At 62.3% G+C, this 112,393-nt stretch carries 111 protein-coding genes, 2 tRNA genes and 1 pseudogene (1 of these 114 cut by a window edge); 76 read left to right on the top strand and 38 right to left on the bottom strand.

Translation table 11 applies throughout. The annotated features are described in order from the left end of the window. Positions 1–172: 172 nt before the first annotated feature. Positions 173–1,543 (bottom strand): MmgE/PrpD family protein, encoded by a 1,371-nt coding sequence (locus AC066Y_RS32325; RefSeq protein WP_478277408.1) that lies wholly within the window; start codon positions 1,541–1,543, stop codon positions 173–175. Positions 1,544–1,675: 132 nt separating this feature from the next. Between AC066Y_RS32325 and AC066Y_RS32330 the strand changes: the two genes are divergently transcribed. Beyond that, a complete protein-coding gene (locus AC066Y_RS32330; protein WP_478277409.1) occupies positions 1,676–2,815 on the top strand; it encodes an FUSC family protein in 1,140 nt (379 codons plus the stop codon). Between the two features lie 7 nt (positions 2,816–2,822). Here AC066Y_RS32330 and AC066Y_RS32335 read toward each other — a convergent pair whose 3' ends face one another. From AC066Y_RS32335 to rpsT, 8 genes are all read right to left on the bottom strand, one after another. After that, entirely contained in the window at positions 2,823–3,479 is a 657-nt protein-coding gene (locus tag AC066Y_RS32335; RefSeq protein ID WP_478277410.1) for a DsbA family protein, read from the bottom strand. A gap of 34 nt (positions 3,480–3,513) precedes the next feature. After that, positions 3,514–4,911 (bottom strand): MATE family efflux transporter, encoded by a 1,398-nt coding sequence (locus AC066Y_RS32340; protein ID WP_478277411.1) that lies wholly within the window; start codon positions 4,909–4,911, stop codon positions 3,514–3,516. A 213-nt stretch (positions 4,912–5,124) separates the two neighbouring features. Continuing rightward, on the bottom strand, positions 5,125–6,417 hold the full coding sequence (gene murA, locus AC066Y_RS32345) for a UDP-N-acetylglucosamine 1-carboxyvinyltransferase (protein ID WP_478277412.1): 1,293 nt from the start codon (positions 6,415–6,417) through the stop codon (positions 5,125–5,127). Positions 6,418–6,641: 224 nt separating this feature from the next. Then, positions 6,642–9,077 carry a DNA topoisomerase (ATP-hydrolyzing) subunit B gene (gene gyrB / locus AC066Y_RS32350; RefSeq protein WP_478277413.1) on the bottom strand — a complete coding sequence of 812 codons (2,436 nt, stop codon included), beginning with the start codon at positions 9,075–9,077 and terminating at the stop codon, positions 6,642–6,644. A 229-nt stretch (positions 9,078–9,306) separates the two neighbouring features. After that, the gene (gene recF, locus AC066Y_RS32355; protein WP_478277414.1) at positions 9,307–10,443 is read right to left on the bottom strand and encodes a DNA replication/repair protein RecF; all 1,137 of its coding nucleotides are present in this window, start codon (positions 10,441–10,443) and stop codon (positions 9,307–9,309) included. A gap of 75 nt (positions 10,444–10,518) precedes the next feature. Next, positions 10,519–11,637, bottom strand: coding sequence for a DNA polymerase III subunit beta (dnaN, locus tag AC066Y_RS32360; protein WP_478277415.1), 1,119 nt, complete (start codon positions 11,635–11,637; stop codon positions 10,519–10,521). A 280-nt stretch (positions 11,638–11,917) separates the two neighbouring features. Beyond that, positions 11,918–13,348: a chromosomal replication initiator protein DnaA gene (gene dnaA / locus AC066Y_RS32365; RefSeq protein ID WP_212312334.1), complete on the bottom strand. Its 1,431-nt coding sequence runs from the start codon at positions 13,346–13,348 to the stop codon at positions 11,918–11,920. Positions 13,349–14,586: 1,238 nt separating this feature from the next. Next, complete coding sequence (rpsT, locus tag AC066Y_RS32370; RefSeq protein WP_029079417.1) at positions 14,587–14,853, bottom strand: 30S ribosomal protein S20; 267 nt, start codon at positions 14,851–14,853, stop codon at positions 14,587–14,589. Between the two features lie 371 nt (positions 14,854–15,224). Here rpsT and AC066Y_RS32375 point away from each other — a divergent pair, with 371 nt between their 5' ends. From AC066Y_RS32375 to AC066Y_RS32385, 3 genes are all read left to right on the top strand, one after another. Next, positions 15,225–15,542 (top strand): hypothetical protein, encoded by a 318-nt coding sequence (locus tag AC066Y_RS32375; RefSeq protein WP_092120555.1) that lies wholly within the window; start codon positions 15,225–15,227, stop codon positions 15,540–15,542. A gap of 142 nt (positions 15,543–15,684) precedes the next feature. Further along, positions 15,685–16,341 (top strand): peptide-methionine (S)-S-oxide reductase MsrA, encoded by a 657-nt coding sequence (gene msrA, locus AC066Y_RS32380; RefSeq protein WP_478277416.1) that lies wholly within the window; start codon positions 15,685–15,687, stop codon positions 16,339–16,341. 200 nt (positions 16,342–16,541) lie between these two features. Then, the gene (locus tag AC066Y_RS32385) at positions 16,542–17,291 is read left to right on the top strand and encodes a polysaccharide biosynthesis/export family protein (RefSeq protein WP_478277417.1); all 750 of its coding nucleotides are present in this window, start codon (positions 16,542–16,544) and stop codon (positions 17,289–17,291) included. Between the two features lie 135 nt (positions 17,292–17,426). On the opposite strand, the gene AC066Y_RS32390 is transcribed toward AC066Y_RS32385, so the two are convergent. The 3 genes from AC066Y_RS32390 to AC066Y_RS32400 are packed head-to-tail and all read right to left on the bottom strand — an operon-like array spanning position 17,427 to position 19,287. Next, positions 17,427–18,101, bottom strand: a complete 675-nt coding sequence (locus AC066Y_RS32390; protein WP_478277418.1) for a dienelactone hydrolase family protein — start codon at positions 18,099–18,101, stop codon at positions 17,427–17,429. A gap of 50 nt (positions 18,102–18,151) precedes the next feature. Then, positions 18,152–18,490, bottom strand: coding sequence for a hypothetical protein (locus AC066Y_RS32395; protein WP_478277419.1), 339 nt, complete (start codon positions 18,488–18,490; stop codon positions 18,152–18,154). A gap of 23 nt (positions 18,491–18,513) precedes the next feature. Then, a complete protein-coding gene (locus AC066Y_RS32400; RefSeq protein WP_478277420.1) occupies positions 18,514–19,287 on the bottom strand; it encodes an alpha/beta fold hydrolase in 774 nt (257 codons plus the stop codon). Positions 19,288–19,574: 287 nt separating this feature from the next. On the opposite strand from AC066Y_RS32400, the gene AC066Y_RS32405 reads away from it, so the two are divergent. The 4 genes from AC066Y_RS32405 to AC066Y_RS32420 all read left to right on the top strand — a co-directional run bounded on the left by AC066Y_RS32405 (position 19,575) and on the right by AC066Y_RS32420 (position 25,173). Then, positions 19,575–20,066: a (2Fe-2S)-binding protein gene (locus AC066Y_RS32405; RefSeq protein ID WP_176534725.1), complete on the top strand. Its 492-nt coding sequence runs from the start codon at positions 19,575–19,577 to the stop codon at positions 20,064–20,066. After that, positions 20,063–22,348: a xanthine dehydrogenase family protein molybdopterin-binding subunit gene (locus AC066Y_RS32410; protein ID WP_478277421.1), complete on the top strand. Its 2,286-nt coding sequence runs from the start codon at positions 20,063–20,065 to the stop codon at positions 22,346–22,348. The genes AC066Y_RS32405 and AC066Y_RS32410 overlap by 4 nt, the downstream gene beginning before the upstream one ends. A gap of 295 nt (positions 22,349–22,643) precedes the next feature. After that, entirely contained in the window at positions 22,644–23,741 is a 1,098-nt protein-coding gene (locus tag AC066Y_RS32415) for an HD domain-containing protein (RefSeq protein ID WP_478277422.1), read from the top strand. A gap of 142 nt (positions 23,742–23,883) precedes the next feature. Beyond that, positions 23,884–25,173, top strand: a complete 1,290-nt coding sequence (locus AC066Y_RS32420; protein WP_478277423.1) for a cytochrome P450 — start codon at positions 23,884–23,886, stop codon at positions 25,171–25,173. A gap of 115 nt (positions 25,174–25,288) precedes the next feature. Here the strand turns inward: AC066Y_RS32420 and AC066Y_RS32425 are convergent, their stop codons facing one another. Beyond that, positions 25,289–26,869: an AMP-binding protein gene (locus AC066Y_RS32425; protein ID WP_478277424.1), complete on the bottom strand. Its 1,581-nt coding sequence runs from the start codon at positions 26,867–26,869 to the stop codon at positions 25,289–25,291. A 218-nt stretch (positions 26,870–27,087) separates the two neighbouring features. After that, positions 27,088–27,507, bottom strand: a complete 420-nt coding sequence (locus AC066Y_RS32430; RefSeq protein ID WP_478277425.1) for a VOC family protein — start codon at positions 27,505–27,507, stop codon at positions 27,088–27,090. 199 nt (positions 27,508–27,706) lie between these two features. Between AC066Y_RS32430 and AC066Y_RS32435 the strand changes: the two genes are divergently transcribed. The 14 genes from AC066Y_RS32435 to AC066Y_RS32500 all read left to right on the top strand — a co-directional run bounded on the left by AC066Y_RS32435 (position 27,707) and on the right by AC066Y_RS32500 (position 37,111). After that, on the top strand, positions 27,707–28,678 hold the full coding sequence (locus AC066Y_RS32435) for a Bug family tripartite tricarboxylate transporter substrate binding protein (RefSeq protein WP_478277426.1): 972 nt from the start codon (positions 27,707–27,709) through the stop codon (positions 28,676–28,678). 169 nt (positions 28,679–28,847) lie between these two features. Further along, positions 28,848–29,135 carry a DUF3551 domain-containing protein gene (locus AC066Y_RS32440; protein WP_478277427.1) on the top strand — a complete coding sequence of 96 codons (288 nt, stop codon included), beginning with the start codon at positions 28,848–28,850 and terminating at the stop codon, positions 29,133–29,135. A 132-nt stretch (positions 29,136–29,267) separates the two neighbouring features. Further along, a complete protein-coding gene (locus AC066Y_RS32445) occupies positions 29,268–29,723 on the top strand; it encodes an ArsR/SmtB family transcription factor (RefSeq protein WP_478277428.1) in 456 nt (151 codons plus the stop codon). Continuing rightward, positions 29,723–30,070: an SRPBCC family protein gene (locus AC066Y_RS32450; RefSeq protein ID WP_478277429.1), complete on the top strand. Its 348-nt coding sequence runs from the start codon at positions 29,723–29,725 to the stop codon at positions 30,068–30,070. The genes AC066Y_RS32445 and AC066Y_RS32450 overlap by 1 nt, the downstream gene beginning before the upstream one ends. A gap of 18 nt (positions 30,071–30,088) precedes the next feature. Continuing rightward, positions 30,089–30,826 carry a DUF899 domain-containing protein gene (locus AC066Y_RS32455; protein ID WP_478277430.1) on the top strand — a complete coding sequence of 246 codons (738 nt, stop codon included), beginning with the start codon at positions 30,089–30,091 and terminating at the stop codon, positions 30,824–30,826. Positions 30,827–30,937: 111 nt separating this feature from the next. Continuing rightward, on the top strand, positions 30,938–31,297 hold the full coding sequence (locus AC066Y_RS32460; RefSeq protein ID WP_478277431.1) for a DUF1428 domain-containing protein: 360 nt from the start codon (positions 30,938–30,940) through the stop codon (positions 31,295–31,297). Positions 31,298–31,425: 128 nt separating this feature from the next. Further along, positions 31,426–32,043 carry a hypothetical protein gene (locus AC066Y_RS32465; protein ID WP_478277432.1) on the top strand — a complete coding sequence of 206 codons (618 nt, stop codon included), beginning with the start codon at positions 31,426–31,428 and terminating at the stop codon, positions 32,041–32,043. Next, positions 32,030–32,410, top strand: a complete 381-nt coding sequence (locus tag AC066Y_RS32470) for a transcriptional regulator (protein WP_456719882.1) — start codon at positions 32,030–32,032, stop codon at positions 32,408–32,410. Before AC066Y_RS32465 ends, AC066Y_RS32470 begins: the two co-directional genes overlap by 14 nt. Before the next feature lie 30 nt (positions 32,411–32,440). Then, positions 32,441–33,181: a di-trans,poly-cis-decaprenylcistransferase gene (locus AC066Y_RS32475; RefSeq protein WP_478277433.1), complete on the top strand. Its 741-nt coding sequence runs from the start codon at positions 32,441–32,443 to the stop codon at positions 33,179–33,181. Between the two features lie 114 nt (positions 33,182–33,295). Continuing rightward, positions 33,296–34,822: a magnesium-protoporphyrin IX monomethyl ester anaerobic oxidative cyclase gene (gene bchE, locus AC066Y_RS32480; protein WP_478277434.1), complete on the top strand. Its 1,527-nt coding sequence runs from the start codon at positions 33,296–33,298 to the stop codon at positions 34,820–34,822. Positions 34,823–35,062: 240 nt separating this feature from the next. Then, positions 35,063–35,356 (top strand): aminoacyl-tRNA deacylase, encoded by a 294-nt coding sequence (locus tag AC066Y_RS32485; protein ID WP_478277435.1) that lies wholly within the window; start codon positions 35,063–35,065, stop codon positions 35,354–35,356. Between the two features lie 54 nt (positions 35,357–35,410). Next, on the top strand, positions 35,411–35,566 hold the full coding sequence (locus AC066Y_RS32490) for a response regulator (RefSeq protein ID WP_224924154.1): 156 nt from the start codon (positions 35,411–35,413) through the stop codon (positions 35,564–35,566). 90 nt (positions 35,567–35,656) lie between these two features. After that, entirely contained in the window at positions 35,657–35,806 is a 150-nt protein-coding gene (locus AC066Y_RS32495) for a hypothetical protein (RefSeq protein WP_207834385.1), read from the top strand. A 66-nt stretch (positions 35,807–35,872) separates the two neighbouring features. After that, positions 35,873–37,111, top strand: a complete 1,239-nt coding sequence (locus AC066Y_RS32500) for a threonine ammonia-lyase (RefSeq protein ID WP_478277436.1) — start codon at positions 35,873–35,875, stop codon at positions 37,109–37,111. 167 nt (positions 37,112–37,278) lie between these two features. Here AC066Y_RS32500 and AC066Y_RS32505 read toward each other — a convergent pair whose 3' ends face one another. The 3 genes from AC066Y_RS32505 to AC066Y_RS32515 form a co-directional block, all read right to left on the bottom strand. Beyond that, positions 37,279–37,794 (bottom strand): DUF1697 domain-containing protein, encoded by a 516-nt coding sequence (locus AC066Y_RS32505; RefSeq protein ID WP_478277437.1) that lies wholly within the window; start codon positions 37,792–37,794, stop codon positions 37,279–37,281. A 7-nt stretch (positions 37,795–37,801) separates the two neighbouring features. Further along, complete coding sequence (locus AC066Y_RS32510; protein WP_478277438.1) at positions 37,802–38,443, bottom strand: glutathione S-transferase family protein; 642 nt, start codon at positions 38,441–38,443, stop codon at positions 37,802–37,804. A gap of 109 nt (positions 38,444–38,552) precedes the next feature. Continuing rightward, a complete protein-coding gene (locus tag AC066Y_RS32515) occupies positions 38,553–38,858 on the bottom strand; it encodes a hypothetical protein (protein ID WP_478277439.1) in 306 nt (101 codons plus the stop codon). Here AC066Y_RS32515 and AC066Y_RS32520 point away from each other — a divergent pair. Continuing rightward, positions 38,823–39,611, top strand: a complete 789-nt coding sequence (locus AC066Y_RS32520; protein WP_478277440.1) for a dienelactone hydrolase family protein — start codon at positions 38,823–38,825, stop codon at positions 39,609–39,611. The two genes, AC066Y_RS32515 and AC066Y_RS32520, sit on opposite strands and share 36 nt — an antisense overlap. Before the next feature lie 3 nt (positions 39,612–39,614). Here the strand turns inward: AC066Y_RS32520 and AC066Y_RS32525 are convergent, their stop codons facing one another. Both AC066Y_RS32525 and AC066Y_RS32530 read right to left on the bottom strand, forming a co-directional pair. Beyond that, positions 39,615–40,769 (bottom strand): helix-turn-helix transcriptional regulator, encoded by a 1,155-nt coding sequence (locus AC066Y_RS32525; RefSeq protein WP_478277441.1) that lies wholly within the window; start codon positions 40,767–40,769, stop codon positions 39,615–39,617. Positions 40,770–40,835: 66 nt separating this feature from the next. After that, complete coding sequence (locus tag AC066Y_RS32530) at positions 40,836–41,183, bottom strand: TfoX/Sxy family protein (protein ID WP_478277504.1); 348 nt, start codon at positions 41,181–41,183, stop codon at positions 40,836–40,838. A 299-nt stretch (positions 41,184–41,482) separates the two neighbouring features. Between AC066Y_RS32530 and AC066Y_RS32535 the strand changes: the two genes are divergently transcribed. The 4 genes from AC066Y_RS32535 (at position 41,483) to greA (ending at position 47,969) form a co-directional block, all read left to right on the top strand. Beyond that, positions 41,483–42,616, top strand: coding sequence for a hypothetical protein (locus AC066Y_RS32535; RefSeq protein WP_478277442.1), 1,134 nt, complete (start codon positions 41,483–41,485; stop codon positions 42,614–42,616). Positions 42,617–43,095: 479 nt separating this feature from the next. Continuing rightward, positions 43,096–44,214 carry an efflux RND transporter periplasmic adaptor subunit gene (locus AC066Y_RS32540; RefSeq protein WP_478277505.1) on the top strand — a complete coding sequence of 373 codons (1,119 nt, stop codon included), beginning with the start codon at positions 43,096–43,098 and terminating at the stop codon, positions 44,212–44,214. Further along, entirely contained in the window at positions 44,211–47,357 is a 3,147-nt protein-coding gene (locus AC066Y_RS32545) for an efflux RND transporter permease subunit (RefSeq protein WP_478277443.1), read from the top strand. Before AC066Y_RS32540 ends, AC066Y_RS32545 begins: the two co-directional genes overlap by 4 nt. 129 nt (positions 47,358–47,486) lie before the next feature. Further along, a complete protein-coding gene (gene greA, locus AC066Y_RS32550; RefSeq protein ID WP_478277444.1) occupies positions 47,487–47,969 on the top strand; it encodes a transcription elongation factor GreA in 483 nt (160 codons plus the stop codon). Positions 47,970–47,986: 17 nt separating this feature from the next. On the opposite strand, the gene AC066Y_RS32555 is transcribed toward greA, so the two are convergent. Beyond that, positions 47,987–48,625 (bottom strand): GntR family transcriptional regulator, encoded by a 639-nt coding sequence (locus AC066Y_RS32555; RefSeq protein WP_478277445.1) that lies wholly within the window; start codon positions 48,623–48,625, stop codon positions 47,987–47,989. A 120-nt stretch (positions 48,626–48,745) separates the two neighbouring features. On the opposite strand from AC066Y_RS32555, the gene bioB reads away from it, so the two are divergent. The 4 genes from bioB (at position 48,746) to AC066Y_RS32575 (ending at position 52,850) form a co-directional block, all read left to right on the top strand. Then, entirely contained in the window at positions 48,746–49,741 is a 996-nt protein-coding gene (gene bioB, locus AC066Y_RS32560; RefSeq protein ID WP_478277446.1) for a biotin synthase BioB, read from the top strand. 66 nt (positions 49,742–49,807) lie between these two features. After that, positions 49,808–50,962, top strand: coding sequence for an 8-amino-7-oxononanoate synthase (locus AC066Y_RS32565; RefSeq protein ID WP_478277447.1), 1,155 nt, complete (start codon positions 49,808–49,810; stop codon positions 50,960–50,962). Then, complete coding sequence (bioD, locus tag AC066Y_RS32570) at positions 50,959–51,591, top strand: dethiobiotin synthase (protein WP_478277448.1); 633 nt, start codon at positions 50,959–50,961, stop codon at positions 51,589–51,591. The genes AC066Y_RS32565 and bioD overlap by 4 nt, the downstream gene beginning before the upstream one ends. Continuing rightward, complete coding sequence (locus tag AC066Y_RS32575) at positions 51,588–52,850, top strand: adenosylmethionine--8-amino-7-oxononanoate transaminase (RefSeq protein ID WP_478277449.1); 1,263 nt, start codon at positions 51,588–51,590, stop codon at positions 52,848–52,850. The genes bioD and AC066Y_RS32575 overlap by 4 nt, the downstream gene beginning before the upstream one ends. Before the next feature lie 118 nt (positions 52,851–52,968). Here the strand turns inward: AC066Y_RS32575 and AC066Y_RS32580 are convergent, their stop codons facing one another. Further along, positions 52,969–54,213: a YXWGXW repeat-containing protein gene (locus AC066Y_RS32580; protein WP_478277450.1), complete on the bottom strand. Its 1,245-nt coding sequence runs from the start codon at positions 54,211–54,213 to the stop codon at positions 52,969–52,971. Positions 54,214–54,513: 300 nt separating this feature from the next. Here AC066Y_RS32580 and AC066Y_RS32585 point away from each other — a divergent pair, with 300 nt between their 5' ends. Beyond that, positions 54,514–55,923, top strand: coding sequence for an MFS transporter (locus tag AC066Y_RS32585; RefSeq protein WP_478277451.1), 1,410 nt, complete (start codon positions 54,514–54,516; stop codon positions 55,921–55,923). On the opposite strand, the gene AC066Y_RS32590 is transcribed toward AC066Y_RS32585, so the two are convergent. After that, positions 55,920–56,822, bottom strand: a complete 903-nt coding sequence (locus AC066Y_RS32590; RefSeq protein ID WP_478277452.1) for a LysR family transcriptional regulator — start codon at positions 56,820–56,822, stop codon at positions 55,920–55,922. The two genes, AC066Y_RS32585 and AC066Y_RS32590, sit on opposite strands and share 4 nt — an antisense overlap. A 96-nt stretch (positions 56,823–56,918) precedes the next feature. Here AC066Y_RS32590 and AC066Y_RS32595 point away from each other — a divergent pair, with 96 nt between their 5' ends. The 6 genes from AC066Y_RS32595 to AC066Y_RS32620 all read left to right on the top strand — a co-directional run bounded on the left by AC066Y_RS32595 (position 56,919) and on the right by AC066Y_RS32620 (position 61,499). Beyond that, on the top strand, positions 56,919–57,620 hold the full coding sequence (locus AC066Y_RS32595; protein ID WP_478277453.1) for a haloacid dehalogenase type II: 702 nt from the start codon (positions 56,919–56,921) through the stop codon (positions 57,618–57,620). After that, positions 57,607–58,845, top strand: a complete 1,239-nt coding sequence (locus AC066Y_RS32600) for a CaiB/BaiF CoA transferase family protein (protein ID WP_478277454.1) — start codon at positions 57,607–57,609, stop codon at positions 58,843–58,845. Before AC066Y_RS32595 ends, AC066Y_RS32600 begins: the two co-directional genes overlap by 14 nt. A 20-nt stretch (positions 58,846–58,865) precedes the next feature. Continuing rightward, positions 58,866–59,288 (top strand): PaaI family thioesterase, encoded by a 423-nt coding sequence (locus tag AC066Y_RS32605; RefSeq protein WP_478277455.1) that lies wholly within the window; start codon positions 58,866–58,868, stop codon positions 59,286–59,288. A 260-nt stretch (positions 59,289–59,548) separates the two neighbouring features. Next, positions 59,549–60,361: a pentapeptide repeat-containing protein gene (locus AC066Y_RS32610; protein WP_478277456.1), complete on the top strand. Its 813-nt coding sequence runs from the start codon at positions 59,549–59,551 to the stop codon at positions 60,359–60,361. A gap of 121 nt (positions 60,362–60,482) precedes the next feature. Then, the gene (locus tag AC066Y_RS32615) at positions 60,483–60,953 is read left to right on the top strand and encodes an aminoacyl-tRNA deacylase (RefSeq protein ID WP_342725267.1); all 471 of its coding nucleotides are present in this window, start codon (positions 60,483–60,485) and stop codon (positions 60,951–60,953) included. A 126-nt stretch (positions 60,954–61,079) separates the two neighbouring features. Beyond that, positions 61,080–61,499, top strand: a complete 420-nt coding sequence (locus AC066Y_RS32620; RefSeq protein ID WP_092120432.1) for a CBS domain-containing protein — start codon at positions 61,080–61,082, stop codon at positions 61,497–61,499. A 76-nt stretch (positions 61,500–61,575) separates the two neighbouring features. Here AC066Y_RS32620 and AC066Y_RS32625 read toward each other — a convergent pair. Next, positions 61,576–61,646 (bottom strand) — tRNA-Arg (locus tag AC066Y_RS32625). Positions 61,647–61,778: 132 nt separating this feature from the next. Between AC066Y_RS32625 and AC066Y_RS32630 the strand changes: the two genes are divergently transcribed. The 13 genes and pseudogenes from AC066Y_RS32630 to AC066Y_RS32690 all read left to right on the top strand — a co-directional run. After that, positions 61,779–63,050 carry a tyrosine-type recombinase/integrase gene (locus AC066Y_RS32630; protein ID WP_478277457.1) on the top strand — a complete coding sequence of 424 codons (1,272 nt, stop codon included), beginning with the start codon at positions 61,779–61,781 and terminating at the stop codon, positions 63,048–63,050. Between the two features lie 94 nt (positions 63,051–63,144). Next, positions 63,145–64,086, top strand: coding sequence for a hypothetical protein (locus AC066Y_RS32635; protein WP_478277458.1), 942 nt, complete (start codon positions 63,145–63,147; stop codon positions 64,084–64,086). A gap of 473 nt (positions 64,087–64,559) precedes the next feature. Then, positions 64,560–64,751 carry a hypothetical protein gene (locus tag AC066Y_RS32640; protein ID WP_478277459.1) on the top strand — a complete coding sequence of 64 codons (192 nt, stop codon included), beginning with the start codon at positions 64,560–64,562 and terminating at the stop codon, positions 64,749–64,751. After that, positions 64,748–65,026, top strand: a complete 279-nt coding sequence (locus tag AC066Y_RS32645; protein ID WP_478277460.1) for a winged helix domain-containing protein — start codon at positions 64,748–64,750, stop codon at positions 65,024–65,026. The genes AC066Y_RS32640 and AC066Y_RS32645 overlap by 4 nt, the downstream gene beginning before the upstream one ends. Further along, positions 65,026–67,830, top strand: a complete 2,805-nt coding sequence (locus AC066Y_RS32650; protein ID WP_478277461.1) for a DUF927 domain-containing protein — start codon at positions 65,026–65,028, stop codon at positions 67,828–67,830. Before AC066Y_RS32645 ends, AC066Y_RS32650 begins: the two co-directional genes overlap by 1 nt. Before the next feature lie 681 nt (positions 67,831–68,511). Further along, positions 68,512–68,850, top strand: coding sequence for a hypothetical protein (locus AC066Y_RS32655; protein WP_478277462.1), 339 nt, complete (start codon positions 68,512–68,514; stop codon positions 68,848–68,850). A 256-nt stretch (positions 68,851–69,106) separates the two neighbouring features. Then, positions 69,107–69,328 (top strand): hypothetical protein, encoded by a 222-nt coding sequence (locus tag AC066Y_RS32660; protein ID WP_478277463.1) that lies wholly within the window; start codon positions 69,107–69,109, stop codon positions 69,326–69,328. A 1-nt stretch (position 69,329) separates the two neighbouring features. Next, a complete protein-coding gene (locus AC066Y_RS32665; protein ID WP_478277464.1) occupies positions 69,330–70,241 on the top strand; it encodes a hypothetical protein in 912 nt (303 codons plus the stop codon). 321 nt (positions 70,242–70,562) lie between these two features. Then, entirely contained in the window at positions 70,563–72,071 is a 1,509-nt protein-coding gene (locus AC066Y_RS32670) for a hypothetical protein (RefSeq protein WP_478277465.1), read from the top strand. Further along, positions 72,068–74,215: a hypothetical protein gene (locus AC066Y_RS32675; RefSeq protein WP_478277466.1), complete on the top strand. Its 2,148-nt coding sequence runs from the start codon at positions 72,068–72,070 to the stop codon at positions 74,213–74,215. Before AC066Y_RS32670 ends, AC066Y_RS32675 begins: the two co-directional genes overlap by 4 nt. 160 nt (positions 74,216–74,375) lie before the next feature. Next, positions 74,376–74,939: a hypothetical protein gene (locus AC066Y_RS32680; protein WP_478277467.1), complete on the top strand. Its 564-nt coding sequence runs from the start codon at positions 74,376–74,378 to the stop codon at positions 74,937–74,939. Next, positions 74,936–75,649, top strand: coding sequence for a hypothetical protein (locus AC066Y_RS32685; protein WP_478277468.1), 714 nt, complete (start codon positions 74,936–74,938; stop codon positions 75,647–75,649). Before AC066Y_RS32680 ends, AC066Y_RS32685 begins: the two co-directional genes overlap by 4 nt. After that, positions 75,594–75,758, top strand: a pseudogene (locus tag AC066Y_RS32690) (hypothetical protein); the annotation flags it as partial. The gene AC066Y_RS32685 and the pseudogene AC066Y_RS32690, both read left to right, overlap by 56 nt. 47 nt (positions 75,759–75,805) lie before the next feature. Here the strand turns inward: AC066Y_RS32690 and AC066Y_RS32695 are convergent. Continuing rightward, entirely contained in the window at positions 75,806–77,614 is a 1,809-nt protein-coding gene (locus tag AC066Y_RS32695) for an acyltransferase family protein (RefSeq protein ID WP_478277469.1), read from the bottom strand. 206 nt (positions 77,615–77,820) lie between these two features. Between AC066Y_RS32695 and AC066Y_RS32700 the strand changes: the two genes are divergently transcribed. Continuing rightward, on the top strand, positions 77,821–79,071 hold the full coding sequence (locus tag AC066Y_RS32700) for an O-antigen ligase family protein (protein WP_478277470.1): 1,251 nt from the start codon (positions 77,821–77,823) through the stop codon (positions 79,069–79,071). Here AC066Y_RS32700 and AC066Y_RS32705 read toward each other — a convergent pair. The 5 genes from AC066Y_RS32705 to AC066Y_RS32725 all read right to left on the bottom strand — a co-directional run bounded on the left by AC066Y_RS32705 (position 79,061) and on the right by AC066Y_RS32725 (position 83,648). Then, on the bottom strand, positions 79,061–79,579 hold the full coding sequence (locus tag AC066Y_RS32705) for an acyltransferase (protein ID WP_478277471.1): 519 nt from the start codon (positions 79,577–79,579) through the stop codon (positions 79,061–79,063). The two genes, AC066Y_RS32700 and AC066Y_RS32705, sit on opposite strands and share 11 nt — an antisense overlap. Positions 79,580–79,845: 266 nt before the next feature. Further along, complete coding sequence (locus AC066Y_RS32710) at positions 79,846–80,061, bottom strand: hypothetical protein (RefSeq protein ID WP_478277472.1); 216 nt, start codon at positions 80,059–80,061, stop codon at positions 79,846–79,848. 127 nt (positions 80,062–80,188) lie between these two features. Next, positions 80,189–81,826, bottom strand: a complete 1,638-nt coding sequence (locus tag AC066Y_RS32715; protein WP_478277473.1) for a recombinase family protein — start codon at positions 81,824–81,826, stop codon at positions 80,189–80,191. Between the two features lie 194 nt (positions 81,827–82,020). Beyond that, on the bottom strand, positions 82,021–82,842 hold the full coding sequence (locus AC066Y_RS32720; RefSeq protein WP_478277474.1) for a hypothetical protein: 822 nt from the start codon (positions 82,840–82,842) through the stop codon (positions 82,021–82,023). Positions 82,843–82,862: 20 nt separating this feature from the next. Continuing rightward, the gene (locus AC066Y_RS32725) at positions 82,863–83,648 is read right to left on the bottom strand and encodes a hypothetical protein (protein WP_478277475.1); all 786 of its coding nucleotides are present in this window, start codon (positions 83,646–83,648) and stop codon (positions 82,863–82,865) included. A 551-nt stretch (positions 83,649–84,199) separates the two neighbouring features. Here AC066Y_RS32725 and AC066Y_RS32730 point away from each other — a divergent pair. From AC066Y_RS32730 to AC066Y_RS32780, 11 genes are all read left to right on the top strand, one after another. Continuing rightward, positions 84,200–84,442 carry a hypothetical protein gene (locus tag AC066Y_RS32730; protein ID WP_478277476.1) on the top strand — a complete coding sequence of 81 codons (243 nt, stop codon included), beginning with the start codon at positions 84,200–84,202 and terminating at the stop codon, positions 84,440–84,442. Positions 84,443–84,449: 7 nt separating this feature from the next. Beyond that, positions 84,450–85,256 (top strand): hypothetical protein, encoded by an 807-nt coding sequence (locus AC066Y_RS32735; protein WP_478277477.1) that lies wholly within the window; start codon positions 84,450–84,452, stop codon positions 85,254–85,256. Between the two features lie 164 nt (positions 85,257–85,420). After that, a complete protein-coding gene (locus tag AC066Y_RS32740) occupies positions 85,421–85,834 on the top strand; it encodes a hypothetical protein (protein ID WP_478277478.1) in 414 nt (137 codons plus the stop codon). A gap of 219 nt (positions 85,835–86,053) precedes the next feature. Continuing rightward, positions 86,054–86,296 (top strand): hypothetical protein, encoded by a 243-nt coding sequence (locus AC066Y_RS32745; RefSeq protein WP_478277479.1) that lies wholly within the window; start codon positions 86,054–86,056, stop codon positions 86,294–86,296. Between the two features lie 954 nt (positions 86,297–87,250). Next, positions 87,251–87,574 carry a hypothetical protein gene (locus AC066Y_RS32750; protein ID WP_478277480.1) on the top strand — a complete coding sequence of 108 codons (324 nt, stop codon included), beginning with the start codon at positions 87,251–87,253 and terminating at the stop codon, positions 87,572–87,574. 22 nt (positions 87,575–87,596) lie between these two features. Beyond that, positions 87,597–87,860 carry a hypothetical protein gene (locus tag AC066Y_RS32755; RefSeq protein ID WP_478277481.1) on the top strand — a complete coding sequence of 88 codons (264 nt, stop codon included), beginning with the start codon at positions 87,597–87,599 and terminating at the stop codon, positions 87,858–87,860. Positions 87,861–88,627: 767 nt separating this feature from the next. Further along, positions 88,628–88,777 carry a hypothetical protein gene (locus tag AC066Y_RS32760; protein WP_478277482.1) on the top strand — a complete coding sequence of 50 codons (150 nt, stop codon included), beginning with the start codon at positions 88,628–88,630 and terminating at the stop codon, positions 88,775–88,777. Between the two features lie 2 nt (positions 88,778–88,779). After that, positions 88,780–88,959, top strand: a complete 180-nt coding sequence (locus AC066Y_RS32765; protein ID WP_478277483.1) for an LPXTG cell wall anchor domain-containing protein — start codon at positions 88,780–88,782, stop codon at positions 88,957–88,959. A 643-nt stretch (positions 88,960–89,602) separates the two neighbouring features. After that, a complete protein-coding gene (locus tag AC066Y_RS32770) occupies positions 89,603–90,265 on the top strand; it encodes an SOS response-associated peptidase (protein WP_478277484.1) in 663 nt (220 codons plus the stop codon). A gap of 529 nt (positions 90,266–90,794) precedes the next feature. Then, on the top strand, positions 90,795–91,439 hold the full coding sequence (locus tag AC066Y_RS32775) for a hypothetical protein (protein WP_478277485.1): 645 nt from the start codon (positions 90,795–90,797) through the stop codon (positions 91,437–91,439). A 75-nt stretch (positions 91,440–91,514) separates the two neighbouring features. Continuing rightward, positions 91,515–92,408, top strand: a complete 894-nt coding sequence (locus AC066Y_RS32780) for a hypothetical protein (RefSeq protein WP_478277486.1) — start codon at positions 91,515–91,517, stop codon at positions 92,406–92,408. A 296-nt stretch (positions 92,409–92,704) separates the two neighbouring features. Here AC066Y_RS32780 and AC066Y_RS32785 read toward each other — a convergent pair whose 3' ends face one another. Further along, positions 92,705–92,950, bottom strand: coding sequence for a helix-turn-helix domain-containing protein (locus AC066Y_RS32785; protein ID WP_092190622.1), 246 nt, complete (start codon positions 92,948–92,950; stop codon positions 92,705–92,707). 78 nt (positions 92,951–93,028) lie between these two features. Between AC066Y_RS32785 and AC066Y_RS32790 the strand changes: the two genes are divergently transcribed. From AC066Y_RS32790 to dgt, 9 genes are all read left to right on the top strand, one after another. Continuing rightward, positions 93,029–93,337, top strand: a complete 309-nt coding sequence (locus AC066Y_RS32790) for a hypothetical protein (protein ID WP_478277487.1) — start codon at positions 93,029–93,031, stop codon at positions 93,335–93,337. A gap of 76 nt (positions 93,338–93,413) precedes the next feature. Then, a complete protein-coding gene (locus AC066Y_RS32795) occupies positions 93,414–93,908 on the top strand; it encodes a hypothetical protein (RefSeq protein WP_478277488.1) in 495 nt (164 codons plus the stop codon). 394 nt (positions 93,909–94,302) lie between these two features. Beyond that, positions 94,303–95,217, top strand: coding sequence for a hypothetical protein (locus AC066Y_RS32800; protein WP_478277489.1), 915 nt, complete (start codon positions 94,303–94,305; stop codon positions 95,215–95,217). Positions 95,218–95,401: 184 nt separating this feature from the next. Then, positions 95,402–95,782, top strand: a complete 381-nt coding sequence (locus tag AC066Y_RS32805; RefSeq protein ID WP_478277490.1) for a hypothetical protein — start codon at positions 95,402–95,404, stop codon at positions 95,780–95,782. A gap of 280 nt (positions 95,783–96,062) precedes the next feature. Then, entirely contained in the window at positions 96,063–96,962 is a 900-nt protein-coding gene (locus AC066Y_RS32810; protein ID WP_478277491.1) for a hypothetical protein, read from the top strand. A gap of 87 nt (positions 96,963–97,049) precedes the next feature. Beyond that, positions 97,050–97,313 (top strand): hypothetical protein, encoded by a 264-nt coding sequence (locus tag AC066Y_RS32815; RefSeq protein WP_478277492.1) that lies wholly within the window; start codon positions 97,050–97,052, stop codon positions 97,311–97,313. A gap of 36 nt (positions 97,314–97,349) precedes the next feature. Then, the gene (locus tag AC066Y_RS32820) at positions 97,350–97,556 is read left to right on the top strand and encodes a hypothetical protein (RefSeq protein WP_478277493.1); all 207 of its coding nucleotides are present in this window, start codon (positions 97,350–97,352) and stop codon (positions 97,554–97,556) included. A gap of 307 nt (positions 97,557–97,863) precedes the next feature. Further along, positions 97,864–99,465: a caspase family protein gene (locus AC066Y_RS32825; RefSeq protein ID WP_478277506.1), complete on the top strand. Its 1,602-nt coding sequence runs from the start codon at positions 97,864–97,866 to the stop codon at positions 99,463–99,465. An 888-nt stretch (positions 99,466–100,353) separates the two neighbouring features. After that, a complete protein-coding gene (gene dgt / locus AC066Y_RS32830) occupies positions 100,354–101,910 on the top strand; it encodes a dGTP triphosphohydrolase (RefSeq protein ID WP_478277494.1) in 1,557 nt (518 codons plus the stop codon). A 92-nt stretch (positions 101,911–102,002) separates the two neighbouring features. Here the strand turns inward: dgt and AC066Y_RS32835 are convergent. Beyond that, positions 102,003–102,079 (bottom strand) — tRNA-Arg (locus AC066Y_RS32835). 128 nt (positions 102,080–102,207) lie between these two features. On the opposite strand from AC066Y_RS32835, the gene AC066Y_RS32840 reads away from it, so the two are divergent. Together AC066Y_RS32840 and AC066Y_RS32845 are read left to right on the top strand one after the other, a co-directional pair. After that, the gene (locus AC066Y_RS32840) at positions 102,208–103,287 is read left to right on the top strand and encodes an LLM class flavin-dependent oxidoreductase (RefSeq protein ID WP_478277495.1); all 1,080 of its coding nucleotides are present in this window, start codon (positions 102,208–102,210) and stop codon (positions 103,285–103,287) included. A gap of 105 nt (positions 103,288–103,392) precedes the next feature. Further along, positions 103,393–104,430 carry an alpha/beta fold hydrolase gene (locus tag AC066Y_RS32845; RefSeq protein WP_478277496.1) on the top strand — a complete coding sequence of 346 codons (1,038 nt, stop codon included), beginning with the start codon at positions 103,393–103,395 and terminating at the stop codon, positions 104,428–104,430. 37 nt (positions 104,431–104,467) lie between these two features. Here the strand turns inward: AC066Y_RS32845 and AC066Y_RS32850 are convergent, their stop codons facing one another. From AC066Y_RS32850 to AC066Y_RS32865, 4 genes are all read right to left on the bottom strand, one after another. Further along, complete coding sequence (locus tag AC066Y_RS32850; protein WP_163160147.1) at positions 104,468–104,872, bottom strand: YccF domain-containing protein; 405 nt, start codon at positions 104,870–104,872, stop codon at positions 104,468–104,470. 50 nt (positions 104,873–104,922) lie between these two features. Beyond that, positions 104,923–105,531, bottom strand: a complete 609-nt coding sequence (locus AC066Y_RS32855) for a sll1863 family stress response protein (protein ID WP_456759626.1) — start codon at positions 105,529–105,531, stop codon at positions 104,923–104,925. 204 nt (positions 105,532–105,735) lie between these two features. Then, positions 105,736–107,508: a putative bifunctional diguanylate cyclase/phosphodiesterase gene (locus AC066Y_RS32860; protein ID WP_478277497.1), complete on the bottom strand. Its 1,773-nt coding sequence runs from the start codon at positions 107,506–107,508 to the stop codon at positions 105,736–105,738. Between the two features lie 213 nt (positions 107,509–107,721). Continuing rightward, on the bottom strand, positions 107,722–108,684 hold the full coding sequence (locus tag AC066Y_RS32865) for a sensor histidine kinase (RefSeq protein ID WP_478277498.1): 963 nt from the start codon (positions 108,682–108,684) through the stop codon (positions 107,722–107,724). Between the two features lie 177 nt (positions 108,685–108,861). Between AC066Y_RS32865 and AC066Y_RS32870 the strand changes: the two genes are divergently transcribed. Beyond that, positions 108,862–109,704: an SDR family NAD(P)-dependent oxidoreductase gene (locus AC066Y_RS32870; protein WP_478277499.1), complete on the top strand. Its 843-nt coding sequence runs from the start codon at positions 108,862–108,864 to the stop codon at positions 109,702–109,704. A 148-nt stretch (positions 109,705–109,852) separates the two neighbouring features. After that, positions 109,853–110,872, top strand: coding sequence for an adenylate/guanylate cyclase domain-containing protein (locus AC066Y_RS32875; RefSeq protein WP_478277500.1), 1,020 nt, complete (start codon positions 109,853–109,855; stop codon positions 110,870–110,872). A gap of 3 nt (positions 110,873–110,875) precedes the next feature. Here the strand turns inward: AC066Y_RS32875 and AC066Y_RS32880 are convergent, their stop codons facing one another. The 3 genes in view from AC066Y_RS32880 to AC066Y_RS32890 are tightly spaced (at most 37 nt apart) and all read right to left on the bottom strand, a layout consistent with a single transcriptional unit that may run on beyond the window. Next, positions 110,876–111,559 (bottom strand): glutathione S-transferase family protein, encoded by a 684-nt coding sequence (locus tag AC066Y_RS32880; RefSeq protein ID WP_478277501.1) that lies wholly within the window; start codon positions 111,557–111,559, stop codon positions 110,876–110,878. A 16-nt stretch (positions 111,560–111,575) separates the two neighbouring features. Continuing rightward, complete coding sequence (locus tag AC066Y_RS32885; protein WP_478277502.1) at positions 111,576–112,322, bottom strand: SDR family oxidoreductase; 747 nt, start codon at positions 112,320–112,322, stop codon at positions 111,576–111,578. 37 nt (positions 112,323–112,359) lie between these two features. Beyond that, positions 112,360–112,393 carry the end of an SDR family NAD(P)-dependent oxidoreductase gene (locus tag AC066Y_RS32890; RefSeq protein ID WP_478277503.1) on the bottom strand. 713 nt of this gene lie beyond the right edge of the window, so only the last 34 of its 747 coding nucleotides appear in the window; the start codon falls outside the window, past its right edge; the stop codon is at positions 112,360–112,362.

Below are 112,393 nucleotides of genomic sequence, written 5' to 3' on the forward strand. Positions count from 1 at the left end.
CTCAGCGCCTCAACGATACCCCACGCAAATGCCTGGACTTCAAGACACCCGCCGAGGCATTCTCCAAGCTCAAATCAATCGTTGCACTTCAAACGTGACTCCATCTCCCTGCTTTCGCAGGGACGACGGTGGTGGATGCGCCGTGCAGCCTGCGCCTCGACGACGGCGGCCCCTACTGCCGCCCCAGCTGCGTCGCCTTCTCCACGCGGTCGAACCGCTCCAGCGTCAGAATCGCGTCAGCGAGCTGGTCGGCGCGGTTGTCGAGCACCGGGCGGGCCAGCGTCAGGAACTTCTGCTGCATCGCTTGCGCGTCGGGGAACGAGGTCGGTTCGCCGGAGGGATCGGCATAGAGGCGCTCATGGGTGCCGTCATCGGTGGTGATCGAGACGCGGGCGCCGAACGGATGGGTGCGGCCGACCTCGAGGCGGTCGTCCTGCACCACGTCGAACTTGTCGGCGAGCGCGTCGATCGCCGCATCGCCGAGCCGGTCGTAATCGTCCCAGCCGAAATGGCCCTGGTCGAGCGCGATCGCGCCGGTGAAGAACATCGAGAACTGGCCGCCGACCACCGAGGTCGGGTGGCGCTTGGTGGCGGCGTCGCCGGTCAGCGTGATACCGTTGCGGTGCAGGCCGATCTCGACCTTCCTGATCTGGTCCGGCGTCAGATTGTGCTCGCGCCGCATCGCGATCAGCGCGTCGATCGCGGCATGGGTGTAGCGGCAGCTCGGATACGGCTTCACGCCGATCTTCAAGGTCTCATAGGTGCTGCCGAGGCCGGCCACCGCCTTGTCCGGATGCGCGTCATCGGTATAGCCGACCAGCAGGCCATGCTTGCCTTCGACCGACTCGCTCGAGCCGATGAAGTCGTTGCGCGCCAAGGTCGCTGCGATCACGCCGTTCATCGCGGCGGCACCGACCTGGTAGCGCTTGTTCCAGGCGCCGTTGACCAGGAATTGCAGCGAGCCCGCGGCCTGGCTACCGGAGACGCCGAACGCGGAGACGATCTGCTCCTTCGACAGCCCGAACAGTTTTGCCGCCGCCGCGGCCGCGCCGTAGGTGCCGGCCGTCGCGGTTGGGTGGAAGCCCTTGGCATAATGCGAGGTCGGGTCGAGCGCGTTGCCGAGCCGGCAGCACACCTCATAGCCGGCGACGATCGCGGTCAGCACGTCGCGGCCGGACGCGCCGACCATCTCGCCGATCGCGAACGCGGCAGGCACCACGGGTGCGCTCGGATGGAGCGAGGAATCGGCGTGGGTGTCGTCGAAGTCGAGCGAATGGCCGAGCGCGCCGTTGAGCAGCGCCGCCACCGCCGGCGTCCAGGTCTTGGTGTCGCCGAACACTGTGGCCTCGCCCTTGCCGTCCAGCGCCAGTGCCGCCAGCATCTTCATCAGCGACGGCGTCGATTCCGCATCGCGGCGGGCGCGGATGGTGCTGCCCAGGAAATCCAGCGTCAAAACCTTCGCGCGCTCCAGCACTTCCGGCGGGATATCGGAGTATTTCAGGTCGGCGACGTAGGCGGCGAGCGTTGCGGTTTCGTGGGCCATCGTGTTTCCTCAATCTTGCGGCGCAGGGTAGGCGGGCGGGTTTGGCCTTTCAAGCCACCTTGCCGCCGCGGGCAGCAGCCATGCTCGACGTCCTTTAACATAGGCCTTTCCATTGATTGCGGATCAGGGTGCATGAGGACCTTCGCAAAACGCATGTTCGACAGGCTTTGGACCCGCAAGACGCAGCTCGCGCTGGCGGTCCGGATCGCGTCCGCGGGCGTCGCGGCCTATACCATCGCGGTCGCGATGCACCTTATGCTGCCGCTGTGGGCGGTGCTGACCTCGCTGATCGTGACCCAGATGAGCGTCGGCCGCTCGCTGAAGGCGACCCGCGACTACATGCTCGGCACCATCGGCGGCGCCATCTATGGCGGCGCGATCGCGGTGCTGATCCCGCATTCCGGCGAGGGCAGCCTGCTGGCGCTGCTGGTGCTGGCGATCGTGCCGCTGGCATTCATCGCCGCGCTCAATCCGAGCCTGAACTCGGCGACGGTGACGGCGGTGATCGTGCTACTGCTGCCGACGATGCATCACTCCAATCCGCTGGACTCCGCGATCGACCGCGTGCTCGAGGTCACGGTCGGTGCGCTGACTGGCCTTGTGATCTCGTTCCTGGTGCTGCCGTCGCGCGCGGTCAGCCAGATCAGGGTCAATGCGTCGAAGCTGCTGGAACTGCTCTCGGCGGCGTTCGCCGAATTGCTCGCCGGCCTGACCCGCGGGCTCGACAACGACGCACTGCACCGGATCCAGGACGGCATCGGCAGCGCGGTGACCAATTTGCACGCGACCGGCCTCGAGGCCGAGCGCGAACGCACGATGCATCTGTCGTCCGGGCCGGACACCGGACCGCTGTTGCGGACGATCCAGCGGCTGCGGCACGACGTCGTGATGATCGGGCGCGCCTGCGTGGTGCCGCTGCCGGCCGATATCCAGGCCAGGCTGGCGCGGCCATTGGCCGACGTCAGCAATGCCATTGTGACTTATATGGTGGCGGTCGCTACCGCCCTGCGCGCCGGCAGCGGCCCGGCCGACATGACGCCGGTCGATGCCGCGCTGCATGCCTACAGCGAGGAGGTGGCCGCGGTGCGCAGCGAGGGCCTGACTCGCGGCCTTCCGGTCGATGCCATGGAGCGGTTCTTCGCGCTTGGATTTTCGCTCGACCAGATGCGGCAGAATCTGAGCGACCTCAAGCGCTGCCACGGCAATTGGTGCACGAACGAGGATGCTTCCGAGAAGATCGTTGCCGAAACTTCGGAGAAGAGCGCGGCATGACCTTTGGCTATGCCATGCGGCGCGTCAGGCCCTTGCCCTCCATGCGCCAGATCAGGAGATCGATGCGGTCCTGACCGAAGAACGGTTCGCCCTCGAATACGAAGGTAGGCACGCCCCAATGGCCGGAGGCCGCGTGCGCCTCCTCGTTGCCCTTGATGACTGCTTCATAGCGATCGGGGTCGGCGGCGATCGCCGCATCCATCGCAGCGAGATCGAATCCGGCGGCATCGGCTGCTCGTGCCAGATGATCGCCCTCGTTCCAGCCCTTCACCGAGCCGTCCCACAGCACGCGGCTGATCGCGAAGGTAAAGGCAAGCGACCGCCCCTCGAGCTGTGCGGCAGCGCCGAGCCGGGTCAGGCGGTGGATGTAGGGCTGATGCGCGGCGACGTCGAGCGTCGTCATGTCCTGCACGATCGGGTCCGGACGCGGAAAGCGGAACGGGATGTTCTCGTGCTTGGCTACACGGCTGGAATCGAGCACGACATAGCGGGCGAATTGCGGATTGGTCTTCTTGAAGAAGCCCGGCACGCGCACCGCGAGCGGATAGACCGGCCGCAAATTCACCGCGACATCGTAGTCGGCGGCCATCTTCAAAGTCTTCGGCAGCGCCAGATAGCTGTACGGACTGCGGAACGAGAAGAACAGATCGACCGACAAGGTCATGCGCTAGCCTCCGTTCGGTGTGACCTCGTCGACCTCATGCCGCCAGTCTGCGTGCCAGCAGGCGGAAACGCAAGATCAGGAGGGTCGCGTAGACCGCAGTCCCGAGCGACAATCCGATCCAGACGCCGGGCGCCTTGAGCCCGACCCAGAAGGCGAGCGCGTAGGCGGACGCGAACCCGATCAGCCAGTAGCTGATGGTCGCGAACAGCAGCGGCACCTGGGTGTCGTGCATGCCACGCAGCGCGCCGGCGGTGGTGGTCTGCACGCCATCGGCGATGAAGAACGTCGCGCCGATCAGGAGCAGCATCGCGGTGAGCTGCGCGGTGGCGTCGGAAGCTTCACCGAGGAACAGGGCCGCGATCTCGAAGCGCGCGAGGATCACCGCGAGCGTCATGATGCTCATGAACACGCCGGAGAGCGCGACCGCGACAAAGCCGGCCCGCTGCACCGCGTCGGTGTCACGGCGGCCGACGGCCTGGCCGACCCGCACGGTGGCGGCCATGCTGATGCCGAACGGCACCATGAACAGGATCGCCGCGATCTGCAGCGCGATCTGGTGCGCCGCCAGCGCCGTGGTGCTGATCAGCCCCATCAGCAGGCCGGCCGCGCCGAACAGGCCGTATTCCAGCAGGAAGGCGATCGAGATAGGCGCGCCGATGGCGACAAGCCTGCCCAACAACGGCCAGTCGATGCGCCAGACGCGGCTGAATACATGGTACTTGCGGAACGGGCGGCGCCGCGCCGCGAACCACACCCCGGCGAGGAAAGTGCCGAGATTGACGATCGTGGTCGCAAGCCCGGCGCCGAACATGCCGAGTTCGGGCATGCCCCATTTGCCGTAGAGCAACAGGTAGACCATCAGCGCATTGGCGGGGATCGCCGCGAGCGTGATCCACAGCACCGGCTCCGGCCGGTTCACCGCGCTCATGAAGCCGCGGATCGCGATGAACCACAGCGCCGGCAGGATGCCCCAGGCAAGCCCGAACAGATATTGCTGCGCCAGGTGCGCGGTGGCCTGGGTCTGGCCGAGCGCGAGCAGGATGCGCTCGCCCTGGAACGGCAGTGCCATCAGCGGCAGCACCATGAAGAAGGCGGCCCACAACCCGACGCGCAGCGAACGCCGCATCACGCGTGGATTGCGGGCGCCGAACGCCTGCGCGGCCAGCGGCGAGACCGCCGCCATCATGCCCATGCCGATGGTGAAGCTGACGAAATACACGGTATGCGCCAGCGCCGCCGCGGCGACGTTCTCGCTGCCGAGCCGGCCGATGAAGGCGAGATCGGTCGTCATCATCGCGATCTGCCCGAGCTGCGTCAGCGCAAGCGGCACCGAGAGCTTCAGCGTTTCCGCGAGCTCGGCCGTGAGCAGCTTGCGAGAGGGGACGACGGCCGCGCGCGACGCGGCCGGGTCGATCTTGTCGATGCAGGTCATGACGGCCCGCTTAGCACGGCAAACCGGCCGGAAGGATGGCCAAACTGCCCAAACGCGACGATCTCACGCAGAGATCATCGTGTCCCAACTTGTCGTTTGAAGGCCAGCGGCTCGCCCTTCGTCGCGGCTTCGGCGAGCGGGCTGTTCGCCGCGTCGATCGCGAGCATGATCCGACCGGGAGGCCGCTTCACACCTTTCCGGATCAAGCCTGGATCACGATCGCGCGGGTATCCGCTTGATCTTGGCGCCGAGAGCGTTGAGCCGTTCGTCGATCCGCTCATAGCCGCGCTCGATCTGGTCGGCATTGTTGATGGTGGAGGTGCCGTTGGCGCACACCGCGGCCAGCAGCATCGCCATACCGGCGCGGATGTCGGGCGAGTTCATCGGCGCGCCGCGCAGCCGGCTCGGACCGGCCACGATCGCGCGGTGCGGGTCGCACAACACGATCCGACCACCCATCGCGATCAGATTGTCGACGAAGAACATCCGCGATTCGAACATCTTCTCGTGCATCAGGATGACGCCGTCGCACTGCGTCGCGGTGACGATCGCGATCGACATCAGGTCGGCCGGGAAGGCCGGCCAGGGCTGGTCCTCGAGCTTCGGCACGTGGCCGCCGAAATCGTCCTGGATCTTCATGGTCTGGTTCGACGGCACGACAAGGTCGTCGCCCTCGATGCCGCAGACGATGCCGAGCCGTTCAAAGCCCATCCGGATCGAGCGCAGATGCTCGACGCCGGCGCGCGCGATGCGCAGCGGGGAGCGGGTGACCGCGGCAAGGCCGATCAGCGATCCGACCTCGATATGGTCCGGCTGGATCGCGTAGGTCGTGCCGCCGAGCGTCGCCTGGCCGTGCACGGTGATGGTGTTGGTACCGATGCCTTCGATCTTCGCGCCAAGCGCGACCAGGAAATTGGCGAGATCCTGCACATGCGGCTCGGAGGCCGCGTTGCGCAGATAGGTGGTGCCGCGGGCGGCGACGGCGGCGACCAGCGCGTTCTCCGTCGCGGTGACGCTGGGCTCGTCGAGGAACACATCGGCGCCCTTCAGGCGCGCGGCGCGGAATTCCAGCCGGTGCGTCGCGGTGACCGTGGCGCCGAGCTGTTCGAAGGCCAAAAAGTGCGTGTCGAGGCGGCGGCGGCCGATCACGTCGCCGCCGGGCGGCGGCAACGCGACCTCGCCGCAGCGGGCGAGCAGCGGACCTGCCAGCAGGATCGAGGCGCGGATCCGCGCGCACAGAGCCGGATCGAGATCGGCGGCGCGGATCTCCTTGGCATGGATCTGCAGCGTGTTGCGCTCGGTCCATTCGGCGTTGGCGCCGACCGAGCGGCATAGCTCGACCAGCGTTTCGGTGTCGCGAATGCGCGGCACGTTGGTCAGCGTGACCGGATGCTCGGTGAGCAGGGCAGCTGCGATGATCGGCAGCGCGGAGTTCTTGTTGCCCGACGGCTCGATGGTGCCCGAAAGGCGGCGGCCGCCTTCGACGATGTATTGGATCGGCGGCACGCGGAATGTCCCCTAACGCATCATCCAGACTTGGATTCGAATTGGGCCACGCGAAATTCCGTAACGGAATCAATGGCTGTCCGGCACCGTAACACAACTCCCGGCGCAGCTTCCACACGAAAGGTAGCCGCGCGACGGTGCGGAGCGCGCGGTCACAGACACGTCATCTTGGCCGAACCGTCGCGTCGGAAGCGCATGTCCGCCTGGCCGCCGGGAGCAGGTCCCTAGATGTCGATGGTAGCGCTGAGCGAGTTTTCCTGGATGAAGTCGCGGCGCGGTTCGACGACGTCGCCCATCAGCTTGGTGAAGATATCGTCGGCCTCGTCGACCTCCTTGATCTTCACCTGGAGCAGCGAGCGCGCCTCGGTGTCCAGCGTGGTCTCCCACAGCTGCTCCGGGTTCATCTCGCCGAGACCTTTGTAGCGCTGCAGCGAGACGCCCTTGCGAGCGGCATCGGTCACGGCCTCGAACAGGTCGATCGGGCCGTGGATGGTCTGCTCGGCATCCTTGCGCCGGAGCTTGCCCGCCCGCACGTAGATCTCCTGCAGCCTGGTCGCATACTCGTCGAGCTTGCGTGCATCGGCCGAGCCGAGAAACGCGTCGTCGATCACGGCCACTTCCTTGACGCCGCGCACGGTGCGCTCGAACTGGAAGCCCTGGCCTTCAGTGAAGGTGCCGATCCAGCCGCGCTCCACTTCGTCGGCGACTGCGTCCAGCCGCTTGGCGATGTAATCAGCCGCGGAGTTGGCGGTCGCGATATCGCTGGTGATTCTCGGGGTCAGCACGCCGGCGATCGCGGCCTGCTCGATCACCGCGCGATTGTAGCGGCTGTGAAGGTTGCGCAGCACGGAGCGGATCGTCCGGGCGTCTTCGACCAGCGACAGCAGGTCACGGCCCGAGCGGTCTTCGCCGGAGGCCGGCTTGAAGACGCATTCGTCGAGCCCGGTCGAGATCAGGTAATCCTCGAGCGCGCGCTCGTCCTTCAGATATTGCTCGGACTTGCCGCGCGAGACCTTATAGAGCGGCGGCTGGGCGATATAGAGAAAGCCGCCATCGATGATCGGGCGCATTTGGCGATAGAAGAAGGTCAACAGCAGCGTGCGGATATGGGCGCCGTCGACGTCGGCGTCGGTCATCACGATGATCTTGTGATAGCGCAGCTTGTCGACCGAGAAATCGTCGCTGATGCCGGTGCCGAGCGCGGTGATCAGCGTGCCGATCTGCTCCGACGACAGCATCTTGTCGGGGCGCACGCGCTCGACATTGAGGATCTTGCCGCGCAGCGGCAGCACCGCCTGGAATTCGCGGTTGCGGCCCTGCTTGGCGCTGCCGCCTGCCGAGTCGCCCTCGACGATGAACAGTTCGGACTTCGCCGGATCCTTCTCCTGGCAGTCGGCGAGCTTGCCGGGCAGCGAAGAGACGCTGAGCGGATTCTTGCGGGTCAGCTCGCGTGCCTTGCGCGCAGCCTCGCGAGCTGCGGCGGCCTGGATCACCTTGCCGACGATTTCCTTGGCTTCCTTCGGATTCTCCTCGAACCAGGCCGCCAGCGCCTCGTTCAGGACGTTCTCGACCACCGGTCGAACCTCCGAGGACACCAGCTTGTCCTTGGTCTGCGACGAGAATTTCGGATCGGGCACCTTCACCGACAGCACCGCGGTGAGGCCTTCGCGGCAATCGTCGCCGGTCAGCGCGATCTTTTCCTTCTTCGCATTGGCCTCGGCATAGCCGTTGACCTGGCGCGTCAGCGCGCCGCGGAACCCGGCCAGATGGGTGCCGCCGTCGCGCTGCGGGATGTTGTTGGTGAAGCACAGCACGTTCTCGTGGTAGCTGTCGTTCCACCACAGCGCGGCTTCGACGCCGATGCCGTTGGCTTCCGCACGCACCATGATCGGCGCCGGCACGATCGCCTTCTTGTTGCGGTCGAGATATTTGACGAATTCCTCGACGCCGCCGGAATAGTGCATCTCCTCGCGCTTCTCGACCGCGTGGCGCATGTCGGACAGCACGATGTGGACGCCGGAATTGAGGAAGGCCAGCTCGCGCAGCCGGTGCTCGAGCGTCGCGAAATCATATTCGATGTTCTTGAAGGTCTCGGGCGAGGCGAGGAAGGTGACCTCGGTGCCGCGTTTGCCCGGAGCATCGCCGACCACCTTGAGCGGCGCGACGGCATCGCCGTGCGCGAATTCGATGTAGTGCTCCTTGTCGTCGCGCCAGATCCGCAAGCCCAGCTTGCTGGACAGCGCGTTGACGACGGAGACGCCGACGCCGTGCAGACCGCCGGAGACCTTGTAGGAGTTCTGGTCGAACTTTCCGCCGGCGTGGAGCTGGGTCATGATGACCTCGGCCGCCGAGACGCCTTCGCCCTTGTGGATGCCGACCGGAATGCCGCGGCCGTCGTCGTACACGGTGACGGAATTGTCGGCGTTGAGGGTGACCAGGACGCGGCTCGCATGGCCCGCCAGCGCCTCGTCGATCGCGTTGTCGACGACCTCGTAGACCATGTGGTGCAGGCCGGAACCATCGTCGGTGTCGCCGATATACATGCCGGGCCGCTTGCGGACGGCGTCGAGGCCCTTCAGCACCCGGATCGATTCCGCACCATATTCAGCCGGAATGGGATGCTCAGAGTCGGCAGGGGTCTGCCGGGCAGGTTCAGTCATGTGAGGCCTTCGAGGATGTCCCGAATCAGCTGCACAAAATGAGGCGCTGATTCCGCTATTTGTGCCATGAAAGAGCAGTTGCGCCTAGCGCAAAGTCTCTGTCTACAAACTATTGAATAAATAGGATTTTTTCGGCCTGTTTCAAGGCTCTCAAAGGCCGATTCCGGAGGCTCTGAAAAGCCCGATTCGAAGACAGATTCGAGCTCCTCTCGGAGGCGATTCCGCGCGCTTAGCCGCGCCGTGTGGCGCGGCCGGATTCGACGTCGAAAATCTCTCCCGTTGGGCCGATATCGACGAAGGCGGCAGGGTCGGCGCCGGTCATCCAGACCTGTGCGCCGAGCTTTGCGAGCTCCCCGAACAGCGCCTTGCGCCTATTGGGATCGAGATGGGCGACGACCTCGTCGAGCAGCAGCAGCGGCACGATGCCGGTCATCTCCGCGACCATCGTGGCATGCGCCAGCACCAGCCCGATCAAGAGCGCCTTCTGCTCGCCGGTCGAGGCGTCGCGCGCCGGCATGCTCTTCGGCGCATAGATCACCTGCAGATCGGTCAGATGCGGGCCGTCGAGCGTGCGCCCGGCGGCGGCGTCGCGCGGACGGCTGGCGCGCAGGATCTCGCGGTAGCGGTCCTCCACCGCGGTCGCAGGCTCCTGCAGCAGCGCGTTCTCCATCCAGCCGTCGAGCATGATCTCGGCGGACGGGAAGGCCGAGGCGGTGCCGCGCTCATGCAGCATCGTGGCGAGCTTGGCGGCGGTCTGGCCGCGCGATGCGGCGACCGCGACCGCAAGCTCCGCGGTCTCGCGCTCGATCGCATCACACCAATGGTCGTCGTAGTTGCGCACCTCGAGCAGCCGGTTGCGCGAGCGCAGCGAGCGCTCCAGCGCCGAGACCCGGCTGGAGTGTTCGGAATCGATCGCCAGCACCAGGCGGTCGAAGAAGCGCCGCCGCTCGGAGCCGGCGCCCATGAACAGGCCGTCCATCGCCGGCGTCAGCCACACCATGCGCAGGTGGTCACCGAACGCGGTCGCGGACCCCACCGGCTCGCGATCGATGCGGCAGCGCCTTGCGTTGCTCGCCTCGCCGGTCGGGGGATCGATGCCGGTGCCGAGCGTGGCGAGGCCGAACGCGCCCTCGACTTCGGCCGAGACCGCCCAGGAGCCGTCGCCCTGATTGTCGGCGATGTCCTCCAAGGTCGCGCGGCGCAGCCCGCGGCCCGGCGACAGGAACGAGACCGCCTCCATGCAATTGGTCTTGCCGGCGCCGTTCGGCCCGACCAGCACCACCATGTCGCCCGCGACCTGCAGCGTCGCCGTCCGGTAATTCCGGAAATGCGTCAGCGACAGGCGATGAATGCGGGACGGGGTCATCTCAGCTCGTCATTGCCGGGCAGTCGTACCCAGCCACGACGCAATCTAGTCCTGATGCGCGCCAAGAGAAGTGCGTCACACCCGCATCGGCATCAGCACGTAGAGCGCGCCCTTGCTGTCGCGGTCCTGCACCAGGGTCGGGGAGCCGGGATCGGCGAGCTTCAGCACCGCGACCTCGCCCTCGATCTGGGCGGCAATGTCGAGCAGATAGCGCGAGTTGAAACCGATATCGAGCGCGTCCGAGGCGTACTCGACCTCGAGCTCTTCGGTGGCGCTGCCGGAATCCGGGTTGGTGACCGAGAGCACCAGCTTGCCGGGGGACAAAGCCAGCTTCACCGCGCGGCCGCGTTCGCTGGAAATGGTCGAGACGCGATCGACGGCGGCCTCGAAATCCTTCTTGTCGACCACCAGTTCCTTGTCGTTGTTCTGCGGAATGACGCGGCCATAGTCCGGGAAGGTGCCGTCGATCAGCTTCGAGGTCAGCACCACATTGCCGAGCGTGAAACGGATCTTGCCATCCGACAGCTCGATCGAGATCTCGGCGTCGTCGCCCTCGATCAGCCGCTGCACCTCGCCGACCGTCTTGCGCGGGACGATCACGCCGGGCATGCCGGTCGCGCCCTTGGGCAGCGGGAGGTCGATCTGGGCCAGGCGGTGGCCGTCGGTCGCAACGCCGCGCAGGGTCGCCACCTTGGCGCTGCCGGCGGCGTGCAGATAGATGCCGTTGAGGTAATAGCGGGTCTCCTCGGTCGAGATCGCAAACTGGGTGCGGTCGATCAGCCGCTTGATGTCGGACGCCGGCAGCGAGAACGAATGCGTCATGTCGCCGGCGGCAAGGCCCGGGAAATCGCTTTCGGGCAGCGTCTGCAGCGTGAAGCGCGAGCGGCCGGCGCGCACCGCGAGCACCGAGCGGTCGCCGTCGGCCTCCAGCACGATCTGCGAACCGTCGGGCAGCTTGCGGACGATGTCGTAGAACATGTGCGCCGGCACCGTGGTCGAGCCGGCGGTTCCGGTCTCGGCGGCCAAGGTCTCCGTCACCTCGAGATCGAGGTCGGTTGCCTTCAGGGACAATTTGGCGCCCTCGGCGCGGATCAACACGTTGCCGAGGATCGGGATGGTGTTGCGGCGCTCGACCACGCGGTGAACGTGACCCAGCGATTTCAGGAGTTGCGCGCGCTCGACGGTGACCTTCATTGCAATACCCGCCAGATCCCTCAGATGGAAAAGCCGGGCGGCCGTTCAGGGCAGCACCGCGGCATTGGAAACCCGATAAGCCGGATCAATACCGGATTTGATCAAACCCACGGGGGGACCGCAAGGTGGCGCGGATGGGCGGCCGGTGCAAGGGATACGGGCGCGAAACGGGCCCCGTTCCCCACGTTTTGGGCCGGAAAAAAGTTTAGCCCTCCCCTCTTGATGAAGGGGAGGGCTATGGAACGAGCCAGCCAAATGAGGCGGCCTTATTCCTCCAGTCTTATTCCTGCAATTGCCGCTTCAGCGATTCGACTTCCTCCGACAGCGCCGTGTCCTTGGCGACCAGTGCCTCAATCTTGCGCACCGCGTGCAACACCGTGGTGTGGTCGCGGCCGCCGAAGCGCCGGCCGATCTCCGGCAGCGAACGCAGGGTCAGCGTCTTGGCTAGATACATCGCAACCTGGCGCGGGCGCACCACGTTGGCGGTGCGACGGGACGACAAGAGGTCGGAACGGCTGACATTGTACTGCCGGGCGACCACGCGCTGGATGTCCTCGATCTTGATCCGCTTCGGCTCCTGCGGGCGAATCAGGTCGCGCACCTCGCGCTCGGCCATCTCCAGCGTCACCGGCTGGTTGTTGAGCTTGGAGTGCGCCAAGAGGCGGTTGATCGCGCCTTCGAGGTCGCGGCCGTTGTGGGTGATGGTGCGCGCCAGATAGTCCAGCACTTCCTCCGGCACATCGAAGGTCGCATGGTGGGCGCGGGCCGCGGCGACGCGCGACTTGAGGATGCCAAGCCGCAGTTCCTCGCCGAGCGAGCCCATCTCGACCACCAGACCACCGGCGAGCCGCGAGCGCACGCGGTCGTCGAGGCTTTCGAGGTCGGACGGCGGACGGTCGGCGGCGATCACGACCTGGCGGCCGGCGTCGATCAGCGCGTTCAGCGTGTGGCAGAACTCGGCCTGCGTCGACTTGCCCTGCAGGAACTGCAGATCGTCGATGACCAGCACGTCGATGCCGCGCAGCGCCTCCTTGAACGCCAGCGCCGTCTGCGTCTTCAGCGCCGCGACGAAGCCGTACATGAACTTCTCGGCGGTGAGATACAGCACCTTGCGCTCGCCGCCGGAATTGCCGGCCCAGGTCACCGCTTGCAGCAGGTGCGTCTTGCCGAGGCCGACGCCGGCATGGATGTAGAGCGGGTTGAACATCACGGGATCGCCGCGGCGACCTTCCGCGACCTGGCGCGCAGCCGCATGGGCCAGCGTGTTCGAACGGCCGACGACGAAGCTTGCAAAGGTCAGGCGCGGATCGAGCGGCGAGCCGCCGAGCGCATCATGGCTGGCGGACACCGGCGCCGTCGCGAACGAGCGCAGTTCAGGCGCAGGACGACCGTCATTGCGCTCGACACGGCGCACTTCGGCCGGCGCAGCCGCTTCCTTCACAGGGGCCATCGCACGGATCGCCGAGCGCACGGTGAGGTCGATGCGATGCACTTCGGGCATCTCGGCCTGCCAGCAGGAGAGCACGCGTTCGGCGTAATGCGCCTGGATCCAGCTCTTGAGGAACCGGGTCGGAACCGATAGATGCACGCTCTCATCGTGCACGCTCTCGAGATCCATCCGTGCGAACCAGCTCGTGTAGACGTCCTCGCCAACGCTCGTCCGCAAACGTCCCTTTACCCGCGACCAGCGATCCTGTTCCGTGTTCGTCATTGCCTTCGTACTTTTCCAAAACTGAGAGATGATGATTGCGAAAGCGCCGTGCAGGGGTCCTGCCACGACGCGACCTCTAGCGGGCGCGATCTGCTCCGGACAAATCTCTCCCGTGTGGCGGCCAAGCGCCACGCGACAGGTCAGCTGTTTGGAGAAGATGCGTCCCGCGAGGTCAGCGCGTACTCGACGGTCTCTGCGGGTTAGAGCCAGCGTCCGAGGGGTTGATTACGGCACCACAGGAAATCTGCACTTGGGCTGTCGTTGGTTCGACTGCAGTGATGATACCGTAAGGCATAAGTCCTCCCCCTCCCGCCGCGACGTATCGCGGCAAGTTGCCAGCTTGCTCGTGTCTTCAAAATCGAACTGCCGCTACCGAACACCGAGATGCCCGGCGCTTCGCCGCCGCGTGTCGTCGTCAACCCGTTCGCTCGCGCCGCGTTCCCGTTGCCAGATTCCGACTGACGCCTGGTCTCTCTTGTTCGATCCCCCAAATCGTCGGGGGCACCGCCGGAGATATTTTGACACAGGTCGACCGTCCTCATATCGCTATGAGCCGTCAATCTAGCTTCGCTTGGAAAGCGTCGCTAACGCGCACACCGCCGCCGATTTGCACGTCCGCCCTTGGGTCTCAAACCGCGCTGATCTGGAGATCCGTGGGCGTCGCGAACAAGAAATAAATACACCAAGCGCATTTCCTGACAATCCGTGGATTCGACGGGGGTCGAGACTCTTGGCGACTGTTGCGGTGTTGCCGACGCTGAGTTGCGAAAGCAAGGTTTTGAATCAGCGCACAGATTCACGCGTGTCACAAACGACGGTGCAATACCAAAAATTTTTCATAGAAAATTTACATTTGGTCTCGCGCCGGTCATTTTTCCAATCGCTGTTCAGCGCTATGTGCATAAGTAATTCGCGAGACGTCATTTTTCGCGATTACTTTTGCAGGGTAACCCCGCTGCGCAATTTTCAACGCGAGATGTTCGCGCGCTATTCCATCTATCTAGCTTAGCGCAGAACAATCTGTGCGCGAGTGCGGCGCGTTAAGCATATTGTGCCGGTAGAACTACGGACGCGACGAAACATGGCACGCAGTTCGTTGCGCGGCAACGCCGACTCTTCTCGCGCTATGAAACTTCCACGACAAAATGCGAGACCAAAACAAAAAGCCCGGCGCGAGCCGGGCTTCGTGACAAATGTGTTCTTCGGTCAGCTCACGGGGCGAGCTGTACTCGCTGAGCTTACTTGGCGAGCTTGGCGATGCTCTGCGTGAGGCGCGACACCTTACGGCTCGCGAGGTTCTTGTGAATGATGTTGCGCTGCGCTGCCTTCATCAGTTCGGGCTCGGCCTTGCTCATCGCCTTCAGTGCCGCCTCGCGGTCGCCGCTCTTGATTGCTTCCTCGACGGTGCGCACTGCGCCACGCATCTGCGTGCGGCGCGACTTGTTGACGATGGTGCGGCGGGCAATCTTGCGGGTCGCCTTCTTGGCGGAGGTGGTGTTGGCCATGGTTCTCTAACTGTCCTTCGGCGGTGATCGCTCGGTGGTCGGGCTTGCGCGCACCGGCCGGTTCAAATCTCAACTCTGATGTATTTGTCCAAGGTGTTTTCTTGGGTGTCCTTGAGGCGGCCATGCCAAGGCGCATATTGCTGCCCCCGCATGCGGCACTGTCCAAAGAACAGCGGCGGCAGGATTGCGCCCGCCGCCATCGGCCGGTCTTATAGATGGCGCAGGCTTAACCGTCAACGCTTTCGGGACCGAAAAAGGGCCTGAAATCGGCCTCGCGAGGGCCGGATAAGCCGCTGAAGAGGTTGAATTTCCGGGGGGCGCCCGGTAAGGCCTGTCGACGCGTGGGGCGCGACAGGGAGTTAGGGTGACGCATGATCCGCGGCTTTTTCCGCCTGATCGGCCTTTTGCTGCTGGCCGGCAGTTTCATCTTCATGGTCTATGACGGGGCCCGCTACGTCGCCGACCAGAGCCTGCGGTTCACCCAATTCGGCCAGTTCTGGAACGATATCCATCAGTCGAGCCAGCAGGCGTTCCATGCCTGGGTGGATCGCTTCGCGCCCTGGCTCTGGAACGGCGTGATCCGCGTGCTTCTGGAGCAGCCGGTGTTCGCGGTGCTTGGCATTGCCGGCATCCTGCTGATGATCCTGTTCCGGCCGCGCAAGCCGCTGATCGGCTACGCACGCGACTGAGCTGGCGCTGCAGCCCGCTTGAGCTTCTCCTTGCCGCAGCCGTCAGTAACGGGGCTGCCATCATCCGCGTAAGGACATATATAGGTGACAGCCGGCCCGCAGGCCGTTGCCGCGTCGGCCGATGTCCCGCCCGGAGGTATCCATGTTGTTCATGCGCAAGACCACCGCGTTGCCAAGCGCCGCCGAGGCGCTGCCTGGCCGCACCACGCCGATCCCGACCGCGACCACGCATTTCGTCAATGGCAGCAAATTGACGCCGCCCTATCCGCAAGGCCTCGAGCAGGCCGTGTTCGGCCTCGGCTGCTTCTGGGGCGCGGAGCGGAAGTTCTGGGAACTCGGCGACGGGATCTACACCACCGCGGTCGGCTATGCCGGCGGCCACACGCCGAACCCGACCTATGAAGAGGTGTGCTCGGGACGCACCGGCCACACCGAAGTCGTGCTGGTCGTGTTCGACCCGAAGAAGATCTCCTACGAGAAGCTGCTGAAGACATTCTGGGAGAACCACAACCCGACGCAGGGCATGCGCCAGGGCAACGACATCGGCACGCAGTATCGTTCCGCGATCTACACGTTCAGCGACGCGCAGCACAAAGCCGCCGATGCGTCGCAGGTGATGTATCAGAAGGCGCTCGCCGCCAAGGGCCTCGGCGCGATCACGACGGAAGTGGCACCGGCCGGCGAGTTCTACTTCGCCGAGGACTACCATCAGCAATACCTCGCCAAGAATCCGGCGGGCTATTGCGGGCTTGGCGGCACCGGCGTGTCCTGCCCGATCGGCGTCGGCGTCACCGCCTGATCGCCGCTTCTGTTGAGCATGATCTCCGCGCAAACGCTTTCGCGTTTGTCGCGAGGGAAAACCGGTTCCCACTTTTTTGGATCATGCTCTAAATCGAGGGGGAGGCGGGCTTTCCGTCTCCCCACTCCGGTGCTCGAAAACCCTTTATTAACCATAAGCGGTGCAAGACTGGGCTTGTCTGCCGTTGAGGGATAGGTCCGGTGCCGGTTGCACGCGCGTTACGATTGCCGATCACTGCCGTTGTGGCTGCGCTCGCGCTGTCTGGCTGCATGAGCACGTCCGGTCCAGTCGCCGTCGGCCCGCAAGGTGTCGATGCCGTCACCTATGGACCGGCTTACGCATCCGCCCCGGTTGCTGACGTAGGCGGCGGAGGTGCGATCAGCGCACTGCGTTCCGCCTTCGCCAGTGCTTCTCCCGGTTATGGCTATGCCGCGCCGGGTGCCGCCCCGGTGGTTTATGCCGCCGCACCGGGTGGGCCCGCCGGTTACGACAACTCCTATCATCTCGGCCCGGGCGACAAGCTCCGCGTCGTGGTCTACGGTCAGGAAGGCCTGACCAACTCCTACGCGATCGACGCCGCCGGCTCGATCACCGTGCCGCTGATCGGCTCGGTGCCGGCGCGCGGCCGCACGCCGGCCGGGCTCGCCGGTGAAATCTCGGCGCGGCTGCGCAACGGCTTCATCCGCGATCCTTCGGTGGCGGTCGAGATCGAGTCCTACCGGCCGTTCTTCATCCTCGGCGAGGTCCAGGCTCCCGGCCAGTATCCCTACGTGCCGAACATGACCGTCGAGAGCGCGGTCGCGATCGCCGGCGGATTCTCGCCGCGTGCCAAGCGCGACCAGGTCACCCTCACCCATACCGATGCATCCGGCTCCGGCCGCTTCGTGGTGCCGCTGGGCACGCCGATGAGCCCGGGCGATACGGTGTTCGTCGGCGAGCGCTGGTTTTAAAGCAACGTCCCTCCATCAGTCATTCCGAGGCGCGCGAAGCGCGAACCCGGAATCCATCACTCCGCGCGTCTTGCGGCGAAATGGATTCCGGGCCTGCGCCTTGCGGCGCATCCCGGAATGACGAGATGGAAAGAGCTATCGCCGCAAATGCTTCGCGAAAAATTCCATGCTGCGCGGCCAGGCGATGTCGGCGCTCGCCTTGTCGTAGCTGGCGCGCTCGTCGCAATGGAAGCCGTGCTGCGCGCCGGGATAGATGAAGACCTCGACCTCGGGCCGCTTCGACTTGATGGTCTCGACATCGCTCAAGGGAATGCCCGCATCCTTCTCGCCGAAATGCAGTTGCGTCGGCACGGTCGGCTTGTCGTCGGCGAAGCGGATGACGGCGCCGCCGTAATAGCCGATCGCGGCCGATAGCCCGGTCAGCTTGGTGGCGGCCGCATAGGCGATGCTGCCACCGAGGCAGAAGCCGATGATGCCGACCGGCCCGGCCGACTTCACCGCGTCGATCGCTGCCTGGCTGTCGCGCAGCATCGCCGCAAAGTCCGGATTGGCGACGAACTTGCGCGCTTCGGCCACCTCATCGGGGGCGTAGCCGCTCTGGAAGTTCGGCGTGATGCGGTCGAAGATCGACGGCGCAACCGCGACATAGCCTTCCTTCGCCAGCCGGTCGCAAACCGAGCGGATGTGGTGGTTGACGCCAAAGATCTCCTGGATCACCACGATCGCGCCCTTCGGCGCGCCGGCGGGATCGGCGCGATAGGCGCCGAGTTCAAATCCATCAGAAGCCTTCAGTTTGATGTCTTGTCCCATGGTCCATCCTTGTCATGTTGGGGGTTGCATGAAGCTTTCGATGATGAGGTTTAGCGCCACATCCAGTTCTCGCCCCAGTCGGCCTTCCAGCCGGCGAGCCGGCCTTTGCGGAACTGCAGAAAGAGACGGTCATGGTGCGGAAACAGCCCGCTGCCGCCGAGGTCGCGGAAGGTCAGGAATATCTCGTTGCCAGGCCGTCCGCTGACATGGGTGAAGGGGGTGCCGAGCGCACGCTGCGCGTCCGCGACGCCCATGCCGAACACCAGCGGTGTGTTGTTCGACAGCGTCGCGGTGAAAGCCGATGCAGGTCCGCCGAACGGCGGAAGCTTCTCCGCGCTGGCGGCCGTGGCGGCCCCACTCAGCAGCAGGGCGACGACGATCGTCTTCATGGCCTGATCCTTCATTTGGCCTTTCACGCTACGCCGGTTTCGAGGTGATCCAGGAACGGCAGCACGGCGGCGATGAAGGCCTGCGGCTGGTCGATGTTGACGGCGTGGCCGGCGTTCGGAATCACCGCCTTCTGCGCGCCCGGGATCTTCGCCGCCATGTAGTCGGACGCCGCCAGGAACGGCGTGTCGTTGGCCCCGACCACGACCAGCGACGGGACCTTGATCCCGGGCAACGACTCGATCACCCGGGCATCGCGTTGCGCCAGCATGCCGCGCGCGGCATGCGCTAGGCCCCTGGCGTTGCGATGCGTGACCGACGCGCGCTCGGCACTCAGCGACTTCAGCACCTCGAGCCCTTCACGATCGAAGCGGTCGCCAGTGTCGCGGGCGCGCGTGTTCCAGACCTCACGGGCGTCGTCCTTCTTGAATCCCGGGCCGGTGTCGATGATCAATAGCGCGCGCACCCGCTCCGGATGGGCGCGATGAAAGGCGAGCGACATGTAGCCGCCGAGCGACAGGCCGCCGACGATCGCCTTGTCGGCGCCGGCAACATCGAGCAGGGCGGCGATGTCGCCGACCGTCGCCGCTTCACTGTAAGCATCCGGATTGTCGGGATAGTTGGACTGGCCGTGCCCGCGCATGTCCCAGAGAATGAGCTTGTGCCGCTTCGACAGCGCCTCGATCTGGCCGTGCCACATCGCAGAGGTCGACGAATAGCCGTGGGTGAGGATCAGGGGCGGGCCGCTGCCGTGAATCTCGTAATAGATATCGACGCCGCTGCGGTTGAGCTTGGCCATTGACGGGCTCCTTCTGTTGTCGACGTCAGGTCCGGCAGCGCTACCGACCTTGGTAGGATTGATCGATACGGCATCAATACTGGCATTTCAAAAGCTTCATGCCGTTGCCGCATCGCACAACAGGGAGTTTCCGAAATTTATTCCTTTCGAGCAATTCCAAATTGGATTGCCTCCAGCCAGGAACCGGATCATTGTTTCGGCAACTGTCGCTTACCCGGTGGGCGCCAGCCATGACCCAACAGTGAGTTGCCGCCGTAAGCGGCTTCCGACACCGGAAGGGGAGAGAGATGCCAAATCTCAATATCAACGGACGGAATATGTCCGTCGAGGCGGCCAATGACACGCCGCTGCTTTGGGTCATCCGCGAGCAATTGCAGATGACGGGCACCAAATTCGGTTGCGGCGCCGGTCTCTGTGGCGCCTGCACGGTTCACGTCAACGGCGAAGCGGTGCGGTCCTGCCAGACCTCGCTCGCCGACGCCGTCGGCAAGAAGATCACCACCATCGAAGGTCTCTCTGCCAAGGGCGAACATCCCTTGCAGAAGGCCTGGGTCGCCGAGCAGGTGCCGCAATGCGGCTACTGCCAGTCCGGCCAGATCATGCAGGCGGCCGCGCTGCTGTCGAAGAACACCAATCCGACGAAGGAAGAAGTGGTCGCGCATATGGACGGCAATCTCTGCCGTTGCATGACCTATTCACGAATCCAGAAGGCGATCATGCGCGCTGCGTCCGACATGCGCACCGCATCGGCCACCGGATCCGAGCGGAGGGCCACATGAACAAGCACGTGAAAAACCTCGCTCCCGAGACGACCGATCTCAGCCGCCGTTCCTTCCTGGTCGGCACCGCTGCAACCGGTCTCGTGCTCGGCTACGCTGCGTCCGGCATCGATGAGGCGCTTGCGGCGCCCGCGCCCGCCAACTTCGAGCCAAGCGTCTGGTATTCGATCGCGCCCGATGGTCTCGTCACCGTGACCTGCGGCAAGGCCGACATGGGCCAGCATGTCGCCTCGACGATGGCGCAGATCGTGGCCGAAGAGCTCGGCGCGAACTGGAAGGACATGCGGGTCCAGCTCGCCTCCAACGATCCGAAGTTCAACGATCCCGTGCTGGGCGCGCAGATCACCGGCGGCAGCTGGTCGACGATGATGAACTTCGACGCCATGAGCCGCGCCGGCGCTGCCGGCCGCATCGCATTGACCGAGGCGGCGGCGGCCTCGATGGGCGTGCCGGCCAGCGAGCTGGTGGTGCGTGCGTCGACGATCAGCCATCCGAAGTCGAAGAAGTCGATGTCGTTTGCCGAAGTGGTGAAGAGCGGCAAGGCGACCAAGACCTTCACGGCGGATGATCTGAAGGCGATCAAGCTGAAGTCGGCCGACCAGTACACCATGATCGGCGTCTCGGTGCCGCAGCTCGACATCCCGTTGAAGGTCAACGGCACGGCCAAGTACGGCATCGACGTGATGCTGCCGGGCATGGTCTACGGCGCGCTGGTCACCCCGCCAATCCGCTACGGCGCCACCGTGAAGTCGGTGGACGATAGCGCGGCCAAGAAGGTGCCGGGCTTCATCAAGGCCGTCACCCTGGACGACAAGACCACGACCACGACCGGCTGGGTCGTCGCGGTCGCCAACACCTATGCGCAGGCGAAGAAGGCCGCCGAGGCGCTGAAGGTGAGCTATGACGGCGGTCCGAACGCCAAACTGTCGAGCGAATCGCTGTTCGCCGAGGCCAAGCGGCTGCAGGGGCTCAGCGATTCCGGTGAGTTCTTCGTCAAGGACGGCGATCCGAACGCAGCCTTCGGCACGGCGGCCAAGGTGTTGGAGGCGGAATACACCACCAACATCAACATCCACGCGCCGATGGAGCCGATGAACGCCACCGCGGAGTTCAAGGGCGACATCCTGCACATCTATTCCGGCAACCAGTTCGCGACGCGCTCCGGCGCGATCGCCGCCGGCGCCGCCGGGATCGATCCGAAGTTCGTGGTGATGCACCAGATGTGGCTGGGCGGCGGCTTCGGCCGGCGTCTCGACGCCGACATGATGGTGCCCGCGGTGCAGGCGGCAAAGGCCGTCGGCAAGCCGGTCAAGGTCATCTACACGCGCGAGAACGACATGACGATGGATTTCTCGCGTCCGCTGACCTACCAAAAAGTAAAGGCTGGCGTGGACGGCGACGGCAAGCTCGTCGCATTGACCCACGATGTGGTCTCGGCCTGGCCGACCCAGCGTTGGGGCATCCCCGACTTCCTGTCGCCCTCGGTCGACAAGAAGGGACCGCTCGATGCATTCACGGTGAACGGCTCGGACTTCTTCTACACCGTCCCCAACCACTATGTGCGGGCGATCAAGAACGAGATGGCGCACAACGCCACCCCGTCGGGTCAGCTCCGTTCGGTGGCGCCGGGCTGGACGTTCTGGGCGGTCGAAAGCATGGTCGATGAGATCGCGCATGCGACCGGCAAGGACCCGGCCCTGCTTCGCGTCGAGCTGCTCGACGGCAAGGGCAAGAATGACGGCGGCGCGCAGCGTCTCCGTAACACCTTGCTCGCGGCGATGGGTCTCGCCGGCTACGGCACCAAGAAGCTGCCCAAGGGCGAAGGCATGGGCGTTGCCTGCGTATCGTCGCAGGAGCGCGCCACGGCGAGTTGGACCGCCTGCGTCGCCCACGTCGCAGTCGCCCCGTCGGGCGAGGTGACGGTGAAGAAGCTGACGGTTGCGACCGACGTTGGCACGCAAGTGAATCCCGACGGCATCCGGGCCCAGGTCGAGGGCGCGGCGCTGTGGGGCATGTCACTGGCGCTGTTCGAGAAGGCGACGTTGAAGGACGGCGGCATCGAGCAGACCAATTTCGACACCTACACGCCGCTTCGGATGAGCCAGCTGCCGGAAGTCGCGGTCAATGTCATCGCCAATGGCGAGAAGGCGACCGGCGTCGGCGAGCCCGCCGTGACGGTGGTGGCGCCGGCGATCGGCAATGCCGTCTTCAACGCGGTCGGCGCCCGCGTCCGCGGCCTGCCGATCACCGCGGAGGCCGTCAAGGCTGCGATGAAGGCGTAACGGCCTGAACCAATGGGGACGCCGGAGAGCTTGACCGCTCTCCGGCGTTTTTCTTTGCTCCAGGCGTCCGCCGGATGGTGGAGCGCCGACGTCTTTGACACCGCGAAAATTCACGATTCGTCGGCGCTGCGGCCGCCCGCCATCATTTTCTGCCGGCCTGATTCTGCTGGCGGATTCCGCGGTTCCTCAAATTGTATCCATTGCGCTTAACCGCCGTTCAGCATCCCCATTAAGCGGGAGGGAACGCATCGTCAGGTAGCGTCGCGGCGTCGGTCGTTACCGCGACGGGGATTCCATGACAGCCTTAGCCAACAACAAGACTTCGAAGCGCCGCCTGCTGCTGGCGTCAGATCGAAGCGATCAGAGCAACGAACTGGCCAGCATCCTGCGCTCGGTGGGCGAGGTCGATACCGTTCCGACCTCGGATATTCCCGAGCAGCCGGCTGGCGATCTCTCCGGCATCGTGGTCGACATCAATCTGCGCTCGCCCGAAGCCGTGCAAATGGTCCGCGCCAAGCTGCAGGCCGACGCCTATCGCGAGATGCCGAGGCTGTTCGTGCTGGCGGATGCGATGCATCACGCCTCGATGCAGGCCTGGGCGCTCGGCGCCACCGACACGATCTCGCGGCCGTTCGATGCGCGGGGCATCCTGCAGCGCATCCGCGCCGCGTTTCCCGACAACAGCGGCTATGACGAAACCGACCGCGGCAAGGCGCTCAATCGCGGCGTCGAGGCCGCGCACGGTGTGATGGTCAAGATGTTCGAGCGGATGCGCGCGGGCGAGCCGCTCAGGTTCGAGGACATCGTTGCCGCCGAAAACAAGATCCTCAAGGCGATCAAGCACAACTCGCTGCGTGAATGGCTGACCACGGTCGGCTGCCATCACCAGGAGACCTATCGCCACTGTCTGTTCGTGACCGGCTTTGCGGTGGCGTTCGCGCAGCATCTCGGCATGCGCGACGACGACCAGCGCCGGCTCGCCCGTGCCGCACTGCTGCATGATGTCGGCAAGGCGTTCGTTCCGGTCGCGCTGCTCGACAAGCCCGGCGCTTTCACGGTCGAGGAAATGGCCGAGATGCGCGAACATCCGCGCCGCGGCTACGAGGCGCTGTCGGCGCAGGGCGGCTTCCCGCCGGAAATGCTCGACGTGATCCTGCATCATCACGAATTCCTCGACGGCTCCGGCTATCCGAACGGCCTCAGCGGCAACCAGATCAGCGACATCGTCCGCGTCACCACGATCGTCGATGTCTATGCCGCTCTGGTCGAGAAGCGCGCCTACCGGCTGCAATTCACCCACGCCAAGGCGTTCTCCATGATGGAGGAGATGGGCGGCAAGCTCGACCAGCAATTGCTGCAGGCGTTCCGCCCGGTCGCGTTCGGGCACTACTGAGCCCGCCGTCATTGCTCCGCCACGCCGCGCAATAGCGTGTGTGGCGCGGCGTTTAGCCAATCAACGCAAGTCGTCCTCCTTACCTCCGCCTAGATTCCGGCGATCATCGGCGCGACCGGTGCTTCGGCAGGTGAGGACGATCATGAACACGGCAACGACCGGGGATCTCGATATCCCCGCCAACATCGCGGAAACCCTCGTCGATCCCGTCGCCTATGCCGACGACCGCATCCACGACAGCTATCGCTGGTTGCGCGCCAACAACCCGCTCGGCATCGCGCGGCCTGACCGCTTCGATCCGTTCTGGGTGGTGACCAAGCACGCCCATATCCAGGCGATCAGTCGGCAGAACGAGCTGTTCCACAATGCCGACCGCCCGACCACGCTGACGACGCAGGCGCTCGAGGAGCGGGTGCGCAAGATCACCGGCGGGCCCAATCTGGTGCGCTCGCTGGTGCAGATGGACGCGCCCGACCATCCGAAGTACCGCGCGCTGACCCAGGGCTGGTTCATGCCGGCCAATCTCGGCAAGTTCGAGGGCCGCGTCCGCGAGATCGCGCGCGCCACGGTGCAGCGCATGCTCGACCGCGGCGGTGCCTGCGATTTCGTCGAGGACGTCGCGCTCGGCTATCCCCTGCACGTCATCATGGAGATCCTCGGCGTGCCCGAAGCGGACGAGCCGCGCATGCTCAAGCTGACGCAGGAACTGTTCGGCCCGCAGGATCCCGACACCGCGCGCGTCCGCGAGGCGCTGAGCGCGGAACAGGTCTCGGCGATGTTGCAGGCAATCGTCGCCGACTTCTCCGCCTACTTCCGCAAGATCACCGAAAATCGCCGCCAGAGCCCGCGCGACGATCTTGCCACCGTGATCGCGAATGCGAAGATCGGCGGTGACTACATGCCCGAGCACGATCAGACCAGCTATTACATGATCGTCGCGACTGCGGGCCACGACACCACCTCATCCTCGACCGCGGGCGCGATCTGGGCGCTGGCCAGGGACCCCGCGGAATTTGCCAAGGTGAAGGCCAACCCGGAATTGATCCCGGGCCTGGTCGACGAGGCGATCCGCTGGATGACGCCGGTCAAGCATTTCATGCGCTCGGCCACCGCGGATACCGAGCTCGGAGGCCGCAGAATCGCGAAAGGCGACTGGCTGATGCTGTGCTACGCCTCCGGCAATCGCGACGAGGAGGTGTTCGAGGACCCCGATCGCTTCCGCAGCGACCGCAAGCCCAATCGCCACGTCGCGTTCGGCTATGGCGCGCATCTCTGCCTCGGCCAGTATCTGGCCAAGCTCGAGATGCGCATCCTGTTCGAGGAACTGCTGCCGCACCTGAAATCGCTCAGCCTCGACGGCGAGGTAAAGATGACGCAGGCCTATTTTGTGAACGGCCCGAAGAAGCTGCCGATCCGGTTCGAGGTGAATTGAGCACTTCGCGTCATTGCGAGGAGCGAAGCGACGAAGCAATCCATACTTCAGCGTATGCTGAGGGGTGGATTGCTTCGCTTCGCTCGCAATGACGGCGAGGCAGGGCGCGCCGCCACTACTCCAGCATCTTCCGCAGCTCCGCCTTCGCAACCTTCTCCAGCGTCGAGCGCGGCATCTCGTCGACGAAGCGGATTTCGCGCGGCACCTTGAAGTCGGCGAGCGCGGCGCTGCAGGCGGTCATGACCTTGTCGTGGAGATCGGCAGGCAAGGCCGCGACGCCGGTTTGCGGGATGATGAAGACGACCGGCACCTCGTCCAGCATCGGATGCTTCTTCGCCACGACGGCGGCCTCGCGCACGCCCGGCACCACCGCGATCACTTGCTCGATCTCGGAGGCCGCGACATTCTCGCCGCCAACCTTGAGCATGTCCTTGGAGCGATCGCCGAATTTGATATAGCCGCGCTCCAGCATCGTGACGCGGTCGCCGGTGATGAAATAGCCGTGCTCGTCGAAGCTCTCGCGCGTGGCCTTCTCGTTGTGCAGATATTCAGCGAACAGCGACAGGCCGGGGATGCCCTTGATCAGGAGATTGCCGGTCTCACCGACGCCGGTCGGCGTACCATCATCGTTGGTGATGCGGATTTCATACTCCGGCGCAGCGCGGCCGATCGACATCGGCGGGTTCGGCTGGTCGACCTCGCCGATGATGCCGTGGGTGACGGTCTCGGTCATGCCCCACCAGCCGATGATCTTGATGCCGAACACGGCGAATGCCGGCGGCTCGTTCACGGCGGTGCCCCAGAGTCTGAACTTGTGGTTCTTCGGAACCTCGTGCTCCAGCAGCGCCTTCATGCAGAACGGGATCGTCGAGGTCCAGGTCGAGCCGTGCTCCAGCGCCACCGGCCAGAAGCGGCTCGCCGAGAAGCGCGGCTGGATCACGCAGGTCGCGCCGACCCACAGGCTCGCCAGCATCGAATAGGCCAGCGCGTTGGTGTGGAACAACGGCAGATAGGTCTGGTGCACATCCGTCGCGTGCAGGTCCTGATGGGCGGCGTTGATCTTGGCGCCCCATAGCGCGTTGGCATGCGTCCATAGCACCGCCTTCGGTCGCGACGTGGTGCCGGAAGTGTATTGCACGCTGCACGGTGCGAGCGGATCGATCGGGCGCTTCGGCCGGTCGGCGCTGTCGGCGAACAGCGCGTCAAAGCTGTCGCCGCTCGTGGGCGCCTGTGCCGGCGCCTGCCCCGCATCGTGCGAGGTCACCGCGATCCAGCGCAGCCCCTTGCAGTTGGCTGATATCAGTTCGGCATAGGCCGGCTGGGTGATCGCGGCGACCGCGCCGCAATGGCCGGCAAAATATTCGATCTCGGCCGCAGCCGAGCGGGTGTTGGTGGTGACGGCAATGGCGCCGAGCTCGACACAGGCGAACCACGACATGATCGCCTCGACGCAGTTATCGAGATGGATCAGGACATAGTCGCCCTGCTTGATGCCGCGCCTGGCGAGGCCCGCCGCGAGCGCGCCGACGCGCTCATGGAATTCGCCGTAGTTCCAGCGCCGCGCCGGCGCATCGAACGGCGCCCAGATCAGGAACGGATGATCGCGGCGCACCTCGGCGCGCATCCTGAGCAGCCACGGCACGTCGAGCCCCGCAAACGGTCCGACGATGCCCGGCACTGGCTGTGAAGTCGTCATATGTCCTCCCGCGCAGCCTTGCCGGCCGCCATTGATCTTGGTTGGGAGCAGTTCTGCCATCGGCGTGCGCCGAGAGCAAATCGGGATTTGTAAAGTCATTTTGTGCTGACGTGACGAAGCCAATCCGTTCCGCCGCACGGAACAGGTGGATCTATTCGCGCAGCCTGCGGTCGGGCGCGCATTCGCCCGAATGGTTCGCTCGCAATGACGAACGACAGCTAGCCTGGATCCCTCTCATACGACGAGATCTCGATCAGGCTGCCGTCGGGGTCGCGGCAATAGACCGAGCGCAGCGTGCCGCGCGCGCCCTGCTTGGCGACGGGGCCTTCCTCGATCTTGACGCCATGGGCCTTCAGATGCGCGACCACCGCCTCGGGTGTGCTCGAGGTGAGGAAGCAGAGATCGTCGCTGCCGGCCGCTTCATGATCGGCGGTGAACCAGTCCACCTTGTCGGCGTCGCGCGGCCGCACATTGATCTTCTGGTTGCCGAACACCAGCGAGGTGCGCGGTGTCTTGCCCTTACCGGGGTCGAACACCTTCACCTCCATGCCGAGGATCCTGCTGTACCAGGCAACCGAGCGCACCACATCGGTGACGTTGATCACGAGATGGTCGAGCCCATTCACCTTGACGGACATGATCGATCCTCTTCGGTCCAGAGTCCTAAACAAGAATTCAACGCTTCGGCCTCATGCAGAGCCGGGGCTTAGCCTTTCGTCGCGATCGGTGTCGCACGTGTCGCACTGGCCGCTTCGGACATTGTTTGTTAAAACCGCGCCGCACGCAACGCAACAGAAACGGGCAGGGGTCAAACCCTGCGGGATTGGGAGAGACTTCATGATTTCACGCCGCGCCGCGCTGGGCCTGATCGGGTCGGGGATTTCGACATTCGCGATCGGCCGCGCTTCGGCTGCCGACTATCCGGCGCGACCGGTGCGCTGGATCGTGGGCTATCCGCCGGGCGGCGCCACCGACATCATCGCGCGCCTGATCGGACAGCGGCTGTCCGAGAAGCTCGGCCAGCAGTTCGTGATCGAGAACAAGCCGGGCGCCGGCAACAATATCGGCACCGAAGCTGCGATCAACGCCGAGCCGGACGGCTACACCGTGCTGCTGGTCAATCCCGCGAACTACATCAACGCCTCGCTCTACGCCAATCTGAAGTTCAACTTCGTGCGCGATGTCGCGCCGGTCGCGTCCTTCAACCGCGTGCCGAACGTGATGACCGTCAACAAGGACGTGCCGGCGAAGACCGTCGCCGAGTTCATCGAGTATGTGAAGGCCAACCCCGGCAAGGTGAACATGGCCTCTTCGGGCAACGGCACCTCGGTGCACCTCTCCGGCGAGATGTTCATGTCGATGACCGGCTGCAAGATGCAGCACGTGCCGTATCGCGGCGCCGCGCCTGCGATCACCGACATGCTCGGCGGGCAGGTGCAGGTGATCTTCGACAACATGCCTTCGATCATCCAGCACATCCGCTCCGGTTCGCTGCGCGCGCTCGGCGTGACCGCGACGGAGCGCTCCTCGCAATTGCCGGACGTGCCGGCGATCGCCGAGACCGTGAAGGGCTATGAAGCAAGCGCGCTGTTCGGCATGGGCGCGCCGAAGAACACGCCGAAGGAACTGATCGCCAAGCTCAACACCGAGATCAACGCCGTGCTCGCCGAACCCGACATGAGGAAGCGCCTGGTCGAGCTCGGCGGCGACTCGCTGATCCAGACGCCGGACGCCTTCGGCAACGACATCAAGGCCGAGACCGACAAGTGGAAGAAGGTGGTCGAGTTCGCCGGCCTCAAGGTTGAGTAGTCTCACACTGAACGGGCGGGACGAGTCCGGCCGCGAGCGTGGACTTGTCCTGCACCCGGCTGCAAAAGTTGACCGGCCTTGATGCGGAATAAAGTGGCCTTCAGGAACCATACCGGTTATGCCGCGCTAGATTGACTGCGGCCTCTTGAGAACCGGAGCGGGTGGGATCATGCGCACATCGCGATTGGCAGTGCTGGTGTTGGGAACGATGATGGTTGCCGGTGCGGCCAGCATCGATCGCGCGTCCGCCGATCCCTATGACTACCCGTGGTGCGCACAGGGCCCGAGCCTCGGCTATCCCGGCGAATGCGCCTATCGGACCTATGATCAGTGCCTTGCAAGCGTGTCCGGACGCTTTCTTGCTTGCGGAGAAAATCCGCGCTTCCTGTTTCGCGAGCAGCTCGAGCCGGAGCAGCCTCGATCCTACCGTCATCGGCATCGGCACCACCGGCAGTAGCCCCCGCTGGGAGGGCGCTTCTGCTCTCCTCCTGCGATCGTCCCAACCATCCGGTGTCGTGGCGCCCCGGCATTGACGTGATCGTGAAGCCGGGCGCTTGACGCCGCGCCGTTTGCGTCTATACTAAACCAAATGGTTAAGTATCAGGACGAGACGCTGGACCGCACTTTTGCGGCGCTTGCCGACCCCACCCGCCGCGCGCTTCTGGCGCGGCTCGGCGAGCAGGAAAGCCTGTCGGTGAGCGAGCTGGCGCAGCCATTCGCGATGTCGTTGCCGGCGATCATGAAGCATCTCGACGTGCTCACGGATGCCGGCCTGGTCGCGCGCGAAAAGACCGGCCGCACGGTGGCGTGCCGGCTCACCGCGAGGCCGATGGAGCAGGCGATGAACTGGCTCAATCGCTATGCGCAATTCTGGTCCGACAATCTCGACCGCCTTGCCGCTTTTGTGGAGGAAGACCCATGGCAATCAAATCCGCAGTCGCAGCCGACGCCGGCCTTGCCGCGCGCCCAAGCCTCACCCTCACGCGGCGCCTCCGCGCCCGGCCGGAAAAAGTCTACGCCGCATGGACCGAGCCGGAAAACCTAGTGCAGTGGTTCGGCCCGGGCCAGGTCAAGCCCGGCACGACGCAGGCCGAGCTCGACGTCCGTGTCGGCGGCCGCTACCGGATCAAGTTCACCGGTGCCAACGGCGAATATCACGAGGTCGGCGGCGTCTATCGCGAGGTGGTGCCGAACGAGAGACTGGTGTTCAGCTGGGCCTGGCATTCGACGCCGGAACGCGAGTCCGAAGTGACCGTGTCGATCAAGCCCGACGCCGGCGGCACATTGCTCACCTTCCATCACGCGCAGTTCGTCGACGAGACCGCGCGCGACAACCACCAGCGCGGCTGGACGGAATTCCTCGGCAATCTGGCACAGTACGTCGACGCCTGAACCGCAAAGGAGCATCTCATGCAACAGCACAAGATCGTCTCGCGCGAAGAATGGATCGCAGCCCGCAAGGCATTGATGGCCGGCGAGAAGGAGCTCACCCAGGCCCGCGAAGCGTTGAGCCGGCAGCGCCGCGAACTGCCGTGGGTGAAAGTCGACCAGGACTATGTGTTCGACGGACCTGACGGCAAGGTGACGCTCGGCGATCTCTTCAAGGGCAGGCCGCAGCTCGTGGTGCAGCACGTGATGTTCGCGCCGGAGTGGGACGCAGCCTGCAAGAGCTGCTCGTTCTGGGTCGACGGCTTCGAGCGCATGGTTCCGCATCTGGCCGCGCGCGACACCACGATGGTCGCGGTCTCGCGGGCGCCGGTGGCAAAGCTCGAGGCCTTCAAGCAGCGGATGGGCTGGACCTTCGACTGGGTGTCCTCGGGGGCCAACGACTTCAACTACGATTACGGTGTGTCGTTCACGCAAGAGCAGATCGATGCGGGCGACGCGAAGTACAATTATGGAACGACCCCGCTCTATGGTCCCGAACTGCCCGGCATCAGCGTGTTCTTCCGCGACGACAAGGGGAGCGTGTTCCACACTTACTCGACCTTCGCGCGCGGCCTCGACATGATGAATGCGGCCTATCACTATCTCGACCTGACGCCGCTCGGCCGTCACGAGGAGGGGTTGCCCTATCCGATGGATTGGGTGCGGCTACGTGACCAGTACCAACCGGCGCCGGTTAAGGCATCCTGCTGTCACTCCTGATCGTCATTGCGAGCGAGGCGAAGCAATCCATCGCGCCGCAAGCGTCGAGATGGATTGCTTCGTCGCTTTGCTCCTCGCAATGAAGGCGGAACCAAACAGCAGGAAACGCCCATGCCCTACGTCGATGGTTTCGTCGTCGCTGTGCCGAAGAAGAAACTCAAGGCCTATGCGCAGCTCTCCAGGAAGGCCGGCAAGGTCTGGCGCGAACACGGTGCGCTGGATTATCGCGAATGGGTTGCTGACGACGTCAAGCCGGGCAAGCTGACCTCGTTTCCGCAGAGTGTGAAACTGAAGGCCGGCGAAACCGTCGTGTTCGCCTGGATCACCTACAAGTCGCGCGCCCAGCGCGACAGGATCAACGCCAAGGTGATGGCCGACCCCCGCCTGGCGTCGTCGATGGATCCGAAGACGGCGCCGTTCGACGTCAAGCGCATGATCTATGGCGGCTTTGCGAGTCTGGTGAAGGTCTGAGGCGGCACGCTTTCGCCGCAATCCGCGCAGTAACCGGCCGTTAAACATCATGGTCGGTACGCCGCGCGATGCCGCTTGCGTTTACTTGGCAATCCCGTATACTTTGTATTACAAAGTGCGGGCAAAACATGCGCGACCTCGACAAGGCTCTGGCCGATATTCTCGCGATCCGCAGCCAGATTGCGGCCGGCACCGCGTTCCGCGGCTACGGTCCGGCGACGGTCGCCGCCACCAGCGGCATCGCGCTGGTCACGGCGCTTGCGCAATATCTCTGGCTCGATGATCCGACTCATCATCCGATCTTGTTCCTCGCGGGCTGGGCCGCAGCCGCGTTGCTCTCTGCGGTCTTGATCTGGCTCGAGATGCAGGCGCGCTCGCGGCGGCATCATTCGGGCCTTGCGGATGCGATGGTCCAGCAGGCGATCGAGCAGTTCGTTCCCGCTGTTATCGCCGGCGTGCTGCTCGCGATCCTGCAATGGAAATTCGCGCCCGAGACGCTGTGGATGCTGCCCGGCCTGTGGCAGGTGCTGGTCAGCCTCGGCGTGTTCGCCTCTGTCCGGCTGCTGCCGCGCACGATCGCGCTCGGCGGCGCCTGGTATTTCCTGTCGGGCTTCACGGTGCTGGTGATCGCAAGCCAGAGCCACGCGCTGTCGCCCTGGACCATGGGCCTGCCATTCGCGATCGGCCAGTTGCTGCTCGCAGCACTGTTGTATGTCGCTTCCGGAGGCAATGATGTCGAAGATTGACCTGACCACCGCGCCATTCGCCTATGATGGCCTCGACCGCGTCATCCACGAGAAGGCACGGCTCGGCCTGTTGACCTCGCTGATGGCGCATCCGAAGGGGCTCGCCTTCGCCGATCTCAAGCAGCTCTGCGGCCTGACCGACGGCAATCTCAGCCGGCATCTGCAGGTGCTGCAGGAGGCCGGACTCGTCGACGTCATCAAGGGCTATGAAGGCAATCGCCCGCACACCACCTGCCGTTTGACCAAGAGCGGCCGCCGCCGTTTCCTCGATTATCTCGCCGTGCTCGAGCAGCTGGTGCGCGACGCGGCCAGCGCCGCCGGCAAGGACGAAGGCAGGTCTGGCCGTCTTGGTATCCAGCCGATTTGATCATCCCATTTTTTGTCCGGAGACTTTGTGATGCAAAGTAACGTCGCGCTCAAGCCGGAGGTAGCCGGACGGCTCCATGTCGGCATCATCATGGACGGCAACGGCCGCTGGGCGACACGGCGCGGCCTGTCGCGCCTGCGCGGACATGAGGCGGGCGTCGAGGCGATCCGCCGCATCGTCGAGGCCGCACCGGACCAGGGCGTCGGCACGCTGACGCTCTACGCGTTCTCGAGCGACAATTGGCGCCGCCCGAAGGCCGAAGTCACGGCGCTGATGGGGCTGCTGCGGTTCTATCTCGCCAACGAGATCGCAGCCCTGGTGCGCAACGGCGTTCGTCTCACCGTGATCGGCCGCCGCGACCGGCTGCCCGACGGCATCGCCGCCGCGATCACGCGCGCCGAGGCCGAGACCGCCGACGGCACCACGCTGCATCTGCGCATCGCGATCGACTATTCGGCGCGCGACGCCATCCTGAACGCCGCCGCGCGCGTGGCCGGCGCAGGCCCGCTGAGCCGCGAGGCCTTTGCCGATCTCATCACCGGCGAGGCCGGCCTGCGCGATGTCGACCTGATCATCCGCACCTCGGGCGAGAAGCGGCTGTCGGACTTCCTGCTCTGGGAAGGCGCCTATGCCGAGCTGCATTTCACCGAGCGGATGTGGCCCGAATTCGATGCCGACGATCTCGCCGACGCGCTCTCTTCGTTCCATCGCCGCGAGCGCCGCTTCGGCGGGCTGACCGCGATCGCAGCGGCGGAGATGCCGAACCTCTAGCGCGTCAAGCCGCGCCAACTGCTTTCTTCTCAAAGCCCGGCCGGGGGGTTGGGCTCTCCTTACACAAGATGCGGGGACGAACGATCACGCCAACCAAAGCGGGAGCGATCATCCATGCGCATACTTCTCATCAACGTGCCGCATCCGGCGATCGGCAGCCGGATTCCCGACGATCATTTGCCGCCGCTCGGCTTGCTGTCGATCGGCGGTCCCCTGATCGATGACGGCCACCAGGTTCGTCTCCTCGACGCCGAGTTCGGCCCGATGCCGATCGCCGCCATCCTGGCGGAAGCGTCGCGATTTTCGCCGGATGCGGTCTTGTTCGGTCATTCCGGCTCGACCTCGGGCCATCCGGTCATCGCCGAAGTCGCGCAGGCGATCGTCAGGGCCGTGCCCGGGGCGCTGATCGTCTACGGCGGTGTGTTCCCGACCTATCACTGGCGCGAGATTCTGCGCGAGGAGCCCTACGTCACCGCGATCGTGCGCGGCGAGGGCGAGGAGACCGCGCGCCGCCTGATGCGGGCGCTGGAATATGGCGGCGATCTTGGCGGCATCGATGGCATCGCATTCCGCGACGATGATGAGCCGCGCGCCACGCGGCCCGCGCCTGTCATCCGCGATCTCGATGCCTATCGCGTCGGCTGGGAGTTGATCGATCATGCGCACTACAGCTACTGGGGCGGGCTGCGCGCCGTCGTGGTGCAGTTCTCGCGCGGCTGTCCGCATCTCTGCAATTATTGCGGCCAGCGCGGCTTCTGGACGCGATGGCGGCACCGCGATCCCGTGCGGTTCGCGAGGGAGCTTGCACGGCTCCATCGCGAGCACGGCGTCAAGGTGATCAATTTCGCCGACGAGAATCCCACCGTCTCGAAGAAGGCCTGGCGGACCTTCCTCGACACCCTGATCGCGGAGAATGTTGATTTGATCCTGGTCGGCTCGACCCGCGCCGACGACATCGTCCGCGATGCCGACATCCTGCATCTCTACAAGAAGGCGGGCTGGCAGCGCTTCCTGCTCGGCATGGAGAACACCGACGAGAAGACGTTGGAGCTGATCCGCAAGGGCGCGACCACCACGATTGATCGCGAGGCCATCCGCCTGATGCGTCAACACGGCATCCTGTCGATGGCGACCTGGGTGGTCGGCTTCGAGGAGGAGACCGATCGCGATCACTGGCGCGGCCTGCGGCAGCTGCTGTCCTACGATCCCGATCAGATCCAGATGCTCTACGTCACGCCGCATCGCTGGACGCCGTATTTCCGTCTCGCGGCAGAACGGCGCGTCATCCAGACCGATCGCAGGTTCTGGGACTACAAGCATCAGGTGTTGTCGACACGGCACATGCCGCCGTGGCGCGTGCTGCTGTGGTCCAAGTTCACCGAGATGGTGCTGCAGTGCCGCCCGAAAGCCTTGCTCCGCGTGCTGCTGCATCGCGACGCCGGACTTCGTCATGCCATGCGCTGGTACACGCAAATGGGGCGCCGGGTCTGGCCGCACGAGATTCTCGGCTTCCTGCGCGCCCGCAGGTTGAAGCACGGGCCGACCGCGCGGGAATTTTGGGGCGCGCCCCAGGATATGGAAGAGGAATCGATGTCGTCGCAGCGGCCCGAGCGCCGCGTCGGCACATCACGCGCAGCGTAAATCGATACCGTCATGCCGTCTCTGGATAACTGGCGCTGATGACTGGACGCCTGAGTCATCAGCGCGATAATTTCCAGATCGGCTGCGCAGAACAAAAAGAACCGTGGCGGTCGAGGCGTCGAGTTGAGCATACAGGTTGCGATCTTAAAAATATTGGCCAGTCACGTCAGCGGCAGAGCCACGCTCGATTCACTCAAGCATGACCTCGCCATCCTCTCATCGAGCGGCGAGGATTGGCATGTGCGGATCAAGCGCCTCGCATCGCGGGTTCCCGAACTCGACATCTTTAGCAACGGCTACGTGCTGCGTGACGCCGAAGGCTGGGAGATCACAGCGGCCGGTCGGGAGTTTCTGCGCGCGCTGGAGGCCGTCACCCAAGACAATCTACCGCCTGAGCCATTGGCCGAGGCCGCGATCCGCGAAGAAGGCAAGCTGATCGTGGTCGGTCACCGCTTCAGGAACAGGGCACGGCCACAGCGTAACCCGGCGCCGAGCGCATCGGTGCGCCGCCGGCCGTTCCGCGAGCCGCGTTGAACCTCATAGCCCTGCGCGCGACCTAACTTCGGGACATGGCTCTGGAGGTCGCAAATGACTGCTTTGGCTCAATCGATCGCACGCGCGTTTCCGGCCAATTCGCTTCGGAGCAGCATCGCCCGGCATGTCCTGCTGTTCGGCTTCGCGGTCCTGTTCGTCGCGGTGCTCAGGGCGAGCTATGGCCTCGATCTCAGCGCGGGCTTCTTCTGACTTTTTCCGGCGGCACGTCATATTGGATTAACCGGACCGGGATAGCTAAGCGCACGCTTCCCTTGCATCTCGAACCCGGGTCGATCTTCCATGGACAAGCCGATGCGCTGCCGGTGCGGCAGGACGCGCACCATTGTGCTCGACAAGCATTTCCGGACCGCGCTGGTTTGCCCCAAATGCGATGAGATCGAGCTGGCCGGGCCGGCCAAGCCGGAGGAACGGGTGTTGACCGCACGATAGCGCGGTCGTTTTCGGCGCCGAAACACGCTAGGTTCCGTCTGACGAAACGGTTCAAAGCGAAACCCGATGCCGCATCCTTCCGATCCTACCGCCGTAACTCCTGCTGACGTCACTCTTGCCGACGTGCGCCGTGCCGCCGACGTGATCCGGGATTCGGTCATGGTCACGGCGTGCAACGAGAGCCGTACGCTGGGCGAGATCTGCGGCTGCCGCCTGTTCCTCAAATTCGAGAACCTGCAGTTCACCTCGACCTTCAAGGAGCGCGGTGCGCTGAACCGGCTGCAGGCGCTGACCCCCGAGGAGCGCAAGCGCGGGGTGATCGCGATGTCGGCCGGCAATCACGCCCAGGGCGTGGCCTATCACGCCAAGCGGCTCGGCATCCCCGCCACCATCGTGATGCCAATTGGCACGCCGATGGTGAAGATCGAGAACACCAGGCGGCACGGTGCCGAGGTCATCATCACCGGGCAGACGCTGGAAGAATGCTTCGCGTTCGTCAGCGCGCATGCCGCAGAGCGCGGCCTGATCCTGATCCATCCCTATGACGATCCGCTGATCATTGCCGGACAGGGCACGATCGGACTCGAGATGCTCGCGGCGGTGCCGGAGCTCGATATCCTGGTGGTGCCGATCGGCGGCGGCGGGCTGATCTCGGGCATCGCCACGGCCGCGAAGGCGATCAAGCCGTCGGTGCAAATCGTCGGTGTGCAGGCGCAGCTCTATCCGTCGATGTACAATGCCGTCAAAGGCGAGCAGCTGCCGATGCGCGGCGACACGCTCGCCGAGGGCATCGCCGTCAAGGCGCCCGGGCAGATCACCACCAGAATCGTCCGCGAGCTCGTCGACGACATCGTCCTGGTCAGCGAGGACCAGATCGAGCGCGCGGTCGCAACCCTGATCTCGATCGAGAAGACGGTGGTCGAGGGCGCCGGCGCCGCCGGCCTCGCGGCGGTGCTTGCGGCACCCGGCCGCTTTGCCGGCCGCAATGTCGGCCTCGTGCTCACCGGCGGCAATATCGACACCAGGCTGATCGCCTCGGTCCTGACCCGCGAGCTGGCGCGCGAGGGGCGGCTGACCCAGCTGGCGCTCGACATCGTCGACCGGCCCGGACAGCTCGCGGCAGTGTCGATCCTGCTCGCGGATGCCGGCGCCAACATCATCGAGGTCTCGCATCAGCGCACCTTCTCCGACCTGCCGGCGAAGGCGACGCTGCTCGAGCTCGTGATCGAAACCCGCGACCGCGCCCATCTGGAAGAGGTGTTGGCCAGGCTCGGCGCTGAAGGATTTGCGGTGCGGGAGAGCTAGCAATGCTGCTCCTATCCGCGAGTCAAAGCATCTGACCCGTCATCCTGAGGTGCGAGCTCTTGCGAGCCTCGAAGGATGCACGGCCCGGCTGGTGGCCGATTCATCCTTCGAGGCTCGCGGAAGTGGCTCGCACCTCAGGATGACGGGGTTGGGTTCTCGGACTGGGCTCAATCCTCGCCCGCCGCCAGCTCCGCGAGCTTCGCGATCGTGTTGAGGTTGCGCGCGGTGCCGTTGGCGGCGGCGGGGATCTTCAGCTTCGAGCGGCCCATGCCGCTGCCATAGGCGACATAGATCTCGCGCTTGCCAAGCCGCATCTGCTCATCCTGCTGGCCCTTGACGTCCTTCAGGGCATCCTTGGGCGGCGGCTCGTCGAGGAAGATCGCGACCGTCGTGTTCGGCGGCGCTTTCGGAAACGGATTGGCTTTCAGCACCGCGGCGATCTCGTCCGTGCTCCGCACTGCGACGCCGACCGGCTTGCCGGCATAGGCGTGCAGCCGCTTCTCCAGCGCGGCCTTGACCTTGGGCGCGCCAAGCTTCGAGGAGAACACGACATTGCCGCTGGCGATATAGGTCTGCACGTCGACAAATCCCGCGTCGGCGCACATCGCCTTCAACTCGGTCATCGGCAGCTTGCCGGTGCCGCCGACATTGACCGCGCGCAACAAGGCGACATAACGCGGCATCACGGCCTCACGTCAGCAGCAGCGCCATGCCCGGATCGCCCTTCTGCATCGCGCGCTGATAGGCCGGGCGCGCGGCGATGCGGCCGAGATAATTCCTGATGTTGGGGCAGCGGCCGAGGTCGTAGGGCAGGAAATAGCGCATCGTCGTCAGCGAAAAGCCGATCATGATATCGGCCGTGGTGAACGCCTCGCCCGCGAGATATGTGGCGTCGCGGACGCGTGCCTCGATCAGATCGAACGAGCGGTCGACCCGCGCCCGGGTCGCGACCAGCACCGGATTGTCGGCCGCGAGGTTGAGCCGGTTGAGGATCATGCTGCGGCCCATCTGCGCCTGCAGCGTGCCGTTGGCGAAGTGAAACCAGTACAGGAACTGCGCGAAGTCGGGATGGTCCGATGTCAGCGTCAGCCGTCCATTGCCATACCTGCCGACGATATACTCGACGACCGCACCGGATTCGGCCAGCACCAGTTCGCCGTCGGTGATGACAGGCGCGGCGCCGATCGGATGCAGCGCCTTGTAGTCGGCCGGCGCCAGCATCGTGACCGGATCGCGTGTGGTGCACCTCAGCTCGTAGGGGATCTCCAGCTCCTCGCACAGCCAGACGATCCGCTCCGATTGCGACTTGCCGAGATGGTGAACGGTGAGCATGCGCGCTCCTCATGCATTTTCGAGCGAAGTGGATACCGGTTCGCGTGAAGAAAATGCGTCAAAACAACAATCGAGAGCCCCGCTCCGATCCAATCGGAACGGAAGAGGCTCACGCGTCCTCTTTCTTCTTCGCAGCCTTCTTGGCCGGCGGCGGCTCTTCCATCGCCTTCTTCATGGCGCGGGCATAGGCGTCGGCGGCGTTCTCTGCCGAATTCTGCAACCGCTTGGCGGTCGCGGTCGCGTTCAGGATCGTGCTCTTGGCCAGGAAGCGGAAGTGCGCCTTGGTCTCCTTGTCCTTGGCCTTGGCGGCGCGCGCGACCCAGACGGCCTGGCGCTTCTTGGCAGCCGCCATCACGGCCTTGGTCTGCGCTCTTGCGGTTTGCCGGATGACGGCGTCGAGGTCGGCTTCGGCCATTCAGATACACTCATTGACTGGACGTGCGCCGGGGCGGGCGCACGGTGGGAGGAGGGGGAGGTATCACTAGCGCAACCCGCGCCGTTTGAACATGCGGTCCTTTGCGATGCCCCCGATGCCTCGGAGCGCAGCGGCAAGCGGCCGGCCGTGCTTGTCCTGCACGGCTCGCGCGGCTTCGAACTCAGGCCGCAGGCCTATGAGCGTTATACCAAAGCGCTGACGGCAGACGGCATCGACGCTTATTTCGTTCGTTACTACACCCCGGCCGACGAGCAGGCATTCAGGACACTGACCATGCGCGAAACCCGCGAGGCCTACGAGACCGGGCGCTTCGATGCCTGGGCCGCGCGCGTCTCGTCGGTGCTGTCAGCGGTGCTGTCGGGCTCGGACAGTTCCGGCCGGATCGGACTGCTCGGCTTTTCGCTTGGCGGCTACGTTGCTGCGGCCACGGCGGCCCGCGACGAGCGGGTGTCTGCGCTCGCCGTGCTGTATGGCGGCATGCCGGACAAGAGCGCGCCGCAGGTCAAGCATCTCCCGCCGATGATCGAGCTGCACGGCGAGGCCGACCGCAATGTACCGCTTGCCAGCGGCGAGGCGTTGGTCCGGCTCGGCAAGTCGGTCGGCGCCGCGGCGGCGATGGTCCGATATCCGGGCAAGGCGCACGGCTTCGACTTCGCGGACAATGATCCAATGACCGCCGATGCGGTTAACCGTGTTGCCGGTTTCTTCCAGGCTCGTCTGAGCGCGGCTTGAGTCTCAGCCGGCAGGCGAACCCGGCGGCACCTTGGCGCCGGCGAGCAGTCCAGCCAATTCCACCTGTCGGCCGAGCCCGGTCTTCGCCAGCACGGCCTTGAGCTGGTTGCGCACCGTTTCGCGGGAGATGCCGAATGCGACGGCGATGGCCTCGACGGTGCGTCCCTCGCCGATGCCGCGCGCGACGCGCGCCTCAGCGGGCGTCAGGTCGAACAGGCCTTGCAGCACTTCGGCGGTCGGCACCTCCGATGGCACCACCGGCGTCACGATCACGATCGCCAGCGCGCGGTCGAACAGATCGCGCGCGGTGCCCTGGATCGGAACCAGGTGCACGATCAGCGGCGGGCGATCGTCTTGTGCCGCGATCGGTACCGAGCGGACCTCGACGCCGACGAGGCCCTGATCGAGCGCGGCCAGCGCCTGGGCGAACAGCACATCGGCGGTAGCTGCCGCCAGCGTCAGGCGATCGGTGCGATCCTGCATCACGTTGGGCACCAGGCGGTCGAACAGCGTGTTGGCCGCCATCAGACGGCCGCCGCGCCTCAGCACCGCCGCGGGCAGTCCAAGCATCGCCAGCGACTCGGTTGCCGCCCTGGCGCGCTCCATTCCAAGCCGGGCCGACAGCAGCGCCGCGCGCGCCAGATGCGGGCGCAGCGCGTCGAGCTGCTCGATGGCTTCCCGCTCGATCGGTCCGTGCTGGTATTCGCGCTCGACGCTGTAGATCAGCACGTCGCCGCTCGGCACCGGGATCGCGGTACCGGCGCCCCATCCGAGCCCGCGCGGGCGGAAGAACTCTCGGATCTGGAAATCCTGCTGCACGTCCTCGGGCGTATCGAACACGTCGATGTCGCGCAGGAAGCCGGCATGGTTGGCCGCCAGCAGGCGCGGCAACCGCCCGTTGCGCTCGTGCCAGCCGCCTTCGACATAAGCAACCGTGTCGTCGTGCATGTCGGGGGATGCGACCCAGCGGACGTCCTGCGGGGCTGCCGTCAGCAGCACGATACCGCGCGCCCGCGCGATCGCGCCGACCTGATGCAGCACATTCGGCCAAAGCTCGGGGACGACCGCGGCCTCATAAGCCAGTTCAATCAGATGCTCGTGCAGGTCGTTCGCCATCCGCCATTCCAGGAAATACTGCTGCCCAATAGATAAACCCATCGACCTCGAAAGTATTGCGTAAAGCAATTCAGCCCGAGCCACGAGTCCGGGCTATACCGGTGCGCGTCAGCGGCGCATCACGGGAATTACGGCGTCTCGCCGGGCTCGTTCGCGTTTTTCGCGCGGGCGCGGAGGGCCTCGCCCGCTTGGCTGCGACACGGCGCGCGGCGGCCAGCGCGGCCTGCGCCCAGACGACGAGTTCGTCGGGCTCATCAAACAGCCGTTCCGGCACCCGCCAGAATGCGAGATCGATGGTCGCGCCCTGCTTGACGTAGTTGAGCGGCGGGCTCGTCGCCGCCTCCGGAAGGTCTCACGGTTCTGATCGCCGACCCGCACGTAGAATGTCTTGTCGGTGACCATCCCGAGCATCACGCCGTCGCAAAACACGCCGGTCTTGCCGAACATGCGCCGCATCGTGATCCGACCCGAGGTCACCGAGGTCAAGCCCAAGATGTGGGGATCAAGACCCGATGATCATCGCCGGGTGTGGCGAAATTGAACCCGCGTGACAGTCAGACATATTTCCGAAGCGTCTCGAAATGTATTCGGATGAATTGGTGCGGCGCGAGGCCTGTAAGCGTCACACGTTTGCAACGCTGCCTGCGATCTTTCGACCATGGACATCCTTTAATTTGTATCCACGCGACTTGTCGCGCCTGCTAGGCGGCGATCCGTGACATGCAGTCGAGCCATCGCCGGCTCGGGGAGGGCCGATGATCAGCCGCAGGGCGCTTTCCGGATTGTTGATGACGCTGGTCGGGCCCTCATCGGTCACCGGCAACACGCTGACGCTGAGTCACTGCCAGGGATCATGCGCGAATGTCGATCTGCCGGCGCTGGGCTACGATACCTTCTGCCGGTCGTTCTTCGATATCGCGACGCGAGGAAAGCTGCGCGCGGTCGCGACCGGCCCCGACATCCGAAGGGAGATGCGGTCGCTGCTCCGGGAGCGGCGGCTGTATCGGCCATCGCACGACGAGATCCGGGTTCTCTGGCGCGGCACGGCGGATGGATTCTCGGTCGTGAAGGTCGAGTTCGATCTGGAATGCGGCGTGCCGGTGCGCGGATGTCTCGGGATTCCCGACGGCGCGTTCAAGGGATTGATCCTGCTCGGCCACGGCATGGCGAGCACGCCGGAGCGGTGCTTCGATGATGCCGACAAGGACTACATGAACGCGCTCGGCAAGCAGCTTTGCCAGGACGGCTATGTCGTGTGGTGTCCCTACATCGTCCAGATCGGAAATCAGGAAAGCCAGAACAACATCGCCGCGATGCTGGCATCCCATGGCGTCTCCGCGCACAACGTGTCGTGTGCATCGATCGACGCCGGCGAAACCGTCTGCCGGAAGCTGACCGGCGCGTCCGGTCTGAATGTCGGCGTCTATGGGGTGTCCTCGGGCGCCTTTCTCGCGCTGCACCTGGAAGCGGCCACGGGGCGGATGCGGCCGACCGTCGCCTCCGGATATATGCGTGACGAGAAGAAGTTTCTGACGTCGTCCGCCATCAGCAAGAACCTCGGCATCGAACTTGCGGCCTACATTCATTTTGCCAACAGCCGCGCCAAGTATACCGGCGCGGAGCTCGCGTATCTGATCTGTCCATGTCCGTTGTTCGTCGAGATTGGCAGCCGCGATGCTGCAAACGCGATCGATCTCGGGCGGGATGAGAAGTTCGCGGAAATGCAGGCCGTCTATAGATCATCGGCCCATCCGCATCTGATCGACATGGACGTCTTCGACGGCGTGCACGAGGCGAGCGGCAAGGGCGCAAGGCCATGGCTATACAGCCATCTGGCGTCGCCGGCCTATCAAGAGACGTCGCGTTTGAAGAATGCGATCGCGTTGTGAGGCACGGCCGCCACTCTCGCAGCGATACGCCGTCGGGTCGGCACCGCCTGCAGGCTCCCACGCCTGACTTCAATCGGGTCACGCCTTCGCGCATCACATTGATGAGAGCTTTCGGCGGCCGCGGCGTGCCGCGAGGCGGACGGCATGATTGCAATCGCCGTGGCATCGCAGCGTCTCGACGTTTCTCCAAGCTACCTGTTGTCGGAATCAGCGAAGCGGGGCCATCGGGTTACAGGATTGTCGGATTGGCCGCGTTATGATCTCCTGCAATGCACCTTGCCTATCTTGACCTTCCCGGTCTGAGGGAACTCGACGTCATATCCGTCTCGTAGAGCTTGTTGGTAGCCGAAGGTTTGGACAGCATGAGTGGTACGGAACGAATGCTCGGTGGATTGGCAGGGCTTCTGGTATCGGCGGGATTGGCGGCTGTCGGGATTTCGGCGGCCCATGCTCAGGCGGGACCGCCCGGCCCTCCTGCGGTGGGCGTGTTTGAGGCGGTGAAGCGGCCGGTGACCGAAACCAGTGAATTCCTGGGACGCATCGAGGCCCCCAACCGCGTCAACGTGGTGGCGCGCGTCACCGCGTTCCTAGAGAAGCGGAACTTCGTCGAGGGCTCCGAGGTCAAGGCCGGCGACCTGCTGTATCAACTCGAGCGCGGCCCGTTCGAGGCCGACTTGGCATCGAAGAAGGCGCAGGTCGCCCAGTTGCAGGCGACGCTGGTCAACGCCAAGCTGACCACCGACCGCGCCAAATCGCTGCTCGGCGGACCAGCCGGCCAGCAATCGAGCGTCGACGCCGCAGTCGCCAATCAACAGAGCCTAGAGGCACAGGTGCAGGCCGCTCAGGCGCAGGTCGACCTGTCCCAGATCAATCTCGACTACACCCAGATCCATTCGCCGATCGACGGCAGGATCGGACGCACCGCAGTCACCGAGGGCAACGTCGTGACGCCAAGCTCGGGAATCCTGACGACCATCGTCAGCCAGGACCCGATGTATGTCACGTTCCCGGTGCCGGTGCGCGAGGCGCTCGATCTGCGCGAACGCTATGCGACGCGCGGTGGCTTCAAGGCCGTGGTCATCCGGGTGCGCCTGCCCGACGGCCGGCTCTACGACAAGGTCGGCGAGCTGAACTTCGTCAACAACACCATCGCGCAGAACACCGACACCATCTCCTTGCGCGGTACCATCCCCAACCCGTCGACGTACACGTCCGTCGCAGCCGGTGGCGCGGTCCGCGAGCTGACCGACAATGAGTTCGTGACCGTGCTGCTGGAAGGCGTGCAGCCGGTCGAGGTGCTGGCGATCCCGCGCTCGGCAGTGCTGTCGGACCAGCAGGGCGAATATGTCTACGTCGTCGGCGCGGACAACAAGGCCGAGCAAAAGCGGATCCAGCTTGGCCAATCGACATCGACGATTGCCGCGGTGACGAGCGGCCTCGCGCTCGGCGACAAGGTGATCGTCGAGGGATTGCAGAAGGTCAGGCCGGGCGAGGTGGTTGCGCCTGGGCCCGCCAGCGCGCTGATCCAGTCGAGCATGAAGGTTTCTGCGGACGGCGGCGCCAGCAGCACGCCGAAATCGACGGGCAATAACCCATGATTTCCGCTGTCTTCGTCGATCGTCCGCGGCTCGCGATCGTCATCGCGTTCGTGATCACGATCGCGGGCGCGCTGGCGCTGATGCAAATCCCTGTCGCCCAGTTCCCGGACATCGTGCCGCCGCAGGTCACGGTCTCGGCCGTGTTCCCCGGCGCTTCGGCCGAAGTCGTCGAATCGAGCGTCGCCCAGCCGCTGGAAGCGCAGGTCGTCGGCGTCGACAAGATGCTCTACATGAAGTCGACCAGCGGCAATGACGGCAGCTATACGCTGACGGTCTCGTTCGCGCTCGGCACCGACCCCGATATCAACACCGTCAACGTCAACAACCGGGTGCAGAGCGCGCTCGCGCAATTGCCGACCGAGGTGCAGGCGCAGGGCCTGACCGTGCAGAAGAAATCCTCGGCGGTGCTGCAGTTCATCGTGCTGTACAGCAAGAGCGGCGAGCAGGACCCGCTGTTCATCACCAACTACGCCATCATCAACGTGCTGGACGCAATCTCGCGCACGCCCGGCGTCGGACAGGCCTCGCTGTTCGCCAAGCTGAACTATTCGATGCGGATCTGGTTCGACACCCAGCGCCTGACCAGCCTCAATTTGGCGCCGTCGGACGTGATTGCCGCGATCCGTGCCCAGAGCGTGCAGGCGCCGGTCGGCCGCATCGGCGCGCGTCCGATCAGCAACGACCAGCAATTCCAGTTCAACGTGCAGACCCAGGGCCGCCTGACGACATCCAAGCAGTTCGGCGACATCGTGCTGCGGGCCAATCCGGACGGATCGGTGCTGCGGATCAGGGATGTCGCCCGCGTCGAAATCGGCGCGCAGAACATGGATTCGGAATCGCGGATCGACGGCAATCCCGGTGTGCCGATGGGCATCTATCTCGCACCCGGCGCCAACGCCGTCACCACGGCCAAGGCCGTGCAGGCCACGCTTGCGAAGTTGTCGGAGCGGTTCCCGCCGGGGCTGACCTACCTCGTGCAGTACGACTCCACGACCTTCGTCTCCGATACGATCAAGGAAGTGATGAAGACGCTCGGCGAAGCCTTCGTGCTGGTCGTGATTGTGGTGTTCCTGTTCCTCGGCAATCTGCGCGCCACCGTGATCCCGGCGGTCGCGGTTCCGGTCAGCCTGATCGGCGCCTTCGCGGTGCTGCTGGCGCTCGGCTATTCCGCGAACACCGTCTCGCTGCTGGCGATGGTGCTCGCGATCGGCATCGTGGTCGATGACGCCATCGTCGTGGTCGAGAACGTCGAACGCGTCATGGAGGAGGAGCCGGAGCTGTCGCCGGCGGACGCCACCAAGAAGGCGATGGCGCAGATCACGGCGCCGATCATCGCGATCTCGCTGGTGCTGCTCTCGGTGTTCGTGCCGATCGCGTTCATTCCCGGCATATCCGGTACGCTGTTCCGCCAGTTCGCGGTGACGATCAGCGCCGCGATGGTGATCTCGGCGCTGAATGCGCTGACGCTGTCGCCGGCGCTATGTGCCGTGTTCCTGCGTCACGGCGGGCCGCGCCGTGGCATCATGGGACGGGTGCTCGGCGGCATCGACTGGGTGCGCGACCGCTATGCCGGCGTGGTGCAGCGACTGGTCCGCGTGGCGGTGTTGTCGCTAGTTGCGGTGCTGGTGTTTGCCGGCGCGGTGTTCGGCGTGTCGAAGATCACGCCGACCGGCTTCCTGCCCGAGGAGGACCAGGGCGCCTTCTTCATCGCGGTGCAATTGCCTGACGGCGCGTCGGTGGCGCGCACCAGCGAGGTGACCAAGCAGGTCGAAGCGATCCTGAAGAAGAACCCGGCGGTCGACCATGTGCTGTCGATCATCGGCTTCTCGCTGCTCGACGGCGCCAGCGAACCTAACTCGACATTCATGGTGGCGCGCATGAAGCCGTTCGCCGATCGCAAGGCCGTCACCGACTCGGTGCAGGCTGCGATCCGGCAGACCTTCATCGCGGGATCGCAAATCCGTTCGGCCTCGGTGCTGCCGTTCAACCTGCCGCCGATCATCGGGCTCTCGACCTCCGGCGGCTTCGAATATCAGCTCGAGGCGCTGGAAGGGCAGGATCCGGCTGCCCTCAGCAGCGTGATGGGCGGGTTGATCGGCGCCGCGAACGGCAATCCAAATCTGGCCCGCGTGTTCTCGACCTTCACCGCGACCAACCCATCGGTCTATCTCGATATCGACCGCGCCAAGGCGCAGGCGCTCGGTCTCAACATGGCCGACGTGTTCACCGCGCTGCAGGCCACGCTCGGCGGCATCTACGTCAACAATTTCAACCTGTTTGGCCGTACCTGGCAGGTCAACGTGCAGGGCGATGCGGCCGACCGCGGCGACATCCCCGACATCTGGCAGATCTATGTGCGCAACACCGGCGGCGAGATGGTGCCGATCCGCTCGATCGCAAGCTTGCGGATCGTCACCGGCCCGCAGGTGATCACGCGCTACAACAATTATCGCTCGGTCACGGTGAACGGCAGCCCGGCGGCGGGCGTGTCCTCGGGCACCGCGATTGCGACGATGGCCGACCTGTCCAAGACGACGCTGCCTTCAGGCTATTCCTATGAATGGACCGGCACGGCCTATCAGGAGCAAGCGGCCTCCGGCCAGACCGGCATCATCCTCGCGCTCGCGGTGCTGTTTGCCTATCTGTTCCTGGTGGCGCTGTATGAGAGCTGGACGATCCCGATTCCCGTGCTGCTGTCGGTCACGGTCGGCGTGCTGGGTTCCTATCTCGGCATCAAGCTCGCGGGCCTCAATCTCGATCTCTACGGCCAGATCGGCCTCGTGGTGCTGATCGCGCTCGCCGCCAAGAACGGCATCCTGATCGTCGAATTCGCCAAGGAGCAGCGCGAGGCCGGCAGGCCGATCGCGGAGGCCGCGACGATGGGCGCGCAGATGCGCTTCCGCGCGGTCATGATGACCTCGATCGCCTTCATCCTCGGCCTGATGCCGCTGGTGGTCGCGACCGGCGCGGCGGAAATCAGCCGCCGTGCGGTCGGCACCGCGGTGTTCGGCGGCATGCTGGCCGCGAGCTCGATCGGCATCTTCCTGGTGCCGATGCTGTTTGTCACCTTCCAGGGCTGGCGCGAGGGTGTAAAGAACCGGTTTGGTAGTCGGGGCAAGGCGGAACAGCCGGCGTCGCATTAGCGCATGACTCGGAAGGATCATGCGTGAACAACGAGCTAATCTGCGATGACGATCAGCCTAATCCCATCGCGCATTAGCGGCGCGGGTGAGGCGGGGCTATACTGCCCGCCTCAGCGATGGAGTTCCGGATTGAGTGTTGCCTTCACCAAGGAAGAAAGTGCCGAGACCGCGTCCGAAACGCTGTTGCCGGACCGCCCCATATCGCCACATCCCAATCTGGTGACCGAAGCAGGACGCAAGGCGCTGGAGCGCCAGCTCCAGGAGGCACGCGAGGCCTATGAGACGGCGCAGCAGCTGGACGACGTCAACGAACGGCGGCGGCAGTCGGCGGTTCCGTTGCGCGACACACGCTATCTCACGGAACGGCTCCGCACCGCGCAGGTCGTCCCCGATCCTGTGTCGACCGAAGCCGTTGCCTTCGGCAGCACCGTGACGTTCAGACGCGCCGACGGCCGCGTGCAGACCTATCGCATTGTCGGCGAGGATGAGGCCGATCCAAAGGCCGGCTCGATCTCCTTCGTGTCGCCGGTGGCGAGGCAGCTGATGGGGAAAGCCGTGGGCGACGTCGTCGGGTCGGGCGCCCAGGAGCTGGAGATCGTGGCGATCACCTAACGGATCGCAGATCCCCATCACGCCGCCGGCAGGGCAAGCCGCTCGATCGTTTGAATATGCCGCGCGAGCAGGCTGCAGGCTTGCTCGATGTTGCGGGCGCGCAGCGCCTGCAGGATCACGCGATGATCCTGGCTCGGCCGCGGCCGCCAGCCGGCGTTGCGCGCCATCGCGAACACCAGTCGTGAGTTCGCAAGTTGCAGGCCGTCGAGGCTGGCGAGCAGACGCGGCATCGCGCAGGGCGCCACCAGCGCATGATGGAAGGCGCGATTGGCCAGTTCGAAATCCTGAACCGTCTCGGCATTGTCGCCTTCGATCAACGCGACCTCGATCCGCGCCAGATGGGCGGACGTGAATTTCGGCGCCGCATTGCGCAGCGCGACCACCTCGAGCGCGGCGCGCATCTCGGCGATCTCCTTCACCGACTTGGTGTCGAGCGGCGCAACCCGCACCCCGCGCCGGGGCACGGCAACGACGAGATGCTGCGCCTCCAATTGCCTGAAGGCCTCGCGCACCGGGACGTGGCTGGAATGAAATTCCCGCGCGACATGGTCCTGTCGGAGCGGAGCATCCGGTGGCAAGGCGCCGCTGATGATGCGCTCGCCGATCTCCTCGGCAATGCGTCCGGCAGTCGTCGTGTTCTCGCCCTCGCTGGTCATAGATTATCTATCATAAAAACGGATGCGCTCCCGATCTGGCTCGGCTAGCATCATTCTAAGTCCAGTATCATAGATAATATACAGAATTATCTATGATTTACACAAGCAAGAGGCAAGCCTATGGTTGATGTCGTTGAGATCGAACGGACCGACAGAAGCAGCAACGCACCGCTCCACAAGCACTGGGAGCGTGCCGAAGCCGAGGCGCTCTACAACCTGCCGTTCGCGGACCTGATGTTTCAGGCGCAGGGCATCCACCGCGCCAATTTCAATCCGAACCATGTCGAAACCGCGAGCCTGCTCAGCATCAAGACCGGCGGCTGTCCGGAAGATTGCGGCTATTGCTCCCAGAGCGCGCATTACGACACCGGCCTGAAGGCCACCCGCCTGATGCCGCGGGACGAGGTGGTCGCGGTCGCGCAGCGCGCCAAGGACGCCGGCGCAACCCGTTTCTGCATGGCCGCGGCCTGGCGCAGTCCCAAGGACCGCGATCTGGATCAGGTCTGCGACATGGTCAGCGCGGTGAAGGGGCTCGGCATGGAAACCTGCGTCACGCTCGGCATGCTGACGCCGGACCAGGCCGAACGCCTTTCCGACGCCGGGCTCGATTTCTACAACCACAACGTCGATACTTCGCCCGAGTTCTACGACAAGATCATCACCACCCGCACCTTGCAGGATCGCATCGATACGCTCGCGCATGTGCGCGACGCCGGCATCAAGGTCTGCTGCGGCGGCATTATCGGCATGGGCGAGCAGGTCGAGGACCGGCTCGGCATGCTGATGCTGCTCGCCAATCTCCCCAGCCATCCGGAGAGCGTGCCGATCAATCTGTGGAACGAGGTCAAGGGCGTGCCGGTCAACGACACCGCCGAGCGGCCCGATCCGATCGCGCTGGTGCGGCTGGTTGCGACCGCGCGGATCATGATGCCGAAGAGCGTGGTGCGGTTGTCGGCCGGACGGCAATACATGACCGATGAACTGCAGGCGATGTGCTTCCTCGCCGGCGCGAACTCGATCTTCATCGGCGATGTGCTGCTGACCACCAAGAACCCGCAGCGCGATCGCGACGCCGATCTGCTCGACCGGCTCGGCATCACATCCCGTCTCGACTGACCGCAACCTCCGGCACGCGCGCGGCGTCATTCGCCGCGCGACCAACCACCATCCTGAGAGTAAAGCATGAGCGCAATCCATGCGGCGAAGGCCGCTGATTACGCCGCGGCCTTGCACGCCCTGAGCGAGGACGATCGGCTGCGCGGTCTCAAGCCGCGCGCGGGCATCGATTTCGTATCGAACGACTATCTGGCGCTCGCGAGCGCGCCACGCATCAAGCAGGCCGTGTCGGCCGCGCTCGAGGCCGGCACGCCGGTCGGCGCCGGCGGGTCGCGGCTGTTGCGCGGCAATTGCGAGGAGCACGAAAGGCTGGAGGCCGAGGCCGCCGCGTTCTTCCGCGCCGAGACCGCGCTGTTCTTCGGCGGTGGTTATGTCGCCAACTTTGCCGTGCTGACGACGCTGCCGCAGCGCGGCGATCTGCTCGTTCTCGATTCGCTGGTGCACGCCAGCATCCACGAAGGCGCGCGGGCAGGCCGGGCCGCGTTCCGGTTCAGCGCGCACAACGACCCCGGGTCGGTCGAGGACACCATTCGCGACTGGCGCGCCGAGGGCGGAACGGGCCGGGTCTGGATCGTGGTCGAAAGCGTCTACAGCATGGACGGCGATGTCGCGCCGCTCGACGATCTCGTCGCCATCGCCGAGCGACACGACGCGTTCCTGATGGTGGACGAGGCGCACGGCACCGGCGTCTACGGCGAACAGGGGCGGGGGCTGACGGCGCCCTATGAAGGGCGCGAGAATCTCGTGATCGTGCATACCTGCGGCAAGGCGCTGGGCGCCGCCGGCGCATTGGTCACGGCCTCGACCGTGCTGCGCGACTTCATGGTCAATCGCTGCCGCCCGTTCATCTTCGCCACCGCGCCGTCACCGCTTGTGGCCGTCGCCGTGTGTGAAGCACTGCTGATCCTGCGAGAGGAGCCCGAGCGCCAGCAGCGCCTCGCAGAACTGGTCGCGTTCACGCATCGCGAGCTCGATCGGCGCGGCTTGCGCAGTCCGTCGCGCTCGCAGATCGTGCCCCATATCGTCGGCGACAATGCGCGCGCGATGCAGCTCGCCTCAGTGCTGCAGGCGCGCGGCTTCGACGTCAGAGGCATCCGCCCGCCGACCGTGCCGGCGGGCACCGCGCGGTTGCGCATTGCCTTGACCCTCAATGTCGACGAGGGCGATGTGCGCGCGCTGCTCGATGCGCTTGTCGAGGAGACGAAAGGCTGGTCGCGATGATCAGCCGGATCGTGGTGACCGGCACCGATACCGGGATTGGGAAGACGGTCTTCTCCGCGGGTCTCACCGGCTTCCTCGGCGCGAGCTACTGGAAGCCGGTTCAGTCCGGCCTTGAGGAAGAGACCGATGCACAACTGGTGGCGCGGCTTGCAGGTCTTGCGGCCGATCGCATCGTGCCGGAGCGTTACCGGCTTCGCACGCCGGCTTCGCCGCATCAGTCGGCCGCGATCGACGGCGTGCGAATCGATCCTGCCGCGCTCGATCTGCCCGACACGGGGGACCGGCCGCTGGTGATCGAGGGCGCCGGCGGGCTGATGGTGCCGCTGAATGGCGACATGCTCTTTATCGACATGTTCGAGCGGTGGCGGCTTCCGGTCGTGCTCTGCGCCCGCACCGCGCTCGGCACCATCAATCACTCGCTGTTGTCGGTCGAGGCGCTGCGCAAGCGCAACATCGATGTTCTCGGGATCGCCTTCATCGGCGATAGCAATCCCGAGAGCGAGCGCGCTATCTGCGAGATCGGGCAAGTGCGCCGGCTGGGCCGCTTGCCCTGGCTGTCTCCGCTCGCGGCAGACACGCTGCAAACGGCTTTCCACGCCTCGTTCCGGCGCGACGATTTCAACTCATGATATCAGCGCAGAGATCGCCGATCTGGCACCCGTTCACCCAGCACGCGCTGCACGATCAGATGACAAGGATCGTGCGCGGGGAGGGTGCCTATCTCTACACCGCGGAGGGACGCCGGATCATCGATGCGATCGCATCCTGGTGGGTCGTGACCCACGGCCATTGCCATCCGCATATCGTGCGCGCGATCAAGAACCAGGCGGAACAGCTCAACCAGATCATCTTTGCCGGCCATACCCACGATCCGGCGGAAGAGGTTGCGGCGCAGCTCCTGAAACTGGCGCCGTGTGGCCTGGAATATGTGTTCTTCTCCGACTCAGGCTCGACCAGCGTGGAAGTGGCGCTGAAGATGGCGCTCGGCTATTGGCACAATATCGGCGTGCCGCGCACGCGGATCATCGTGATGCAGCACTCCTACCACGGCGACACCGTGGGGACGATGTCGGTCGGTGCGCGCGGCGTGTTCAACAAGGCCTACGAGCCGCTGCTGTTCGACGTCGCATCAATCCCGTTTCCGGCCGCCGGCCACGCGCAGGCGACACTCGATGCGCTCGAAGCCGCGTGCAGGACGGGAACCGCAGCCGCATTCATCGTCGAGCCGCTGATCCTGGGCGCGGGCGGGATGCTGATGTATCCGCCCTCGGTGCTGAAGGAAATGAAGCGCATCTGCGAGGCCTCCGATGTGCTGTTCATTGCTGACGAGGTGATGACCGGCTGGGGCCGCACCGGCACATTGTTCGCGTGCGAACAGGCCGACGTCACGCCGGACATCGCATGCTACTCGAAGGGCCTCACCGGCGGATCGCTGCCGCTCGCAGTGACGCTCTGCCGCGCCGGCATCTACGACGCGCATTATTCCATCGATCGCTCGCGAACCTTCTTCCATTCCAGTTCCTACACGGCGAACCCGGTCGCCTGCGCCGCCGCAAGGGCAAACCTCGAACTCTGGCAACACGGCGCGGGCGAGCGCACAGCCTCGCTCGCCGCGATGCAGCAGCGCCTGATCGCACCATTCCGCGCCGACGCACGCTTCGAGAACGTCCGCCGCACCGGGACCATCACCGCACTTGACCTGAAGGCAAGCGATGTCGGCTATCTCGCAGGCATCGGCCCAAAACTTCAGGCCTTCTTCGCGCGTCGAAACCTGCTGCTGCGCCCGCTCGGCAACACGGTCTACGTCATGCCGCCCTACTGCGTGACGGAGGCTGATCTCGTTGAGATTTATGCCGCGATCGCGGACGCAGCCGAGGAGCTGGCCTGAGGGTACGCCTTGCGCTCCTGAAATCCCGTGACTAACGATTTGCATCGCGTGCCGTTCTGCACGCGATGGGTTCTCATACGAAATCGGCGTGCCGTTGCGGGCACGCCGATAGGCTGGATCACGCGTGCTTGTGTGGCGCTGGCCTCGCTGCAGGATGCTGCGGCCGCGGCGCGGGACGAGGCCGCGGAGCCGGCCGCGACACATGCGGTGCTGCGGGCCGGGGCGGCGGCCGGTGCACAGCCGCCTGCGCGACGCGCGGCGCCGGCGCATGCACGGCTGGCGCTGCGACGTGTTGTGCCTGAGCGGGATGGTTGACGGCGACAGGTGGAGCGTGTCCCGTCGGCAGCGCGTGTGCAGCCGGCGAAGCGCTTGCCGCCGGCAAGGCGTGTCCCGTTGTCGACGCATGTGCCGGCGGTAGCGCGTTTCCGGTGGGCAAGGCGTGTCCTGTCGTCGTTGTCTGTGCCGGCGGCAGCGCGTTTCCGGCCGGCAGGGCGTGCCCCGTCGGCGATGCGTGTGCAGCCGGCAGAGCGTTTCCGCTCGGCAGAGCGTGTCCCGGCGGCAGGGCATTTCCTGTCGGCAGAGCGTGGCCTGCGGTGGACTGCGCATGGTGAGGCGGCGGCGCCGCGATTGGCTTGCCCGAGTGCGCGGCGATCACGCCGGCGCCGCTGAACCGTGCCGCGTGCGCGGTCGCGGCGATCGCCGGATGACCGTGGTTGTTGGCGAGCGTCAGCGCCGGATCCTTCATCGCTGCTTCCGCGTGCCGCGTTTGCTCGGCGGTCGCAGCCACGTGGCGCTCGTTCGCGGCGGCGAGCTGTTGCGGTGTCGGCCGCACCGTGGTTCCGCCGGTGCCGCCGTTGTAGCTGACGTTGGTCGTGTTGTTGATGACGGTCTTGTTGTAGACGTTGGTGATCGAGACATTCGAGATGTTGTTGACAGAGCTGTTGTAGAAGAAGTTGCCGCCGCGCCAGTAGCCGCCCTCATAGCCGATGCCGGTGTAGCCGAAGCCATAAGAGATGCCGCCGTAGAAGCCGACGGTCGCTCCCCAATAACCGGCGTGGAACGCGTAGACGCCATCGTTCCAGCCCCAATAGCCGGGTGTCCAGAGCAGTTCAGGCGCGGGCGGCAGCACCCATGTGCCGGGAACCCAGTAGTAACCGATATCGTCGCTCCACGCCCAATAGCCGGGAGTCCAGATGTAGCCGTCGCCTGGGATCGGCGGCTGCTCGTAGACAGGCAGTGGCGGCGGTGCTGCATCGACGCTGATGCCGATGCCTATGGCGAGCTGCGCGCGCGCAGCGTGAGGTGGGGAGAGACAGCACAGGCTGAGAGCTAAGGCGAAAGGCAGTCCGGCGATGCGGCGCATGGCACATACTCCAATCTTCTTCCCCCAGCGTTGGAATCGAATAGTGGCGCCGACATGAACCCGTTGTGAATGTTTGTGCTGACACAGTGATTTCGAGATCGCGCGACGATGGGATCGTTAACGACGGCGAGTGCACGTCAGCTCGGTGTCAGGATGGAACGCGATCGTGCCGCCCGTGTCAGCTTCATCACTGCGCCAAATAGTCGAATTTTCGATTTGAATTGGACGACGCCCCCCTGCGCGTCATCAATCGGTGATCGGAGCATCCGGCTCGCACAAGGCCGGGCAGGGAGGTTTGGAATGGCGCGATCCGCCGACATCGACATCAACGCGGGCGCGCGCCTCGACAGGCTGCCGATCTGCGGATTCCACTGGCGCATCCTGGCACTGATCGGCGCCGGCATGTTCCTCGATGCATTCGACATCTATCTCGCCGGCGGCGTGCTGGGCGCGGTGCTCAAGGAAGGCTGGTCGACGCTCGAGCTCAACGCGGCATTCGTCTCCGCGACCTTTGTCGGCATGACGATCGGGGCGTGGTTCTCCGGCATCCTCGGCGATCGCTTCGGCCGCCGCTTCTCCTACCAGATGAACCTCGCGATCTTCGGCCTCGCGTCGATCGCGGCGGCCTTCGCGCCGAGCATGACGGTTCTGATCGGCCTCCGTTTCATCATCGGCATCGGCCTCGGCGCCGAGATCGTGGTCGGCTACGCGACCTTGACCGAGTTCGTGCCGGCGGCCTCGCGTGGCCGTTGGATCGGGCTGCTCGCCGTGATCACCAACTTCTCGCTGTTCGCGTCATCCATGATCGGCCTGTGGGTGATCCCGACGCTTGGTTGGCGCTACATGTTCGCCCTCGTCGGCCTCCTCGCGATGATCGTCTGGTTCTTGCGCAAGTCGATGCCGGAATCGCCGCGCTGGCTGGCCGCCAACGGCCGCGCCGATGAAGCCGAGAAGATTCTGTCCGCGATCGAAGCGGAGGCCGCGCGCAAGGCAACGCTGACTCCCGTCGCGGCCAGCGCGCCGGCACAGGAACCGCCCGGCGCGATCTGGCGCCTGTTCCAGCCGCCATATCTCGCGCGCACGCTGCTCGGCAGCCTGCTGCACATCGTCGTCGGCTTCAGTCTCTACGGGTTCATCGGCTGGCTGCCGACCTTCATGGTCAAGGGCGGCCACAGCGTGGTCTCCTCGCTGGGCTACACCACCGTGATGGCGCTGGGCGGGCCGGTCGGATCGCTGATCGGGCTCGTGCTGGCGGACCGGCTCGGACGCAGGCTCTCGATCGTTTGCTCGTCGATTGCGGCTGCGGCGCTCGGCATTGCCTATCCATACATGCCGGACGGTGTCGCGCTCGCGGGCATCGGCTTCCTGCTGATCACCTCGATCTATGTCATGCTGGCGACCGGGTTCGCGATGCACGTCCCCGAGCTATTCCCGACGCGCTACCGGCTCCGCGGCACGGCGATCTGCGCCACGTCCGGACGCATCGCGACCGCGCTGGTCCAGTACGTCGTGGTCGCGATCTTCGCCTGGCAAGGCTTGGCCGGCGTGCTGACGACGCTGGCCGGCATCCTCGTGTTCCAGGCCGTGGTGTTTCTCGTGTTCGGATTCGAAACCAAGGGACGCTCGCTGGAGGACGCGTCGGCCGTCACGGAAGCCGAGGCAGGAAGCGAGCCGTCCATCGCGCGGAGGCCGGCGGACATCGGCGCCTAGCTCAGATCGGAGCACGCCGCCCTGAGCCGATCGCGGAGCCAGCCGTTGGCATTGCTCTGGTCGTATCTGCGATGCCAGTACAGCATCCAGTCGAAGGGCGCGGATTCGAACGGCAGTTCTTCCATCCGCAGACCGTCGTCCATCAGCACGGCGGCGAGATGTCTCGGCATCACCGCGAGCAGATCGGTGCTCTTCAAGACATGAGGCACGACCAGCCAATGCGGCACGTTCAGTGCGATGCGTCTCCGATGGCCGCGTTCGGCGAGCACGTCGTCGACGAAGCGAAGATCGGTCGGGCTCATCGAGACCTTCATATGCTCCTGCGCAATGAAGCGCTCGAAGGTCAGCCGCCCGCGCTTGATCTGGTGACCGCTCCGCATCAGGCAAATCATCCGGTCGCGCAGCAGCGTCTCGGAACGGATCGATGCGGAATGCTCGAGCCCCATGCTGACCGCGACGTCGATCTCGTCCCGCTCGAGCGCATCGATCGTCAAGGCGGGCGGCAGATGGATCGTGTTGTAGGAGATCCGCGCATCTGGTGGCCGCGCCGCGGCGAGTCGCGGCAGCAGCAAGCAGGCGAGGATGTCCGACATTCTGATCGTGAAGGTGCGTTCGGTCCGGGCTGGATCGAAGCCGGCGTCGCTCGCCATCACCCGCTCGACCTGGCGCAGCACCTGGCGCAGCGGCTCCGCCAGTTCGGTGGCGCGGGGCGTGGGCTTCATCCCGCTCGTCGTCCGCACCAGGAGTTCGTCCTCGAACATCGCGCGCAACCGGTTGAGCGCGTTGCTCATCGCAGGTTGACTGAGGCCGACGCGGTCGGCCGCCTTGGTGACATGACGCTCGGTCAGCAGTGCGTCCAACGCGACGAGCAGATTGAGGTCGATGGATCGGAGGTTCATGCCATCATTCATATCGTGAATAGTGAGAGATCACAAATCCATTTCATCTATGGCGATGCGGCGCGTATCCAATCGATCTGAACCAAGGAGGCCCCAATGAATTCCGAGACGATCAAACGCGAAGTGAAGATCTGCATGTTCGATCAGTACGGCACCGTCGTCGACATGCAGGGCGGCCTGACCAGGATCGCGGCGCCATTCCTTCAGAAGAAGGGCTGGAAAGGCGATGCGAATTCCTTCGTCACATGGTGGCGCCGCACGCATTTCGAGAACTCGATGATCGATGCGCTGCTGCATCGCGAGCACACGCCCTATCGCGAGATCGGGCATCGCGCGGTGTCGCACGTGATGGACCGCGCCAAGATCGACTACACGATGGACGAGGTACGTTATCTCGTCGGCGAGATCGAGAAGCTGGCGCCGTTTCCGGAAGTGCCGGAAGCGCTCGCGCGGCTGCAAGCCAAGTACAAACTGGTGGTGCTCTCGAACGGCGATCCGGACATGCTCGAGACCGCGAAGCAGTACCACAAGGTCCCGTTCGATCGCGTGATCTCGGTGGCCGAGGCCAATTCGTTCAAGCCGCACGTCGCGACCTATACCAAAGCAGCCGAGATCATGGGCGTGAAGCCGGCCGAGGTGCTGTTCGTGGCCAATCATGCCTTCGACTGCATCGGCGCCAAGTCCGCCGGCATGCGAACGGCCTTCATCGACCGGCGCAGCCGCCCGTTCGGCATCACGCCGCACCAGCCCGATATCCTGGTGCCGTCGATGAAGGACCTCGCCGATGCGATCGTCTGATCGCGAGCCGCTGTCGGGCATCAGGGTCCTCGACCTCTGCCGGGTGGTCTCCGGCCCCTTTGCCACGATGCATCTCGGCGATCTCGGCGCCGACATCGTCAAGATCGAGGATCCGCGGCAAGGCGACGAAAGCCGCCGCTACGGGCCGCCATTCATCGGCGGCGAGAGCGCGTATTTCCTGTCGGTGAACCGCAACAAGCGCAGTTGCGCCATCGATTTGAAATCGCCGGCGGGCCGCGACGCGGTGCTCGATCTTGCATCCGCCGCCGACGTCGTGATCGAGAATTTTCGCCCGGGTACCCTCGACAAATGGGGGCTCGGCTTCGACGCGCTGCGTGCCCGCAAGCCGGACATCATCCTGTGCAGCATCTCGGGGTTCGGCCGCACCGGTGCGGACGCCTTGCGCCCCGGCTACGATCTGATCCTGCAGGGCGAATCCGGCGTGATGGACATCACCGGTGATCCGATCGGGCCGCCGACCAAGGTCGGCACCTCGATCGCCGATCTCGTCACCGGCCTGTATGCGTCGCATTCGGTGCTCGCCGCCCTGATGCGGAAGAACCGGACGGGCGAAGGTGGGCGGGTCGACGTCTCCATGCTCGACGCCATGGCATCGCTGCTGACATTCAACGCCGGCATATATTTCGCCTCAGGACAAAGCCCGAGGCGCCGGGGCAACGTCCATCCAACCATCAGCCCGTACGAGCCGTTCGAGGCGAGCGACGGCTGGATCAATGTCGGGGTCGCGAACGACAAGTTCTGGGCGGCCTTTTGCGATGTCATCGGCCGTCCGGAGCTGCGCGACGACGTGCGTTTCGAAACTGCCCCGAAGCGCGCGGCGAGCCGCAACGAGCTCGTCGCGATCCTCGCCCCCATCTTCGCCGGCAGGAGGCGCGCCGATTGGCTGCAGGCGCTCGCCGTGGCCGGCATTCCGTGCGGCGCGATCAAGTCGGTCGGCGAGGTCTGCGAGACGCCGCAACTCACGCAGCGCGGAATGGTCCAGACCGTCCGCCATCCGGCCGCAGGAGATGTGAGGTTCATCGCCCGGCCGACGCGGTTCGGCGACGAACCGCCGGCACCTTCCACGCCACCGCCAATGCTCGGCGAGCACACGCGCGAGGTGCTTGCGGAATGGCGCGGCTGGACCGACGATCGGCTCGAGAGATTCGCGGTCGAAGGCGCGTTCGGAGACTTTGGACGGAGCTTCGTGCGATCGCCCATTTGAGTCGTCATGTGAGTGTCGTCATGAGAGATATCGCCGAGCAGATGATGCGTCGCGCCGTCGCGGACGAGCGGCAGGAGTTCGGGTCGTTCTTCCTGTCGCGCTTCTTTGGCCTGGAGATCGCCTACCAGGGCGAGGCGTGCGTCGTCTCCTTCGATGTCGTGACGCCGCTGTTCAACCCGCAAGGCACGCTGCACGGCGGGGTCCTTGCGACCGCGCTCGATATCTCGATGGGACATCTCGTCAATCACGTCGCGGGTGCCGGCACCACGCTCGAGATGAAGGTGCAATATCTCGCCGCGGTCCGCGATGGGCGGGTGACCTGTCACGCGACCTTCCTGAAGCGCGGCCGGAAGACCTTCTTCGTGCAATCCCAGGCATCCGCTGCGTCCGGCGAGCCGATCGCCCATGCCACGTCGACCTGGCAACTGCTGAGCCGAGGCTGAGAAGCGCGGCCGGTTCGCGTCGGCCGTTGTCTCGCTGCCAAAACTGTGAGTTTCGCGGCGGAGCGGACCCCTGACGCGAATCTCCGATCTCGTGAAAGCACGACCTCCTGAGGCCCCGTTCCTTCACGAAACGGTCACGAGCATTGCCAGGATCGTGATCCGGTCTCATACTCTGAAGCTGGAAGCGCGTCTCCACGGCGCGGCCGGCGCGGCCGGCGCGAAGATGCGAGAGGCGATACCTCAAAAGCGGAAAGACGGCGATGCGGCCTCATCTCGCATTTGCCCTTGTATCGATGGCGGCGCTGCTCGTTGATCCGATTGCCGCCATGTCGCAGGACATGCTGCGCAGCGTCGACCTCGACAGTCCCGAGATGACGACGTCGGAGATGACGCGCGCCGAGGTCGACGCGCTCCTCAAGGCCGCGCCTCAAGGGGACCGACGCACTGTAGATTTGGAGGGAAAGCGGCTGTCGCACCTCGATCTCTCGGGCCTCGACTTCTCCGGTGGCAACCTTCATCTCGTCAAGCTCAACCGAACCAATCTGAAAGCCGCGCGCTTCGATCGGGCCATACTGAACCAGGCTTGGCTCATCGACGCAGATCTGACGGGGGCGTCCCTCGTCAAGGCATCGCTGCTCGGCACGCAGATGCAGCGCGCCAAGCTTGGCGGCGCCGATTTGAGCGGCGCTCGCATCACCGCCGATCTATCCGGTGCCGGCCTGATCGGGGCCAAACTCGCGGGCGCGGATTTGGGCGCCGATATGCGCAACCAATCGATGGGGCTGATGCGTGGCGTGCTCAAATCCGCCGATCTCCGGAATGCGGATCTGAGCGGCGCCAATCTCGCGCGCACCGATCTTGAATTCGCGCAGTTGCAGAACGCCAATTTGGCGAACTGCAACCTCAGCAAGGCTGACCTTGCGGGAGCCGATCTATCGGGCGCCAATCTCGCCGGCGCCGATTTCACCGAGACCGACCTCGCGTCGGCCCTCTTGCCGAGCGCGGCCGCGCTGGCAGAGGCCCGCAATCTGGACAAGGCCCGGAACTTGAACCTGGCGCGGCGCCCAAACTAGCGATCGAATTGCAGTGTCCTGCAGCAAGGCTTATATTTTGCGTTGAGAACCACGCAGCCGCCCATCGTGCGGCGGGCAGGGACCACGGTGGATGGTTGCATGTCGCACCGGAGGTGATGCCATGACCATTTCTCCCACACTGCACAAATATCTCGCAGCGGAAAACATCGCGTACGACGAAATCCCGCATGTGCTGACGATGTCGTCAGCTTTGACCGCCCAGGCATGTCACGTCCCGGGTGATCGCCTGGCCAAGGCCATTGTGTTGCGCCGCAATGGCGGCTACTTGCTCGCCGTGCTGCCGGCATCGCATCATCTCAGGCTGGCGGATCTGAGGGCGAGCTTCGGCGACGATATCGCCATGGCCGCTGAAAGCGAAATCGATCGGCTGTTCGCGGACTGTGCGCATGGGGCGGTTCCCGCCGCCGGCATCTGCTACGGGCTCGACGTTATTGTTGATGACAGCATCCAGATGCAGCCCGAGATCTATATCGAAGCCGGCGATCATGAGACGTTGCTTCATCTCGGTCGTGCGCAATTCGCGCGCTTGACCGCCGGTTCCCTGCACGGCCGCTTCAGTACGCACGATTGAGGGCATGATAGCCGGACCACCTGTCGCTGCGCCTTGACCAGAGCGCAGCACGCACGCATGCGGTCACGCCCGATCTGCTGTATAGTTGCAATCGAGGGGGCTGCTGCCTTGCAAGGGAGGTCCTCCATGAAGGTCAAGGATGTGATGCACAAGGGCGTCGATTGGGTCAGCCCCGATACCCCGATCACTGAAATCGCGAAATTGATGCAAGGGCACGACGTCGGCTGCATTCCGGTCGGGCAAGACGATCGTCTGATCGGGATGGTGACGGATCGCGACCTCGTCTGCAAAGGTCTTGCGAGCAAGAGCTTCAACTCTGCGCGCACCACAGCGCGCGATGTGATGACCGAAGGCATCCACTGCTGCCGGGAAGACGACGATCTGGCGAAAGCGGTGCATCACATGGAGACGCTGAAGATCCGAAGGCTGCCTGTCATCAACAAGAGCAAACGGATGGTCGGCATGGTCAGCCTGGGGGATATCGGCCACTTTGCCGGTGCCGATCTCATGTCCCAATGCATGAAGAGCGTGTCGGCTCATCATTGAGGCGAGGCCGGTCTGCTGGAAACCGGCAGATCGGCCGGCACCATGGCCGGACATCGAAGCGGACAAAAAATCGAAGTGGCGCATCCGACACGATTCGAACGTGTGACCTTTGCCTTCGGAGGGCAAAGGTGGGCAGATTACCCCTGCTTACCCGAAATCCCTTGGAATTGATTGCCCTCAGATGTAGGCTGGGAACAGCCTGATTTGGGGGCTACGGTCATTACCTGCGATTTCCCTCGTTTTCTGGCTCTTGCTTACCCGGCGCTTACCTGAGGGAAAATGCCCAAACTGACCAAAAGGACGGTCGACGCCGCCGAGACCAAGGGGCCCGACGTCTTCCTATGGGATGACGAACTTCCCGGGTTCGGCCTGCGGGTGAAGAAGAGCGGGGCCAAATCCTTCATTGTCCAGTACCGGAATGCTAATGGCCGGAGCCGCCGCCTTACCTTGGGCCGCTATGGTGTTCTGACGCCGGAAGAGGCTCGAAAGGACGCCAAGCTTGCCTTGGCGGACGTTGTGAGGGGCGCAGATCCTGTCGAGAGTAAGAAGCTCGCCCGTGGGGCAATGACAGTTGAGGAACTCTGCAGGGAATACCTGGACAAAGCCGAACGTGGCCTGATCCTCACTCGCCGCGGGGAAACGAAGAGTGAGACGACGCTGTACAGCGACAAGGGGCGCATCGAGCGTCACATCATCAAGCTGGTGGGAAAGAAAACCGTGAAGGGCTTCACGTCCACCGATGCCAAGGGTCTCCAGCGCGACATCATCGCTGGCAAGTCGGCTGCGGACGTGAAGACAAAAACTCGGGGCAGGGCAATTGTGAAAGGCGGAAAGGGTACTGCCGCCCGAACAATCGGCCTTCTCGGCGGGATATTCAGCTACGCGGTCGATGAAGGCTACCGGCCGGACAATCCGATCAAAGGCATCAGGCGGCCGAAGGATCAGACCCGGGAATGGCGGCTGGATGACGCAGGGTATCGCCGTCTGGGAAAGTGTCTCGCCGCGGCTGAGGCAAACGGCGAGCATTGGCAGCGTGTCCTCGCGAGCCGGACGTCCGCGATGACGGGCTGCCGGCTGGATGAGGTAGAGGGGCTGCTAAAGACCGAGGTCGATCCAGTCGGGATGGCTCTTCGTTTAGGAGACAGCAAGTCCGGCAAGAGCATCCGTCCAGTTGGGCCGGCCGTCATTGCAGTGCTGAAGACCGCCATAGCGAAATCCAAATCGAAGTATGTGTTTCCTGCCATCACGACCGGGGTCAAACACCACACTGGCTTGACGCGATGGTTGCAGAAGATGTCCGCGAAGGAAGTGCCAGGCATCACTAGCCACGGCCTGCGGCATTCCTTCAGTTCGACTGCCGAGGATCTTGGCTACACCCTACCAACGATCAAGGCGCTCATTGGTCATTCCAAGAAGGGGAATGTCACCATGGGCTATATTCACAAGATCGATTCGGCGCTCCTTGCAGCAGCCGATCGTATCGCCAGACATATCGATGATGTCATGTCAGGACGGAAATCGCAGAAAGTGGTTCAGCTCCGAAAGGCATAATCTATCGGCGCGGCTAGGGTAGCTCCCGAAAAGCTGGTCCGCACCAGCCTGCCGCGTCGTCACCATGCGGACGTGTCCTTGCGGAGGACCAACGATGTTTGAGAACGATATTCCTCCAAGCTCGAGAGAGGAGGCCTTGGCGCGTCGGATAAGGCCTGTCGAGCAGAGATACGATCCTGACAAGCTGTCACACTGGTCGATCACTATGACAATTGCTTGGATTGTCTGGGGGGACCTTGGCCGTGTCAGCGAACAGTGGGACACCTTTCGAGATGAATGTGCTGATTGGATCTTTTACACCGATCCTGCCGCGTTGGCAGAGGTAGGCAGACTTGCTTTGCGAAATCTGGAAACTGGCGACGTCGCGCCAAATGACCCAGATCTGGATCGTCGATTAAGGAAAGGCGAATGGCGTCTTACCCCATGGGGCCCCTCGTCTTGGCACGGTCTCGAAATGAGAATCCGTAGCGAGGATATTCCTCCGGATTTTTCGATCGACGAACTTTGGCTTGCTGCTGGGGAAGGCAAGATCCAGGCGACAGGATTGGAATGTGCCCATGCAAATGACTTTGATGGCAAGATGGCTGAGATTCCGCACTATCTTTGGCCCAGGTTGCGCCGCGGGAAGGAGCCATCCGGCAGAGCGATGCTAGTTGGTCCCGATCGGGTTTATCGAGGCGTGGAATTTGCACGGGCAGAGGTCAAAAAGCTTTGGCCGCTAGGTCCAGACCAAAAGGTGCCTCGCGCCCTGAATGCACGCGTCGAAGATGCCGCTGAGACGCTCGATGCGGACGACATCAGTGTGAATGAGGAAGCCGCCGAAGTTAAGCCTAGGCCCCTTGCCACCAAACGTCGGATTGCTGAGCGTGAAATAGAGCCAGCGTTCGAGAGATGGCGAGCGCAACAGCCGGCGGGGTACGTGCCGACCGCACAACAAGATATCGAGCACATGAAAGAGCACGGCGTCAGCCGTGAGCGCGTCAGGAAGCTTATAAAGAAGTTCGGCGGTCGCAAGCGGGGAGAAAAGGCGGAGTAATCAGCGGCAAATATGCCGATCTAAATCAGCCGCAACTTCCGCCGCGCATTATCCGCGCATCTTTACGGCGCATTTTCGGATCGTCCAATTACCTCGCACCCACGGAGATTGATCCGTGATGATGCGAGACCACAATGGACACCGACGAAACATCTCCCCATGAGCGCCACCTTCGACGCAAGGAAGCGGCTCAGTACGTGACAGACACGTACAACGTTCCCTGTTCTCCCAAGACACTCGCGAAGCTTGCCTGCGTCAGTTCGGAAGGGCCTCCCTTTCGGCTCGCCGGGCGATTTCCCTTGTATCCGGTCTCCGGCCTCGACGCTTGGGCAAAGAAAAAGATCGGCCCGTTGGTGCGATCGACCTCTGAAGTCCGGTGTGTCGCTTAACTCCCAAAAGAAAAAGCCCGGCGACACGTCCCAATCCTGTGGCGGGACAGACGTGTAACCGAGCCTTCTCAGAAAGAAGCTTTGATGAAGACCTATACCAAACGAACCTGTAAATCTCAACCGGTTTCCGATCTGCCGCTGTTCTCCTGGCGGGTCGTTGTCCTGCGCCCGGCCACTCCGGCAGGACACTTCGTCGCACGCCGATATCGCGTGCATCCCGCATTCGCGGATCTCGTTGCAAACCTGGCTGGTATCGGCACGGGGGTGGAGCAATGAGCAACATCACCATCCGAAAGCCCAGCGGAACGCAACAGACCTTCACCGGACGCGAAGCGTGGGCTTTGCGAAAGCTCGTCAACGCAGGTGCGCGCGGACTGACGACCCTCGACCACCCGGCGCCGCGGTGGTCCCACTACATCTACAAACTTCGGAAGGCCGGGTTGAACATCTCGACGGACTACGAAGGTCATAAGGGAGAATTTCCGGGAACGCATGGGCGGTATCGCCTCGAGACGCCCGTGACGGTGGTGACAGCAGAGGTAGCGGCATAATGGGTGCGATCAGTCAAAGCTTCGCAAGTGTGGATCGTGTCGATTTCAGAGCGGTAAGTTCGGCCGCACTCGGTGCGCTCGACATCATCGTGCCGCGGCTCCTGCCGGACGGATATTCGGAGGGTAACGAGTGGGTGGCCCGGAATCCGACGCGCAACGACGGGCGCCCCGGCAGCTTCAAGGTAAACCTGACGACGGGCGTCTGGTCCGACTTCGCGACCGGCGATAAGGGCGGCGACATTATCGATCTGGTCGCTTACCTCGATTGCAAGTCCAAGGTCGAGGCGGCACGCGAGATCGGCGCGATGCTGAACGTCAAGCCGACTGCTGCATCAACCAGCTTGACCGGCAACGTTCGGGAGATGAGGTCGAAAAAGCCAGCTTCCGTCGCCGCCACGCCCGAGGAGGCAGCCACCCCGCCGCAGGCGTTTCCCGCTCGCATGCCGCCCGACAAAGACGGCAAGCCAAGGTTCATCGTTGCGGGCGACGAGGGGCCGCGCGTGCGTGACGGGGAGAAGCGTCGGCACATCTACCGTCAAGGAGGTGTCCCCGTTCGCATCAAGGTCATCACCAAAGATAGCGCCTTCAATGTCTTTCGGGTTGTGAATGGCGATGGGGAATTTGGTTGGCAGTATCGCAAGCCGGAGAGCTTTCGTTCCGTCCCGTATTTCAGCGACGTCGATCCGTTTGCCTCCGATGCCCCGCTCTTCTGGCCTGAGGGTGAAAAGGACGTGGACTCCGTTGCAGAGCGTGGTGGCACCGCCTTCACCTTCGGCGGCACCGGTGACGGGCTGCCGCCGGGATGCGAGCGGTACCTAAGTGGCCGAATGGTCGTGATCCTGGCTGACAACGACGCCGAAGGACGCCGACACGCGGAGGAGAAGGCTGCGTTGGCGGCGACCGTCGCCGAAAGCGTAAGGGTAATCCATTTCCCAGAACTCGCGAACAAACAGGACGTGTCCGATTGGTTTGCACTCGGAAAATCGTTTGAAGAATTGATCCGGCGCGTCGAAACCGTGGAGACGTGGGGCGCGACCTTAGCGCCAGAACTCGACGTCGGGGAGCAGCACATCCTTGCACGGTCTGAACGGAAGGTGTCCTTGCCCCTCGGTTACAGCTTCTCCGACCGCGGATTGATGTACCAGAACCCCGACGACCTGGATAAGCCGGCGCTCTTGATAGCCGGACATTTCGACGTGCTGGCCGAGACACGGGATACCGATGGCGCAAGCTGGGGTGTTCTCCTGCACTGGAAGGATCATGACGACCGCGACCATCAGTTCGCGCTCCCGCGATCGACACTGGCAGGCGATGGGTCAGAAGCTCGCCGGATCCTGATGGACGGTGGTTTCTACATCGCGCCAAGCCAGACTGCTCGGGGGCTCTTCAATTCGTTCCTGCTTCAGGTTCGATCGCCGAACCGGGCTCGAGCTACCCAGCGGGTTGGCTGGCACAGCAACTCGTTTGTCTTGCCGGATGATTGTTTCGGCGTTGACAATCGGGACATGTTGCTCCTGCAAAGCGCTACCGCCCATGAGCACTCATTCCGTTTATCCGGCACGCTCGAGAGTTGGCAGGAGAATGTCGCACGATACGCAGTCGGCAATAGTCGACTCGTGTTGGCGCTGTCCGCAGCGTTCGCAGGCCCGCTCATCGGGCCGTCCTCGGCCGAAGGCGGCGGCATCCATTTCAAGGGTGCCTCGTCCACCGGCAAGAGCACGGCGTTGCACGTGGCGGGGAGCGTCTGGGGCGGTGGCGATACGAACGGCTATGTCCGCTCATGGCGAGCAACCGCCAACGGGCTGGAAGGCGTATGCCTCAGTCACTCCGATACGCTCCTCTGCCTCGACGAGCTTTCCCAGCTCGCGGCCAAAGACGCTGGGGAGGCCGCTTACATGCTCGCCAACGGGTCGGGGAAGTCGCGAAGCTCTCGTGATGGTTCAGCCCGACGCGCCGCAAGGTGGCGCCTGCTGTTTCTGTCGTCGGGGGAAATCGGACTCGCCGACAAGGTCGCCGAAGATGGTCGCGGACGGCGGCTCGCGGCTGGACAGCAAATCCGGATTGTTGACGTATCGGCCGATGCTGGCGCCGGCATGGGTATGTTCGAGGAACTTCACGGTCTGCCGTCACCTGAGGCGCTTGCCCGTCATCTCCGTGACGCGACGCAGCGGCATTACGGCGTAGCCTCCCGCGAATATCTTGCAGCAATCGTTCCCGAGATCGACAGGATCCAAAAGCTTGTCCCAGATGTCGTGAATGCGTTCTGTAACGCGCACGTGCCGGACGGCGCCGATGGCCAGGTCGAGCGAGTTGCCCAACGGTTCGGATTGATCGCTGCAGGCGGGGAAGTTGCCTGGCTGTATGGGATAGCGCCGTGGGAGCGCGGTGACGCAGTGGCAGCCTGCGCGACGTGCTTCAAGCAGTGGTTATCCGTCCGTGGTGGCCACGATGCAGCCGAAACGCGCGACTGCATTGAGCAAGTCCGGACATTCCTGCTGGCGAACGGTATGGCGCGCTTCATCCCGGCTTGGGAGGAAACGCAATCGAGGATCCCCGTTCGCGACGTGGCCGGCTTCCGCGATCAAGTGGGCGATGGCTGGGACTACTTCGTCACGACCACAGCCTGGAAAGAGGTCTGCTCCGGGTTCGACCCGCGCCGAACAGCCGCTGTCATGAAGCAGAAGGGTTACATCGACGCCGGGGAGGAAGGACGTAGCTCCAAGAGTGTGCGCGTGCCCGAGTTCGGGAAGCAGCGGCTCTACCACATCCGCTCAACGTTTCTGGAGGATGCAAATGAAGCATGACTTGGAGGCATTCTCCCGGGACATCGTGGCCCTGATCAAAACAAGTGGGGACACAGGTGGCAGCGGGGACAAATCTAACAAGTCGCTGCGGGACAATAGCTTTTTTGTCCCCAGTGGCTACGCGTCAGTGTCCCCAATACATTTCGAACGGGGACAAGTTGCGTCATCGATCGGGGACAGGAAAAGCGAGCGATTACAGCCTCTTGCCAAGTGTGTCCCCGATGTCCCCGCCGCCACCGGTCAATCGCAAGAGGGGACAGCGGGCATATTCCAGGGCGGCGTGCCAGCCGAATGGCATGCGATTTTGACGGAGCTGAATCGGCGCGATCCAGTCGATTGGCTCTCGTCCGATCGTTGGTACGAGATGGTCTCTGACGCCAGAATTTTTTTGACGCGGTGGGGAAATGCTGCCCAGCAGCTCGGCTGGACAGGGCTCGACTTGTTCGGCGTGCACCCGGGAGCGCCGGGGACTCGGGTTGGAAGGTGGGGCCTGATCCTGTTCGTACAGGGCGGGGATGTCGTTGCCTTGACTGATGGTGCCGCGACGATCCGGCGCCGATCGGCAGCTGTCCTCACCTATTGGCGGTGCCCCAATCAGGCGGATGCCATTCTGATCTCGGAGGTCCCATGACTGCCGATCATCGTTTGCCAGGGTCTAAAATAGTGGGGGTAGAGAGCTCGATGTCTGACGCCAAGAGGATCCTGGAACCCTTTCATGGTCTCGAATCAATTTCGGTTCAGCAGGCGGCGAACATCACGGGCCTGACAGAACCAACTCTGAAGCGCCGCATAGCGCAATATGGGCTTGGCCGGAAAATCGACGGCGGCCGACCTTGGGTCGTCAGTCGCGTCGCACTGGCGATGTATCTGGATGGCGATTTCCGGGCTCTCGACGCGTACCATGCCGGCGAGCGCAAGGCGGAGATTGTGGCTCGCTACTACCGCAGCCAAGGCATTGGCGAGCTGTTGCGAACGTCGCTCTTCGATGAGGGCGAACAGCTGGACAACATCAAAGAGTAAAATAGCGTCCACAACGCTCAGAACGTTCAAGGCGTGTTGTCAGTGCATTGAGATTACACCGCCGACATAGTACGTAGCTATTGGCGCTGCTTCGCAGGTAATCAAACGCCAGAGCGACAGCAGCAAAAGTATCGAGAGGCCAAATCAGCGGCTTCTCTCGATATGGTCCTATCAAACAGGCCCGTTCGGCACGTTAGCCGGTCATTCCAGTAAATCGCACGCGGCGGAGGATTTCTTCGCCTTCGAGAGGTTCAACATGACCGAACATTCTTCGGTTGTGCGGGATGATGAAGACATTCACGCACGGCCGGCGTTCAACGCGAAGCTACAAATTCGATGCCCGGGGGCTCTGCCGTCGGCGGTAGATGTTGCGGCGGCACGCAAGATGATGACTTCGAGCGAGTATGTTCGCCGCAGCCTGTTCTCGAGCCTGGAAGCTGACGGCATCGACCCCGCACAACTGCCGGGAGCGCTATAACGTGGCGCGCCAGGCGAATGGGACCTACTTGCAGCCAGCTAATACAGCTGCAGTACCGGGTACCACGATCTCATCCACGGCTTTCAATACCCTCATAACAGATGTGGGGACGGAAATCACGAACTCGGTTGACCGTCTTGGCCGGTCGGCGATGCAGGCTGCCCTTCCCATGGGCAACAACAAAATCACGGGGATGGCCGATCCGACAGTCTCGACGGACGCGGCAACCAAGAACTACGTCGATACAACCACGGGTGCTTTCTTCTCGACCGGTGACGGCAAGTTTACGTTAAAGAGCGTCGCAGATCCCGGCTGGGTGATGTGCAATGACGGCACGATCGGCAGTGCGACATCTGGCGCGTCAACTCGGGCAAATGCCGATACGCAAGCCCTTTTCACACTGATTTTCAATAATATTTCCGATACTTTTTCGATCCTGTATGCCGCTGGAGGCGGTGCACAAACAACTCGTGCAGCACAAGGAAGTGCCTCGGCCGCTTGGGCATCCAACTGCCAAATCTCTTTGACTAAAGTGCTAGGCCGAGCACTTGCATCCGCAGGCAGCAATGGCGGTCCTGCCGGGACGTGGGCACTCGGACAAAATTACGGCACAGAGGTTGTCACGCTTGCGGCCTCCCAAATACCTACCATTACCTCGTCCGCCTCATCGACGTTTAGCGCAACGGTCACCAGCACTAATTTCGTTGCCAGCAATGCGGGTGACAGCACCGCTGTTTCTGCCGTCGCAGGTGGCTCAGCAATGGGTATCGCAGCTTCCGGCGGCACGGTTTCGCATATCGCTTCCACCGGTACTGCAAGCGGTTCGGTCAGCTCGATGTCGAACAATACCGGCGGTGGGTCTCACAACAACATGCAGCCTACATCGTTCTGGAACGTGATGGTGAAGCTATGATGGTTTCAATTTCTGAAGTTGGAGACGTGGAGCTTTTGAAGCCACTTCACGCAGACGCAGTTCTATTGGTGCCGGTCGTCACTGATGATGGTCAGTGTTTCGAACTGCGGCTCAACACGGAGAGCTATCGGAAGATCGGACAATTTCTCATCGCACTTGCCGCTCTCGCGGCAGAAACTCCACAGTCAAAGCCGCTAGGGGAGTCGCTGCATTGACCGTGCTTGGGAACTACAAGACAAAGTCAGAGTTCATCCGACGCAGCATCATCGAGCGATTGAAGGCTGACGGCATCAACACTGCCGAACTCGCGGGAGTTGCCTGATGCCCGCTCCTGGTGATTACTCCGTCAGCTCGCCCGGCGTCCAAGCGGACCTCACGCCGGATTATGTCAAGCGGAAGCTATATGCTCCTGCGTTGATTGACTACTCGATCGATACCAGCGGTACACCTCAGGAAGTTCAGCGCAAGCAGGCGTTGGCTGACGCGCTGATGAAGCAGGGGATGGACTCGACGCCTGCGGCCGGCGGTCCCGGTGGCGGCTGGATCACCGCGCTTAATCGTGGCTTTGCCGGCGTGCTCGGCGGCTTTCAGCGCGGCGCGGCGGCCAACGAGGAGCAGCAGGGGCGCGCAGGTGCTCAATCGCGCGCCCAACAACTTGCGGCGGCACTTGGAGCCGGGGGCAAGGTTTCTCCGGGCGATATGATTTCTCTTGCAAGCAATCCTTGGGCCTCTCCAGCACAGACGCAGGCCGTTACACACGTTGCCGACATGCAGGCTCAGCAAGCGCGGCAAGCGGTTGAGGACAAGCATTGGGCTGCGTCTTACGAGCTCCAGAAGCAGGCTGCTGCTCGAGCTGCTGACAAGACGCCAGCTGGCTTCATGGCTGATCCGGCCAATCCGGGCGGTTACAAGCCTATTCCTGGGGGGCCCGCCGATCCCGCTTACCTGACAAGCGCGATGGCAGCAAAGGGTACCGATCTGCCCAACAGCGCCAAGGAGTATCAGTTTTACCTGAAGACCTTCCAGCCGACGCCCGAAGCGCCGCAGCCGATGGACTACGGCACGTTCTCGACGGCAAAGGCGCGAGCTGCTGCAACCAACGTCACGACCAACGTCGATACCAAAGGCCCGGATAAATACGATACCGTCATGGGTGAGGGGATTGCGAAGTCTCACAGCGCCTTGTCGAACGGCGTTGAGGATGCGCAAGCGCGAGCGCGCGATCTCGCTGCCATGCAGGCCGCTGTGGACGCCATCCAGAAGAACGGCGGCACGACGGGCGGCATGGGGCACGCGCAGGCGCTTGAACTGTCCAAGACCATCAATGCCGGCGCTGCGGCCCTCGGCCTCGAGCCTCCGATTAACGAGAAGGGCATTTCCGATAAGGAATTCCTGACCAAGTTCAACCGCCAGATCGCGGGCGCGCAAGCCAAGGGCGCGATGGGCTCGCGAGTGACGAACTTCGAAATGTCGAACTACCTGAAAGCCAATCCGGGCCTTGAAATGTCGATCACGGGCAATCAGCGACTGATCGGCATCCAGTCCCAGATCGAGCAGCGCAACGTCGCGGTTGGCAATGCCATCCGGACTGCGGCGGCCGAAGCAGTCGGCGCAGGCCAACGCGTTAATCCAGCGAAGATCGAGAAGATCATCCGGGACTACGACGAGACGCACCACATCCACGATCCCGTGACCGGCCAGGATTTGACCCAGAGCTATACACTGCCCGAATTCCAGAGTGGCGGAACGAACAAGGGCCTCGCTGCCGGCCACGAAGCCAACATGAAGAAAATCCGCCGCTATAACCCTGAGACGGGGGCGCTTGAATGACCGTGCAAATTCAGGCGCCTGATGGGTCTATGGTCGAATTTCCCGCCGGCACGTCTGATGCGACGATCACGTCGGTGATGGCTCGCGAGTTCGGTGGACCGAAAGCCCGGAAAACCGCGACAGAGTCAGCACGGACGGCGGGCGAGGAGATGCCAGCGTTCGATGCGATGGGCAATGCGACCGGCGCGACGACGCAGCCCCTCGCGGCGCCTCAGATGTCCTATAGTGACCAGATGGGCCACACCATGGGCGCGATCGATAACAGCGTCCGGGCCGTCGCCAATGGCATCCCGTTCATGGATCGGTTCGCGGCCGGCATGGGGGCTCTGACCGGCATCGGCGGGGAGCGCGGCGACTATGCCGGCAACCTCGAAAAGCAGCGCGCTGAGGATAAGAAGCTCGAGGAAGCGCCGATTGCAAACACGGCCGCGCATCTGGTTGGTGGGGCGATGCTGCCGATTGGAGCTGTCGGCGCTGCGGCAAAAGGGACGGGACTGCTTGCAAAGACGCTGCTCGGAGGGGGCACCGGCGCGATGTTCGGCGGCACGCAAGGTGTGTCGGATGCTCCAGACTTGACGGACTTACCGGACACCCTCCGACGGGCGCGGAACGGCGCGGGTGTGGGATTGCTTGTTGGCGGCCTACTTCCTGGCACCGCAAAAGCTGTTGGCGCTGCCTACAACGCTGTGACTGCAGCGCTGCTGAAGGGAGACGGCATTTCGCGGCCAGCAACCAGGCAGCTCGCCGCGGCGCTGGCTGCCGACACCCCGGCAGCGGTGCGTTCCCGGTTGGACGAGCTCGGACCAGATGCCATCCTGGCGGATTCAGGACCAGCCTTGCTGGGCAAGGCTCAGGGTGCCACGCTCAATAGCGACGAGGGTCGCTCGCTGATGGTCAACGCACTTGCTCGCCGAAACGAGGGCACGAACAAGCGCATTGGGGATGATGTTGAGCGGGTGCTTGGCCCCGCTGAGGATCCGCAGGATGTGACAAATGCGATCCGGGCACGCCGATCGGCGGCCGATAATGTCAATTACCCAGCTGCCTTGGACAACGCTCCTGCCGTGCAGACGGCGCCGATCCTAAGACAGTTGGACCATGCGATTGATAGCTCGGTCGGTAACGAGCGCCGCGCGCTCGAAAACCTCCGCAACATGATGATGACAACGGAGCGTCGGCCGCGACTGGATGCTTTCGGGCATCAGGAAGTGAACCCGCGAACCGGGCAGCCGATCTTTGACGAAGTGCCGGTTTCTCAGAACCGAGCCGACATCCTGCATAAAGTGAAGGGCGAGTTGGACGCCGTCATAAACTACGACGCACCAGGATTAGGCATTCCGGCCGGTGCGCTGCAGCAGCGACAGGGCGCGCTGCAACAGTTCCGCGGCTTGCTCAACAACGCGCTTGAGGAGCAGGTGCCGGGCTATGCCCGCGCGAACGCACAATCAGCAGCACTGGCCCGACGTGGTGAGGCGGTAGAAGCTGGCACTCAGTACCTTGGCTCCGGCAAGACCACACCATCGCCCGGACGCTTTGCTAACGAATTTGACGCGCTCGAGCCTGGCGAGCAGATCGCCTTCGCGAAGGGAAGCCGAGGCAATATCGAGCGCGTGCTTGGCACCAAAGCCAACGACCTGCAAGCCCTCCGAGGTGAGTTGCAGGGTGAGGGCGGCTGGAATACAGCCAAGATTGCGACCGTACACGGTCAAGAGGCGGCCGACGAACTTGCGGCCTCGGTGGATCGCAATCTGAAATTCCGCGACACCTATAACAAGGTCGTGGAGAATTCGCAGACTGCGCAGCGCCAGGCTGCGGCGCGTGCCATGAAGCCTGAGCCCTCAAGCGAAACTCCGCTTCTTAACCCGAACATGAGCGTGACGGGCTTGTTGGCGACGGGAGCAAAGAAGACCGCGAACGCTGCCCTGAACGCCATGCGGCCGGACCCGACCAAGTCGTTCGGGGAAGTGGCTAGAATTCTGTCTGCCCAAGGCTCCGAGCGGGACCGCTATCTGCTAGCGTTATCGGAAGCTCTGCGCAATCACGAAGCCCAAAAAGTCTTAGCGCAGGCTATCGGCGATCGGACTGCTCTGGCGGCAGCACTTCTTGAGAACGAGCATTTGCGCGGTCGTACAGGTACGCGATGAGGCACGTCGCTCCAAATCCCACCAGACAGATCGTCATCCCCCAGTCGTCGCCCCACGCGATGAAGGCACCATTGATGCTCCATTTCACGCCGGCAATGATGGCAATCAGAGCTGCGCTGCAGACGACAATACGAAGCATAGAGACAACCGCGGGGTTCCAATGACCCATATAACCACGACGGAGGGCTTTGAACTAGCCGACCTCTACCCGGATCTACCGTCATTTGTCAGGCCCATCGACGGGCAGGATTCGCGCGGACACGTGGCGGATTATCTAGATCATTGGTCGCCGCCCTCTATCACGGGCAATCCTGAGACTGATTTCAATGCCGGGCGCGGTCATTGCCTCTCGGCCATCCGCTACTCGCGTGAAACAGCCTCGGCCGTCTTTTTGCTGTACGTCCTCATGACTATTCGGAGCCGGCCGATCGGGGATGTGGAACGCGGGTTCGTCTTCGAGTTGACCCTTAAGGGCTTGGCCGGCCGCTGCCCCCCACCTATCGACGACGTCTATTTGAGTGAAGCGGCCCAGACGGGGGAAGCCATTGAAGATATGCGATGGCACGAGAGCCTGATGATGGCCGGCCTAGAACACTGCCGGGAAGTTGGTCACGACCGGTTTTACGAATACGTGCTGACCCTGCTTCAAGGAGACCGGCGCGGTTGGATCGGCGCCGCCGTCTATATGTTGGCCCGCTCGGCGGTGAATGGAGGCGAGCATTGACGAAGCCGAAACGTGCGGGTGCCGGAAAGCTCAGGTCGGAAGCTTCGCCAACGACCACAGCGCCAACGACCGCCGCGCCACGGGCCTCCTGCCCGCCACCGCCCGAACTGGACAAGAACAAGCCGACGCTCGGCCACTTGGGAGGATCGAACCATGACGAATGGAACCAGGCGCTGTGCAACCAAGTGCTCAATGCGGCATTCTACGGAAAGAGCATGGATGCGAAATCCCGTCTCGACGCCTATTACGCCAACCTCGCATTTCTAGCAGGAGTGAAGCCTACCGATGTCATTGAAGGCATGATGGCCGCCCAGCTGTTCGCTTCGCATGCGGCAGCTATGGAATGCTATCGGAGAGCTTCGCTACCTGATCAAACCTTGGAGGGGCGCGACATGAACCTGAGGCACGCTGCCAAGCTGACACGAGCAAACGCGGCCCAGGTCGAAGCTCTGGCGAAGCATCGGAACAGGGGCCAGCAGAAAGTCACCGTAGAGCATGTGCACGTCTACCAGGGCGGCCAGGCGGCCTTTATCGCCAGTGCCCCCGGGGAGGGGGTAGGGAAAATAATGGAGGGTCAACCCCATGCTATTGGACATGCAGCAGGCACCTCGATGCGGTGCGCGAACCCGGAGCGGCAAGCCCTGCCAATCGCCGGGGATGCCGAACGGACGCTGCAGAATGCACGGCGGCCCGTCGCCGGGAGCGCCTAAGGGGAATCAACACAACTTCAAGCACGGTCGGTATTCTGCCGCCGCGATTCAACAGCGGCGATTGTTTGCTGACCTGATCAAGGAAATGCGCAAGACGGCGCCGATCTAGAGCATTCGCCGACCAAGATGTGTCAGTATCCGCGTCGGATGTAAGTGTCACTCGATGCCAAGTTGCGGAGCGATCTGTTGGATTAGGAACTCAGAGCCAGCCTTTGTAAGATGAATGATGTCTCTTGCCGTGATAGATCCATTGACATGTGTCAGACATCCGTCGCTACGGCACATGGCCTTTCTTGCCGACACATATTGGACGCCTAGTTCAGCGGATATTGCGCTCATGGTCTTGTCGCCAGCGTCGCTGTCGATGAACTGCGAGGTTCGCTCGGGAATGATCGCTCCGCTTCGCCTGTAGTAATTCACTGCTGCATTGGGCAGGCCGCCGCGCCAAACGGGGACTGGCCCCAGAATTATGATGCGAGGAACACCGGCAGCGCGAAGGGCGTCGATCGTCGGTTTGGTGGTTCCGACCCTATTGTTAACGTCCCAGGTCGCATGAAGCACCACGACGTCCGGCTTGATCTCGGAAATGCGGTGCACAATCTCCGCATTCTTTTCCAGACAATTTCGGTTGGCAGACTGGTTCTGAATCAACAATGGGTGGCAGGAGCTTACGGTAAGCTGCGCTATCCCGAACTCGCGGTCTTGTTGCAACTTTCTAAATCCGGGAATTAGCGCCGAAGCCGTTGAGTCACCCCAAATTGCGATTAGCGGTCGTTTGCTTTCCGAACAACTACGGAAATCGCCTTGTTCGCCATCGAGCAACATGCATTCGTGCACGCGCCACAAGTCGACGCCATCGGACGCGCTAATCATAGTTTGAACCGGACCGGAAAGATCAGGCAGCTTGACCAGGGCGGCATATAGCCCGAACGCGCCCACGGCGGCCATCGCAACACCAATCGGCAATACTTTGGATTGACGACGTAGGGGGCGCTCCACCGCAAAATAGGTCAGTGTCGACAGCGCCAATGCCAACACCACGGCGGTTAATCCTAGAGTGTCGTTGAGTGGCCGGAAAAGGTAGACTTGGAGAAACACAAGGACCGGCCAGTGCCAAAGATATAGAGAATAACTGATGAGCCCGACGCTAACGAACGGGCGAATCGAAAGGACGCGGTTTACGGCAGATCCTTGGGACATAATCAGCAGTGACGCGCCGGCGACGGGGAGCGCCGCAGCCCAACCCGGGAAAGTCGTCTTGTTAGTGAATAGAAAGAATGAGGCTTCTATTCCGATTAGTCCAATGATCGCGGCCATCTCCTTGATAGCCTTCGGCTGCGCCGGGGCGAACGCTAGCAGCGCTCCCGCCATCAGTTCCCAAGCGCGCGTAAACGGCAGAAAGAACGTCGCCGCCGGGTGATCGCCGACCAACGCCAAATTGAGAGCGAACGACACAACAAGGCCGATGGCCGCGGCGAGTGGCATCCTGCGTCGTGGCAGAGCGCACAAGATCAGGGGCCACGCTAGATAGAACTGCTCCTCAATGCCGAGCGACCAGAGGTGTAGAAGCGGCTTTAGGTGTGCGTCGACGTCAAAATAATTGACCTCGGACAGCAGCATGAGGTTTGCCGCGAATAGCGAGCTCGCGGCCGCATTTTTCCCGAGCGAGTGCAACTCGTTTGGCAGGAAAAGGCGCAACCCTACAAACACGGTAGCCGCCAGAACGACGATTAGGGCCGGAAAAATCCGTCGTATTCGCCTTTCGTAGAACGTCACGATGCTGAACGTATTGTCCCGCAGCTCCCGCGCCACAATCCCGGTGATGAGGTATCCGGAGATGACAAAGAAGATGTCCACGCCGACGAACCCGCCGGGTAGGGCACCGGGAAATGCGTGGAACAGGACTACGGCTGAAACCGCAACAGCTCTCAAGCCATCGATGTCAGGTCGGTAGGCAGCTTTCATGTGCTGGCTAACCATAATGGGGCACGCTTCATTTCGAGGCCTGCGTACCACCACAACCAAGCCGGTTAAAGAGTTGCCGGGTGCGACCATCGTCTGCAACTACACCATTAGATTTATCTAGGGCGCCGATTACCCAAAAGATGCGATTGACTTGGCCGCGATTAAACCTTTAGTTGAGTTTCGTAATATTGCGGTCAAGTTTCGAAATGTCGCGGTTGAATTGGGTTTTTCTCGCTCTGTTTCTGGGGCAGTTGCCGATCTTGGTGCTAGCTCATGGGTTGGGGGCTGGTTCCGGGTTTTCGGCCGTCTACATGGTCGGGGCGCTGGCATTGCTGCTTATGAGCGGCAATTGGCGCGCGCTGACGCTGCTTCCGGCGGATCTCGCGTTCCTTGTTTTTGCAGCGGCGATTGGGTGCTCAACTTGGGGCAACGGGTTAACCGCGCCTCTGAAAGAGTACGTTCTGCTGGGCCTCTCTCTTGGGGCTTACGTGGCAGGGCGAACATTTCCGCTGGAAACCCCCGACCGTTGGTTCCGCGCCCCTTTATTGCTTGTCCTGGTGGTCGGGAGCCTCTTAGTAGCGAATGCGCTGATCGTGCAGTGGAATGACCGTCACGGGAAGCCGCTGCTGTTCGACCAGTTCGACGCTGCGCCCGTTCAGTTTATGACTTGCGCGGCGTTCTTGTTGTTTGCTGCCATTAACGGAAGGCTAAGCCGAGTTGAGACGGTAATCATACTTGCGCTGTGTTCGATTTCGCTCATGATCTTTGCCGCTTCGCAGGTGCGTTTTGCCTTTGTGGCGATGGTGATCGCTATTGTTCTTGGCCGGTCGTCGAAAATTTCGCGTCCTGTTATGTTCTGCGGTGCTATGCTTCTCGCGTTTGTATTACTCGGGCTGGTTGTCCGCTGGCACACCACATTCACATACCTTCAGCAACTGGCAGGTGCGGCCGGATGCGATGGCGATAGTTCGATTGGGATTCGTAAGCAGCTCTACGTTGATGCGTTCGGGTTGCTGCCATCTTCCGGATGGTTTGGCCGCGGCTTGGACGCCTTTATGAGTCATTCTTGCGTACAGGCTACGGAAGTCCACAATTCGATCCTACAGGCTGTCATTGAGTTCGGTTGGGTAGGCGGCGCGGCTTTCGCTGTGCTGATCTTTGGCAGTCTGACTGTGCGCTCGCCATTTATATTGACCGGGCTTTTGTTCGAGCTTGCGCTTTCGATGGCGTACGGTCGCATTAGTCGGGACGGGGCTCTTCTCTTCTTCGTCGGGTATGCCGTTCAATTTGCTTCTCGTTCCATCACGGCGCCCGTAGCCGACGCCGATTATCGGGCGGCTCAGACTGCTGAACAAAAACCGCAAACCGCGGTAGCCCTTTCAGAGAGTGCAATTCCTCAAACGACCGCAGGCCGAGTGATGACTGCATGCGGATCATCTGATCCGGTCAAAGGGTGATGCTCTTGCTGATGATGGCACCTGGCGCAACGATAACGTTGGGCCCGATTTCTACTCCGCGGAGGATGATCGCTCCCGCTCCAATTTGAGCGCCGTCGCCAATGACAACCGGGCGCTCAGCAAGCTCAATTTGATGGGGGTGCCCTATTGTGAAGATGCTTTTAATCTGGGCGTGCCGCGCTGCGGTACCGAGCGGATGGGTATGGTTGTCGAAAATGTTTACATCAGGACCGATCACGACGTCGTCGCCGATCTTGATTGAACCGCCGGACCATATGCGCGCGCCGACGTCGATATAGCAGTTTCTGCCTATTTCAATGTCGCCACCATGCGCGAAAACGAACAGTTCGCCGCCCACAAACGAATTTTGACCAATCCGGATGTGTTCGCTGCTTTCGCGGGCGTTGAGGATCCTCGCTCGCCAGCCCAACTTTGCGTGGCGGCCAAGCTTGCAAGTCGGTCGACCTAGCAGGGATCGAGCCAAAAAGCCTACGTTTAGCTGAACCATCGCCCGATGTCGGCTTTGAGGAACAGCCAAGTGGATTTCAGAACGACCTTCCAATACGGGAGGATGCGCGGGTCCCGCGATTGTCGCGGCATTCTTCCATCGGCATGCATGATGCTATGGCTTATCACCACAACCCTCGATAGACAATAAATAGCAACAATTCGGAGTGTTTTTGTAATCTGATACCGCGGAAGGAAGCGTGTGCTGCCTTCGTCGCGGTAACCATTTCCAGGCGACACACGACATCCGCGCAGAGCCGCGTTCCGCTAGAATGGAATGTGCCAGCCATATCTTTGGAGGGCGGCTGCGAAGACTGCGGTAGCTATGGCGACTAGGGCATTCCTGAAAAATGTTGCGCCGCGAGCGGCGCTCACTGAACGCAGAAACAGAAAAGCACCGATCGCGATTCCGTAATTCTTCGGAAAATCTCCGTTGCGCTTAACCACCTCGATCAAGCTGATATTCTTCGAGTCATCTGACATGGCGCAGCCTCTTTCGCCGGCGCGAGCGAGCGCCGGGCGGTTCAGTTGGTCCGATTTCGGGATAAGATCATTGGACCACTGAGTTGCCCGACGGCGCAAGCGGTTTTTGTGCGATGGCTGCCGAAATTCAACGCCCTCGGCCAATCTGTCCGCGTCCCCGTTTTGATCGAACCTGCCCGGAAGGAAGTGCGGTGAGTTGTCGGTTTATGCTTCGGGCCAAGGCTTCCGCTGATTTGAAACTGTCGAAGCCTATTCGATCACGGCTCTCGTCGGTGATGATGACGCAGTTGTCGCGACAGCGCCTGACAAGTGCTCCAATTGGAATTGTGAGAAAGTCGCGAACGTCGGTGTTGTCTTCCGTCAATCTGATGGCCACGACCCAGCCACGGAGCGCCATGCGCAGTCGCGGAACGCGTGACTGCGTGGAATGCGTTGGGTCTTTTTTACGCGACACCGACTTGGAGACCCTGAAAAGGAGGTGCGCACTGTCATCGATGCACAGTCGTTCATCCAAGGAATCAGTCTCGATTCGCCGCCCTAGTCTCTGGAGGCTCATGGAAACCCGATGCATGAGCGTGCTGGTCACCTTATCCCAAACCGGTTTTGCATCGATGAAACTATTGTCGCGCTCAAGCTTCCACCCGATTTTCTCGTAAGCCGCTCGAAGAGAGCCAAAGCGGCGAAGATACGTATCCGCACAGGGAAGGCCACTTGAGCTGTTGATGATCGCTTGGCTCAGACGTCCTTTTTTGTGGAGAGTGCGCCGCAAGGCGAGCAGCATCTCGTCTTCTGGCAGCTCAATGCGCCGATCTTCTATAATGCGCTGAACACGCTGGAACACATCGCGCTCGACCATCGGCTCGATGCAATTCTCGCCTCTGATCCACGATTCAGGCGGATTTGGTGTTTTCCGCCCCCCTAGTTTTGAGGACACGCGATTGTATACGAGATTGCCGACGTAGCTTTCATTCTGCAGTACTCGGCACACGTAATTCGCATTCCAAGGGCGACCGTTGACGCCAGGAACGCCACCTTGATTGAGTTCTCGCGCGATACAGGCATCTGATCTATTTTTGAGGCACTGCTGAAATATCCACCTTACGATCCTGATCTCCTCGGCCGAGCCAGGCCGTACCCGCACATGATCGGATTGGAGCCACTTACGTTCTCCAGGCTTCAATCGGCATCTTGGCTGGTCAGTTTCGTCCACGGCTTCCCGTATCAGTCCATAGCCGACCGGGCTGCCGTGACGATATCCGCGTCGGACGATATTTGCCTGGCCGGCGTAAACTTTCGCCGATAGCTCGCGGCTATACTCTGCAGCCATGACCCTCTTGAGGTTCTTTATGATGCTCGATAGCAGGCTGCCGTCGTTATCAAATTGTTCGGCGCAGTAGGCTATCTTTACTCCGGCCTGCTTGCAGATAAATTCGTAGTGCGCGCTTTCGTCGGTATCTTGAAATCGTCCCCATCGACTGACGTCGTAGACGAGAAGGTGACTGTAGTCCGCTCTGTTGGCGGCGATGTCCTCGATCAGCCGCTTTAGCCCTTTGCGGTTCTTGATTTGAAGTCCACTTTCACCTTCGTCTGCGTAGGTCCGAACAATCGTTAGCCCGTGGGCATGAGCATAAGCCGCGATGGCGGTTGCTTGGTTTTGGATGGAATAGGTTTGCATCTCGGTTGACATGCGCACGTACTGCGCCGCTCGCCGATCTTTTTCCGCGCTCGGCAGTTGGTCTCGCCGCACGATAAGATCATTAGCCATGGGGCAAACACCCGCGGGAACTGGCTATTGTCTGAACCGAGACGTAGCGATTTTAGCAGCAGCTGGGGGTTGGGACAATCTCGTGGGGCTTGGCTTACGACATGATAGGCTTGGATGTCGGCGAGGAACTGCCGGCAGATCTCGGGCGGGATCTCGACCGGCTTTCGGGCGATGGGCATCGCGCGCCTTAGTCATCACTTCGGAAAGTAGTATGGCGCGTTCTCACTTATGGAGGACTTATCGCCAGTCTTCCAATCAATCACATTGTAGCCTCCGTCATCATTCGGAAACTTCAAGTAGCGGATACCCGCTTCATAGATCTTATCTTTTGATTGTCCTATCGCGGCGAGCACGGTCACCGCGTGGAGTATTTTGGTTTCTGACGTCCAGTCCAGTCGAAGGGTCTTTGAAAACCATCCTTCAATTTTCGCATGACAGATTCGGCCAAATTGCTCGTTGATTATGTCGGCTACGCGTTCATCGTTCCACCTCTGTGCCGTACGAGGCGCCCGCAGATCTAGCGACCGGTCGTCGGGCTGCGGAGTTGGTGAAGGTGGCGTTGAGGGGGCTTGCGCTTGTTGGTTCTTCGGTACTTCGATCCTGCCACTAGGAGCCTCTGTTGACTTTGGAGTTGATGGCTGTATCTGACCGACCTGACATTCACCGCTCAAGTTTCGTTTGGAAACAATCGGTTTGGTCAAAATCTCAGATACCATAATAGCTCCGGTTTCTCGGGTGAGCCGAAACGTTCTCTTGCCGCCTTCAGATATGGGGCACTCTGCAACGATACTGGCCTCTGAAAATTCCTGCGTGACGATTCCAGACGATAGTGAGCGAAAGCATCCGAGAACACGGCGTTCTTGTTGATCGATTGTGATTTCAAAAATGCTGGGACCGTCGTCTTGGGGAGCTCTCACCTTGCAAACGAGACTTGTCACCTCGGCAGCTGCACGGGTCGGGATGCAGCCGATCACAACCGCTAGCGAAAGGCAGGTTAGGTGGATGGTCCGGTACATCATGGGGACCTGACAGCTGCTCATCTTGCCCACTTGGCAATGACGTCCAGTCCCGCATTTGCCTCTGTGCGCGTCGCTTGATCGGATGCGGGATTGGCCGCAGCAGTTTTGAACCATTCTTGTGCGATGACCAAATCCCTAGCGACACCCTGTCCCCCTAGGTACATAAGTCCGACACTGAGCTGAGCTCTTGGATTCCCATTGGCCGCCATATCGCGATACATTTTGATGGCGGCAGGATAGTCACCTCGATTGTATGCTGCGTTGGCATCTTCCGTCGCTTTGGCGGCGGCCGATACCTTTGCACTGGTTGGAGTGTTTACCTCGTCTCGCGCATTGCCCGTGGGAGCGTTTGGCCTGCTAGCCAGCGCCAGCATAAGCAAAATGGTGCCTCCAAAAACAACCCAAGCCCATGGTCTCCTGTCGAGGTTAGGCGCTTGGCGTGGTTCTTGAGTAAAAGGGGGCGACAGCCGTTCTGGAAGAGGTGAGCCGGCCGCCGAAGCAAATTTGTCCTGATCGGAAAAGCGAACGCGGGCTCCCTGCATTATCGCTTCGATCGATCCGTCTGACTGCATGCGATATGGGATGCCAGCGTGTACAGAGTCTGGTTCGAACATCGCCGTCGGCGCCGCAGTTACCTGCACTGCGTTCTTCCGCTCCATTACCAGTACCAACAGCAGAGCTATAATTGGCGAGATGATGAGGGAGAGGAGAAACCACCCTGCCCCGCTCCGGCCGCGCGCATTTGCTGCCACGCCGACGACGACCGAGACGCCAAGCCAGAAAAGGACGAACGCGCCTTCCATACCGGCACCGCCTTAGAGCAGGGGAGCCGGAAGATTTCAGCAACCAGCGATGGAAGGCAATCCGGGGTTTCTACGGGGGACTACTTTTTCGCCTTGGCCGATTTCGACCAGGCGGCGAATGGCCTAGGGGCGGCCGGCAGATCGTCCTGCTTGCGACGCCAATCGTCGATTTCCTTAGCCATTCCCGGCTGAACACGGACACGCACAAGGTCGCCCGTTTCCCTCAGCCGGGACGTCTAGGAATCAGCAGATGCTGCTGGCGATGGGTACGCACTCGCTTCATCAAGATACATGGTTGATAAACGGCGTAGTTCGGCAGGACGATATCAGTCAGGGCGCCATGTTTTGAATCGATGGTAGCTTGGTTGTTACCCGGCGCCCAGGATCAGCAGGAGGCCGAATTGCGCCGCGGCTGCCGTTCATTCCCAAGACGAGGGCGATAACAGCTCATCGTGTTTCCAATTCGCGTTCGACCCGCCAAAAGTAGGTATTGGACGGGCGTCAACTCCTGTGGTTGTATGCGATAGAAACAAAAAACCAAGGGAGGGGATATGACTAAATGGATATTGGCTGCTGGTCTACTGACGCTGACTGGCGCGGCGCAAGCGCAGTATCTCGGCACAGGTTCGAACCCGAACAGCCATGGTGTTTCAGGGTATACCCGCAGCAACGGGACTTACGTGCAGCCTTATCAGGCGACCAACCCGAACGGCACCCAGCGCGACAACTACGGCACCAGCGGAAATGTGAACCCGTACACCGGCGCGACCGGCCGTCGCACTCCACGATACTAGTCGACCGATGATCCCACGGATTGGGACGCAGTTCTCTATCGGGCAAACTGAGCGCCCGCTGAAGCCCGAGACCGCCGCCGTCATTTCGTTCACGGCAGGAATAGCGTTCTCATTCTTCACGCTGCCGCTTTGGGTGATTTTCGCGATCAACGTTGCGAGGGATGGTAGTCGTGCCGATTGGCTCGGCCTCTCGGGCAACGTAGTTGGAGGGATCATCGGCGGCGTCATGACGTTGGTCGCTGCTGTTGTGGCTTGGCGCGGCATTAAGCATCAAGTTCAAAAGCAGGTTGAGTTAGCAGCCGATTTGCTCAAGCAGGATCGTGCAGCCCTGCAAGCCGGTCTCTATGCCGAAATCTCTGATCGCGCTGCTCGCTGTGTGAATGACTATGTGGATCCTTGGAGAGATTGGCCAAAAAACACACGGCTTACCTCGGACATCCGAAAATTTGCACCGACAGAGAATGTGGTCTTGCCCGGAGTTGCCGGGAAATTGGGATTGCTTGACGCCTCAACTCTGCCGGCCGTTACTCAGTTCTACTTTCGGCTCGCAGTACTTGCTCAGGCGATAGATTTCGTCGCAACCGAGAAAGAGCGCCGCAAGGTGGAGTGGGACGCCTTTCATGACGAGCATGTCCAAATGATTAAGGAGCGCTTCTACAGTTGCTTTGATCCGGCTCTAAGAGCGCTCAATGGGCTAGACGTTCCCGAAGCAGAGAAGTTCGAAGACGAAGCGCTCAAGATCTATCCGCACCTCAGGGGCACCGGGCGCTCCGTCCGGGAAGCGCTCGAAGACCTCACAATCGGCCGCTTATAAATGCTGGCACCTCTCCACACCCGGGTGAGCCTCTTCCTGCATCCACCGTCATTGCCGGCGACGCGCTCACGCCTTGGAGCTTGACCAATCGCTAGTTTGATGCCCGTCGCGCCCGACAAATCCTAGTGGCTTCCCTCTCGGGGGATTGGGCGCGATCATGGGAGATGGGATCCAAGTCTCGCGAGTACATGTTCGGAGCCACGGTCACGCATCTGGCTGAGCGGGCCAAGGAAGCGCGTCTGGATGCCGACGCCGTGGGCTGCCAAGCGTGGAACGCTCGCATGCTTGCGTTCCAGGGGCCAGCCCAGCCCTCACCTGCACTCGGGGACGCCTTAAACGCCGGCTATCGCTACCTCGAGGTGAAGTGCCTCGGCTGCGAGACCATTCAGACGGTCGCGCTCGACATCGTGCGACAGCCGAAGTGGACGCCGATCCACGAACTCGAGCGCTACATGCGGTGCAAGAGCTGCTCCCGCCAGCAAGGCCACCCGTACAAGCGCAGTCATCTCGTGGCACTCCGGACCACGAAGATATCGACCATGAACCCGCCGTCGACCTGGTGGCCTGGGGAGCGGTAGAGCCGATGAAGAACTGACCTGGTCGCCAAACCGAACAAACCCGCCGAAGCCCGGCAGGTTTGAATGCGACTGCGCAACATTCTCGATCCTATGCCTGGCCGATGGCATGAACCGTGCAGGAGACTTGCTGCCGGGAATTTCAGTGTCCCGGTTCAGGAATAAACTGTCGCCTGGTGTGTAATTCTGAGACCAGCGGCACGACCAATTGGGGAGGTATCGTTGAACAACACCCCGCCTCTACACGTCAGATTCATTGTTCGAAGAGGAAGCACCGACTGGATGGTTTACGATCGAGAACGCAAGGGACCGGCGCAGTTGGAAAAAGGTGGCCGTTTCGCCGAGAAACTGACGGTGGAACAGGCCGAGCACATCAAGCAGGCGCTCGCGGATTCCCTCGTTATGCAGGTGAGAGCGCGTTCGGTCTCTCAGCCACCGACGTCTACGGGCAAGCCTCGGCCGTGAGAGCGGGTAATCGACCATCACATCGGTGCTCGCAAACCGCGAGATGAAAGCCACTCGGTCATCTCTGGGAGGCGTTGTCCGCCTGCCGCGCCTTGCGCAGGAGTCGTTCGCGCTCGATGCCCGGCGGAGTGCCTCTTGCCCCTTTGCGCCGGCGCTGCGCTTCTTCGTTCAAGCGTTGGTAAAGCGACGCGGAATGTTTGACAGGATGCCGTCGCTGCATGACGCACTTCCTTGCTTCGTGGAAGGCGGGAGCATGATGCTCTCAGTCACCGGTCAATTGCCAAGCGGCCGAGCGGTGATATTCAATATGTAGCTACTCAACCTCTATCAAAACAGGCCACCGCGCCGAATATTCGCGGCGGTGTCGGTTTGTGGACCGGGGCCAAAAAGCGGAGTGTGGCAGGATCACTGGCTTGTAGCTGGCCACCGTCGGCGCATAGTCCCCCGATGACCGAGCAGCTACCAGCTTTCATGGCTTGCAAAAATCCCGGCACTGGCTGGAGAATCGATATTCTATGGCCCGATGGCGAAACGGAAGTTATCAAGGGCTTTGTTACGGAGCACGACGCGACCAAGTGGATTTCTGAGCACTCGACGACGTGGCAAGAAAATCCGGACCAACCGCGCTAGACAATTGACCCACCATTGGTGATCGCCACCCATAGGCGACCGATTCCTAGCGGCTTCTCTCCGCATGCGATCGGCGCCATCATCCGGCCATGCACCAGCGTCGATACACGAAATGGTCCGGCCGCTACCCGCCGGGCAGTCCGGCTGATTGGCTCGCGGACGGCCACGTTACCTGCAATATCCAGTGCCACGGCGGTTGCGATCGGTTGGTCGATTTCAGGCTGGACGCCCTACCCCAAGATCAGCCATGGTCGCGCGTTGGCTGGCGACTGGTGTGCACCGCCTGCGGCGCCGCTGGCGCTGTGAACATCGTTCCGAATTGGCATGACAGGGTCGGTCACGCGATGCCATTCAGTGTGGGATGGAAATCGTGATTCCCCCTCGATGAAATTCGCCGCAGATCGTCCCTACGCTAATCCCGAGAAAGCCGCCCGGAGGCTGATGGACCACGCGCGGGCATTTGAGCCAATCCAGGATGGCCGGATTTACATCGAGAAGATCAACCGTCCGATGATTGACCAGGACGAGGCGACGCCGGCCGAATATTGGGCCGGCCTGCAGCATGCGATCGGCCAAGGCTGGCTCGAGTACCACGAGAGCGGGACGTTCGTGCGGATGAAGCAGGCCGGGAAAGATCTGTTCGCGTGAGTTGCTTAGGAACCAGCAAGGTTTGCAGATCGTTTTGGTCGTGGGACAGCGCGCAAGCCGCAACACGACGATGTACAAAGATGCGATCATAGACGAGCTGAGGCAGATTGAGCTCGATGTGGTCGAAGGCGAAAAGCGGCTCGCCGAGCTTGAGGCGCTCTTGATTGAATTGAAACGGCTGAATGAAGATACGACCAAGCTTCAAGCCGAGCTAGAAGCGACGCGCAAAAATCAGTTCGACCGCGAGCAGGACCGCCAACGCCTACTTTCGCTTTTGCAGCCATAGCGCTTATGACAACGCGATCAAGACCGACCGAAAGGAAACGGCCCCGGCGTTGAGGCTCACGCCGAGGCTGTTCTCTTCCGACTGTGTCGCCTGGGCCTAAAAATTTTCCTTGATGAAATCGTGGGCCGCCCAGTCGGCGGATCATCCGTAGAGAGGTGGGTTCCTGGAATCACACAGGTGAATCGCGACGTAAAAATTTGTCGCTTTTTCCCGAATGCACCGGCGTAGGTGAGGAACGATTGGACCGGCAGAACGTCTATTCGAAGCTTCCAGCCAGCCCAAGGCCCCCCCAACTGCTGGAGGAAAACCCGTTTCGCTCGGGTTGGCGGCCCCAGGTTGGGGCCGCTTCGTTGGCCACCGCTTGCTTTCAAGTAAGCCGCTCCCACGCGCGCAGGTCCTCGCCTCAACATACCCCCGTAGTGGTAGTCCGTTTGGGACATGAACCATGGCACGCTTCGTGCTGACCCCTATCTGTCGGGATTTTGTACATCCTCCCGGGGCTAGACCAGCGCCGCCAGCGAGCGTTTTAAGCCTGGCGGCGTTGTTGTGCGTTAGCTTTAGGCCATGCCCATCACCCGAAAGCCGCTCGAAATCCCGTCGGCCGTTGCCCGCCAGTTCACAGCTGACATGCGAGCCTATCACGCTGAGCAGGACAACGTCCGCCGCGACCGGATTGCGGTTGGGACGCGGCATATGCTGCTGGAGCACATGCCGACCGGCACCAAGCTTCGGTTGAGTGAGGTCAAAGAGCTATTTGAGTTGATGCGATGAAAACTGTCTGGATCTACACGGATACGGCCAAGAAAGTCGGCGACGTCGACCACATCAAGGTCTTCGCGACAATCGAGGCCGCTGAAAAGTGGTTTGAGGAAAACGACCCCGAGGGCGTGGCGTTTGAGTACGACGTTTTGGAGTGACAATGGCAAAGGACTTCCTGCTGTCATTGCAATTGCCACACTGGCTGATGATCGCTGGCGCGGTGTTAGTGATCATCGGCAGCATTGGACTTGTGATCCGCCGCCGCAAGCGGCTGGAAGTTCCTGACGATCCGAACGCAGAACCTCAACCAAAGCGAGGTCGAGAGGTCTCGTCGCGCTGATGCGACGACCGATCCGGCATGCATCGTTTGCGACGACGCCGGTTTGGTCTGCGAAAACCATCCGGATCAACCATGGACGGGCAATCACGCCTGCCGATGTGGCGGCGCTGGCGCTCCGTGCCCGCACTGCAATAGACCGAAACCGGATGATGAATTTCCGCGGTTGCCCCGAGGGTTTCGAAGTATGTTCAGCAGGCGCGACCGCCAATAACTGCCTTTGGAAAAGCTACGCCGCCGGGCTCGAAATGAGCTGTCCCGACGGCGCCCGTGACTGGGCCCCTGAAATTCCCCAGCGCGGGACGCTGTAGCAGCCATTGCGCCGCACATTTGTGAACCAGTTCACATTCGGCCCCCCGTAGAACCACGGCTTCGCTTCCTCATTGAAACAAAGCGACCCTTCGATAGATTGGTCTGCCATATTTTTGAATTGCCGGCTGCACGTTTCAGCCCACGGGGTCTCATTTTGACGAAGGAGCAGCTCGCTCGCGACGCCGAAGATATTTTTCGACTGCTGCGAGCATTTCGCTCGATCAAAGATCGAGCGGCACGGCGGCTTATTATTGAGACTGCAGAGGCAATGGCCGAAGGGAGCACTGCAGGCAAGCCACTAGACGACAAAGCCGGGAAGCCACATGTTTGAGTGATGTGTAATCTCTACAGCATCACCACGAACCAAGCCGCGATCCTGAACCTGTTCCGGGTCGTCAATCGGTACGTTGGCAACCTTGCTCCGATGCCGGGCGTCTTCCCTGACTACCCAGCCCCCGTCGTGTGCAATGCTGGCGGCGAGCGCGAAATGGTGCTGATGCGCTGGGGCATGCCTCCTCCGCCACGCACCGGCGGCCCACCGGTGACAAATATCCGCAACACGTCCTCGCCGCATTGGCGAGGCTGGCTAAAGCCGGAGAACCGATGCCTACTCCCATTCAATAGCTTCGCCGAGTATGCCCCGGAGCCAAACCCGGAGACGAAGAAAAAGGATGTGGTCTGGTTCGCGCTTAACGACGATCGGCCGCTGACCGCGTTCGCCGGCATCTGGACCGAGTTCAAGGGCGAACGCGGGACCAAGTCGAAGCCAATACCCGGTCCTCACCTCGTCTACGGCTTCCTGACGACTGAGCCCAATGCGGTCGTAGCGCCAATCCATCCCAAGGCCATGCCCGTCATCCTCACCACCGACGAGGAGCGCGATGTCTGGATGCGCGCGCCATGGGACGAGGCCAAGGCGCTGCAGCGGCCCCTTCCCGACAACGCGATCAAGATCGTGATGCGCGGTCCCGACAAGGAAGATAAGGCGTCCCCATAGTGATGCGCCGTGGTGCCGGCGTTCCATTCGCCCGCGTCTTCAGCTTAAAGCTAGGTACGGTCGTACTGTTCCACCAGGCCAGCTCTTGCCCGAATTCAACACATGGCTGACCGTCATCGTCCTTCGCAGGAAACTCGGTGACAGTCACTGAGTAAACCGCCCCGCAGTGCGGGCACGCATAGTCCTCTGCGGGATGATCCAATTTGGACGTCTGCATCATCCGGTTAGCATCGACGTCTACGTTCATCCGCGCCAGTGGTGGATTTCGTTCGTGCGGGTTCCGCCACCCCTCGGTGGCTGCAATTCCGGCGACGTAAGCCATTTGTTTGTATGCGAGGCCTCGTCCGCCTGAGGGGCCCTTACTAGGACAGGCCCGGATGCAGACACTGTAGAGCCATGGCTCGACGTATGCCCCGAGGCGCCAACTGTGGTGGTAGGAATTGCCAGATAGCCTAGGCTTAGCGACTTGCGGCTCGATCCCCGCTGGAGGAAGCTTGCCCCAGTATAGGGGGGCTGACTGGCGGATTTCATGGCCGAAGATGACCGAGAGAACAACTCTCCCTCGCTGCGAATAGTAAGTGAAAATCCCAATGCTCGGGCTGAGAGCGAAATTGCTCGATCGAAGGAGAAGGCTAAGCGCGCACTTTCCCGACTAGCAGCGACTTTCCTCCGAGCGATTGCTGGCAGCGAATCTGAATCCTACGACCTCGCGCGACGCATCGGGGATTACATCGAATATCAATCAGCGCTGAATGGAATGTCGGGGAGCTGGCTGACAGTCGATGACGAACGCGAAGCGCTCCGTCTTCCTAAGGCGGAATTTCCTTCAAATGGTACAGAGTATCAGGAGCAGAAATGGCTCCGTGAGCGTGCGATGGATCTGATAGTTCAAGGTGCATTGCGATTGGCGGCGCATCGGTTGCTGGGGGAAGAGCCTCACTTCGGAGGCAAGCATTCAGAGCGACTTATCGAGGACGGCATTGCGTTAATGCGGAGGGCATTCAAATCGCCAGATCCTCCTAAGTCGTCGAAAACGGTAGTTTCCAAAAAGCAACGAGCGAAACGGGTTTTCGGAAACAGCATTGTCTCTGCAGAAGAGCCGACACGCCGAAGGAAGCCGTGGTCGTCGCGCGATTCTCGTTCGTATAGGGATGTTCCGAAGGATGAAGAGTAAACGTCGCCGCACGCGCGAGCGCCGCTCATTCGCGAAGGATTGTTGTTGTATTTTCTGCTCAAATAGCGACCGAGAATGACCATATCAGTTCGCTTCTATCTGTTTGCCCCTGATGGGCTCCAGCGGATCTCGCAGCGTGTCATGAACGGGCTTTGCCATGGCAGCGATGCGCTACCTCAGTTCGCCGGCACGAAGCAGAAGGTGGCTAACGCCATCATCGAGATCGAGAATGGTAAGCCCGCGCGCATAACAAGCGTCGAGGCGACGTATTTATATTTTGACGAGAAGGGCAAAGTCCAAGAGTCGCTTTGGAACGGTTTCGCCCAGGCCATGGATACGTACGACGCTCTTGAGCGGTCGAAGAGGACGAAAGGATCCAAGGTTGTCGATCTTGCTCCTCAATTGAACCGGGACAAGTGGGAACGCGAGAACCGGTGGAAGCCAACTCAGCAGGAACTCAATCTTATTGCCGACGACGTCCTCGATCGACAAAAGGCTTCACCGATAAAAGCTGTGAAAGGCGTCGCTGAAAAGCCTCCACCTCTCACCTACGAGGCAAAGGGCGCCATCGAAGAAGTTCGGAAGCAGCTCTTTTCCATCGAGACGAGCTTGGATTTCTTGAGTGAGCCAGCGCTAAAGGGATTGGCTTTTGAGGCGCGTCGTCTCGCCAGGGAGGATCATGAGCATCTCTGGCTCGGTGTTGCCAATGCTGCCGATCGGCGGCGGGAGATACTGACGAGATATCGAACTGGTCAAGGCGTTTGGTATGCCTCCATTGAGATCACGCGCTGGGATCCGGGTCGGCGGTCCGGCCGAAGCGACTGCATCGTGCACGAGAGGTGCAACTCCAAGAAAGAGGCGGAAGAAGCGGCGCGACGATTGCTGGCAGAGAATGTCAAATATTTCAGCGCGGATGCTTCTGTTGAAGCGAGCGTCGTCTGTGATCTTGAGTGGAATGATGCGGACTGACGTATGTCGGGGCACGAGGGCACAATGCCCCGCCTATGAGCCGGAGGGGCGCTGAGAGCAACAGGCGCATCAAATCCGACGTCAGCGAAATTCGATTTTCTTCAATTATTGAACTGAATTTCTGCCCCTTAAAAAGCAGGTCGATTCGGCATTTTCGGCCGCAAATAATTCTGCCTTTTATGGGGTGGGTAAGTTGCCTGGCATTTTCCAGCCATCCCAACCAGAAATGGCCCTTTTGTCTCTCGCAAGTCTGTGGGCTGGGGCCCCAAAGGGGTGGGGTACTTCCGAATAAAAAATCAGCGCTTGCGCTTCTTCATCCTGACGCCGGCGCCGCCACCATTCTCGGGAATGAACTCGACGCCAGCCTTCTCCAGCGCACCGCGGACCGCATCCCGAACGTCTTCTGACACCGCAGAGCCGTCGTCGCTCTCCCGCTCTAGACGCTTGATGGTCGGTAGCGAGCGCCCGGCAGCTTCTGCGAGGTCGGTCTGAGACCAACCGAGTAGGCCACGCGCTGCTCTTATCTGTTCGATCGAAATCATCACGATTCCCGCTTGACACTTTTTGGATCATTGATATGATCCATTTTGTATCAAGCCAGAAGCCCAAAGGCAACCCAGATGAGCAAAAACACCTCTCCGGTGAACGGCGGAGCTATGTCTTCAGCCATCCTCACGATCAATCACCTGATTGTTGAAGAGACGGGTGAAGTGAATATTGCCGTCCTTAAGGGGCTCGCGCATCGCCGGGCCATGGCAGATTACGGCGCGATTACCCCTCGGTCGCTCCGGTCCGCCATCCGCGAGTATGCGGGGATTATTCCCCAACTCCAGACCGCGTGGTGCGAGCGTCACGGTCTGCCGGTCGATTACGTGATGGTTTCTGCTTTTGGCACCGTCCGCGAAGGCGTGCGCCGCTCAGCGTTCTGAGGCACAGGAGGTTCGCGGCTCGAAAAGGCCGGCCAGGTCGATGAGCCGCGAGTATCCCCTCAAATTGGAGAACACAATGCTCGCACCATCCACGTCCCAATTCATTAAGGTTGCCGCCCGCCACCTGCTCCGCGGTGATGTCACCGGCTCCGGTGAAACGATCCTCTCGGTAAGCATCGGCGCCCGCACGCCTCGCGGCAAGGTCGAGGTTGCCTTGCAGAAAGGTGATCGTAAACGGGCCGCTCTTTGGGGCGCTGGCACCACGATTGGTGTGCGGCGCGTCCCAGCCCAGCCGCAAGGATCCCCGGATGACCGCTTGCCTACCTTCGCTGAAGTGACCAAGTTCGATCCAGTCAGTGCATGGGCTCATCTCTCTCCAGCCCAGCAAAAGCTCATTGGCGAACTGGCCGTTCGGCTCGCCGTCGTCGGCAATAGGCTCAACTACCAGCACGACGATTTCACGATCAACGAACGCCGCGAGATCGAACGTCTTGAGAGCGACGTGCTGACCTCCTTCTACGATAGTACCGAACCGCTCTGGGCTGATCTTTACGGCTGGAGGCAGAACTAATCATGCCGGCCACTCTCGCTCATCTGCTGGCCGTTTCTGATCTACTCACCGCGGCAGAGAGCGCGGTGAGTACCGGCGCCCTACCTTCGCGACAGCATCAAAGCTTGTTGCAAGCGATCGAGAGCGTGAAGCGGACTTTCAACAATAGCGGAACAGAGACGCATTGCTGCAGCTGTTCAGTTGTTCAAATCGAAAGGAATGGGCGAAGTTGGGGAGCACAGAACAGCGAGGGCACAGGGTTATGACCTGCGATATCGCAAAATCATCACTGTCTCAAAGAGACAGAAGTCAGACAACCCGCGCTGACGCACCGCTGGCCTTCGTGGAAAAGAACGAACGACACGGTAGCCCACGAGTTGATTGCCAGGAAGCCACAGTGAACCGGAGCACGACAATGAATATGATGACTGCCATTTCAACCATCACGGCCTCGCCGGCGCCAATTCCGTCTTTTGCCCCATACGGGGCTGCTACCGGAGTGGAAATTGTGGCTCGGTATCGGTTTGCCAAGACAGCGTTGCTGCAGGTGGCCGCTGAGCTCGCCGACGCGAGCGACGCAGCATCGGCGACCCATGGTCACCGGCCGGCCGCGCTGATCGCTTGGCGCAACTACTCAGCAATAGGTGGAAGCGAAATTGACGACATGCGCGAACGGCTACTTGCTGAGGGCAACGACGCGCTCGTCGTTGAGCAAGAATACAAGGCCGCACGCAGGCGATATCGTGCGGCTATCAAGGCGGGTAAAGATTGGGACAAGCGGACCGGCCTGGAGCTCCTCACTCAGCAGGTAGACCAGGCACACAACGACCTTGCCGCCTCTCAAGAGGCGCTCGCGACGATGTCCCCCGCAACTTTGGAAGATGCGCTGTCTATGTTGGATATCGTCAGGGAGGGAGCTGAGGAGTTTGAAGGCATCGAGGGTTGGGAGATCGGGATACTTGCGAAAGCAAGTCGGTTTCTACGAACGGGGCTGACGAGCCACGTCGACCTCAAGCCAACATCGTGCGCGGACGATCGATCTGAACATGTGAGGGCGCAAAAGCAGGCAAAACTTGCTGATGCGTTCCAAGACCTCGAGTCCGACGTTTGCGACCTCACTCGGATCGCCAAGCTGGCTCAGGCTCAATTGTACAAGGCTATCGGCGAGCTGAACCACGAAGACGGGGTGTGCGTGCAAGCACCAGATACGGAGTATGCCGAACTCGCTACGTTCGCAGTCTCTTTGTTGACTGACAAAGTCAAGGAGCACGAGCAGAAGTGGTACCGCCTGTTCAATGAAGCGGTAGAGGCTGCGCGGAATGCCGGTTAGTGCCCTCAGATAGGCCCTGCCGGCTCGCGCTGGTGGGCCTATCTTTTCTTTGGTCGACGGAGCTTCCTAGGTCAGTGGACCTGTTTTTCCGAATCGGCACACTACTTTCGGCTATCCGGGGACCTACGGGATTGCCCTCCACCAGTGGTTGCGCTTAGAAACGGACGGCTGGGGAGGCTTTTTCATGAGAAATTTTGCAATGGTGGCGCTTGCCGCCGCATTGGGCGGTTGTGCGTCGTCAGCGGCGGACATCACACCGAACTACGTTTCACCGGTCATGTATCAGAACTATACGTGCCAGCAGCTCGCGCTCGAGGCGCAGGGCGTGTCTGCGCGCGCGGCTGCTCTTTCCGGTGCCCAGGATAGCCAGCGAACTAAGGACACCATCGCGACGACAGCGGCAGTTATCGTCTTCTGGCCTGCAGCGTTCCTGGTCGGCGGCGACAAGCAGACGGCGGCCGAGCTCGGCCAGATGAAGGGACAGATGGTCGCCATCGAGCAAGCCTCCATCGCCAAGAAGTGCAACATCCAGTTTCAGAACAAGCCGCCACCCGGGCCGACCTAGATCTCGCGCATGAACGCCATGTCGTCCCTCACTGCCATCGCCGTACTGCTCTGTTTTGCGGGACCAGCTATCGCAGAGTGCGGAGAACGTGGCGGCCCTGGCTATCGTGGTCCAAATGGCAAATGCGTCGGCTGGGCCGAGATGGGCCGTGTATGTGGCAGCCCGCCGGTAACGCGGTGCAGGGCTGAGGCGGTAGCTCCGAACGCCGCCGACGCTGCTGGTCATGGCGCCAAGATTGAAGAGCTGCGCAAGCCGGAAAAGAAGTAAAAGGGAGGCTCCTGTGCCTTCATATTGGCTTGCACCGCTAATCAGACCTGGCAAGATCGAGATCTCCGCCTCAGAATTTTCGGCGCTGGAGCGATCCGTTAATTCGCTCGTCAGTTGCGCTGAGGCCGAAGAGAATTTTCAGGGGCTGCTCGACGGCTACATCGAATTCGAGACTTTCCTTCAGAATCAGGCCCTGCGGGCCATGGTTTGGTGGGACGCAGACCATAACCAAGCCCAAGCAAAAAGGACGAGCGCCGGGCGCAAACTATCTTACCTGCTATCCTCGGCCCGTCATTTCGTGGAATCTATTCAACGATGCACCTCTGAGATACTGAGCGACGAGACGAAAAGTGCCGTTGTTGGCCGTGTTGTCCGACGCGAGTTTGACGGTTCGTTGAGCTACAGAATTATGGAAGCTTTGCGCAACCACGCGCAGCATTTCTCACTTCCCGTGCATGGCTATAATGTAAACAGGCAATGGACGGTCGATCACGAATTTAATGACTACAGCTTCGATCCGACTCTCGATCTGCCGGAGTTGATTGCGAACCCCAAGCTTAGAAAGAAGACGATCAAAGAACTCCGGATCCTTTCCGGCCCTGATCGTATTCAATTGAAGCCCTTGGTTCGTGACTACGTCGAATCTCTAGGAACAATTCATGAAGCATTCCGCTCGGCCACAAATTCAACCGTGGACGGTTGTGCTCGGCTCGTTGAGGAAGCGAAGGCTAAGACGCTCGCAGCTCTCCCTGATATCTCCGAGCCTCTCGGCTGCATTGCCTTCTCGACCGACGAAACCGGCGAGCGAATTTCTGAGTTTAATCTTACAAACGCACTCGATAACTATCTGAAGTTTCTCCGGGGCAGGAACCAGCATTTCGCAAACTTTGCCAAGCGTCGAGCTGTCTATTGATATTGACCAACCTATTGTGGCGTGTCGCGATGAAAGTCCGATTGCTAGCGGCTTCGCTCCGCGCGCGATCGGCGCGATTATCGGCGCATGCCCTGGCCCCGCAAGCCCGCTCACTTCCTCCGCTACTGGTCCGGTCCCGTCGATCGCAACGCCGGCTTCAAAACGGTGCTGGTGTTCTGCGTCGGCTGTCAGCACCACAATGGCCGGCTGAAGCTTGCCGACCTGCCGGACTGGGACTGGTACGATATCTCGGCACACCTGAAGTGCACCGCGTGCGGCAACGTCGGTTGGGTCGACACCCGGCTCGACTGGGGCGAGGTGATCAACTTCGCCAAGGGCGTCTCGGGCTGATTCGCATAATCCCGGTCGAGTGCTTATCTTCCAAGCATGGCCATCACCCGGAAGCCGCTCGAAATCCCGCCTGGGGTCGCCCGGCGCTTCGCCGCGGACATGCAGGCTTATCACGCCGAGCGCGATGACATCCGCCGTGACCGGATCGCCGTCGGCACGAGGCACATGCTGCTCGAGCACATGCCGGGCGGCACCAAGTTGCGGCTGAGCGAGATCAAGGATCTATTCGAAAGGCTGCGATGACCGAGCCAGCATGCATCCTTTGCGACGATACCGGCTGGGTCTGCGAGAACCATCCGGATCAGCCATGGACCGGCAACCACGCCTGCAGAGGCGGCGGTGCTGGCGCTCCCTGCCCGAAGTGCAATTGGCCGAAGCCGGATGATGAACTTCCGCGGCTGCCGCGAGGATTTCGCAACATGTTCAGTCGGCGCGACCGCCAATGAAACGTGGCGCCCCCGGATTGATCTCCCGCGTTAGTTGCGCTTCAATAAGTCGATCAGCGAAATTGCAGAATCTTTGGTCAGTCAAACAAATCGGGTTTTGTGAAATGCGCACACCTGGATTGATTGCGCACTGCGTGGCTTTGATCCTGATTCTGGGATCGCTCGGCGGTATTGCGCATGCTCAAGTTGCTGATAAGGCACTCCTCGAAAAGCGTGTCGCTTTGGTGGTGGGCAATTCAGGCTACTTGCACGTTTCGCCACTCGAGAACCCCACGAACGATGCGAGGCTAATGGCGGACGCCTTGCGGAGCGCCGGCTTTTCTCTGATAGGTGGAGGGGCTCAGATTGACTTAGATAAGGGGCGCTTCGATGCTGTAGTTCAATCGCTTGGTGATCAAATTGCCGGCGCAGACGTAGCGCTATTCTACTATGCCGGTCACGGCGTGCAGGTGCGAGGGGCAAATTATCTAGTCCCCGTCAGCGCGAATCCAACCAAGGAAGCTGATGTCGATTTTCAGATGGTGGATGTCAATTTGGTTCTCCGCCAGATGGAAGGGGCTGGCACAAAGCTGAACTTCGTCATTCTCGACGCTTGCCGTAACAATCCTTTTGGAGGTCGCGGTCTGCGCTCTGCAAGTGGGGGCTTGGCTCAAATGAATGCACCCGAAGGAACGCTCATTTCCTATGCCACTCAACCGGGAAATGTCGCGCAGGACGGGATCGATGGAGATAGCCCATACACCAAGGCGCTTGTCCAAACGTTGCGTCGACCTGGCCTTGGTGTTTTTGATTTTTTCAATGAGGTTGGTCTTGCCGTGAAGCGATCAACCGGTGGCACACAGCAGCCTTGGCTTTCTTCGTCTCCAATCAACGGGAGATTCTATTTCGTCGCTGCACCTGCTTTATCGCCGGCGTCGCCCACGAGCGCCGATCCGGCTACTAGCGAGGCGGCTCTTGCTTGGAACGCTGCAAAGGAAACAAAGAGTAGAGCGGTGCTTGAGGCCTTCATCAAGCAGTACGGCAATAGCTTCTACGCTACCCTTGCGCGAGCGCGTCTGGATGAAATTGTCGCGACTGCATCGCCCCAGATCGCGTCGATCCCGCCTTCTTCGCCCGGCGCAGCGTTGACCCAGCAAATCTCGCCGAGTTCTCTTCAGCAACGGGCTGTCCTCTATGACGAGGATCCGGCGGACCCAAAGGGCAGGCAATTTGTCGGGACGGTAGTTTGGCGTACCGAGCAGGTGTTAGGTAGCCAGAAGTCCGACGTTGCAGCACGTGCCGACATCGATATTCCAGACCGCAAATTCAAGATGACGATGTCGCTCCGCCGCAACACGGATCGATCGCTGCCGGCGAGCCACACGGTTCAAATGACCTTCATTCTTCCGCCTGGCTTTGTTGGCGGAGCGATTAGCAATGTGCCCGGAATGCTAATGAAGTTTAATGAGCAGGCGCGAGGTACACCCCTTGCGGGTCTTGCCGTTAAGGTCACCGATGGCATCTTTCTGGTTGGACTCTCCAATGTCGATGCCGACCGCTCGCGGAATATCCAATTACTAAAGGAGCGCGCGTGGTTCGACATACCCTTGGTGTATGCAAATGGGCGCCGAGCAATTCTCGCATTGGAGAAGGGAATCTCCGGGGAGAAGGTTTTATCGGATGCGTTCGCGACTTGGAACAATTCCGGTGTAACGTCGACGCGATAGCAACTCGATCAATCGTCCTGTGCTGCGCAGGGGAGCGTCCGATGTGGACGCTTTGTCGGCCGTCGTGCAGCAACGTTTTGCCAACCATCTGGTATTTCCGCCGCGGCCGCTAACGGATCGAAAACAGTTCTGCCGCAAGTTCGCGCCCGGGAAAGACATGGGGAGATCCAGGCATGACCGGGCTATGGAGAACGTGCGCCGCTATCGCGCAATAGCTTCTTTGTGCCGGCAGGCCAGTTGCCGAGATCGAAGGACATTTCAGCTGTGCGCCAACGCCGCTTTGAGCACCGGCACTTGCCGAGACTGACAGAGGGGAGACTTGGGGGTAATCCGATTGGGTTTACTCCGCACCAGCCAGGCGCAGGGCGGCACCTGTTTGTGTTGCCAAAAGAGCGCTCGCGCCAATCGAAGCTTGTGCAATCTGGGGATTGTGAGAAATAGTTATTTGCCGCTAGAGCGCAATTAGACGGTCAAGGAAGCGCCCAGCCCAGTTCGGTCGATTGGCCGCGTCAACCTGCGTTGACGGGGCTCGTGATCGTTCTCCTGCGGTTCTAGACCGCTTCTACTGAGGGGGCGCGGACGAGGCGCTGCCTAGCGACTGGGCGACGTGGGCGGTCGGCCGAGCTGTTGATTTTTGCCGCAAATCAGCGATCTACTGTGCTTCATAGCAAAAAACAGGTGTTCCCGCCCAGCGAGTTAAGAATTTTGACATCGCGTTGCGGTTACGTTTTGGGACCTGGAGATGAATCATGACGAAGCTACTTGACCGCGTTGACTCCGCAGCAACCAAGGGTGCAAGAAAAGAGGCTACGCAATCGCACGCCTCCATGCTGACGGCCCATGGATCAAAGGTTTCCTCCGCGCCGACCATACGGTTGAAAACTACGCATGGCTCCGAAAAGCCAAAAATTACTATCAGCCCTAAGTCGGACCGGTAAGGGCAGCTCTTCTCTCCCTCCTCTATATACAGACAGTGACGCAAGGCGGACCACGGAGCCTGCTGCGGCCGATGAACTTTCGCCAGAGCGGTACCGCAGCGAATTCCGACGTGATTATGCCCGGTTAATTCATTGTCCTTCGTTTCGACGATTGCAGGGTAAGGCGCAACTTTTCCCCTGCCAGGAAAACGACTTTTTCCGTAATCGAATGTCGCATTCGTTGGAGGTGGCTCAGATAGCGAAATCAATTGCTATCAAGCTGAACGATGAACACGACTACTTTCGAACCTTCAATATCAATACGGATCTTGTTGAGTTTGCCGGTTTGGCACACGATGTAGGCCATCCACCCTTTGGTCACAACGGCGAAGCGGAACTAGATCGCCATATGGTGGAGTATGGCGGATTTGAAGGAAACGCGCAGACCCTGCGAATTCTCTCGCGCTTAGAGAAGAAGCAAACCCTCACGTATCCGCATACGCATGAAATCCCGACGCCGTTTGCGAGTGGTCGCGATTGCAGGTTAGGTCTGAATCTGACGTACAGGTCGCTCGCAGCGATTCTGAAATATGACAGCGTGATTCCGCGTAACACCGACGCAAGGCGCCAAGCCCAGAACGAAAAGCATCCGGTCAAAGGATATTCGTTTGACGAACGAGAATTAGTCGAGCGGATAAAAGCGAAGGTTGTCGGGAGCGATTTCGACGGCAAGATGAAGACGATCGAATGTTCGATCATGGACATAGCAGATGACATCGCATACTCGACCTATGACCTCGAAGATGCGTTCAAGGGCGGTTTCCTCACCCCTTTATCAATTATCGCGATGCCCGATGTCGCCAAGTCCTCGATAGTCGAAAAAATTCAAGGCAGGCTGAGCGCGACCTATGGGCACCTTCCGGCCCCTGAGAGGCGCTTCACTTTGGTAGAGTACAACGCAACGCTTCGCCGAATATTTGCAGGCGTGCTGAACGTTGAAGTTCCCGATGCGCTTTTCACGGAGGGGGCGATTGCATCTGACGAGTATAATGCTGCAGTTGTATCCCTCACGGCCAGCACGGCCCAGAACCTGTGTCACAACGGCTATTACCGAACGGAATTCACTTCGCAACTCGTGGGTCGCTTCATTCGCGCTGCAGAGATTTCCCAGTTTGATGAACTGCATCCGGCACTATCAAAAGTGACGCTTTCTATTGAGGCGTTCTTGGCTGTCGAAGTTCTTAAAACGTTATCCTTCGAAGCCGTTATCATGTCCTCGCGCCTAAAATCGGCGGAGAACCGCGGCCGGTGGGTTATTGAACAGATCTTTGGCGAACTGAAAGAAGACGGCGGCTATCTCCTGATGCCGGAGGATTGGCGAGTTTTGATCGAAGCAAATCCTGGCGATACCGCATGGAAGCAGCGCTGTATATGTGACTACATTGCAGGAATGACCGACTCGTACTGTCTCGAATTCTACGAGCGGATATTGGGACGCGCAGCTCCGTCCATCCAGAAGCAACACTAGAGCCGTCCAAGCAAATAGCGCCAGGTGCTTACCCGGTGCTTACCCGGACAGTTCCAAGGCGGCATCAAAATTTAGGAAGTACCTGATTTTACTGGCGCACCCGACACGATTCGAACGTGTGACCTTTGCCTTCGGAGGGCAACGCTCTATCCAGCTGAGCTACGGGTGCGTGCAGGCACCATTTAGCTGATTGGCTCCGGGTCGGCAACGGCGTTGTCCGGCCGGTCAAGGGCTGTAAACTGCCTGCGCCAATATGACAGGTCTTGCGGAAAAGGCTGTCTTTCGAGGGGGGTGCCCATGCGTCCGCTGGAATTCGGCTGGTATCTGCCCACGCATGGCGACACCACGGCCTATGGGCTGATGGAGGCGCAGGTCGCGGGGTCGCCGGAACTCTGCGACCGCGTGGTCAAGGCGGCCGAGGATGCCGGGTTTGAATATCTGCTGATCCCGGTCGGCTCGGTGTGCTGGGAGGCCTGGATATCCGGCGCCTTCATGGCGGCACGCTCGGCGCGGATCAAGCCGCTGATTGCAGCAAGGCCGGGCTATATCAACCCGGTGCTGATGGCAAAGATGATCTCGACCTTCGACCAGATGTCGGGCGGGCGGATCTGCATCAACCTGATCGCCGGGCAGAACGAGAGCGAGGTCGAGGCCGAAGGCGTGCGCTACGCCAAGGAGGAGCGCTACGCGCTGATGGAGGAAGAGGTCTCGATCCTGAAAGCGCTGTGGACGACGCGCGGGCCGGTCAACTTCCAAGGCAAGTTTCACACCATCTCGGGCGCGCATATCCGGCCGCGTCCGCTGCAGCAGCCATTTCCAAGATTCTATCTCGGCGGCGGCTCGCGGCAGGCCTGGGAGGTCTCGGCGAAGCATTCCGACGTCCATCTGTTCTGGGGCGATCTGCCGGAGCGCATCGCGGAGAATATCGCCGAGATCAGGCGGATGGCGCGGGCGCACGGCCGCGAGGACGCGATCGGCTTCGGCATGCGGCTGCAGGTGATCTGCCGGGAGAATGAGGCGGATGCCTGGGAGGCGGCCGACCGGCTGGTGCGCCACGCCACCGAGCGGCAGAAGCAGGAAATGAAGACGCTCTATGTCAGGTCCGAGGCCAACCAGCGCGTGCAGCAGCTCGCGCGCGACTACGGCGACCTGTTGATGCCGCATCTGTGGACCGGCATCACCAAGGTGCGGCCCGGTGCCGGCATCGCGGTTGTCGGCAACCCCGAACAATGCGCCGCGACCTTGCAGCAGTTCATCGATGGCGGCTGTCACTCCTTCTGCCTGTCCGGCTATCTGCACGACGAGGAGGCCGAGCGGTTCGGCCGCCTGATCCGTCCGATCCTCGCGGCGAACAATCGCGGACGGCTCGCGGCGTGAGGTGTACCCGGAAGCTTTCCGAAAATTCATGGGTGAATCGGCGCCCGACGCGCCATGATCCAGCCGGATTGCATCGTGCCTCGCGGCATCAATGGAGACTGAACCATGCATCACCGAGCCTGGCTTGCGGCGTTGATACTGCTCATCGCGACGGTTCACGCGCCGATCGTGTCGGCAACGCAGGCGCAGATCGAGCGCGACCAGAAGCCGGTCAAGGAGATCGCCAGCGGTCGCATTGCCGTCGGCAGCGCGACGTTTCCGGTCTACCTCTCGGCCGACTGGTCCAATCCGCTGCCGGACGTCACCCGCGCGGTGCTGGTGCTGCACGGGGTACTGCGCAACGCCGACGACTATTTCCGCGCGGCGCTCAGCGCGCAGGCCGCGGCCGGCGATGTCGGCAAGAGCACGCTGATGATCGCGCCGCAATTTTTGATCGAGCCTGATGTCGAGGCGTTCAAGCTGCCGGCGGAAACGCTGCGCTGGAGCCTCTATGGCTGGCAGGGCGGCGAGCCCGCGGTCGCGCCGAACCCGGCGAGCTCGTTCGAGGCGCTCGATGCGATCCTGGCCAGGCTCGGCGACCGCAAGCTGTTTCCGAACCTGAAGCAGGTCGTCGTGTTCGGCCATTCCGGCGGCGGCCAGGTGGTGCAGCGTTATGCGATCGCGGTGAAGGGCGATCAGGTGCTGCTGCGCGAGGGCATCGGCGTGCGCTACGTGGTCGCCAATCCGTCCTCCTACGCCTATTTCACCAAGGAGCGGCCGGAGCCTACGATCGCGGCGAAGTGCGAAGGCTACAACAGCTGGAAGTTCGGCATGGACGATCGCCCGCCCTATCTCGCCGAGCCGACCCCGGCCGCGCTGGAGCAGGCCTACGTCGCGCGCCGCGTGATCTATCTCTTGGGAACGCTCGACACCAACCCCAATCATCCCGCACTCGACAAATCCTGCATGGCGGAAGCCGAAGGGCCATATCGCTACGCGCGCGGCCATTCCTATGTCGAGGCGATGCAGGCCCGTGACAACGGCACGCCGAACCACAGCGTGTGGGATGTGCCCGGCGTCGGCCACGAGGGCGGCAAGATGCTCAACTCACCCTGCGGCCTCACCGCGGTGTTCGACATCCCCGGCTGCGAGGCCGCGCGCTAGAGTTCGCGCGAAGCCCGCTGATCGCGATGTGATCGCCTTACGCCGGCACGATCACCTTGCCGATCGGCCACAGCGCAATGCCGGCAAGCTTGAGATGCGCCCAAGCGAAGGGGATGCCGATAATGGTCACCGCGAGCAGGATGGCGGTGATCAGATGGCCGATCGCAAGCCACCAGCCGGCCAGGATGAACCAGATCAGATTGCCGATCACGCCGAGCGGTCCGGTTCCGATATCGGACATGCCGGTGACCTCATCGCGCCGTACCGCACGCGAGCCGAACGGCAGCAGTGTGTAGACCGCGATGTTGAACGCCGCGCGCGCCCAGGGCAGCCCGATGATGGTGATCGCCATGATCACCGCGGCGATCAGCCAGCCGAACGCCATCCAGGCGCCGCCGATCAGGATCCAGAGGATGTTCAGGAGGATAGACACAGGCTGCATGGCTGACACCTTTGTGCCAATCGTAACGGCACGGTAGCCCCGAATCAACCTCAACGCTTGGAGCCGGTACCTTTCAGCGCGTCCCAAGCGGCCTGATTGGCCTGATCGAACGCCTTGCGGGATTGCGCTAACGCCTCACTCAGCACAGACCACGATTCGCTGCCGGCGTGTTTCAACTTCTGCAGACGCGCTTCCGCCTCAGTCGCGTCGGACTTCATTTGTTTGAGCGCGGCGTCGAAGTCACCGGTGTGGGCAGCAACCACTTTTCCCGCGGCCTCGCGGAACTTGTCTGCCGCCTCGCCCCAAGCCTTTGCTTGCGCCGCCGCGACCTGCTTGAACGTGGCCTGCTGCTGCTCGATCTGCTTACCGGCGCACTCGAAGTAAGTCTTCATCTGCGCCTCGAACTCGTTCCACTGATTTTCCAGCTCCGCCTTGGTGCGTGTCCAAGCGGCTTCGCCTGCCTCTGCTTGCGTCTTGAGTCGTGCCTGAAACTCGTCGCGGCGCCGTTTCAGATCGGCGACGATCTGATCCGCCTTGACCATTGCCTCTGTCGTGGCCCCGCCGGCCTTGATCTCGAACGACGCGAGCGCAGCATCCATTTCGTCGATCCGTTCCTTGGCCCAATTCAGGTACAAGTGCACGCTGCTCTGCTCTGACATGACGGCCTCCGCTTGACAGCCAAGTCAAAGGATCGCCTAAGTTGGCCGAGGTCGTGTTGACCTGTGTCAATTCGTCGTCCTTCGGCAGCGCACCAGCGACCGCGCGTCCCCATCGCCGGGTGAAGAGCAAAGCGCGGCATCTCGCCTGCGACAGCCTGGTCTCTACATGCAATAGCACTGCACGCGAGGGACCAGGGCGAGCGCTTACCGCCTGAAACCGCTCGCGCGCGAATAACTCTGGCGGCCCTCCTGGGCCGGGCGCGCCGCCATGCTGGCGCGGGTCTCGCTGGCGACCGGCGTCGCCGGCTTCAGGTCCTCGAGGAAGATCGGCTTGGCGAAGTAAAAGCCCTGGGCGTAGCGGATCTTGGTCGCCGCCTGCAGATAGGTGAGCTCCTCGTAGGATTCGATGCCTTCGGCGATCACGGTCATGCCAAGCGCTTCGCTCAGCGATTCGATCGCGCGCAGGATGCCCTGGCTGCGCGGCCGCTGATGGATGTCGGTGATGAACGAGCGATCGATCTTGATCTCGTCGGCGGTGATGTCGGCGAGCGCCGATAGCGACGAATAGCCGATGCCGAAATCGTCGATCGAGATGCCGACGCCGATGCCGCGCAGGATAGGCAGGATCTGGTCCTGGAAATGCGATCGGGTCACGAACGCGTCCTCGGTCACCTCGATCATGAAGCGTTTCGGGAAGCCGGTCTCCTCGATCGCGCGCGCGAAGCGGCGCATGAACTCGACGTTGGAGGCCTGCTTGGCGGCGACATTGATGCTGATCGTCGCCGTGGGGCCGAACGTGTCGTTGATCAGGTCGATTGACTTGACGATCTCCGCCAGCACCAGAAACGTCAGCTCGTCGATCAGGCCGAGCTCCACGGCGAGGTTGATGAAGGTGCCCGGCGCCTGGATCACGCCCTCGTCGTCGCGCAGCCGGACCAGCGCCTCGATGCCCTTGATCTCCTGGGTGCGGATATCGACCTTGGGCTGGAATGCGCAGCAGAAGCGCTTTTCCAGGATCGCCAGCCGCAGCGACTGCTCGATCTTCATCCGCGCCAGCGCCTCGCGCTCCATGCTGTTGTCGAAGAACGCGGTCGCGCCCTTGCCGTTGTTCTTGACGCGGTACATCGCGATGTCGGCGTTCTGGCGCAGCGCCTCGTAGCTCCTGCCATGCATGGGGTGGAGGCTGACGCCGATCGAGGTCGAGGCGAAGATCTCGGAGTCCTCGATGAAGAACGGCGCCTTCAGCCGCTCCTGCATGACGTGGATGAATTCGGCGACCTCGTCGTTGTCGCTGATCGGGTTCAGCAGCAGCAGGAATTCGTCGCCGGAGATCCGTGACAGGATATCGGTCTCGCGCAGCGCGTGGCCGAGCCGCTTTGACAGCTCGACCAGCAGCGCATCGCCGATCGCGTGGCCGTAATAGTCGTTGATGTGCTTGAAGTTGTCGACGTCGAGGAAGGCGAGCGCGAAATGGCTCTGCGCGGAGTCGCGGATCAGGCCGTTGACGCGATGCTCGATCACCCGCCGGGTCGGCAGGCCGGTCAGTTCATCGTAATAGGCCGAGCGGAACAGCTGATCCTCGAACGCCTTCTGCTCGCTGATGTCGGTCGAGGTCGAAATCAGGAGATTGCGGCCGGCGATCTGGACCGGCCGGTGCGCGGTGAGGAACACGTATTTGGATGCGCCGCAGGCGAGGACTTCCTCGAGCACCACCGGACGGCCGCTGCGCAAGAGCTCCAAATTGGCGGCGTGGCGTTCGTCGACCGGCGATGGCTCGCTCGCGCCGGCGGCCAGCTGCAACTGGCTCGCTGCCGCTTCGTTCACCAGGATGAACTGGCCCTGCTCGTCCTGGACGGTCACGCCGGCCGGCAGCAGTTGGAGAAGATCGCGCAGGATGTGCAATTCATTGCTGGAAATGTCGTCTTGCCCGGTCGCTGCCGTGCCCGCCTGAAAATCGTTTTTGGTGAAACTATGCATGCGCCGACCTTGGCAAAGTCCGGTGTAGTTTTGGTTAAGCGGACTTGCGAAATGCCGTGACAGAAAGAGACCCGGGCTGCTTTCGCAAGCCGTCGCGGCAATCGTCATTAACAGAGTATCAATATCGGCATCGGCCGTCGGTGAAAGCGATTGCGGCGCGCGCGGTTGCATCGGCACGCGCAAATAAAGCGCGTGTACCGAAAAGCGGACTTATCAACAGTTGGGCAGATTGCACTGCATGATGCAGTGAACACCGGTCTTCAGGTAACTGATCTCGGTCTTGCCGTCGAACGGCCGCAGCGCCGACTTCAACAGCTTGGTGCCGAAGCCGGCTTCGCCGATGACCTCGACCACCGGTCCCTCGGTTTCGTCCCAGATCACGTTGAGACGCCCATCGTCCACCGTCCATGACACCTGCAGAAATCCGCGCGGCGAGGAGAAGGCGCCGTATTTTCCGGCGTTGGTTGCGAGCTCATGGAAGATCAGCGCCAGCGAGACAGCGAGCTTGGCGGGCAGGAACAATTGCTCGCCATTGAGATTGAACCGCACATGGCCGTAGGGCCCGAGCTCCGAGCGCAGCAAATCCTTGATATCGCAGCCATAGCCGTCTACCCGCGCGATCAGATCGTCGGTCGCCGAGAGCGCACGGATGCGATGATCGATGCGCTGCCAGACATCGGGCCGGTCCTGCAACGCCTGGTGCAGCACGGCGTGAATGGTCGAGGATTTGTTCTTCAGCCGGTGCTGCAACTCGTCGACCACGACCTTGCGGTACTGCTCCTCCTCGATCAGCCGCTTGGACACTTCGCGCTGCTGCGCGACCAGGGAACGGTAGTGCTCCACGCCCCAGATCGCGATGCCGCACACCACCCAGAAGATCATCAGCAGTGCAAAGCGCGCCGGATCGGCATGCGCGCCGCTGAAATTGAGCACGACGCCGAGGAGGCCGCTGGCCAGCGCGGTTGCAATCCCGATCCGGAAGCCGCCAAGGGCGGTCGCGAAGAACACCGCCGGGAAATAGGGCGTGAAGAACACGTCCGGCCTGATCTGGGCGAGCCCGAAGCGCGCGGCCGTGGCCAAAACGAGACAGAGCACGGCGAAGGCGACCGCAAGCAACACCGATGGCTGGGAATCGCCCCGCCAACCCGCCCTGAAATCGTCGATCCACTTCACCATCGGTCGTTCCAGTTCACGTGAACAGGCGATCCAAAATAAGGCCGCTGCGACCGAAAAACCGCAGTTGTGGCCTTCTGGCCACAGGCGGACCTCGCCGGCCGTTAACCGCACCTGCGCTTGCGTTGGCGGGAGCGGCTGGGGAATATCCGCAACATCAAACGTCAGTTGGGGGATCGCATGGGACGGCTGGATGGCAAGGTTGCGGTGATCACTGGGGCGACCAGCGGCATCGGGTTGCGCACGGCCGAGGTTTTTGTCGCGGAGGGCGCGAGGATCGTGATCGCCGGGCGCCGCGCGCCGGAGGGCGAGGCACTGGCGCGCCGGCTCGGCGGCAACTGCATCTTTCGCCAGACCGACGTCACGGTCGAGCAGCAGATGCAGGCGTTGATCGCGCTTGCGGCGGAGAAATTCGGCCGGATCGACTGCCTGTTCAACAACGCCGGCGGCCCGGCGCAGACCGGCGGCATCGAGGGCCTCGACGTCGAGCGGTTCGACGCCGCGATGGCAACCCTGGTACGCAGCGTCATGCTCGGCATGAAGCATGTTGCGCCCATCATGCGCCAACAGGGCTCCGGCAGCATCATCAACAATGGCAGCATTGCCGGCCGGCTGGCCGGCTTCTCGTCGTCGATGGTCTACGGCGCCGCGAAGGCCGCGGTGATTCATTTCACCAAATGCGTGGCGATGGAGCTCGGCGAGTCCGGCATCCGCGTCAACTCGATCTCGCCCGGTGCGATCGCCACCGGCATTTTCGGCAAGGCGTTGGGGTTGTCGACCGAAGCCGCCGAGCAGACCCCGGCCGTCATGCGTGAGGTCTACAAGGCGGCACAGCCGATCCCGCGCGCGGGCTTGCCCGACGACATCGCGCATGCCGCGGTGTTCCTGGCGAGCGACGAATCGAGCTTCATCAACGGCCACGACCTCGTCGTCGATGGCGCCATGACCGGCGGCCGCAACTGGAGCCAGCAGCAGACGGGCTACGTCGCGCTGCGCAAGGCGTTCGATCAGGGGGCAGGGTAGTCGCATCCGTCATTGCGAGCGAAGCGAGGCAATCCATCGTGCCGCTAGCCGGCAGATGGATTGCTTCGTCGCTTCGCTCCTCGCAATGACGTTGGGGAGAGCGCACGATGGCATACACAATTGCGGTCTGCTGTTGGCCGTGTTTCGCATGAACGCGAAGCTTGAACGCCGGCTGCGCTATCTCGTCGCCGTCATTGTCGCGGGCGCGGTGGCGAGCATCGGAATCAATCTCGTGCAAGGCCGCCACACGTTTGGACCGCTGGTTGCGGGATTCGCTTATGCGTTCGTCACCTGCGTGGCGATCGGAGGGATCGAACTATTCATCCTTCAGGGCCCGATGATGGAGCGGCTCAATCGCTTGTCCTTCGTCGGGCTTCTTGCCGTGCGCAGCACGATCTACGCTGTCATCATCATCGCCATACAATTGCTCCAGGTCGGCGAACGGGTTGCTGGCTTTCCGCTGCAAACCTCGATCGCGGATTTCGGCGTCAGCATCGCCTATTCCGCCGCGGTCTCGGTGCTGCTGAACCTGGGTTTCAGCATCGCCAATCTGATCGGCCCGCGCGTCTTCATGAACTTTGTCTCTGGCCGCTATCACTCCCCGGTCGAGGAGAACCGCTTCGTGCTGTTCGTCGATATCGCAGGCTCGACCGGGCTTGCCGAACGGCTCGGCGGCATCGGCATTCATCGTTTCCTCGACCGCACCTTTCGCCTGCTCACGGAGTCGGTCGTGGATTATCGCGGCGAGGTGCTGAACTATGTCGGCGACGAGATCATAGTGACCTGGCCGGAACGCGCCGGTGCTGTCGATTGCCGGCCGCTGCGCTGCTTCGTGGCGATGCGCGCAGCGCTGCAGAAGGCGGCGCCGCAGTTCGAGCGCGAGTTCGGCGCGGCACCGCAGATCCGGGGCAGCCTGCATTTCGGGCCGGTGATCGTCGGCGAGATCGGCGACATCAAGCCGGCCATCGTGTTCAACGGCGACGTCATGAACACCGCGGCGCGGCTGGAGGAGTTGAGCCGCAAGGTCGACGGCGGCTTCCTCGCCTCGCGCGCGGCAATGGCGCGCTTCGCCGCGCCGCCGCCATTTCCGTTGAGCGACCTCGGCCGGCTTCCGATCCGCGGCCGCGTGGATGGCATCGACGTGGTGGGGATCGGGGCGGTGGCGTAACCTTCACTCGGGAAGCGGTGACCAATCGCAGGAAATCTGATCGCGCTCGACGCCGAAGCTGTCATGCTCGGGCGTGAAGCGATGGAATCGTACCAGCGGCGCGACGCCCTCGTTTTCCTGTGGAGTGGATAGTCCCAATGCCTTGCTCGCGAAGTCGGTTGCGACAATTGCCGTGATGTCGGCGATGCTGAACTTGTCACCCGCTACGAATGGCATCTCGGACAGGCGTACCTCAAGATCGCCGTAGAAGTCAGCGATCCGGCGCTGACCACGGGTGACCAATTCGGGGATCTGATCGTAGCCGTGAGGTCCTGCGATCGCGCGCCCTTTCAGGCCGGCCGCCCCGTTGCGCACGGTCTCCATGACCGAAGCGAAGCCCTCCAACTCCATCCGTCGCTCCCACATGGTGATCATTGCCTTTTCCTTGGGCAAAGTTCCGAGCAATGGCGGATTCGGCTGCACTTCTTCGAGATAACGGATGATCGCCGACACCTCCGCGATGATCGTCCCGTCGTCAAGAACGAGGGCCGGCACGACGCGTCGCGGGTTGATCGCCGCGTAGGCGTCCGAGAACTGTTCCCGCGCACCGAGATCGACCGGCACGAAGGGCATCGTTATGCCCTTCTCTGCCAGATAAATCCTGATGCGACGCGAATTGGGCGAACCGGAAGACTGGTAGAGTTTCATGGCTGGTCTCCCGAACTCAAAGTTTTGAGCCGCCGCCGACCTGGATGGTATCGCCGGTCACCCAGCGCGCGGCATACGAGGCGAGAAAGGTCACTGCGTCCGCGACGTCGTCGGCATGACCGATCCGTTGCAAGGCTTGCATCTTGAGCGCGTAATCGCGGCCCTCATCCGTCTTGGCGAATTCGGACATGTCGGTGTCGATGATGCCCGGCGCCACGGCATTGACGCGGATGCCGCGGGACCCGAGCAGCGACGCGAAGTGCTTCACCATCGTGTCGATCGCGCCCTTGGTGGCAGAATAGGCCGACAACTGGCCCACAGCAGCCCGCGCCGCCAATGACGATGTCATCACGATACTGGAGCCGTCGCCCAACAAGGGGAGTAACTGCTGCACCAGGAAGAACGGCGCGCGGACGTTGACTGCGAACATGCGATCGAAATCCTCGACGGTCTGCTCTTCGATGGTCGCGGGCACCGCAATTCCTGCGTTGGCGACAAGAATGTCGAGTTGGCCGACGACGAGCTTGCGCACCTCGGCGGCCAGCCTCTGCGCGCCATCGGATGCGGACAGATCGGCACCGACGGCGTCGGCCTGCCCGCCGGCTTCGCGAATTTCCGCGACCAGGGAATGCGCATCGTCGGCGGAATTTCCGTAGTGAACGATAACGCGGGCGCCGGCGAGAGCGAGCGCGCGGGCGGTGGCGCGGCCGATGCCTCGGGAGGCACCGGTGACAAGGGCGCTTCGGCCGATGAGGTCGGTCATGGTTGTTCTCGTGGTTGGATTTGTGATCGGGGTGTCTTCACGCAGCGGTCTTGCCGCCGTTGACGCTGATA

Source organism: Bradyrhizobium sp. USDA3010 (assembly GCF_056429065.1).

Excerpts from the sequence above, each read along its gene's own strand:
- AC066Y_RS32325 (WP_478277408.1), bottom strand. The coding sequence starts at position 1,543 with ATGGCCCACGAAACCGCAACGCTCGCCGCCTACGTCGCCGACCTGAAA.
- AC066Y_RS32330 (WP_478277409.1), top strand. The coding sequence starts at position 1,676 with ATGAGGACCTTCGCAAAACGCATGTTCGACAGGCTTTGGACCCGCAAG.
- AC066Y_RS32335 (WP_478277410.1), bottom strand. The coding sequence starts at position 3,479 with ATGACCTTGTCGGTCGATCTGTTCTTCTCGTTCCGCAGTCCGTACAGC.
- AC066Y_RS32340 (WP_478277411.1), bottom strand. The coding sequence starts at position 4,911 with ATGACCTGCATCGACAAGATCGACCCGGCCGCGTCGCGCGCGGCCGTC.
- gyrB (WP_478277413.1), bottom strand. The coding sequence starts at position 9,077 with ATGACTGAACCTGCCCGGCAGACCCCTGCCGACTCTGAGCATCCCATT.
- recF (WP_478277414.1), bottom strand. The coding sequence starts at position 10,443 with ATGACCCCGTCCCGCATTCATCGCCTGTCGCTGACGCATTTCCGGAAT.
- dnaN (WP_478277415.1), bottom strand. The coding sequence starts at position 11,637 with ATGAAGGTCACCGTCGAGCGCGCGCAACTCCTGAAATCGCTGGGTCAC.
- dnaA (WP_212312334.1), bottom strand. The coding sequence starts at position 13,348 with ATGACGAACACGGAACAGGATCGCTGGTCGCGGGTAAAGGGACGTTTG.
- rpsT (WP_029079417.1), bottom strand. The coding sequence starts at position 14,853 with ATGGCCAACACCACCTCCGCCAAGAAGGCGACCCGCAAGATTGCCCGC.
- AC066Y_RS32375 (WP_092120555.1), top strand. The coding sequence starts at position 15,225 with ATGATCCGCGGCTTTTTCCGCCTGATCGGCCTTTTGCTGCTGGCCGGC.
- msrA (WP_478277416.1), top strand. The coding sequence starts at position 15,685 with ATGTTGTTCATGCGCAAGACCACCGCGTTGCCAAGCGCCGCCGAGGCG.
- AC066Y_RS32390 (WP_478277418.1), bottom strand. The coding sequence starts at position 18,101 with ATGGGACAAGACATCAAACTGAAGGCTTCTGATGGATTTGAACTCGGC.
- AC066Y_RS32395 (WP_478277419.1), bottom strand. The coding sequence starts at position 18,490 with ATGAAGACGATCGTCGTCGCCCTGCTGCTGAGTGGGGCCGCCACGGCC.
- AC066Y_RS32400 (WP_478277420.1), bottom strand. The coding sequence starts at position 19,287 with ATGGCCAAGCTCAACCGCAGCGGCGTCGATATCTATTACGAGATTCAC.
- AC066Y_RS32405 (WP_176534725.1), top strand. The coding sequence starts at position 19,575 with ATGCCAAATCTCAATATCAACGGACGGAATATGTCCGTCGAGGCGGCC.
- AC066Y_RS32410 (WP_478277421.1), top strand. The coding sequence starts at position 20,063 with ATGAACAAGCACGTGAAAAACCTCGCTCCCGAGACGACCGATCTCAGC.
- AC066Y_RS32415 (WP_478277422.1), top strand. The coding sequence starts at position 22,644 with ATGACAGCCTTAGCCAACAACAAGACTTCGAAGCGCCGCCTGCTGCTG.
- AC066Y_RS32420 (WP_478277423.1), top strand. The coding sequence starts at position 23,884 with ATGAACACGGCAACGACCGGGGATCTCGATATCCCCGCCAACATCGCG.
- AC066Y_RS32425 (WP_478277424.1), bottom strand. The coding sequence starts at position 26,869 with ATGACGACTTCACAGCCAGTGCCGGGCATCGTCGGACCGTTTGCGGGG.
- AC066Y_RS32430 (WP_478277425.1), bottom strand. The coding sequence starts at position 27,507 with ATGTCCGTCAAGGTGAATGGGCTCGACCATCTCGTGATCAACGTCACC.
- AC066Y_RS32435 (WP_478277426.1), top strand. The coding sequence starts at position 27,707 with ATGATTTCACGCCGCGCCGCGCTGGGCCTGATCGGGTCGGGGATTTCG.
- AC066Y_RS32440 (WP_478277427.1), top strand. The coding sequence starts at position 28,848 with ATGCGCACATCGCGATTGGCAGTGCTGGTGTTGGGAACGATGATGGTT.
- AC066Y_RS32445 (WP_478277428.1), top strand. The coding sequence starts at position 29,268 with ATGGTTAAGTATCAGGACGAGACGCTGGACCGCACTTTTGCGGCGCTT.
- AC066Y_RS32455 (WP_478277430.1), top strand. The coding sequence starts at position 30,089 with ATGCAACAGCACAAGATCGTCTCGCGCGAAGAATGGATCGCAGCCCGC.
- AC066Y_RS32460 (WP_478277431.1), top strand. The coding sequence starts at position 30,938 with ATGCCCTACGTCGATGGTTTCGTCGTCGCTGTGCCGAAGAAGAAACTC.
- AC066Y_RS32465 (WP_478277432.1), top strand. The coding sequence starts at position 31,426 with ATGCGCGACCTCGACAAGGCTCTGGCCGATATTCTCGCGATCCGCAGC.
- AC066Y_RS32470 (WP_456719882.1), top strand. The coding sequence starts at position 32,030 with ATGTCGAAGATTGACCTGACCACCGCGCCATTCGCCTATGATGGCCTC.
- AC066Y_RS32475 (WP_478277433.1), top strand. The coding sequence starts at position 32,441 with ATGCAAAGTAACGTCGCGCTCAAGCCGGAGGTAGCCGGACGGCTCCAT.
- bchE (WP_478277434.1), top strand. The coding sequence starts at position 33,296 with ATGCGCATACTTCTCATCAACGTGCCGCATCCGGCGATCGGCAGCCGG.
- AC066Y_RS32490 (WP_224924154.1), top strand. The coding sequence starts at position 35,411 with ATGACTGCTTTGGCTCAATCGATCGCACGCGCGTTTCCGGCCAATTCG.
- AC066Y_RS32495 (WP_207834385.1), top strand. The coding sequence starts at position 35,657 with ATGGACAAGCCGATGCGCTGCCGGTGCGGCAGGACGCGCACCATTGTG.
- AC066Y_RS32500 (WP_478277436.1), top strand. The coding sequence starts at position 35,873 with ATGCCGCATCCTTCCGATCCTACCGCCGTAACTCCTGCTGACGTCACT.
- AC066Y_RS32505 (WP_478277437.1), bottom strand. The coding sequence starts at position 37,794 with ATGCCGCGTTATGTCGCCTTGTTGCGCGCGGTCAATGTCGGCGGCACC.
- AC066Y_RS32510 (WP_478277438.1), bottom strand. The coding sequence starts at position 38,443 with ATGCTCACCGTTCACCATCTCGGCAAGTCGCAATCGGAGCGGATCGTC.
- AC066Y_RS32515 (WP_478277439.1), bottom strand. The coding sequence starts at position 38,858 with ATGGCCGAAGCCGACCTCGACGCCGTCATCCGGCAAACCGCAAGAGCG.
- AC066Y_RS32525 (WP_478277441.1), bottom strand. The coding sequence starts at position 40,769 with ATGGGTTTATCTATTGGGCAGCAGTATTTCCTGGAATGGCGGATGGCG.
- AC066Y_RS32530 (WP_478277504.1), bottom strand. The coding sequence starts at position 41,183 with ATGCGGCGCATGTTCGGCAAGACCGGCGTGTTTTGCGACGGCGTGATG.
- AC066Y_RS32535 (WP_478277442.1), top strand. The coding sequence starts at position 41,483 with ATGATCAGCCGCAGGGCGCTTTCCGGATTGTTGATGACGCTGGTCGGG.
- AC066Y_RS32545 (WP_478277443.1), top strand. The coding sequence starts at position 44,211 with ATGATTTCCGCTGTCTTCGTCGATCGTCCGCGGCTCGCGATCGTCATC.
- AC066Y_RS32555 (WP_478277445.1), bottom strand. The coding sequence starts at position 48,625 with ATGACCAGCGAGGGCGAGAACACGACGACTGCCGGACGCATTGCCGAG.
- bioB (WP_478277446.1), top strand. The coding sequence starts at position 48,746 with ATGGTTGATGTCGTTGAGATCGAACGGACCGACAGAAGCAGCAACGCA.
- AC066Y_RS32565 (WP_478277447.1), top strand. The coding sequence starts at position 49,808 with ATGAGCGCAATCCATGCGGCGAAGGCCGCTGATTACGCCGCGGCCTTG.
- bioD (WP_478277448.1), top strand. The coding sequence starts at position 50,959 with ATGATCAGCCGGATCGTGGTGACCGGCACCGATACCGGGATTGGGAAG.
- AC066Y_RS32575 (WP_478277449.1), top strand. The coding sequence starts at position 51,588 with ATGATATCAGCGCAGAGATCGCCGATCTGGCACCCGTTCACCCAGCAC.
- AC066Y_RS32580 (WP_478277450.1), bottom strand. The coding sequence starts at position 54,213 with ATGCGCCGCATCGCCGGACTGCCTTTCGCCTTAGCTCTCAGCCTGTGC.
- AC066Y_RS32585 (WP_478277451.1), top strand. The coding sequence starts at position 54,514 with ATGGCGCGATCCGCCGACATCGACATCAACGCGGGCGCGCGCCTCGAC.
- AC066Y_RS32590 (WP_478277452.1), bottom strand. The coding sequence starts at position 56,822 with ATGAACCTCCGATCCATCGACCTCAATCTGCTCGTCGCGTTGGACGCA.
- AC066Y_RS32595 (WP_478277453.1), top strand. The coding sequence starts at position 56,919 with ATGAATTCCGAGACGATCAAACGCGAAGTGAAGATCTGCATGTTCGAT.
- AC066Y_RS32600 (WP_478277454.1), top strand. The coding sequence starts at position 57,607 with ATGCGATCGTCTGATCGCGAGCCGCTGTCGGGCATCAGGGTCCTCGAC.
- AC066Y_RS32605 (WP_478277455.1), top strand. The coding sequence starts at position 58,866 with ATGAGAGATATCGCCGAGCAGATGATGCGTCGCGCCGTCGCGGACGAG.
- AC066Y_RS32610 (WP_478277456.1), top strand. The coding sequence starts at position 59,549 with ATGCGGCCTCATCTCGCATTTGCCCTTGTATCGATGGCGGCGCTGCTC.
- AC066Y_RS32615 (WP_342725267.1), top strand. The coding sequence starts at position 60,483 with ATGACCATTTCTCCCACACTGCACAAATATCTCGCAGCGGAAAACATC.
- AC066Y_RS32620 (WP_092120432.1), top strand. The coding sequence starts at position 61,080 with ATGAAGGTCAAGGATGTGATGCACAAGGGCGTCGATTGGGTCAGCCCC.
- AC066Y_RS32630 (WP_478277457.1), top strand. The coding sequence starts at position 61,779 with ATGCCCAAACTGACCAAAAGGACGGTCGACGCCGCCGAGACCAAGGGG.
- AC066Y_RS32635 (WP_478277458.1), top strand. The coding sequence starts at position 63,145 with ATGTTTGAGAACGATATTCCTCCAAGCTCGAGAGAGGAGGCCTTGGCG.
- AC066Y_RS32640 (WP_478277459.1), top strand. The coding sequence starts at position 64,560 with ATGAAGACCTATACCAAACGAACCTGTAAATCTCAACCGGTTTCCGAT.
- AC066Y_RS32645 (WP_478277460.1), top strand. The coding sequence starts at position 64,748 with ATGAGCAACATCACCATCCGAAAGCCCAGCGGAACGCAACAGACCTTC.
- AC066Y_RS32650 (WP_478277461.1), top strand. The coding sequence starts at position 65,026 with ATGGGTGCGATCAGTCAAAGCTTCGCAAGTGTGGATCGTGTCGATTTC.
- AC066Y_RS32655 (WP_478277462.1), top strand. The coding sequence starts at position 68,512 with ATGTCTGACGCCAAGAGGATCCTGGAACCCTTTCATGGTCTCGAATCA.
- AC066Y_RS32660 (WP_478277463.1), top strand. The coding sequence starts at position 69,107 with ATGACCGAACATTCTTCGGTTGTGCGGGATGATGAAGACATTCACGCA.
- AC066Y_RS32670 (WP_478277465.1), top strand. The coding sequence starts at position 70,563 with ATGCCCGCTCCTGGTGATTACTCCGTCAGCTCGCCCGGCGTCCAAGCG.
- AC066Y_RS32675 (WP_478277466.1), top strand. The coding sequence starts at position 72,068 with ATGACCGTGCAAATTCAGGCGCCTGATGGGTCTATGGTCGAATTTCCC.
- AC066Y_RS32680 (WP_478277467.1), top strand. The coding sequence starts at position 74,376 with ATGACCCATATAACCACGACGGAGGGCTTTGAACTAGCCGACCTCTAC.
- AC066Y_RS32695 (WP_478277469.1), bottom strand. The coding sequence starts at position 77,614 with ATGAAAGCTGCCTACCGACCTGACATCGATGGCTTGAGAGCTGTTGCG.
- AC066Y_RS32700 (WP_478277470.1), top strand. The coding sequence starts at position 77,821 with ATGTCGCGGTTGAATTGGGTTTTTCTCGCTCTGTTTCTGGGGCAGTTG.
- AC066Y_RS32705 (WP_478277471.1), bottom strand. The coding sequence starts at position 79,579 with ATGGTTCAGCTAAACGTAGGCTTTTTGGCTCGATCCCTGCTAGGTCGA.
- AC066Y_RS32710 (WP_478277472.1), bottom strand. The coding sequence starts at position 80,061 with ATGTCAGATGACTCGAAGAATATCAGCTTGATCGAGGTGGTTAAGCGC.
- AC066Y_RS32715 (WP_478277473.1), bottom strand. The coding sequence starts at position 81,826 with ATGGCTAATGATCTTATCGTGCGGCGAGACCAACTGCCGAGCGCGGAA.
- AC066Y_RS32720 (WP_478277474.1), bottom strand. The coding sequence starts at position 82,842 with ATGTACCGGACCATCCACCTAACCTGCCTTTCGCTAGCGGTTGTGATC.
- AC066Y_RS32725 (WP_478277475.1), bottom strand. The coding sequence starts at position 83,648 with ATGGAAGGCGCGTTCGTCCTTTTCTGGCTTGGCGTCTCGGTCGTCGTC.
- AC066Y_RS32730 (WP_478277476.1), top strand. The coding sequence starts at position 84,200 with ATGACTAAATGGATATTGGCTGCTGGTCTACTGACGCTGACTGGCGCG.
- AC066Y_RS32735 (WP_478277477.1), top strand. The coding sequence starts at position 84,450 with ATGATCCCACGGATTGGGACGCAGTTCTCTATCGGGCAAACTGAGCGC.
- AC066Y_RS32740 (WP_478277478.1), top strand. The coding sequence starts at position 85,421 with ATGGGATCCAAGTCTCGCGAGTACATGTTCGGAGCCACGGTCACGCAT.
- AC066Y_RS32750 (WP_478277480.1), top strand. The coding sequence starts at position 87,251 with ATGACAGGGTCGGTCACGCGATGCCATTCAGTGTGGGATGGAAATCGT.
- AC066Y_RS32760 (WP_478277482.1), top strand. The coding sequence starts at position 88,628 with ATGAAAACTGTCTGGATCTACACGGATACGGCCAAGAAAGTCGGCGAC.
- AC066Y_RS32765 (WP_478277483.1), top strand. The coding sequence starts at position 88,780 with ATGGCAAAGGACTTCCTGCTGTCATTGCAATTGCCACACTGGCTGATG.
- AC066Y_RS32770 (WP_478277484.1), top strand. The coding sequence starts at position 89,603 with ATGTGTAATCTCTACAGCATCACCACGAACCAAGCCGCGATCCTGAAC.
- AC066Y_RS32775 (WP_478277485.1), top strand. The coding sequence starts at position 90,795 with ATGGCCGAAGATGACCGAGAGAACAACTCTCCCTCGCTGCGAATAGTA.
- AC066Y_RS32780 (WP_478277486.1), top strand. The coding sequence starts at position 91,515 with ATGACCATATCAGTTCGCTTCTATCTGTTTGCCCCTGATGGGCTCCAG.
- AC066Y_RS32785 (WP_092190622.1), bottom strand. The coding sequence starts at position 92,950 with ATGATTTCGATCGAACAGATAAGAGCAGCGCGTGGCCTACTCGGTTGG.
- AC066Y_RS32790 (WP_478277487.1), top strand. The coding sequence starts at position 93,029 with ATGAGCAAAAACACCTCTCCGGTGAACGGCGGAGCTATGTCTTCAGCC.
- AC066Y_RS32795 (WP_478277488.1), top strand. The coding sequence starts at position 93,414 with ATGCTCGCACCATCCACGTCCCAATTCATTAAGGTTGCCGCCCGCCAC.
- AC066Y_RS32800 (WP_478277489.1), top strand. The coding sequence starts at position 94,303 with ATGAATATGATGACTGCCATTTCAACCATCACGGCCTCGCCGGCGCCA.
- AC066Y_RS32805 (WP_478277490.1), top strand. The coding sequence starts at position 95,402 with ATGAGAAATTTTGCAATGGTGGCGCTTGCCGCCGCATTGGGCGGTTGT.
- AC066Y_RS32815 (WP_478277492.1), top strand. The coding sequence starts at position 97,050 with ATGCCCTGGCCCCGCAAGCCCGCTCACTTCCTCCGCTACTGGTCCGGT.
- AC066Y_RS32820 (WP_478277493.1), top strand. The coding sequence starts at position 97,350 with ATGGCCATCACCCGGAAGCCGCTCGAAATCCCGCCTGGGGTCGCCCGG.
- AC066Y_RS32825 (WP_478277506.1), top strand. The coding sequence starts at position 97,864 with ATGCGCACACCTGGATTGATTGCGCACTGCGTGGCTTTGATCCTGATT.
- dgt (WP_478277494.1), top strand. The coding sequence starts at position 100,354 with ATGGCTCCGAAAAGCCAAAAATTACTATCAGCCCTAAGTCGGACCGGT.
- AC066Y_RS32840 (WP_478277495.1), top strand. The coding sequence starts at position 102,208 with ATGCGTCCGCTGGAATTCGGCTGGTATCTGCCCACGCATGGCGACACC.
- AC066Y_RS32845 (WP_478277496.1), top strand. The coding sequence starts at position 103,393 with ATGCATCACCGAGCCTGGCTTGCGGCGTTGATACTGCTCATCGCGACG.
- AC066Y_RS32850 (WP_163160147.1), bottom strand. The coding sequence starts at position 104,872 with ATGCAGCCTGTGTCTATCCTCCTGAACATCCTCTGGATCCTGATCGGC.
- AC066Y_RS32855 (WP_456759626.1), bottom strand. The coding sequence starts at position 105,531 with ATGTCAGAGCAGAGCAGCGTGCACTTGTACCTGAATTGGGCCAAGGAA.
- AC066Y_RS32860 (WP_478277497.1), bottom strand. The coding sequence starts at position 107,508 with ATGCATAGTTTCACCAAAAACGATTTTCAGGCGGGCACGGCAGCGACC.
- AC066Y_RS32865 (WP_478277498.1), bottom strand. The coding sequence starts at position 108,684 with ATGGTGAAGTGGATCGACGATTTCAGGGCGGGTTGGCGGGGCGATTCC.
- AC066Y_RS32870 (WP_478277499.1), top strand. The coding sequence starts at position 108,862 with ATGGGACGGCTGGATGGCAAGGTTGCGGTGATCACTGGGGCGACCAGC.
- AC066Y_RS32875 (WP_478277500.1), top strand. The coding sequence starts at position 109,853 with ATGAACGCGAAGCTTGAACGCCGGCTGCGCTATCTCGTCGCCGTCATT.
- AC066Y_RS32880 (WP_478277501.1), bottom strand. The coding sequence starts at position 111,559 with ATGAAACTCTACCAGTCTTCCGGTTCGCCCAATTCGCGTCGCATCAGG.
- AC066Y_RS32885 (WP_478277502.1), bottom strand. The coding sequence starts at position 112,322 with ATGACCGACCTCATCGGCCGAAGCGCCCTTGTCACCGGTGCCTCCCGA.